Source organism: Bosea vestrisii, assembly GCF_030144325.1.
GTDB lineage: Bacteria > Pseudomonadota > Alphaproteobacteria > Rhizobiales > Beijerinckiaceae > Allobosea > Allobosea vestrisii_A.
This window is the reverse complement of sequence record NZ_CP126307.1, coordinates 846700-958215: the sequence shown is the minus strand read 5'-3', so window position 1 is coordinate 958215 and position 111516 is coordinate 846700. Positions and strand designations below refer to the sequence as shown.

Below are 111516 nucleotides of genomic sequence, written 5' to 3'. Positions count from 1 at the left end.
CCTTGACGGGATCGTAAGTCAGGTCAGAGAACAGACTCGGCGCGGTCGCGAGCGAGCCGACATCCATCAGCAGCAGGGTGTGGCCATCGGGCGGCGCCTTGGCGACGGCGTCGGCACCGAGATTGCCGGCGGCGCCCGGCTTGTTCTCGATCACCACGGACTGGCCGATCGCGGCCGAGAGCTTGGGGGCGATCAGGCGGGCGAGAATGTCGGAAGTTCCGCCGGGCGCGAATGGCACGACGAGCCGGACCGGGCGCTCGAAATTCTGCGCCGCGACGGGCTGGGCGGCGAGCGCGGCACCCGTGAACGCTGCCAGGACGAGGCCCTTCATGAGGGTCGTCGAGAATCGGAATCTGGGTGGGATCATGATTTCCTCCTGTGGGGCGCAAGCCTGGCCCGATGGCCGGATTGCGAGGTCGCAAGCAATCTTGAAAGCTGCCTTGTCCGCCGCAGGATAGGTCAGGCACGATGCGCCGATGAGTTAGATTGGCAATGGAACGATATCTTTTTTGGATCGCACGATAGCGGCAAAGAGCTTGCCGGAGCCCGGTGGCCGCCTACTCTCGCCGGCAGACGACAAAAGTCGCGACGGGGATCTTCGGGAGGACATGATGAGCAGATCGATCACGCGCCGTGCGGCGCTCGGCCTTGCGGGCGGTGCGCTCGCCATCCCGCTGGTTTCGCGCCGCAGCTTCGGACAGGCCTATCCGACCAAGCCCGTGACGGTGATCGTCCCGTTCGGGGCCGGCGGTACGACCGACCTCGTCGGACGCATCATCTGCGAGAAGCTGACGCAGCGGCTGGGCAAGGCCTTCGTCATCGAGAACCGCGCCGGCGCCGGCGGCAATACCGGCGTGGCCGCGCTCTCCCACGCCACGCCCGACGGCTACACGATCGGCATGACGACGCCCTCGACGCATGGGATCAACCCGAACCTCTACAAGGAAAAGCTGCCCTTCAAGCCGTTCGACGATTTCGAATTCCTGTCGCTGGCCTCGTCGCAGCCGAACTTCCTGTGCATTCATCCCTCGATCCCGGCGCAAAGCGTCGCCGAGCTCATCGCCTATCTGAAGGCTAATCCGGGCAAGGAGAATTTCGGCTCCTCCGGGATCGGGACCTCGATTCATCTTTCCGGGGAGCTCTTCATGCAGCTCGCCGGCGTGACGATGCAGCATGTCACCTATCGTTCCTCGGGCGCGCTGGTGCAGGATCTGATCGCCGGCAACGTCAAGATTTCCTTCGACAACTTCACCTCGCCCTATCCTCACTACAGGGCGGGCACGCTGCGCGGGCTCGCCGTCACGACCACCGAAAGGGCCAAGATCGCGCCGGAGGTGCCGACGCTCGCCGAGACGCTGCCGGGCTTCGACATCAGCTCCTGGAACGGCTTCCTCGCACCCAGGGGCACGCCGAAGGAGATCTGCGACAGGCTCACCGGCGAAATGCAGGCCGTGCTGAAGGACCCGGCCGTGGTCTCGCGCTTCGAGGAACTGGGCGCGGCGGCGACGCCATCCAGCGGCGCGGAGGCCAGGAAGAAGGCGGAGACCGAGATCGCGAAATTCAAGGGCATCATCGACAAGGCCGGGATCACCATCCAGAACTGACATCACGCCACTGCCGGACTGGGCTGGCGCCGCCGGAGAGGCTGGACATGTTCGAGTTGAGCCAGCTGCGCTGCTTCGTCGCCGTCGCCGAGGAGCTGCATTTCGGCCGGGCGGCGGTGCGTCTCAACATGACGCAGCCCCCGCTCAGCCGTCAGATCCAGATTCTGGAGCGGATACTCGACGTCGTGCTGCTGGAGCGCAGCAACCGGACGGTGAAGCTCACCCCGGCGGGCGAGAGCTTCCTGGCGGAGGCCCGCCGCCTGCTCAAGCTCGCCGAGAGCGCGGCGCTGCTGGCCAAGCGCGTGGCAAACGGCAAGGCCGGATCGATCAATATCGGCTTCACCGCGACCTCGGCCTATTCCTACGTGCCGGAACTCGTCGCCGCCTGCCGCCGCGAACTGCCCGATGTCGAGGTCTCGCTCAAGGAGATGGTCAGCGGCGATCAGCTCAAGCGGCTGGATTCGGGCGAGATCGACATCGGCCTGCTGCGCCCACCGATTCCACGCACCGGCCTCAGCGCCTTTCGCGTCACGGCCGAGCCACTGATCGCGGCCGTGAACGTCGGCCATGCGCTGGCACGTTCCGAGACGATCGCGGTCGAGGACCTCGCGGCCGAGCCCTTCATCATGTATGCGCCGTACGAGGCGCGCTATTTCCATGATTTGCTCGTCGAGCTGTTCTCGCGGGCAGGCCTCGTGCCGAATTATGTCCAGCACCTGGCGCAGATCCACTCGATCCTCGCCATGGTCCATTCCGGGGTCGGCGTCGCGCTGGTGCCGCAGGCCGCGATGAACCTGCACTTCAGCGGCGTGGCTCTGCGCCCGATCGATCTACCGAAACAGAGGCCGGCTGAGCTGTTCTTCGTCAGCCGGGAGGACAACGACAATCCGCTCCTGCCGATCGTCGCAGCGCTGGCGCGGGGGCTGGCCCAGGAGCCGGCAAAAGCGGGCTGAACGATCCAATGAATGGATCGCCCGATACAGTGATTGGTCTCAATCGGCATCGTTCTTGATCTACTGCTCGACTGAATTCAGCGAGGAGCCGATCATGAGCAAGATGACCCCCAGGAGATGGCACGACATATCGGCAACGGGTTGCTGTCGTTTCCAGTCACGCCCTTCGCTGCCGGCAACATCTTCGACGAGGCGCGCTACCGCTCCAATCTGGACTGGCTCTGCGGCTATGACGTCGCCGGCCTGTTCGCCGCTGGCGGAACCGGCGAGTTCTTCTCGCTCTCGCCGGCCGAGGTCGTGACCGTGGTGGCCACGGCGGTCGCGGAGACCAAGGGGCGGGTGCCGGTTCTCGCGGGCGTCGGCCACGGCACGCAGATCGCCACCGAGCTCGCGGCGGCGGTCGAGAAGGCGGGCGCCGACGGCATCCTGCTGCTGCCGCCCTATCTCGTCTTCTCCGAGCAGGAGGGGCTCGCCGCCCATATCGAGGCCGTCTGCAAGGCGACCAGGCTCGGCGTCATCGTCTACAATCGCGACAACGCCATCATCACCGAGGAGACCTTGGCCGGGCTCTGCGAGCGCAATCCCAATCTCGTCGGCTACAAGGACGGCATCGGCGACATCGAGCTGATGACGCGCATCCATCTGCGCATGGGCGACCGGCTGACCTATATCGGCGGCCTGCCCACCGCCGAGACCTTCGCGCTCCCCTATCTCGAAATGGGCGTGACGACTTATTCCTCGGCGGTCTTCAATTTCGTCCCGCACTTCTCGACCAAGTTCTATGCCGCAGTGCGCCGCCGCGATCGCGAGACGGTGCAGGCCGGGCTGCGCGACTTCATCCTGCCGCTGATCGCGATCCGCAACCGCAAGCGAGGCTATGCCGTCTCGATCATCAAGGCCGGGATGAAGGTGGTCGGCCGCGATTCCGGCCCGGTCCGGACGCCGTTGACCGACCTCACGCAGAGCGAGATGGAAGAACTCGCGGCCCTGGTCGCCCGGCTCGACAAGGGCGAATTCGCGACGCGCGAACTCGCCGCCGCCTGAGCACCATCCCTGCGGAGACGCCGACGATGTCGCACTGGGCCGGTGCGGCGTCGCTTTCGGTTGCCGAGGCAACCGCGACCGCGATGCGTCGATTGCATCGGTCGATACGTCCTTTGAGCTGTCCCCTGGCGGTCGCGGCCCTCTAACCTGCCTCCTCATAAAAGGTCGAGCTGCCGGCAAAGGCGGCCGACGCCACTGGGGGGACGATTATGATTGCCACGAAGACCACTGGTGTCGCCGCATTGGTTGCGGTCATGATGATGGCCATGCCTGCGACTTCAAAGACCATGGTCTATGTCTCGAACGCCGACAGCCGCCAGATCAGCGTGCTCGAGCTCGATGCGCAGCTCGGCGAGCTCAGACCCGTCGAGACCGTCGCGGTGACCGGCACCGCGATGCCGATGGCGATCTCGCCCGACAAGCGCCATCTCCATGTCTCGCTGCGCTCGCAGCCCTTCTCGGTCAGCACGTTCGCGATCGACCGGCAAAGCGGCAAGCTCGGGCTGCTGTCCACCGTGCCCTTGCCCGACAACATGGCCTATGTCGCGACCGACCGGACGGGCCGCTTCCTGCTCAGCGCCTCCTATTCCGGCGACAAGATCGCCATCAACCCGATCGACGCCCAGGGCATCGTCGGCGCAGAGCCGGTCCAGGTCGTGCAGACCCGCAAGCATGCGCACGCGATCCTGAGCGACCGTGCCAACAAGCATGTTTTCGCGAGCAATCTCGGCGGCGACATCCTGCTGCAATACAAGTTCGACGCCACGACCGGTCGCGTCACCCCGAACGAGCAGCCCTTCGTCGAGACCAAAAAGGGCGCAGGGCCGCGCCATTTCGTCTTCAGCCCCGATGACCGGTTCGCCTATCTGGTCAACGAACTCGATGGCACGCTCAACGCCTACCGTTTCGACACCGCCAAGGGCACGCTGGCCGAGATCGGGAGCGTCAGCATCGTGCCGGCCGGCTTCCAGGGCGGTGCTCCGTCCGCCGCCGAGCTTCGCATCGCGCCGAACGGCCGCTTCATCTACGCGTCGGAGCGGACGTCGAACACGATCACAGCTTTCAGGATCGATGGCACTAACGGGGCGCTGGCACCCGCCGGCCATTTCGCGACGGAAACGCAGCCACGCGGCTTCAATATCGACCCGAGCGGGCGCTTTCTGGTCGCGGCCGGGCAGAAATCCGATTCCGCAACGCTGTATGCGATCGACGCCGAAAGCGGAGCGCTGACGGAATTGAAACGCTATCCGCTGGGCAAGAATCCGAACTGGGTTGAAATCATCGATCTGCCTTGAGCGACCATCTGCTTGAACTGCGACGGCGAGCCCGCGCGTCTCGCGGACTTCCCGCTGATGAGCCGCGATGGCCGCCAGATTCCGCTCGACCAGATCGGCCGCCCCGAAATCCGCCTGGAGGAACCGATCCTCAAGCGCCGCGATCGGATGCCGACAATCGCGATCCGCTCGGACATCAACGAAGCGACCCAACCTCCGGAGGTCTCCAAGCAGGTCATGACGGCGCTGCAGCCGGTGATCGCATCGCTTCCCGCCGGCTATCGCATCGAAATGGGTGGATCGATCGAAGAAGCTGCCAAGGCCAACACCGCGCTGGGCAAGGTCTTCCCGGCCATGATCGCGATCACGCTGATCGTCATCATGCTCCAGGTGCGGTCCATCTCGACCATGGCCATGATCATGCTGACGGCGCCGCTCGGCCTCGTCGGCGTCGTGCCGGCGCTGCTCGCCTTCAACCAGCCCTTTGGTTTCAACGCGATTCTGGGCCTCATCGGCCTCGCTGGCATCCTGATGCGCAACACATTGATCCTGGCCGAGCAGATCAAGGAGAACTGCGCCGCCGGCCTCGACGACTATCACGCCGTCATCGAAGCCACCGTCCAACGCACGCGGCCGGTGATCCTGACCGCGCTCGCCGCCGTGCTCGCCTTCATCCCGCTCACGCACTCCGTCTTCTGGGGCTCGATGGCCTACACGCTCATCGGCGGCACGGCCGTCGGCACCGTGCTGATCCTGCTCTTCCTGCCCGCCCTCTACGCCGCGTGGTTTCGGATCCAGCCGATCGCAGATGAGGCGGCTCAGGTTTCAGCTGAGGAACCGGAGCTGCGAACCGCGATGGCTGCGGAGTAGAGGTGTCGGGAGAGACCCTCAGGGTTCCGAGTTGAAGCTCATTCGGCCGACTATGAGGTCCGCTTTCTGGTAGGCATCCAATGTCAGGATCTGGCGCATGGCTGGCTGTCGCGAGGCCTAGCCGATCTGGTCGCCGCCGCCGCTCCAGTGGAGATGGGTGCGCATGAGCGCGGCGGCCTGCTCGCGGTCGTCGCGTTCGAGCAGGTCGAGGATCTGCAAATGCTCTTGGGTGTGGCACTCGACCATCTCCAGGTCAGGAATGAAGCGGTAGGCGAACAGCCGCCGGATTCGATTGAGCCGGCGGAGGGCTTCGAGCAAGAAGGCATTGCCTGAACACTCCGCAATGGCTTCATGGACTTCGCAGCCGAAACGGAACATCTCGGAGAGGGTGAAGACTCGCAGGCCGTCCTTGCGGACGCGCTCCTGGTGCTCCCGCACCGGCGCCATCAGTTCGGCATTCCACCGGAAGGTCGGCTCGAGGATGCCGCCGGGCTCGATCATCATACGCAAGCGCCCGGTTTGGGCGTACGCTTGAGGACTGTTGAGGGTCTGCGTGAAGCGCCAGCCGTAGCCGCGCAGGCGTTCGACCCAACCCTCTGCTGCGATCCGATCCAGCAGACGCAACAGCTCGGCCCGCTTCAAATTATAGCGGCGCATCAGCTCGGCCTCGCTGATGACGTCAGGCACGCGCCCTTCGAGTCGGTCCTTGGCGATTGCCAGGTAATGGGTTTCGCTTCGGTCGCCGGCGTTTAGCGCCTTCAACGCGATGTCGGAATCGAGGCTCTGAACGAGGACGAAGCCCTTGTTCGGGACAGCCTCCGCCAAGCCGGCCTCTGCCAGCGAACGCAGGGCGGCGCGGACCGGGCCGCGCGAAACGCCAAGACGATTGGCGAGTCGATGCTCGAACAGCCGCTCGCCGCACCGGATGTTCTCGCTGCGCGCGATCTCGACGATCTTGCCCGCGAGCTCGATCGCTTTCGTTAAAGCTGAAATGCCGTCCCTCATGCCGGCCTTGTACCCGATATCTGTTCGACTGACTGCCGCCCTTGACTCCAGGCGGCGAGGGGGAATTGACAATCTGATTGCAGGTTTTGTACTTTGTCGCAACAAATAACAAAATAATGCTCTAGGGAAAACGATGCGCGATATCGAAATCTGCGAGGTTGGCCCGCGCGACGGACTGCAACTGGTGCGGCAGGTGATGCCGACGCAGACGAAACGGTCTTGGATCGAGGCTCTGGCGCGCTGCGGCTTCGGCGAGATCGACGCGACCAGCTTCGTGCCACCGCAGGCCTTTCCGCAATTCGCCGATGGGGCAGAGATGGTGCAGGCCGCGCGCACAGCCGACGCGCAATGGCGAGTCGGGGCGCTGGTGCCGAACGCCAGGGGCGCCGAGCGTGCAATCTCGGCGGGAGCCCAGATGCTCTATTGCATCGTCTCGGCCAGCCACAGCCACAGTATGGCCAATACGCGGCGCACGCGTGAGGAGCAGGCGGAGATCGTTGGCGCCATCGTCGCACAGGCGAAGGCACAGAGCGAAGCACCGCATGTCATGGGCGGCATCCCGACTGCCTTCGGCTGCTCGCTCGAAGGCCGGGTCGCCGAACGCGACGTCTGCCAGGTCGCCGAGGCGCTGGCCCGGCGCGGCGTCGACGAGATCGGGCTCGCCGACACGGTCGGCTATGCCGATCCGCGGCTTGTCCGGGCGCTGGTCAAGGCCGTCCGCAGTGCGATCGGCCCGGACATGCCGATCCGGCTTCATTTCCATGACACGATGGGGCTCGGCCTCGCCAATGTGCTGGCCGGGCTGGAGGCCGGGGTGACCACCTTCGACGCCGCCTGCGGTGGGCTCGGCGGCTGTCCCTTCGCACCCGGCGCCTCCGGCAACATCGCGACCGAGGACCTCGTCTTCATGCTGGAGCAGATGGGCCTGCGGACGGGGATCGACCTGGCGCGCCTGCTCGCAGCGACCGACATCCTCGCCGCTGCCCTGCCAGAGGAGCGGATTCGCAGCCATGTCCGCGAGGCCGGCCTGCCGAAGGTCTATGAGGTGGCCGCGTGAACCCGCTGCCGCTCGAAGGGGTCCGGGTCATCGAGTTCTCGCAGATGGTGATGGGGCCGTCCTGCGGGATGATCCTTGCCGATCTCGGGGCCGACGTGATCAAGGTCGAGCCGCCGAAGGGCGACCGGACGCGCTTCTTCAAGAGCGTCGCCTCCGGCTTCTTCAACACCTACAGCCGCAACAAGCGCAGCGTCGTCATCGACACAGCGACGCCGGAGGGGCGCGAGACCGCGCGCGAGCTGATCCTCGGCGCCGACGTGCTGATCGAGAACTTCCGCCCGGGGCTGCTGGCCCGGTATGGCCTCGACTACGAGACGCTCGCGCCCGACGCGCCCCGGCTGATCTATTGCTCGCTGAAGGGCTATCTGCCGGGCCCCTACGAGAACCGCCTCGCACTCGACGAGGTCGTCCAGATGATGGGCGGCCTAGCCTATATGACGGGGCTTCCTGGTAAGCCGATGCGCGCCGGCGCCTCGGTCAACGACATCATGGGCGGCATGTTCGGGGTGATCGCGATCCAGGCCGCTCTGGCCCAGCGCGAGCGCAGCGGCAAGGGCAGCTACATCCAAAGCGCGCTGTTCGAGAACAACGTCTTCCTGATGGGCCAGGCGATGATGTTCGAGAGCGTGACCGGCGAGCGCTCGGTCCCTTGGTCGGTGAAGGAATCACCCTGGCCTGTCTACGACCTGTTCGACACAAAGAGTGGCGAGAAGATCTTCATCTCGATCGTCGGCGAGGAGCATTGGCAGGGGTTCTGCCGGACTTTCGGCCGCGAGGCCTGGCTCGACGATCCACGGCTCGCGACCGGCCAGGGCCGCGTCGACAATCGCGGCTGGCTGATTCCCGAGATCAGGTCGATCGTGGCCCAGTACGACGTCGCCGAGATCAGCCCTATCCTGGAGCGGCTGGAGCTGCCCTTCGCACCGGTGAACAAGCCGGGCGACCTGTTCGACGATCCGCATCTCAACGCCTCGGGCGGGCTGCTCGACCTGACCTTGGGCGATGGCCGCACCGTGCGCACGCCCGCTTTGCCTTTCACCTTCGACGGGGAGCGCCTGAAGAAGCGGCGCGATCCGCCCGCGATCGGCCAGCACACCGACGAGGTGCTGGCGGAACTCCAAGACCGGAAGACCGGCACCGCCAACTGACACCGTCCAGGGAGGACACCATGGAGATCACACGCCGAGATTGGCTGGCAGGGAGCGGCAGCCTCGCGGTCGCCGGCCTTTCTCCCGCCGCCGGACGCGCCCAGTCGGCGACAGCTTCGCTCGCCTATGGGCCGCAGACCGCGGTCTACGCCCTCGGCGCGATCGCCGAAGCGCGCGGCTTCTTCAAGGCCGAGAAGCTCGATCTCAAGTTCGTCGTCGGCAATGCCGGGACCCATGGCCGCCAGACGCTCGCAGCAGGCCAGGCCCTGTTCGCCCACGGCGATGCGAGCCATCCGTTGCAGCTCTCGACGCGCGGCAAGCCCTGCAAGATCATCATGGCGACGCAGATGATCTCGTCGATCGCCAACGTCGTCATCCGCAAGGACCTGTTTGATGCGGGCATCGACAGCGTCGAGAAGCTCGCGGCCTACAAGCGGCCGAACGGCGGCAAGCCCGTTATCGCCGCGACTGCGATCGGCTCCGGTACCTGGATGTACGGGACTTATAATTTTGAGTCGAAGGGATTGGGCGACAAAGTGACCTGGGTCGCCGGTGGCGGGCTGAACACCATGCTGCCCGGGCTAGAGACCAAGCAGTTCGATGCGATCATTGCCCCGCCCGGCTGGGTGGTGGAATCGGAGGCGAAGGGCTTCGGCAAGGCGATCTTCGATACCTCCAAGCCCGGCGTCTTTGTCTCCGCCTATGGCGGCACTGTGCCCGTTCTCGTCCTCTACGCGCTGACGGAGACCTGCGAGCAGGAGAAGGCCAAGGTCCAGGCCTTCATCAACGCGATGTATCAGGGGATGAAATGGGTCAAGGCGACGCCGATCGACGAGGTCTACGCGCTGGTCGGCGAGAAGCTCTACAGCGGCCAGGACCCCAATGCGGTCAAGGCGGAGCTCGGCTTCGACAAGCAGACCTGGGAGTACGACGGGCGCATCGACAAGGGCTCCTTCGAGCGCGGCGGCAAGGTCTGGTATCGCCAGGGGACCGATATTCCGCCGGCGAAATTCGAGGACATCGTCGACATGACGTTCCTCGAAGCCGCGCGCGCCAAGTTCGGATGAGCCCGGTCATGGCACTGGCTCAACGCACCCGGCTCGGCACCTCGCTCGCGCAGGCGGAGCCGGCGCAAGAACGCGTCCGCATCACTGTCCGGAATCTCGACAAGCGCTATGGGGCCGGCGAAGCGGGGGTCAAGGCGGTCGACGATGTCTCCTTCGAGGTCAAGCAGGGCGAGTTCGTCGCGCTGCTCGGTCCGTCCGGCTGCGGCAAGAGCACCATCCTTAACATGGTCGCGGGCCTCATCCCGCGCAGCGGCGGCCATATCGCCATCGATCAGGACGAGGTCAGGCTAGGCGAGGTCAATCGCAAGGTCGGCTATGTCTTCCAGCGCGACACAGTGTTCCCCTGGCGGACGGTCGAGGCCAATATCGGCTACGGGCTCGAAATCGCCGGTGTCGACAAGGCCGAGCGCAAGGCCAAGGTCGCGCGAGCGATCGAAACGGCCGGGCTCGACGGCTTCGGAGCGAAGTTCCCGCGCATGCTGTCGGGCGGCATGCGCCAGCGCGTTGCGCTGATGCGCACCCTGATCATGGAGCCCGAGATCCTGCTGATGGACGAGCCGTTCGGGGCGCTCGACACGCACACCAAGCTCGAAATGCACAAGACCCTACTCGATATCTGGGAGCGCGAGCGCCAGACGGTGCTGTTCGTGACGCATGACCTCGGCGAGGCGCTGACCCTGGCGAGCCGGATCATCCTGCTCTCGGCCCGGCCCGGCCGGCTCAAGGAGGATTTCGAGGTGCCATTCGCCCGGCCGCGCGACGCGGTCTCGCTGCGCGAGAGCGCCGAGTTCGGCAAGCTCTACTCCCATATCTGGCATTCGCTCGGCGAAGAGTTCAGACGGACCAAGGCGGAGTGAGACGATGAAGCAATCCTCCGCGAAGGTCGTCGCCTGGCAGGTCGCGATCCTGGTCATCGTCCTCTCGATCTGGGAATGGGGCTGGAGCCTGCGCGCCATCGCTGCGCTGAAACCGCTCGTGCCCGGCATCCTCGATCCCTATTTCATCTCCAAGCCGTCGATGATCTCGACGAGCTTCCTGAAATTGAGCTGCCTGGGCGATGCGGCCGGCTTCGGCGCCTGCTTTGCCCGCAACGACAATAATCTCTGGCTGGCACTGCTGATCACGCTCAAGAACATGTGGTGGGGCTTCGTCTTAGGCACCGTGTCCGGAGTGGCCTGCGGGCTGATCCTCGGGCGCTCCGATTATCTCTCGCGGATCTTCCAGCCCTATGTCGTGGCGATGAACTCGATCCCGCGCATCGCGCTGGTGCCGCTGATCATCCTGATGTTCGGGCTCGGCGACATGTCGAAGATCGTCACGGCCTGGATCGTCGTGTTCTTCGTCGTCTTCTTCAACACCTTCGAGGGCACGCGCGCCGTTGACCGCGACCAGATCGCCGCGGCGCGTTTGCTCGGCGCGTCCGAAATGACGGTGCTGCGCACGGTCGTGATCCCCTCGGCGCTGGCTTGGGTGTTCGCCTCGCTGACCCCGGCGGTCTCCTTCGCGCTGATCGGCGTCATCGTCGGCGAGTTCATCGGCGCCGAGCGCGGTCTCGGCAAGCTGATCATCGAGGCGGAGGCGCGGGCCAACGCCGCCGAGATGATGGTCGCGATCTTCGCGATGATGGTCGTCGGCATCCTGCTCGCGACCATCGTGCGGCAGCTGCAGAGCTATCTGTTGCGCTGGCAGCCGCAATTCGAAGCGCAGGCCTGACCGGCCATGCGACCGATCCGCTTCGACGGCCGGGTGCTGTTCCTGTCGGCCGATGCCGGGGCCGTTCGCCGGCAGTTGCAGGGCGAGGATCTCGAACGCGAGACTGCGGGCGCGCTGCGCGACGACGTCTCGACCGACGAGATCACGCCGCTGCCCTCGCTGGTGCATTTCGATGACGAGATCGGCCGGCATGCCCATACCGGCTATCGCGCCGGCGAGAGCAACCCGATCCCGCTCGACGCCCTGCGCCTTGGCGGCTTCGGCGTCCTCGTCGCCGGCCGCCGCTACGGCAAGGGGTCGTCGCGCGAACATGCGCCTTTGGCCGAGCGCGCGGCCGGGATCAAGCTCGTCATCGCCGAGAGCTTCGAGCGGATCTACCGCCAGAACTGCGACAATATCGGGCTGTTCACCTCGACCGATTTCGGCCTGCTCGACCGCATCCGGGCCGGCCAAGCCATTCCGCTCGCCGGTCTGCTGCAGGGGCGAGATGAACTGGCGGCGCGAATTCTCGCCGCCGGTGGCCTGCTCGAATATGGTCGGACTCATCTCGGCGACGCGAAGCCGGCATCGTTGCCGGAGGATACGGTGCCGCGAACGCTCACCCAGAAGATCATCGCGCGCCATCTCCTGGCCGAGCGCGGGCGTCGCTGGACGGCCGAGCCGGGAAGCGGCGGCTTCGTTCGGGCGCGCTTCCGTTTCATCCACGAGATCTACACGGCGATGGCGGCGCATATGCTGCATCGTTGCTATGGCCGGCCGCTCGCTTTGCACGAGCCGGACACGATCCTCTGCTTCGAGGACCACAACTCCTATGCGCATCGCTCGCCGACGCATCGGCGGCAGAACCTGCTGCCGGCGATCCGCCGGCTCTCGGAAGGGCATCGCGCCTTCGCCCGCGACTACGAATTGAAGGACCGCGGCTATCTCGCCGGTGAGGAAGGTTCGGAAGGCATCTCGCATGCGCTGATGGCCGAGACCTATGCCGTTCCCGGCGAGATCTGCGTCGGCACCGACTCGCATACGCCGCATTCGGGGGCACTTGGCTGCCTCGCTTTCGGCGTCGGCACGACCGACATGGCCAACGCGTTCATGACTGGCGCGGTCCGGCTCACAGTCCCGGAATCGCTGTTGATCCGCCTCGAGGGCAGCTTGCCCTCCGGCGTGACCGCCAAGGACGTCGTCCTGAAGCTGCTCGCCGAGCCGCGGATCCGGGCCGGGCTCGGGCTCGGCCGCGTCTTCGAATTCGCCGGGCCGGTCGTGTCGGCGATGTCGATCGACGAGCGTGCGACGCTGACCAACATGACGGCGGAGCTCGGCGGCTTCAGCGGGATTGTCGCGCCCGATGCCGAGACTGCCCGCTTCATCCGCGAGCGGCGCGGGGACGACGTCGTGATCGAGGACTGGATGGCGAGCGATCCGGGCGCGCCCTATGCCGCCGAGCTGAACTTGGACTGCTCGGTCTTGACGCCGATGCTCGCGGCCCCCGGCGATCCCGGCAACGGCATCGCCTGCGATGAACTCGCCGCACCGGTCCCGATCGGCATCGCCTATGCCGGTTCCTGCACGGCCGGCAAGCGCGAGGATTTTGACCAATACCATGAGGTCCTGGCCTGGGCGGCGGCGCGCGGCCTGAAGGTCCCGGGCAACGTCGTCTTCTACTTGCAATTCGGCACTGTGGCCGTGCGGCGCTACTGCGAGGAGCGCGGCTATCTCGATACGTTCAGGCGCGTCGGCGCCCAGATCCTCAACCCGGCCTGCGGAGCCTGCGCGCAATGCGGGCCTGGCGTGTCTTCGCAGGCGGAGGAGGTGACGATCAGCGCGATCAACCGCAACTTCCCCGGTCGGTCCGGCCCTGGCAAAGTCTGGCTCGCGAGTCCGCCGACGGTTGCGGCCAGCGCGATCGCCGGCGAGGTCGTCTCGTTCGGAGAGTTGCAGCGCCGGATCTCGAATGTATGAGGTCAGGTCCCAGGATCGATCGATGACGGCTGTGCGCAGGCGGCGAGGTGCGCCGCCGACGCTTTCGGGCTCGGTGACAAACTGGACGCGCCGCGGTGACGGAATACGCGTGTTAATGACAAACTCTCTGTATCTTGAGACCTCGAAGGGGGATCGGGAGAGAGTTGCCATGATTTAATCAATCGATTGATTGAATTACGGAGCCATGCTATCGCTCCCGCCATGGCACGCACATCGATCCTCAAGGACGCCGAGGGCACGCGGCAGGCGCTGATCCGGACAGGGCTCGACCTGTTCGGCCGCCACGGCTTCGACGCGACCTCGACGCGCGAAATTGCCCAGGCGGCGAAGGTCAACAGCGCCGGCATCGCCTATCATTTCGGCGGCAAGGACGGGCTGAGGCAGGCCTGCGCCGAGGCGATCATCGCCCGGATGCAGGCAGTGCTGGCTGGCGGCGCGCCGGCGGTCGCGATCGCAGTCGATACGGCTGATCGCGATGCGGCCACCGAGCAGTTGCTCGCGCTGATCGACCGGGTCGTAACCTTCCTGACGACGGTGCCGGAGAGCGAAGTGGTCGCCCGCTTCGTCGTGCGCGAGATGCTGACGCCGAGCCCGGCCTTCGACACGATCTATGGCGGGCTGTTCGAGCCGGTGCATCGCCGGGTCTGCCAGGTCTGGGCGGCGGCAACCGGGATGGAGCCGGAAGCGCCGGCGACCAGGCTCGCGGTCTTTGCCGCGATCGGCCAAGTTTTCTATTTCCGTATCGCGCGCCCGGCGGTCACGCGGCGCCTGGGCTGGGACGATATCGGTCCCAATGAAGCGCGCGCCATCGGCGAAACCGTCAGGCGCTCGGTTCGCGCCAGCATTCTCGCCTGCAGGGGAGAGGCGTCATGATCCTCGACTTCATCTGCTCCTTCGCCATTGCCGCTTCGCTCGGCGTCTGTGCGCCGCCTTCGACCCGTGTCGTCGGCTATGTCGAGGGCGAATATGTCCGGCTCGGCCCGATCGATACGGCACGGATCGAGAGCGTTGCGGTCAGGCGCGGGGAGCGGGTTGCGCCGGGCGCACTCCTCGCCGAACTGCAGGCGGACGATGCCCGCAACGCCGTCGCCGAGAGCGAGGCGCGGCTGGTCCAGGCGCAGGCGCAGCTCGCCAACCTGCTCAGCGGCAAGCGGCCGGAGGAGATCGCCGTGATCGAGGCGACGGCCGTCTCGGCCAAGGCGCAGGAGCGCGAAGCGGAGCGGGCGCTGGAGCGGCGGCAGGATCTCTTCCGCCGCGGCGTCTCGACCCAGGCCGATCTCGACCAAGCCCAGACAGCGCGTGATGTCGCCACGTCACGGGTGCGCGAGACCGCCGCCAATCTGAATGTCGCCCGGCTGGCTGCACGCGAAGAGGAGATCAACGCGGCACGCAATCAAGTGGCGCAAGCGCAGGCCGGGCTCGACCAGGCGAAATGGCGGCTCGGCCAGCGCAAGCTGATGGCGCCGGCCGCCGGGATCGTCACCGACCTGATCCGTCATCCCGGCGAGCTTGCCGGTCCATCGGCGCCGGCGCTGACGATCCTGCCCGATGGCGCGGTCAAGCTCATGCTCTATGTGCCGGAGGCGCTGTTGTCGGGCACCACGGTCGGTACGCGGCTCGACGTGCGCTGCTCCGGCTGTCCGCAGGGGCTTTCCGCCACCGTCTCCTATGTCTCGCAGGAGCCGGAATTCACCCCGCCCGTGATCTATTCGGCGCAGACCCGCCAAAAGCTGGTCTATCTCGTCGAGGCACGACCCGAAGGCGGTCCGGCGGAGCGGCTTCAGCCCGGCCAGATCGTCGATGTCATGCTGCGGGGGCGGCGGTGAGCGACGGCAACGTCATCGATGTGCGCGGCATGACCAAGCGCTTCGGCAAGCGCACGGTGGTCGACAATGTCGACCTGACCGTCCGGCAAGGGGAGATCGTCGGCTTCCTCGGCCCGAACGGCTCCGGCAAGACCACGACGATCCGGCTGATCTGCGGGCTGCTGACCCCCGATGCGGGCGAGGGCACCGTGCTGGGGCTCGATGTCCGCACGCAGAGTGCTGAGATCAAGCTCCAGGTCGGCTACATGACGCAGAAGTTCTCGTTCTACGAGGATCTGACGATCGAGGAGAACCTGACCTTCGTCGCCCGGCTCTACGCGCTGAAGCCGGTGCAAGATGCAGTCGCCCGAACGCTCGACAATCTCGGCCTGACCTCGCGCAAGGACCAGCTCGCCGGCACGCTCTCCGGCGGCTGGAAGCAGCGGCTGGCGCTCGCCGCCTGCATCATGCACCAGCCGAAGTTGCTGCTGCTCGACGAGCCGACCGCCGGCGTCGATCCCAAGGCCCGGCGCGAATTCTGGGACGAGATCCACCGGCTCGCCGGCGATGGCCTGACCGTGCTGGTCTCGACCCATTACATGGACGAGGCCGAGCGCTGCCACCGCATCGGCTACATCGCCTATGGCCGGATGCTGGCGACCGGTACTGTCGACGAAGTCGTGAAAGGCTCGGGGCTCTCGACCTATGTCGTCCATGGCGCGCTGAAGCCGGCCGAGATCGCCGCGCTGGCGAAGACCGATGGCGTCGAACAGGTCGCGCCTTTCGGGACGACGTTGCATGTGGTCGGCACCGACAAGGCGAAGCTGGAAGCGGCGCTAGCGCCGCTCAAGGACCGTCCCGACCTCCGCATCGAGCCGGACGCAACCAGCCTGGAGGACGTCTTCATCCAGTTCATGGCGAAGGCGCAAGCCGAGGGGAGAGCGGCATGAGCGCGATCGCCCTGTTCTCGCCTGGCCGGCTTGGCGCGGTGCTAGCCAAGGAATTCGTGCAGATGCGGCGCGACCGCATAACCTTCGCGATGATGCTGGTGGTGCCGATCGTCCAGCTGCTGCTGTTCGGCTATGCGATCAACAACGATCCCAAGGGCTTGCCGGCGGCGGTTCTGGCGCTGGGTCAGGACCGCTACACCCGCTCGGTCGTCGCGGCGCTCGAGGTCTCCGGCTATTACCGCTTCGGCAAGCGGCCGGAGAGTGCGGCCGAGGCCGAGAGCCTGATGGCGCGCGGGGCGATCTCTTTCCTCGTCACCATTCCCAGCGATTTCGGCATGCGGGTCGAGCGTGGCGACGAGCCGCGCATCCTGGTCGAGGCCGATGCGACCGACCCGGCCGCGTCCAGCAATGCGGTCGGCGCGCTGCAGACCATTGCCAGTAGGGCTTTGACGCGGGCGCTCGGCACCGAGGAGCTGAAGCGCGAGCAGAGCGATAGTGCGCTCTCCTTCGTGGTGCACCGGCGCTACAATCCGGAGGGGATCACCCAGTACAACATCGTGCCCGGCCTGCTCGGCGTCATCCTGCAGATGACCATGGTGATGATGACGGCGATGGCGCTGACCCGCGAGATCGAGCGCGGCACGATGGAGAACCTGCTCGCCATGCCGGCAACGCCGGGCGAGATCATGCTCGGCAAGGTCTTGCCCTATCTCGCGGTCGGCAGCGTCCAGGTCGCGGTGGTGCTCTCCGCTGCGAAGCTGCTCTTCGGCGTGCCCTTCCTCGGCAGTCTCGCGCTACTCCTGACCTGCGTCACCATCTTCGTGCTGGCGCTGGTGCTGCTCGGCTACACGATCTCGACTATGGCACGCACGCAGCTCCAAGCGATGCAGCTGACGTTTTTCTTCTTCCTGCCGTCGCTGCTGCTCTCCGGCTTCATGTTCCCCTATGCCGGCATGCCGCTCTGGGCGCAGTGGCTTGGCGAGATCTTCCCGCTGACGCATTTCCTGCGCGTGGTCCGCGCGATCATGCTGAAGGGGGCCGACCTCGGCGATATCGGCACGGAGGTGTTCTACCTCTCCGTCTTCGTGCCGCTCTATGCCGGGATCGCGCTGATGCGATTCAGGAGCACGCTGGATTGAGGCGGGGCGCTGTGGCGTGCCCTACGCGGTCGTTGCTTGCAAAAAGATAGTGACTGCGGTAGCGGGACTGCGCCATGCAGCCCAAGCTCGCCCCGCTTGCCGAATGTCCCTGCGCCCTTGCGGTCGAAACCGTCGGCGAGTGGTGGAGCATCCTGATCCTGCGCGATGCGCTGCAGGGGCTCACCCGCTTCGACGAATTCGAGCGCAGCCTCGGGATCGCGCCGAACATGCTGGCGCGCCGGCTGAAGCATCTCACCGAGAGCGGCCTGTTCGAGCGGCGGCTCTACAGCGAGCGGCCGAAGCGCTACGAATATGTCCTGACCGAGAAGGGCCGGGACGTCTTTCCGGTCGTCGTGGCGCTGATCGGCTTCGCCAACCGGCACCTCGCGCCCGAGGGCGCCTCGCTGCTGCTGGCGGAGCGCCGGACGGGGCGGCCGATCTTGCCGATCGTCGTCGATGCGGCAACCTTGCAGCCGGTCACACCAGAAAGCGCCAGCGTCGTCGCCGGACCGCGCGCGAGTACCGACCTGCGCGAGCGCCTCGCTGCGCGCCATGCAGCCACCCGAGCCAGATCGAACTAGGAGTTCTCCATGCGTCGTATCGTCGTCACCGGACTGGGCGTCGTCTCGCCACTGGGCTGCGGAGCCGAGCTCGCCTGGCAGCGCCTTCTCGCCGGTCGCTCGGGCCTGCGCCGCCTGCCGGACGCGATCGCCGAGACCTTGCCGGCCAAGGTCGCAGGCGTCGTACCCAGCAAGGCGGAGGACAATGAGGGCGGTTTCGACCCCGATGTCGCGATCGCGCCGAAGGACCAGCGCAAGATGGATCGCTTCATCCAGTTCGCGCTGGTAGCCGCCAAGGAGGCGCTGGCCCAGGCCGGCTGGCAGCCGCAGAGCGAGACGGAGCGCGAGCGCACCGCGACGGTGATCGCGTCCGGCATTGGCGGCTTCCCGGCGATCGCCGAGGCGGTGCGGACCACCGATCAGCGCGGCGTGCGCCGGCTCTCGCCGTTCACGATCCCCTCCTTCCTGGTCAATCTCGCCGCCGGCCAGGTCTCGATCGAGCATGGCCTCAAGGGGCCGATTGGCGCGCCGGTCACGGCCTGCGCCGCCGGCGTGCAGGCGATTGGCGATGCGGCGCGGATGATCCGAGCGGGCGAGGCCGACATCGCGCTCTGCGGCGGCAGTGAGGCCTGCGTCGATCTCGTCGCGCTCGGTGGCTTTGCCGCGGCGCGTGCGCTGTCGACCGGCTTCAACGATGAGCCGGAGAAGGCCTCGCGGCCCTTCGACCGCGACCGCGACGGCTTCGTCATGGGCGAGGGCGCCGGGCTGCTGGTGATCGAGGCGCTGGAGCATGCGCAGGCGCGTGGCGCGACGATCCTCGCCGAACTGACCGGTTACGGCACCAGCGCCGACGCCTATCACATCACCTCCGGCCCGGAGGACGGCTCCGGCGCGCGCCGGGCGATGGAGACGGCGCTGAAGCAGGCAGGCCTGAAGCCCGGCGATATCAGCCATCTCAACGCCCATTCGACCTCGACGCCGGTCGGCGATCGCGGCGAACTCGCCGCGGTGAAAGCCCTGTTCGGCACGGACGGGGGCATCGCGATCAGCGCGACGAAAGCGGCGACCGGCCATCTGCTCGGTGCGGCCGGTGGGCTGGAGGCGATCTTCACCGTCCTCGCCTTGCGCGACCAGATCGCGCCGCCGACGCTCAACCTCGAGAACCCGGACGAGGACGCGGCTGGGCTCGACCTCGTCGCGAAGGTGGCGCGGCCGCTGGCGATGGAGCACGCGATCTCGAACGGCTTCGGCTTCGGCGGCGTGAATGCCAGTGCGGTGTTCAGGCGCTGGTCCTGAGCAGCGCGATCCGCGCCGTCAAAGCGTCACCACGATCTTGCCGAACTGCTCGTTCGATTCGAGGTAGCGATGCGCCTCGACGATCTCGTCGAACGGGAAGGTCCGGGCGATGATCGGCTTTAGCGAACCATCGCTCAGCCCGTCGAGGGTGAAGGCCTTGGCGGCGGCGAGGCGCGCTGGATCGCCGGTGATCTCGTGGACGAGATAGCCGCGTAGCGTCAGGCTCCTGCTCAGCACATTGAAGAGCGGGAAGGGGGTCGCCTCCGGGCTCTGGCCGCCATAGTTGATCAGGATGCCGCCGCGCGCCATCGCGGCGGTCAGCGGCAGGAAAGCGGTGCCGCCGACGGCGTCGAAGACCACCCTGATGCCGCCCTCGCCAGCGATGTCCTTCAAGCGGGCTCCGACGTCGTCTTCGCTCGATGCGACGACATGGGCGGCGCCGGCCTCCCGTAGCGCCTGGGCCTTGCGCCTGGTCCGCGTCACCGCGATCGGGATCGCGCCGATCCGGTTGGCGATCTGGATCGCCGCGAGGCCGACACTGCTCGACGCCGCCGTGATCACCACAGGCTCGCCGCGGCCGAGGCGGGCGATGTCGACCAGCGCGCCATAGGCGGTCAGATACTGCATCCAGCTGGCTGCGGCGGCCTCCCAGCTGAGCGTCGCTGGGTGCTTGATCACGAGCGCCGCGGGAACGGTGACGAGCTCGCCATGCACCGGCGAGCGCAGCATCGAGCGCGGCGGCACCAGACTGACGGGATCGCCGGGCAAGAGGCCTTCGACGCCGTCGCCGACGCTTTCGATCAGGCCGGCGGCTTCGAGACCGAGCCCCGAGGGAAAGTGCGCCTGCTCGATGTAAGTCCCCGAGCGGAACAGGGCTTCGGCCCGGTTGAGGCCGAGCGCCTTGGTCCGGATCTGGACCTCGCCGGGTCCGGGCGGTGCGACTTCGATCTCCTCGATCGTCAGAACCTCGGGACCGCCATGGCGGTGGAAACGGGCTGCGCGTGCCATGCTCTAAATCCAAATCACCGTGAGTGAATGAGCTATGACAGCAGCTTATTTCGCGATAAATCGTGGCTCGTGATTGACAATCGGAACGGTTGATTTCGAATGATGGATCGCCTCACCAGCATGACCGTCTTCGTCAGGGCGGTCGATCTCGGTTCCTTCGCGGCAGCCGCAGCGGCGCTCGACCTTTCCGCGCCGATGGTCGGCAAGCATGTCCGCTTCCTGGAGGAGCGCCTGGGCGTGCGCCTCCTCAACCGCACGACGCGCCGCCAGAGCCTGACCGAATTCGGCCGCGCCTATTACGAGCGCTGCCGGACAGTCCTCGCCGAGGCCGAGGCGGCTGATGCGCTCGCTGCCGACCAGTTGGGCGAGCCGCGCGGCAAGCTTCGGGTGGCGCTGCCGGTGCTGTTCGGCAGGCGCTGCGTCATGCCGGTCCTACTGGAGGTAGCGCAGCGCCATCCACAGCTTGAGCTCGACCTCGCCTTCGGCGACGGCTTCGTCGATCTCGCCGAGGGTGGCCACGACCTCGCCATCCGGACCGGCGAGCTGCACGACGCAGCGAACCTCGTGACGCGCCGCGTCGCACGTCAGCACATGATCGTCTGTGCCGCGCCGTCGTACCTCGAAGCCCGCGGAACGCCGCAGCAGATCGAAGAGCTGGAGGGCCGCGACGCGGTAGTCTATCGCCGCTCCGGCCGCGTCCGCCCCTGGCTGTTTCCGCGCGAGGAGGGGCCGCCGGCGGAGGTCATGCTGCGCCACCGTTTGCGGTTCGACGATCTCGAGGCGATCGCGGATGCGGCCGTGCTCGGCATGGGCCTGGCCTGGCTGCCGTCCTGGCTGGTGCGCGAGCGCCTCAGGGCAGGGGAACTGGTCGAGTTGCTGCCGGACGAGGGGCGATTGCCCTACGACGTGCACGCACTCTGGCTGCAGACGCCGCATCTGCCGCCCAAGATCCGCGTCGCCATCGACGCGCTGGCGGCGGAGCTGCCAGGGCTGATGTGAGGTCGCCCCGGCGCTTGGTCCGAGGCGTCCGTCTGAAACTCACAGTCCTCATCCTGAGGAGCGCCCGCAGGGCGCGTCTCGAAGGATGCTCCAGTTGTCTCCAGAACCTCCTGAACCATCCTTCGAGACGCCATTCCTGACGGAATGGCTCCTCAGGATGAGGGCTCAGGGAGTCTTCAAACGCTCTTCAGAGCGGGATGTTGTCGTGCTTGCGCCAGGGCCGCTCGACGCTCTTGGTGCGCAGCATCGCCAGCGCCCGCGCGACCCGACGCCTGGTTGAGTGCGGCATGATCACCTCGTCGACATAGCCGCGTTCGGCCGCGACGAAGGGGGACATGAAGCGATCCTCGTACTCTTTCGTCTTGGCGGCGATGCCATCCGCGTCCATGCCGCGGAAGATGATCTCGACCGCGCCCTTGGCACCCATCACCGCGATCTGCGCCGTCGGCCAGGCATAATTGACGTCGGCGCCGATATGCTTCGAGGCCATGACGTCATAGGCGCCGCCGAAGGCCTTTCGCGTGATCACCGTGACCAGCGGCACGGTGCATTCGCTATAGGCGAAGAGCAGCTTGGCACCGTGCTTGATCAGGCCGCCATATTCCTGCGCCGTGCCAGGCAGGAAGCCGGGAACGTCGACCAAAGTGACGATCGGGATCTCGAAGGCGTCGCAATAGCGGACGAAGCGGGCGCCTTTCCGGCTGGCGTCGGAATCGAGCACGCCGGCCAGCACCATCGGCTGGTTGGCGACGATGCCGACGGTGCGGCCCTCGATGCGGGCGAAGCCGGTGACGATGTTGCCGGCATAGGCCTGCTGGATCTCGAAGAAGTCGCCCTCGTCGACGACCTTCAGGATCAATTCCTTGATGTCGTAGGGCTTGTTCGGATTGTCCGGCACCAGCGTGTCGAGGCTCATATCGACACGGTCGGGCACGTCGAAGCTCGGCCATTCCGGCACGCCGACGGTGTTGTTGGCCGGCAGGAAGTCGATCAGGCGGCGCACCTGCAGCAGCGCCTCGACATCGTTCTCGAACGAGCCGTCGGCGACCGAGGACTTGGAGGTGTGGACCTTGGCGCCGCCGAGTTCCTCGGAGGTCACGGTCTCGTTGGTGACGGTCTTCACCACCTCCGGACCGGTGACGAACATGTAGCTGGTGTCGCGGACCATGAAGATGAAGTCGGTCATCGCGGGCGAGTAGACGTCGCCGCCGGCGCAGGGGCCCATGATCACCGAGATCTGCGGGATGACGCCAGAGGCCTGCACATTCCGCTTGAAGACCTCGCCATAGCCGCCGAGCGCCGCGACGCCCTCCTGGATGCGGGCGCCGCCGGCGTCGAAGATGCCGACGATCGGTGCGCGCATCTTCAGCGCCATGTCCTGGATCTTGGTGATCTTCTGGGCATGCGTCTCGGAGAGCGAGCCGCCGAAGACGGTGAAGTCTTTGGAGAAGACGAAGACGGTGCGGCCATTGACCGTGCCCCAGCCGGTGACGACGCCGTCGCCGGGAATCTTCTCGCCCTTCTCCATGCCGAAATCGACGCAGCGATGCTGCACGAACATGTCGAACTCCTCGAAGGAGTCGCGGTCGAGCAGCAATTCGATGCGCTCGCGCGCGGTCAGCTTGCCGCGCTTGTGCTGCGCCTCGATGCGGCGCTCGCCGCCGCCCCTGCCGCGCCCCGGCGCGGCGGTCTTCGAGCTGTTCGAGAATGTCCTTCATGGAGCCTCCGGGAAGCCTGCCAAAATCCGCTATCCGGCTTAAGGGCGGAAGGCGTGGCTGTCCATCGGGCGCGCCTCCCGCTTTGGTGCAAGGCCGGGTGCGACCGCGCGCGCGGCCTGCTCACTGCGCCTCCTAAGCGGGCTTGCGAGTCAAATAAGTCTATGCTTATGTGTTGTTCATGGAGCAGGACATCTTCAAAGCACTGGCCGACCCGACCCGCCGGGCGATCTTCGAGAAGCTCGCGGCCGGCGGGATGAACGCCAGCGCGCTACGGGATGGCATTGCGATCAGCCAGCCGGCGATGTCGCAGCACCTTGCGGTTCTGCGCACTGCGAAGCTGGTGCGGGAGGAACGGCAGGGGCGCTTCGTCAATTACGAGGTCGACCCGGACGGGCTCGCCCTGATCGCGCAATGGCTCACGAAGTATCGCGCCTACTGGCCGGCGCGCGTCGACGCCCTCAAGGACCTGCTGCGGGACATGGACCAATGAGCGAGATCGAGACGAAGGATCGGACGAAGCAGCTGGTCTTCGCGTATCAGCTCGATGCTCCGCCCGAGAAAGTCTGGCGGGCGCTCAGCATTCCGGCCTTCCGCGAGAGATGGCTGCCGGCCGAGGTCGAGGCGCTCTCCTCAGTGCCGGGGGAGGAGGTCCGCTACCGGCTGAGGGAAGAAAAGCCGCCCTTCCTGGAAAGCGTCGTGACCTTCCAGCTCGCGCCCAATGCAGATGGGACCGAGCTGCGCATCATCCACCAGCTGACGGATGCAAGGCTGGGTCAGCTGCCGTCGCCCGCGAACAGTAATCAGCCGCTCATGCTGCGCGCCGCCTGACGGCGCGGCCTAACCCACAACCCTAGTCACCAACAGTCCGGAACAAAGGAGGTCGTCGATGCACGGCACGATGCAGCTCGTCCCTATGGTCGTCGAACAGTCGACCCGCGGGGAACGCTCCTTCGACATCTATTCACGGCTGCTGCGCGAGCGGATCGTCTTCCTCAGCGGGGAGGTCAATGACGGGACGGCGTCGCTGATCTGCGCCCAGTTGCTCTTCCTCGAGGCCGAGAACCCGAAACGGCCGATCCATTTCTACATCAACTCGCCGGGCGGCGTGGTCACCAGCGGCCTCGCGATCTACGACACCATGCGCTACATCCGCTCGCCGGTGCACACGCTCTGCATGGGCACGGCGCGCTCGATGGGCTCATTTCTGCTGATGGCGGGCGAGCCTGGAGCGCGCGCGGCGCTGCCCAATGCCAGCCTGCACGTCCATCAGCCGCTCGGCGGCGCCCAAGGGCAGGCCTCGGACATCCTGATCCATGCCGAGGAGATCCAGAAGACGAAGCGGCGCATGATCCGGCTCTATGCCGAGCATTGCGGGCGCAGCGAAGAGGAGGTCGAACGCGCGCTCGACCGGGATCGCTTCATGACGGCGGAGGAAGCGCTCGAATGGGGGCTGATCGACCGGATTATGACCGAGCCGCCGCCGGCAGCTTAGTCAGGCGCTCGGCTTGCTCGGGTCGCCGAGCTCGCGATTGAGCGCGACCGCGGCGCGTACCAACTCGGCGGCAACGGCCGGGTCGACCGCGTCGCCCTCGCGCAGCACCATGGTGGCGAGCTCGAACTTGCCGCCCGGCTTTAGCCGGGGCTCGATCCCCCGCAACCGCTTGCCGCACCAGAAGCCGAAGAGGACACGCTCGGCTTCAGCCCGGATCAGCAGCACCGGCCCGTTCGAGACATAGACCAGATGCGTCCACTTGATCCGCTCATCGAGCGGGGCGGCGGCCTTCACCGCCGTGCGCAAAGCCTCAACCATCGCCAGTCGCCAGCCATCGAGCTGGGCGACATAATCGGCCGGGTTGTCGGCCTTGGGCGCGCCGGGAAACAAGGCGGCTAGCCTTTCATCAGCAGTAGCACGGCGGCGTCATACTCCTTGCGGCGGAGGACGCGGCGCTCGGCCGCTTCCTCGTCCTGGCCCCAGATGCCGATCTGGTAGTCCTCGTCGAGATGGGCGGCGGCCCAGGCCGCGTCGGCATCGATCAGCCCCTCAGCGAGGGCGAGCATCAGGATGGTCGAACCGGTCAGCGTCATGACGTTGTGGGCGCCGGCGAGCGCGACCGGGGAGTGGATCGCAGCGACACGCCTGGCCACCGCATCGAGCATGGCCTGCGGCTGCTCGGCGAAGACCACGCCCTGCGCCATCATGAAACGGCCGCCGAGGCGCTCTTCCAGCGCGGCGATGAGTGGGTTCCAGATCTCATCCTGCCGCTCGACCAGTGCTTCTGGCTCGCCGGCGCGGTAGCAGAGCGCATCGCTGCCGGCATAACGCACGATCTCGGCGCGGACGGCTTCGCCCTGATCGGCGACGCCGTCTAGCGCCGAGTTGACCAGACGGGTCAGCGGCATGCGGGCCGGATCGATCCGCCCTTCCTGCGCCTGCCATTCGGCCGCGAGTGCATCGGCGACGGCACGGGAGGCGACGGCGAGCGGCTTGCGGGCCGGCGTGCGGGCGGTACGGCCGTCCAGCGCGACATGGAACAGTCCGTCGCGCTCCAGCGCCTCGGCCTTCTCGTAGAAGCGCTTGGGCAGCGGGTTGCGCATCGCCTGCTGGGCGGCGGCGACGGGGTCGGGTTGGCGCTGGCCGGCGGCGCCGAAGCGGGCGAGAAAATCATCGGTCGACATGCCGGTTCCATAGCGCATCCGGGGGCGGCTGCGAAACCGGCTTCGAGCGAATGCGCCTCGCCCGATCATTGACGCGCGCCGGGTGCTCGCTTAAACGCCTCCACCCCGGACGCGATGTGCAAGAGGGTTTTATGTTGGAGACTGTGGGAACCCGGTGAGGTTTCGCTGAGGCGAGACCTGATCCAGCGCCGGGTGAAATGAGGCCCAGCGCGCTTTCCGTTCGACCGGACCGGTCGAACGAAAAGAATTCGCGCAGACTCAAAGTAGAGCAAGTTCTCGTCGCAAAAGTGGTTCCCACTTTTGCGGAACATGCTGGAGGCCCCTTCACCGCTGCGCTTGTCATGGTTCCATGCACAGGCTCTACCAACATGAACATTTCGCGGGGCGAGCAGCGCGTGCTGCACGTGCTGGCCCGTGGCGGACAGATCCGCCATCTTCGCGGCGAGAACGGCCGCATCCATCACATCGATTGCTTCACCCATGAAGGCCACATCCTGAGCGATTGCACGCTCGCCATCTTCGGCGGGCTCAGGCGAAAGCACCTGATCGAGTCGCGCCAGGGCGGCCCCTATCGGATCTCGCAGCAAGGACGGCTCGCCGTCCGCTCGCAGGCCGACAACCGATGACGACAGCGGGAGGGCGCAAGCCCTCCTGTTTCCTTTGGGAGCGGTGCGCGCTGCGCTGTCGCCCAGCGGTGCGCGGCAATGATCAGGCCGACTCGAACAGCTCGATCAGATTGCCCGATGGATCCTCGCACAGGATCTGCTTGCCGCCAGGCCCGACCACGATCTCGTTTCGGAAAGGTACGCTCTTGCGGTGCAGGGTTTCCACGAGCCCTGCGAGATCTTCTACCTCGATGACGAAGCGGTTCCAGCCGCCGGGGATCGGCTTGCCCCCGTCCGGCATCGCCCGCGAGGCCGAGGCGCCGGGGCCGGCGAGCCAGAGCGTCAGGTCGCCACGTTCGAGGATCGCCATGGCCGGGCCGAACTGCTGCTTCAGCGCAAAGCCGAGCCTGTCGACATAGAAGCGCACGGCTTCGTCGACATCAGTCACGAAATAGCGGACGCTGGCCATCGGCTCGCTCCCTCGCGTCGTGGCGACTCAAGCGACCAACCTATGCACTGAACCTGTCGCGCCAGGCCGGCCGTGCACCCGGGAAGGGCAGGGCGCTGGCGCAGTATACCGCTCGCGCCACGGCCCGCGCCAGCACGTCGGCGGCGGTGGCGCAGAGCTCGGTCAGGGCATAGGCGTCGGACGGCGCGCCGCTATGACCGGTCGCGGCGGCGAAGACGACGTCGCCGTCGAGGGGGCATGCACCGGCCGGAGCGCCCGAGCGAGCCCGTCATGGGCGCAGAGCGCCATGCGCTTGGCCTGCGCCTTGGTCAGCACCGCATCGGTCGCGACGAGGGCGATGGTGGTGTTGGCGCCAGGGCCGCCTTTGAAGCGCAAGGCGAGATCCTCTGGCGGGATCGCCGCCGGCCAGCCGCGGCCACCGAATTCGCCGCCGTTCTCGTAAGGCGCGGCCCAGAAATGCGGGCCGTCGCCGATCGTTGCCGAGCCGACGGCGTTGACCGCGACCAGTGCACCGACGATCTGGCCGGTCGCGGCGACCGCGCTCGCCGAGCCGAGCCCGCCTTTCAGATTGACCGTGGTCGCGCCATGGCCGGCGCCGACGCTGCCGAGGGTGAACTCGGCTGCCGCGGCGGCACAGGCCTGGTTGGCTAGCGCGCGATAGGGCGCCTCGCCGTCGCCGCGGGCGAAGGGCTTGTCGCCGCCATTGGCGAGATCGAACAGGATCGCCTGCGGGACGATCGGCACGCGGTAGCCACCGATGGGGAATCCCCGCCCTTCCCTGGCCAGCCAGCTCAGGGCGCCATCGGCGGCGGCCAGGCCCCAGATCGAGCCGCCGGAGAGGACGATCCCGTCGACATGCTCGACCGTCATGCCCGGCTCGAGCAGCGCGGTGTCGCGCGTCCCGGGTGCGCCGCCGAGAACGGCGACGGAGGCGATGCTCGGCCGCTCGAAGAGGGCGACGGTCACGCCGGTCGCGGCAATGGCATCCTCGGCATTGCCCACGAGAATGCCACGAACATCGGTGATGAGATTGCGCACGATGGAACTCGCTGCCGATCGGAGATGAGCAAAGCGCCCGGCCGCATGGTGCGCCGATTCGGCACTGCGCGGCGACCGGCAGGAACTTCCCGCTCGCCGGCGCGTCGTCCTGACATTACGATCTTGTCATGCGCGCGCCATGGCTGGGTCAGGCCGGTTCCGGCACCGTGGCGATATCGCGACCCGGCTTCGAGACCCGCAAAGCGACCCGTTCTTGTAGGACCACAATCCCGGAGACTTCGCATGAAACGTATCGCCCTCATCGTCGCCTCCAGCGCTGCGGCCGTCGCGGCGACGCTGGCGATCGCCCAACCACAACCGATCCCGCCCGCACCGGGCAGCACTCCGCCGGCGCAACAGCAAAGCGAGCCGCGTGGCGACCGCGCCGAGCGGGGCGACCGTTCCGACCGGCGCGAGGAATGGCGCCAGCGCCGGGCCGAGCGCGCCACCGCCCGGATGAACGAGCGTCTGGCTCAGTTGCGCACCGATCTCAAGCTGAAGCCGGAGCAGGTTCCGGCTTTCGAGAAGCTCGAAGGGCTGATCAAGCGCAATGCCGAGCAGCGCCGCGAGAGCTTCGCCAAGATGCGCGAGCAGCGTGAGCATTTCCGCGACGCCGACATCATGGAGCGGCTCGACATGAGGGCGACCCGCCAGGCCGAGCGGGCGACCCGCAGCAAGGAGATGGCGGACGCTGTTCGCCCGCTCTGGTCGACGTTCAGCGACGAGCAGAAGACCGTGGCGCGCCGCGCCGTTCGCCAGGCCATGTCGGAAGGCCGCGAGCGGATGCGCGAAATGCGTGGGATGGAATGGCATGGCCGTGGCGGCGACCGTGATCGCGACGACGACCGTGGCCCGCGCCGCTGGCGCGACCGCGGCCATGACGACGACGATCGCGGCTGAGCAACGACAGGACAGCGAGATGAGGGCGGTCCGGCAGGGCCGCCCTTTTTGCTGACCCTCAGCCCTCATCCTGAGGAGCCGCGTAGCGGCGTCTCGAAGGATAATCCAGCTGTCTCCCCTGCCTTCTGGAGCATTTACCGTTTTCGTCATCGCCGGCAACACCTTGCTGCGGCCATTGGTCAACGCGATCAACCGCAGCCCGATCGACGAGAAGGCGTCCGAGGCGACCTATGAGGTCGTGGTCACCACCGATCCGGAGGCCCTGCCTTCGGTGCGCGAGGCGATGGTCGAACTGCTCGAGCAGGCGAATTATCCGGTCGACGTCAATACGGCCGAGCGTGGCGAGGAGGCGATCGAGATCGTCGCGACGCTGATCAGCACAGCCGTCGAGCGCAAGGAACTCGACGCCGTGGTCGAGCGCATCGAGCGCCTGAAGGGCGTTACGCACGCGACCTGGGAGAGCAGCACGAGCGATTGAGCGCTCTCGGAGAGCGGGCATAGAGCAGAGGGCTGAGAGATTTTTTCGGATGAGTATCCGGAGACGGCTCGGTCACGACCACAGCTCAAAGGGCTCGTCGATTTTCGCCCCGGTCAGGAAGGGGGATAGCAACACTGGGAGCTTGCCGGGATAGAAGCGCTCTTTGCTCTTCTGGATATCGGCTACGGACCACCACCGATAATCGAAGTGGTCTTCGATTTCGTAATCGAGACGCTCAGCGTAGCCGATGGCGGGTTTTCGCGCTTCGATCGCTATTCTGACGATCACCTCTTGTTGCAGGCGACGACGCCCGCGGTACCGAAACGACGCCGAACGGCACCAGAGCGGCGGCCCAACCTGCGCAGCCGCTACGACAATTCCGACCTCTTCGCGAAACTCTCGCAGCGCCGCCTCAAGGTAGGTTTCATCGTTGTCGATCCCACCCCCGGCAATTCCCACCAATCGCCAAGGTCCGGATCGGTCGCATCGCGAGTTCGCAGTAAAAGTACGTTTCCTTCGTTGTCCTGGGCGACGACGCGAACTGCCTTTCGTTCGAGAACGGGAAAATCATTGGGCAAGGTAATCACGATCCCCCTCCATCAGGGCAACGTAGCATTGGGCAACGCAGCATTGTTCTCACGCCTCGCTTATCTCAGATACTGGCGCGTGATGACGAGGGCCGCATTCCTTCGAAACGAGATCGGTACCTCCTGATCTTGGCTCGCGGCCTGGCTGCGATATTTGCGTATCAATGCCGCGCCTCGCCGGCCCCCTTCATCTTCACCTCAAAGCTCACCAACTGCCCGAATAACGGCGCCTTCCGGAAATCCTCATCGAACTCGCGGCGGGAGTGCCTTGTCTGCTTCCGGCTCTCGAAAACCCCCAGCCATGCCAGCGGGCGCAGGACGCGTGACATCATAGCGAACTCGGGGAGGTCGGGCCTCGGCACCTTGTCGAGCGTCTCCATGATCGTGCAGGCAAGCATCAGTTGCCCAGCGTTCGACCAGCCATGCGCCGTCACCGACAGACTCCAGAGGACCACGCCCATGTGGTGCTGCGGCCAGAACTCGATAGGATTCCTGTCGAAGTCCTGAAGGTTGACCTTCCAGAACACCGCTTCAAACAGTTCAGCCAGCAAGGCAGGGGCCGCTTCGGAGACCAGCAGGGTCTTACCCGCCTTGGTCGCCTTCAGGACTCCCAGGCGCTTCCTCAAGAGCCCCGCAGCTTGCAGCACGATCCTCGTGAAAAGGACCCCGTAGGCGTCATCCTCGTTGATGACCTTGTTCATCGCGAGCGTGGTGGCCTTGTCGTAACCCGGCCATTCCGTGCGGTCGAAGACGTGCCAGACATCGGCACGCTTCAAAGCACCGGCAGGCGTGAGGACAAGCCCGCCTTTCTCCACGGCAAGCTTCAGCAGGAGCCTCGCGGCGACGACCATCGGGACCTGAAGGGCCGCCTCGATGGGGACGTTATAAGGCGTGAGGCGGAGAGCCTGCGGGACCCTGCCGGGCGGCTCCAGGAGCGCCTTGAGAGAGTCGGGCTGAAGATGCGTCCAGGCGGGAGGGATAGAGGTCACGCCAGGGAGCGTAGGCGGGCCGGAGCCAAGGCTCAACAGCCAACCTGCGCGTGCGCTAAGCAAAAAAAGGCGGTCCTTGCGGACCGCCTTTTCCATGATTCTCACCAGAGGCTTGCGCGCTCCAGCTGATATCTTAGATCAGCGCGAGTAGAACTCGATTTTGGCTGTGCCTATCCCCTTGAACATATTGACGGATAACAGCTTTTAGCTATGCGTGTGGGGTGAAACGTGTGGGGGAGCGTGTGGGGTGGCGAAGATCGCAGGATACCTTGAGCCGCGTCGACAGGGCTTTGCGGCAGTCGTTGATGTGCCTACCGCTCTGCGGGAGGTCGTCGGTGCAAAGCGGCTCAAGAAGGGCCTCGGCACAAGGGATAAGCACCTTGCTCAGGCCCGACTTCCCAAGGCGCTGCTAGAGTTGCACTCACGGATCGACGCGGCCCGCCGAGGTCACCCCAGCACGGACCCGAGGACAGCCGAGGCGATGGAGCTTCGGGAGCGTTTGCAGGAGGTCCGGTCGGGGGCAGGCGCAGTCTATCAGCCGCATGAGGTGTGGGATCCGGCCGGGGGAAATACATCGTCATCGAGGCGGAGGTTGCCGAAGGGCTCCTCATCGACACCGTCCAAGCCCGCAGCGAGGCGATTGCTGATGAGGAAGGTGAGAAGCGTGGAGACACCTTCGCCGATTTGGCGCTCGGTCGCTCAACGCCGCTGAAGCATTACATGGAGACGTGGCTGTCGGAGCCCGGTAAACGCGGGACGGTGAGGGCGGAGCGGACGAAGCTCGAATACCAAGGCATTGTGTCGGCCTTTGAGGACTGGCTTGCGAAGGGTCGGCACGCTTCAACAGTCGAGGCCGTAACCCGGAAGATCGCAGGCGAGTATGTCAGCTCGCTCCACAAGGACGGCCTGTCGGCAGCCCGCATTCGGGATGTGTGCGCGGCCTTCTCCACCTATTGGGTTTGGCTGGAGAAGCGCGGGTGCGTCCCGGAGTCCTTCAATCCCTGGAAGGGACAGGCTGTCGCCAAAGTGAAGAAGGTGGTGCCTCTGTCGTCGGGGGAGGAACAGGACGACGACGAGCCTAGGCCGTTCGAGACAGACGAGTTGGAGAAGCTCTTCACGGATGTCGAGGATATTGCCCTTCGTGACCTCATGCACGTTGCGGCGCTCTCCGGGATGCGGATTGACGAGGCTTGCAGCCTGACAGTTGGGCAATGTGCGCAGGGCATCTTTGATGTCCGGGGCACGAAGACGAAAGCGGCCAAGCGGAAGGTCCCTATCCACCCTGACCTGTCGGAGTTGATAAAGCGACGCTGTAGCGACAAGCCGTCAACCGACTGGCTATTCCCGGAGGCTGGCGAGCCCGACAAGTTCGGTAAACGGGGGCCGGTCATGAGCGCCCGGTTCTATAAGTTCCGGACGAACCGGAAGGTTGATGATAAGCCGGAGGGACAGAGGATGTCCCGAGTCAACTTCCACTCGTTCCGCCGTTGGTTCGTGTCGGAGGCGGTGAAGGCCGCACAGCCCCTTCATGTGATCCGGCAGGTTGTCGGACACGAGCAGCCGAAGAGCGACGTGACGCTCAGCACGTACTTCCGGGGAGAGCTGGAACAGGCGAAAGTGGCGTGCGTGAACTCGGTGGTCATGCCGCAGAGCGTCCGGGAGCTGTTGCCGGTTTCTTCAGGTCAGCTAGCAGCGCCAGCGACAGGGGAGCTTCAGGAGGTGGATGGGTAGCATGAGGTGACTGAAAGGACTGTAGGCCCGTAGAGGCCAGCAGCCTAACTCTAGACGTCAGTGACTCTTCACATATCCAAACGAATATCCGCAGGATAGATACAATATCTACAGCTTCGCTTGCATTTCGCGAAGCAAAACCGCTGGAGAAATTCCCGTGTTCAACGAAATTGTTATCCGCAGGGGAATAAGAAGTGATGGATCGTTCGATGCAGGTTTGCTAGCAGAGACGCTGTTATTCTACGAAAATCCGCTGATTGTCCTTGATCGAGGCAGTCTCGTATCTATGATTAAATCAATCGGAAAGGAAGAAACGCTCGCTCTTTTGGACGAGAACGGACTTAAAATCTCCTATATGCAGGAGATGTTTTCTACAATGTCTCAGACGGAGAATGGCCTAAGAGTTCACCGTTTCGCTGAGTTCAAAGCAACGGACCCGAACCAGCGTCGCCGCGACGGGCATGGCGAGATCGAGGCCGTTCTCACCAGAGCGCTTGGCGCAAGCCGAGAAACGCGACAATTCGTTAAACGCCTGAATGGCAAAGCAGCTATCCACCGACTTCGCGCCGAGGAGGTTTTAGGCATCGACATTGCGTCCGCAGCTACTGCTGAACTCGATAACGAAGGTCAAACTGAAGCGAACATAAGGGCTGTTGTATCCCAGCTAATACCCGGTCATACGCTTCCAAGCCACAATCATTTTCGTGCTATTAGGATAGACGATAAGTCTTTTGTTCTCGATACAAATATAGATTTCGACCATCTAAATATTATATTCCCAGGTCATGTCAATGGTGAGAGCGGTACATTAACGCGCGAATATCTCATCAATAATCTATTTGAGGCGCGTGCAGATGCATATCTTTGTGGTCAGTACATGGCTCCATACGTGACTTCGCCGGTTGGTCATGAATTAATGAGAAGGCGGCTAGTCGAGCTTGTCTCTAGGCGAACCCGCGATGTCCGCGAACTGGACTTGTTTCAGGAGCTTTTGCCAGAAGGGCGAAGGGTACGAGAGGTCGTGAACTCAGGGGAGCGTACCTTCCCTGAAGTTCTTGATCTGCTTAAGAGCGCGAGGCGCTTCAAAGGCTGGCTGCGTGACAAGAACCCTGACCAGTCCCTCGTTGCCGAATATACAACCGCAATCACGGCACAAGGATGGGCAGCAAAACTCCCTTCTAAGTCTATGCGTTGGGTATTCATGACGGGGCTTGGCGCGGCAATTGACGCACTGTACCCAGCTTCGATCCTTGGCACCGCGACGGCGCAAGGTATTAGCGCTTTGGATGCCATGCTCTTGGACCGTCTGCTTAAAGGGTGGAAACCGGATCGGTTTGTCAGCGGAGAGCTTTCAGAATTTGTACGTGGCTCGATAGCAGAGCCCGTCTCCCCGAGAGCTTTCACCCTCCGGGGCTCCAAACATGAAGTCACTTCACTCTTCGTCGCCGCCGCGCGGCACCATGGCCCGGTGTGCCCTGATCTTGTCCCTCAGGATCACCTCACCGGCCTTGATGCGCCTTCCGTTGAAATTGAAGGCAAGCCGCGGTCAGCTACCTTGCGCAGCGAGGTACCGCGCCCTGAGGTGAACTGCCGTCTGATCAATGCTCGGGTAAACGGTCATCGCATTGATGTTCAGACTGTCTAGTTGTTCGAGGATGCGTCGCTTTTCTCGAATGGTCACGCGATTAATTTCGATGCCGTCTTGGCCGTGCTCCGGCAGTGTGGCTTCATGGCCGAACAGCAGGAATGCGCCTGACTGTGATTTAATCCTAGTGTTAGTGCGTTTTGCCTTCACGCAAATTATGGAGCCGAGGTCATCGGGCGCGATCCGGGCTTCGAAAAACCCCTTCTCTGACTTGATGTGATGTAATAGCTTAAGAGCAGCATCGGTCTTCTTAAATGCGCCGATGTCGAGTTTTAGGTCGATTTCGTTCTTTTGGCTATATGTTAAATTTGACAAATTAGCGAGGCAGCTAACAGTGTCTGAGTCGTAATACTTCATTCGATCCGCTTTGACGCGAAAAATGATAACTTCGCCGTCGATGTCCAGTGGCTCCGGCTCGCTATGACACGCAAAAAACAATGCAACAAGAGGATTGCTGGAAATGTCGAGTAATCGAGTAGGAAGTCTGTAGTGTTGCATACGGACGAGGCGATCGAAGCAGTATTGATCAGCTTGAAATTCTTCGTAATGAGCGATGAGCAGCTCCTTACAGAGCCGATCTTCGTTCGGCATGAACTGCCACCCGCCATCGTTCCTACGTCGCAGTAACGAGGGTGTGAGCTCAAATCGCTCGTTTTCATGTCCTCGGAAAAAAGTCTCTGTATCTCCCTTAGCCGGAAGCCCGTACAGAATTTGAAGAAATGCTTCTACGCTGTCGGCAGTGCCAATCAGTTTTTTGGTGCGCGGAGGCGGCTCGGCTAAAGCGATAGCTGGATTGGGGGCCAGTTGTGCTCTGACCTCATCGCTAAATTGCGGCTTGATTTTCGCAAGGCGTTCTAGGATTTGCTTCGGGGCGCCTTCTCTGACAGCCCAATGCGTACGATAAAGCTGAAAACCGCTGGCGTCGAAGACCGCCCGCGCCGCCTCAATGTCGGGAAATTCGACATTTCCAAAATCGATCAATGTCTTGAATGTAGACGATACTTCTTTTCGGCCAGATTTGATGTTTGTGATCCTCCCGTACTTGATAAGCATGGAGGCAGAGCTCTTAAAACGCTCAATCTCACTGCACAGAAAAGTCGGAAGACTCTCCAAGAATAAGATAGAGTCTTGGTCAAGAGCTTCAAGGCGTTTTGCTATATCGCTGGGCGTATATTCAAACATCCGCCCCCGAGTCATTCCAATGAGGCCATCGGGATTTTCGACTTCTTCGCGCGCGCCGAAGGCAATGTAGTTGAAATTCTCAGACATATGCCTTCGTTCCGACCGCAAGCACGGTCTCTAATTACAAAACAGAGAGTCACAGCAACAACGAGCCTAGCCGATTGTGAGGGCCTTCGACCGCGAAGGCAAGGCCCCGCCCGGAAGTGATCCGAACGGGGCCGTTTAGGCATTTGTGAAGTGACTTCAGTTTTGCCGGGGCTGCTGAACGAGTGCCCGCGCCCTTGCGATCTGGCCCTTGGTGATTTCCTGAGCGAGGTCAGGCATCTCCCTCTTCAGGGTCTCCATCGCCATATCGCGGTAGCCGCCGATGATGATCTTCAGGTGCCCCATGCGGGAGCCGTCAAAGTCCTCCTCTTCGTCGCCGTCCGTCATCATGTCCTGATAGGCCCGGCTGCCGATTTCGGCGGCGAGCATCTCATGGATGTTCATCTCGGCCATCTTCACCTCGCCTGTCAGCTCCAGCCAGCGGTCATAGGCGGTCTTGCCGGTGACCGGGCTGCGGTAGTCGAGGAGGTCTACGCCGTCCTTCGTCGTAGGAGGGGGCGAGAACCCCTTGTCCCCGATCAGCGCCAGCCTCGCCAGCTCGTCCTTCACGTCTTCCCGAGGGCTCGCCTTCCACTCCTTCGTGGTCGGCTGTTCCTTGCCCGTGTGAACCCCCGCAACAATCGGCGAGAGCCAGCCCGGCCCGTAGGTCGGAGGAGGGGTGACCGGTTCGCCAAGGATGTTCCGGACAGGGTCGAGGTCTTGAGAGAAGCCGGGGACCTTGCGCCGCACCGCGTCTATGGCTGACCGCGCCTCCCGCAAATACGGGTCGTCGTTCATCTTGGCGATGGCGTTCGGCGCGAACGAAGCCGCAAGGCTCTTGCCGAGCTTCTCCGCGTTCCTGTCGGGACTCGTCAGGGCGTCGAGGAACTCCGTAAGACCCTGAAGGTAGGACTTGGAGCTGAGCTGCTTCAACGTGACCACCATGGCCTTGCCGGCCGTCTCCCACATGTCATCGTTCGACATGCCGCCAGCCAACTCGGTGTAATCCGCAGCCATCCCGAGGAACCCCGCGAAAGGGTCCATACGGGCGAAGCTGACATAGGCCGTGGAGCCGTCCGCCTTCTGGACCCGCATTGAGTAGGGCCGCCAGCCGGTGGCCTCCAGCAATTTGCGCTGCCTCGGGTCCTGCGGCCCGGCTCCAGTGAGGGAGCCCTCGGTCGCCAGCGCAACCGCGCCGCTCCAGAGCACCCCGCCCATCGCCATCTTCGCCTTCGCATCGGCCTGCGCTTGGACACCACGGGCTCCCGTGAGAGCGTCGTAGTATTCCTTGCGGCCCAAGTTCAGGACCGGCGTGCGATCCCAAGCGAACCGCAGGAGGTTCGTCGGGGTCCTGATGAACGGCATGATGACCCGCATAGACGGGTGGTTGCCGGCGAACCGCTGAAGGTCCTCGCCGATCGTCGGCTTGCCGAACCACGTGGCGGCCCGGAGGTCCTTCGTGAAGGTGCTTTCGCGGGCATACTCCAGAGCATCCGGGTTCATCGCCCGGCCCATGTCGTCAACGCTCTCCTCCAGGCGCTTCGCCACGATCCGCCCGAAGGTGGTGAAGTCGCCCGACTTCCATGAGCCCTCCTGCATGGCCTCTCGGTACGCCTGAGCCCGGACCTCGCCGCGATAGCTGATCTGCTTCACGAACTCGTCCATGGACATCATGGTTCGTCCGGGGAGGTTCACGAGCGTCCCGAGGGCATCCGCGACCATGGCGACGGTCGAGTTCTGGATGTTGAACGCCTCTGACGGCGGGCGCTTGTAGGACATGTTCTCCATAACTCGAGAACGGCCGGGGTCGAGCTGCGGAGCGTTGAGGCGGAACGCCTTGGCCGCCATGCTGATGCCGTCCTTCACGGACGCGACCATTGTTCCGTATTGGATAGCCGCCTCCGCCATCTGAGCCCGGCCTTCCGCCGTCGAATAGCGAGTTGCCCCGGCAAGGAACTTCTCTGCCGGCCGGAGCGCGGCGGTCATCGTGGAGGACACGAGGTTGACCGTCTGCGTTGTGAGAGCGGAGAGCATGCCGTTGGTGCGGAAGGAAATGACCGCGTTGACGAGGTTCTCGGCGAACCCGCCACGGATGATGGTGGAGACCGCCTTCGCGTTGACGCTGCCGTCCGCATTCTTGCCGGCCGCCGCGATGTCCCCTGCCATGGCCCGAAGACGATCCTCGCCGGCTCCCCGCAGGCTCTCGATGTCGAGGTCCGCGAGGGCTCCTTCCCGGTTCTTCGCCGTGATCTTCATCGCGTTGAGCGAGCGGGCGATCTGCGTCTGCTGGCCCCGGTAGTAGGCTTGGATGTTCGCGGCGATCTCATAGTTCTTGATGAACGCCTCGGTGACCTCCTGCCGGTTCTTGTAGGGGCCGACGCCACCTAGCGGGTCGTGGTAGATCGCGGCGATGTCGGTGAGCTTCGTATAGGCCGTGGTGAGCACGTCCCGGTACATAAGCATGGTGGCCGGCAGGTTCTGGAGGTCGCCCGCCGTCTTGCCGATTTGCTGCATCAGGGCCGTAGAGTTGGTCCCGACGATGTCCGCCAGCTCGTCGGCCTGAGCCTTGAGCATGTCGTTGGTGAGGACATCCGCCCCGCCCCGCTGCTTGGCGATGGCGTCGGCGTACATTCGCTGCGTCGCCGACATGACGGCGTTAAGGTCGTCGCCGTTCTCGATCAGGTCCGTGCGGATGCCTGAGAGGTTCCGGCCTTGGCCCCAAGCCTGTTCGGTGATCGTCAGCTCCACGCTCTCGCGCAGGGCTTTCTCGTCAACCTTGATCGGCGCTTCGGGTGCCGTGACGTTGTCATTCGACGGCTTCGGCCCGGCCTCCTCGGTGACCTTCGCGGACGCCTCTGCGGAGTCCTTGGGGGCCTCCTTGGCGGGCGCTTCGGGGTTGGCGTTGGGGTCGGCCTTGTTGTCGTTCGTCGGCTTCTGAGCGGCTTCCTGCGGCTGCTCGATGCGGTCCTTCGAAAGGTCCGGCTCCTCCGGCTTGAAGCCAGACTGCTCCAGCTCGTCGAACGCCTTGAGGGCTTCCTCGCGGTTACCCGCACGAAGCGCCTTGACCCCCTTGACGGTGTGGATCAGGCCCTCCGCAGCCATGCCGATGCCGAGGCCCTCGATAGCGTTCTTCAGTCGGCCGACCGCCTGGCTGTCATCCGGCCGCGCCGCGAGGAACTGCGTGAGCGGATCGCGAAGGCTGGTGTGCGTCTCGATCAGGTTCGACAGGCGCTCCTCATAGGGATCGAAGGAGAGCATATCGACCAGAGCGCCACGGCCTGCACCCTGAGCTACGGCAGCGCCGACAGTCGGGGCCGCGACCATGCCGGCCGCCTTGAGTAGCCGCCCGCCCGAATAGTAGGCGGTGGCGAACTGCGTGACTTCCTTGACCAGCCCGCCCGTGACCGTCTCGGCCTTCGGGGTGACTGCGGTGTCCAGCGGGAGGGACAGCGGGTTCGCGGCTCCGCTCACGATGCCGGGCGCGATGCCCGACATGTCAAAGAGGTTCTCGTGCACCCACTTCACGGCAGGCTGCGTCACGAGGCCGTACATGGCCCCGGAGGTTTCGTTGATCGCCGAGGCGACGCCCCGGTTCACTTGCCCGGGGATTTCGAGGATGCCCCCACCGATGTCTTTGGCGATCTTGCCGAGGGTTGAGGGGCTCTGTGCCGGCGCTGCCACAAGGGACTCGCCGGAGGCTTCAAGGGCGTCCAGCTCGTCTAAGAGCGGGTTCTCGCCCGGTTTAATGAGCGATTGGCCGGAGGCTTCAAGAGCGTCCAGCTCGTCAAGCAATGCGTCTTCGCCCGGCGCGATGCGCTGGGGTGTGGTGGTTTCTGCCATGGTGGGGTGAGGCTTTCTGTGAGGGGATAGAAGGGCCGGAGCGGCTTTGCTGAAACTGCCCGCTAGGACGGCCGATTGCGTTCGGATGGGTATGGGTAGCGGCCGGGGCCGGGATGCCGTTGGGCGCTGGAGACCCTAAGCGGGAAACCGCAGCCCAAAGGGCGGAGTCAGGCCGCGAGCTTGCGGGCATTTAGCTCCGCCAGCTTCTCCTCATCGTAGGTGACGAAGATCGGCCCGCCGCTGTCATTCTCCCTAACGGTGAGCTTCGCGACCACGCCAAGGGTTCCCTTCAGGGACCATGAGGTTTCGCCTTCGTGGGTCATAAAGATGATCGAGGCGGGGTCGTGGCCTTCCTGAAGGAGAACCCGAGCGGCGGAGCACAAGGGCGTGCGGGTTGAGCAAAGGTCCCTGCCGGTGGCGTTGGTGGCCGTGAAGAGGGAGTTAGGGGGCCTTCCGGGGGCGGAAGGAGTCTTGCGGTAGGTGAGGTGGACTGGGGGGCTGGAGGTCATTCGTTCGTGTTGAACAGGGTATGAGAAAGCCCGCCAAGCTGGAGAGCCGGGCGGGCCTATGGGGTGACTTTGGTCTCGGATGTGGGGCGATCAGGATCAGCGTCTTGATAAGGCACCTAGTTTCCGGCGCTTTCGACCCGACCGCTTGAAGCTGCTGACAATCGCCCAACCCTCTCGGCCGAGGGCGTGAACATCTGCCCTGGCCTTGGCTCTGGCCGCGATGGCGTCCAGCTCCGCCGCAGCCGCACTATCGACCGGAGCTAGCTTGTTCTCCGTGTGCATCGCGAAGAGTTCCGCGATGACGATGGCGAGGTTCGTAGCTTCCGGCGTTCGTGCCTTACTGACGATGAAGGCGGCTTGGGCGCGGTTGAGGCTGTATTCGGTGACCTCCCGCTTTGCTCCCTTGCCGGCTTCGATCATGACGCCAGATTGGCGTAGTGATCCCATCGCCTCCAGTGCCGAGGCATGGCGCTTGATCAGCTTTCGGATATCCGCCGGTTTGGAATAGCCGAGCCTTTCGGACAGGATGATATCGCGGACGGTGGTTTCAGCTTCAGGAAGCTCGGGGACAAAGGGTCCGGGCTCTATTGCGGTGAGTGTGTTAGGCATCGCGACGCTCTCTTGGGCGAAAGAAAACCCGCCAAGCTGATGCCGGGCGGGGAAGGGGTTACTGGAGCATTTCCGAACGACGGGGCAGCGCCGCAATGTGTCGCTCAATGCGGGACAATTCTCGCGCTGTCGGCTCATAAGCGGGTAGCTCAATCAGCTTCCGCGCCGCGTCGGAAAGCGGAGGTATCAGTCTGTCACATTCGCCGGATGCCAATTCGGTCGCGGCGGTCAAAGAGTCCGCAAGAGCGGCGACATCAGTCAGCTCAACATCCTTGCCCGTAGTCAGCCGGATTGCGCGACCTCGGAGTTGCCTTAGTGCCTTCGTCAGTGGCGTCTTGATCTGGTGCATCTCCGCAAGCTCGGAAAGCTCTTCGGCATCTGCGATTGCGAGATGAAGGCGACCCCACGTCGTCTCAGGGATGCGCGGAAGCTCAGGAAGTTCACCCTTTCGAGTGCCTAGTGTTCCCATTTTCTTCATGAGAAGCCTGATCTCTCTGACGCCAGTCTCGGTATGGCCGATTAGGATCGCGATGTAGCGATTACTCTTTGCTGTCATGTGCTCGTAGGAAAGCACGGTCGAAGCGACGATGTTGGCAATACGTCGCCGGTCCGCATTGGTGACAATCCGAAAATCGGAGGACTTCATAGCTCTGCCTTTCGCTGATGATTGCGTTGGTGGGATGTTTCGAGTTCTATCCAATACCGGATAATCGTCAAGTATTATTTTCAGTATAGAATAGTGAAGCGTAGCTCCATTGTTGAAGTGTCACTCCATATTGCTTCGTTAGGAAGGTCATTGGCGAGGTTATCTGATTGAACGTCTGAGCTTCTCAGCTTCAGCCCGCGCGAGTCCGTCAACCTTCTCGTTGAGCGGGCATCCGGCATGACCGTGCTGCCAAACCCAATTGACCTTCGCGTGCTTGCTGGCAGCGGCCTCCAGGGCTTTCCACTCTTCGACATTCGCAACGAAGCCGCCGCTGGAGGTGCGCCAGCCGTTCCTCTTCCACCGCGCGATCCGCTCGCTCATTCCTTTGATGACGTATTCGGAGTCGCCGGTCATCGTGACGTGAGCGCCGGCTTTGATTTTGAGGAGCGGCTTCAGGGCGGCCGTCAGTTCCGCCTTGTTGTTCGTGGTGTGCCTGCCACAGGGACCGGAGATGGTGACTTCCTTCCCGGATGTCTCATCCTGAAGGATCGCGGCAAAGCCTCCGGGGCCGGGGTTGCCGAGGCAAGAGCCGTCGAAGTTGACCGTGATCTTCCTATTAGGGAGGGGCTCGGGAGTGGCGAGCGTCTCCGTCATGGGCGGCCGCTCTTCGTCTCGGCCACCGCAGTAGCCCGCCCCCCTGCGACGGGCCTGTACGCGGGAGACCTGTAGCGGGAAACAGGGGTCTGACGGCGGGAGTGTGGTCCGACTGTCATCGTCGCCACCCGGCTCCTGCCGGTGCTTGCGGGCGGCGATCATCGCGACCGTAACGAGGCTTGGTCTCCTTCACCTCATTCGTCACGAGGTTCGTGCGGCGGAGGTCCGTCTGATCGCCGTTGTCATGGGTGACGCGGATGGCTCGATGACCCTTGCCGGCAATCCCGAGGATGATGCGGGATACCTTCGCGTAGCCCGAGGTGGCGCTGTAGGTCGTGACGTATCCGAGGTTGAGATACCAATTTGGCGAGAAGCCTGCCGAGAGGACCTTCTGGTAGTCTGAAGGCGAGATGCGGGCGAACCTGTCAGAGTTCGCGAGGGGGATGAGGAGGAGGGGTGAGCCGTCCCGCTCATCGGTGGTGGGCGCGGGAGGCCGGAGAGCCTCGTATGTCATGGGGAGGTGTTTCCTATGCTTATCAGTGAGATTGAGAGACGACTGATCCAAACAGAGACACGCGCGAACAAGCGCGGCCGACCTGCCTGAACGGGTCTGAAGGTGACTACGGTAGGGCTCTAGGAGCTACGGGCTTCGCCCTCCGCTGGCGACCATCCCTGAAGGGGAAGACCATCCAAGGGAGGAAACCGAAGACCGAGGTCAGGGGTGACCAGAGAAATGTGGAGTCACTCCACTTTTCATCGGCCCTGCTGAAGGGGCCTATAGGTGATCCTGAAGGAAGACCTGCAAGATAACCCTAAAGAGAGAGGATAAAGGGAAGAAGTAAGGATCAACCTTAAGTCCTTCCTGTAGGGACCTTCAGGTATCCTTCTATCTACTGCCCCCTCCCCAAAACTCGGGAGGATAAAAGACAGTCACGGCCCCCTTGTGCGTGGTGTCTTGTCGTAGTCGTCCCGCCTGTTGCGGGTCTTGGGTAGGTGTAGGTGGTCCCTAATCGAATGTCGTCCGTTCGCCGGGTTGGCTGGTTATAGGTGCAACCTAACCCGTCTCCCGCCTGAGCGCCTTGGTCGGGGCCCGGAAATGTGAAGTCACTCCGCATTTTGGTTCGGGTAGGTGAAGGTGCAACCTAATCGACGTGAAGCGGACTTCACTGTTGGCGGTCTGGCCTTTCCAGAAGGTGGTCCCTAATCGCCGCGCCCGCCTAAAAGCCCCTCAATCTCCCCTGCAACGCTCCTGCCGTACTCCGTCAGACTCACCACAAGCACGCCCTTCTCCTTCCGGGTCCGGACCAACAGCGCATCCTCCATCAACACGATGTTCCGGTAGCCGCTGCCGGCTCCCATCGTCAGGGCCTTCTCCAACTCCGGCTTCGCTATCTCTCCTCGGCAGGCGACCAGCAAGAACGCTGCGGCCGACCTCATCTCCCATCGGTCGTGGATTTGGTTGAGCCGCTGGAGGACTAGCAGGAGGCGGGCAAGGGGCGGGAGGGCGCTGGCGGGTTTCATCCTGGGGGACTGTGTCGTCATGGGCAGCTCTTCGGGCAGTAGCTCGGCCGGCTCCCTTCCAGTTGGTCAGGGCCGCAAAGGCTCATGGCGTGCCGGAGCGTGTCCTTTTGGCTGGGCGAGTAGATCAGCACGACGAGGACCCCGAGGACGAAGGTGATGGCGGGCATTTGAGTGGCTCCCTGCGGTGGGAACAGAGACAGGAAGGCCGGAGTGGATTGCTCCGCCCCGGCCGGGTAGGCGTCGGAAAAATGAAGTGACATCAGAGTTCGGGGAGGAGGTCCGGGCGGCTAGGTCCTGAGAGCTTGCCGAAGAAGTGGGTGAAGAGGCCCCCGAGAAGGCACGCGGAGAAACCTGCAAGGGTTACGGCAGGAGCTGCGAGGACGAGCCAAGCGTTCTGGTTCCAAGTCAGCGGGGCGTTCCGGGTTTCCAGTCCGTCCTCGGTCGGGCGATCCACAGCGATGAGCCAGCGTCCGACGTGAAGGCTATAGCCCCGGATAGCCCCGTACCCTTTGATCTCAATACCGTCATCCCCGCAGGTATCGTCTTCGTGGTGCGTGTCGATATGGAAGAAGGGGAGCCACGCACGCCGCTTCTCTTCCCTATGAACGAACGATGCGCCCACGAGAGGGATGGCGATGTACTGAGCGAAGTCGATGCTGTTGCTGGAGGTCGTCACGGTCAGTCCCCGGAAAGGCAGCCTTATGGCTACTCTTTATTGAGTCTCTATCCGCTTCCGGTCTAATCAGTTTTTTGACTCGATCAGGTCAGACGGATTCCATTCTGTGATGTGTCCGGTAACGGGTAGGTGGACCGCAAGGACGGCCGGGGAGGGCGTCAGGCTTGTGAGGTAGCGGCCAGTGCGGCGAGGCGCCTGTAGACGGGCGACCTGTATCAGGAACCACCCCTACGCGGCGACGGCTGCGAAGTTGGCGGGCAACTACGTACCGCAGCGCAAGAGCGGGTCAACCGATAGGTTGCTGCCGATGCGATGCCGCGGCCCGCAGAGGCTTACGACCCCCGTTCCTGAGCAGCCCGGCCGATCTCACGGGTATCAGCAGATGTCTTGAGAGCTGCGTAGGCGGGTGACTCGTGCTTCCCCAAGGCCAGTTCTTCAACAAAGCGAAGCCGGTTTGGCGCTGTATTTGGCAGGTCTCGATCTGCGAGCCATCTAACGAACGGCTCTGGACGCACCGTCACGATCTGAAGCGCCTTGCCTCGTGCCAGCCATGCGTTCATCACCGCGACGGCGCTGCGGTGCCAGTCGTCATAGCTAGGCGAAAACTCGCCGCGATCCTCCGCTAGCTCCAGTAGCCGGGAAAAGTCCTCACGCTCATACCACGGCAGCGCCACGGTGTAGGCTTCGACGGTCGGTTTCATGTGCCGCTCGAAGGATGGAGACCGTGAAAATAATGCGCGGACGTTGTCGCAAGTCAACAGCCCCAACCAGTCCGTTGTTCGGGCCTTCAGGATGCGATAGCCGCTCGCCTTACCGAAGCCCTAGGCCGATATCTGCGCCGTCTCTTTCGCGATCTTCGCTACCTGCCCCCGGCTGCATCCGGTGATGGCCTGCACCTTCGCCCATGACATGCCTGCCTTGAGCAGAGAGGCGATGTTGTCGTTGCGCTCCGTGTTCACCGGGCGGCCCTTGTAGCGCCCCTCGGCCTTCGCCTGGGCTTGCCCTTGCGCCTGTCGGCGGCGGCGGTCCTCATAGTCCTTGCGGGCGATGGCGGCGAGCATGTCGAGCATCATCGCGTTGATGGCGTCAAACATCCGCACCGTGAACTCGTCGGCCTTGGGGTCTGCCATGGCCCAGCTCGTCGGCAGGTCCAGCGCGACGACGCGGACGTGGCGGGAAGCCAACTCGGCCTTGAGCTTGGACCAATCCTCTGCATTCAGGCGAGACAGGCGGTCTACCTGTTCGATGAGGAGGACATCGCCCGGCCGGCTGTCGGCCAGTAGCCGGAATAGCTCGGGACGCTTGAGCGAAGCGCCGCTCTCGTTCTCGATGTAGGTAGCGGCGATGACAAGCCCGCGCTCGCTGGCGAAGGCTTCAACCTGCTCGCGGGCTCGCGTGGCGTCCTGCTCTGTTGTGGAAGCTCTGAGATAGGCCCGGACGAACATATGCATCTCCCTAGTCCTCTTTGGATAGGTCACTATCTAGAGGTATTCTAAGGATAGGTCAATATGTCGTTTCGAGCCGTCTCCTGCCGGTCTTCCACGGGCATACCCAAGCGACCAGCAACGCCACGCCCGCGCCGTTGAGAATGACCTGTTAGGCAATGCGACTTTTCGCAGATCAGGCTCTGGACGGCATGGCCGCCATCTGGCAACGCCAACAACTTCGACAGGAAGGGCCAACGGATGCGCACAAAGGTGATTGTTGCTTTGGGTGTGCTGTTCACAGGCGCTGCGCAAGCTCAGCCTAAGCCAAGGGCAACCATTCAAGCAGGGATCGAGTTGATTGGCTTCCTAGTCGGCCGCGAGCACGCTTGTACGAAAGCGTTTGGCGCGACCCCGGATCGAACCAGATCAGAGATTGTTTCGATCGCCAAGAAAATGGGCTATGTGGAAGGCGACGAAACGCATGAGCGCCTCCTCCTTTTGCACTCGGTTAGGGTGTCCGGGGAAATGCGAGATGCCAAAGGCGGCCCCAAGGAAAAGGAATGCCTAGAGGGCCGAGTGATACTGGATGACGTTGTGAAACAGGCTAACGGCGGCTGACACTAGAGGCTAGATGGCGACAGCCTTTAACGGAGCGGACCTCCTCCGAAACGCCCTGTAAGCTCCCGGCCTGTAGCGGCAAGAGGCCCTTCAGGACCCCGGCAGTCTACCGCGATGTCACCTATAGGAAACGCGAGGGGCCCCGGGGGATTGGAGAGCGCGGCTGATCTTATGTGGGCTTTCACATTTTCGCCGCAGATTATCCGGAAGCGCCTCTAAACCCGAGAGCGCCGCCAGCCCGCCGCCTGCGCTTCAGCCTCCGAGCAGAACCACCGCTCCCCTCGCCACGGCTTAATCGTGGTCTCGGCGTAAAAGCTCTGTCCTGGCAGGTGATAGATGCGCTCACCGCTGGTTGGCCTGATGTTGCCCCGGACGGTGCAACTAGGCGAAAGAGCGGATTGCAGCGGCGTCCGATACAGCATCATTCCGCCTGCCAACGCGAGCCCGAGCAGAAAGACAGCATTGCGCGGGCGGGCAATCCACCTCCGCCATGCGGGCGCTCTCCGCCTTGGTCTGAAATGACCGCGATGCATTCCGGCAAGGTGCGGCAGCAGGCGTTATGGTGCCCTTACGGCGGACCGCATTATTTGAGCGAATGCGTTGCAGGCTTCGTTCCGCGTCCGGTGAAGTCAATGCACCACAAACCGAAATGCCCGCTGAGCAGGTCACGTGATGGTGGCCTACAGGAAACGCGAGGGGGCTACGGGGGGAATGGGGAGGCGGCCGCAGAGGAGAGGGCTCTCAGATTTTCCTGAGAAAAACATCTCGGTGGTCTAGCTGCACCGCGCTTCTTCCGCCTCCTCACGCTTGCGGTCGCAGCAACAATCCTCAGAGATAACGCACGACTCAAAACGGGATCGTAGGGATGACGTTAGTTCTGCTGTGGAAGAATGGTTCGGACGCCGTAGTCATTGCCGACACCTTGTTCCGGTCGGGCGAGCGCAATGCTCTAGAGGTGGGGCCGAAGATTTTCTCTATTCCTGTCCGGATCGAAGCCTACGGCGAACATGAAGAGCCGGCACGCCATTGCCTGGACATGGGTTTCGCGTTCGCTGGCCATACTGCGGCTGGACAAGTGACGCATGCGATAGCGAGCGCCGGCCTGCGGAACTTAACGGGGCCTTTGGGGAGTTCTGCGCCTTCGGTCGCTGCCGTTTCAGACTACTACGCGCGTTGCGCCGTTCAGGTCGTAGGTGAAATACGCAAGTATTATCCGTCCGATAAGTGCCTTTTCGAGGGAGTGGTCTTCGGCTGGGAGAACGAGGGAGCGGTGGCCCACAGCTTTGAGATCGGAGTGGATGCGGAAGGCGGAGCGACCAGCAAATCTGAGCCGATGGATTTCAAGCGCTTTGGACTGTACGGCCTTGGTCAAGGTGTCGCCGAAGTGCAGGATTTCATTGACCGGAGTTGGGCCGCTGGCCGCAAAGCAAGCCCGTATGAGGCTCTTCAGGCGATCATTGAAGACGAGCGCGTTCCGGGTGTTGGAGGCAGCATCCAAGCCGCGACTGTGAGCGTTCGGGGCGTTGAACTGAAGCCGGTGTTGCGGATCGATAACGGCGGTCTGGCCAAGGGCGGATACATGGGCATCGACCAAGATCGCTTGGGTGCGGTCGGCGATCTCTTACCACTAGGCACGCGACCTGTTGGACTGGTCAAAGTGCCTGCGCCTGATCGATCGCGCCTGGGCGACTGAAGCGGAGGGGCTACGGTGTGGGAGGCTTCTTGGGTTCTACCGAATGTCGAACTGCGTATCCCCTTAGAGTGCTCATATGCTGCACTCGTCCCGACCAACGATGTACGAGTACGAGCCCTTGTTAGGCGGCATCCGAATGTCGGCAGGTTCCTTCGGAAGTTCACTGACGGCTTTGGAGACCGGGTTCGCCCAAGCGTCCTGCTACATCGAGAAGACGCGCCAGCTTCGGTTCTGACGGTAGGTGCCTTAACTGGCTTCCGCGATGCCGTATCGATCAGTGTGCTCGCCGTTAGTCATGCAAACGCCCTTCTTCACGGTAGATCGTATGGTGCCAACTTCTCCGACTCGTTCGATATTCACCCGTGGGGGCTTAGCAACACGTACGACGAGCATCTTATATCATCGACGCCGAGCATGCTCGCTATTCACGACCTCAAGAAGTTCAAAGGCCAATCAGCGGCTGGTCTATCGCGATCAGTAATAAGTGACAGTGATTTCGATCAAGTACTGCTTTCGGCTTTGGTGGCTAGATGGGATGCGCTTTTTGCGGGCACGTCTAGGAGCATCGAAGATGTCGCTCTTTTTCGTTCCTTGAATATGGCGAACTACGCATCGCGCATGCCGGGCAGAGCCGATGCGACATTTCTGGATGCTGGGCGGGCTGTTGCCCTATGGGTGAGTGCGTTCGAGATACTTGCGCACAACGCAGGCTCAGGGCTTGGTCACGTACTGAGGCTGTTTGCAGATGTAAAATGGCAAAGAAAGGAGCGATTTGAGATTGATCGCGGTTTCAGGAAACAAAAACGAGTCTATGAGACAAACCTTGCTGGAGAGCTATACGAGCGCCTGCATCACGTTCGAAATCAGTTTCTGCATGGCAATCCCGTCACTCCCGACACGCTTGTGCTCTCACGGTGCGGACGCAGTCTTCTCAACTTCGCAGCGCCGCTCTACAGGCTAGCATTGACGGTCGCACTAGGTTTGTCGTGGGAGTGCGATCCAAGCATCGATGACCTAGAAGCCTTCTCCACACACCTCTGTGAGCACATCAGCTTCCACGCGCCGCAAAAGCATGTGGAGGATGCGTTGCTGATGGCCCGTGGCGACCACTCGACAGAAGGGGAGTTACCCGTCCGGGGGGCTCATGTACGCCGCCGCTAAATCCTGAGCGAGTGCCGCGCATTGGGCGGCCAAGGCAAACGGAGAGCGGACTTAGTGCTCGGGTCAACCGCTGTTCGAAAGCGTGAGGGGGAAAACGTGTAGGGTGGCGTGTGGGGGAAGGCGAAATCTCGCCGTCCCCCAAGCTGTTGAAAACAAACGGGTATTCGTTCCCGTTCCGAGTGTATTACCGAGAGTAGAACTCGATGACCAGGTTCGGCTCCATCTGCACCGCATAGGGCACGTCCGTCAGGGTCGGCGTGCGGGTGAAGGTGGCGGTCGACTTGTTGTGGTCGGCGTCGATGTAATCGGGCACGTCGCGCTCGGCGAGCTGAGCGGCCTCGATCACTATGGCGAGCTGGCGCGAGCTCTCCTTGACCGCGATCACATCGCCCGGCTTGACCTGGTAGGACGCGATGTTGACGCGCTTGCCATTGACCGTGACATGGCCATGGTTGACGAACTGGCGGGCGGCGAAGACGGTCGCGACGAACTTGGCGCGGTAGATCACCGCGTCGAGACGACGCTCGAGCAGGCCGACCAGGTTCTCGCCCGAGTCGCCCTTGAGGCGGATCGCCTCGGCGTAATAACGGCGGAACTGCTTCTCGGAGATCGAGCCGTAATAGCCCTTCAGCTTCTGCTTGGCGCGCAGCTGGGTGCCGAAGTCGGACGGCTTGCCCTTGCGGCGCTGGCCGTGCTGGCCGGGGCCGTATTCGCGGCGGTTGACCGGGGACTTCGGACGGCCCCAGATGTTCTGACCGAGGCGGCGGTCAATCTTGTACTTTGCCTCATGGCGCTTCGACATATCGCGTGTCCTCTGTGGTTCGCGAGTTGAGGACCGCGCCCTCCTGTCCCCGTTTCCGGGGTGACAGATCCGGCCTCCGAAGAGAAGCGGATCACGGGTGCGGAAAAAGCCACGCGGCCCCGTGAGGAGCCGCGCGACGCCGGTGCCTATGAGGGATGTCGAGCTGGAAGTCAACGAGCCGGCGTCAATAGCGCCAATAAGCGCGGCGATGATGCGGGTGTTTGTACCAGCCGAGATGGCGGCCACGATTCCAGCCATGGTGACGGCGCGGGCCGTAGCTGTGGCCGTAATGATGGCCCTTGTGCCCGTGCCAGCCTTTCGGCTTGGCTTGCGCGTAGTCGATGCCGCCGAGCCCGAACAGCATGGCGCCGAGCCCGAGGATAGCGGCCAGAATCAACTTCTTCATCGCTCTCTCCCCGGTAAAGGGTGGTGGTGGCGATAACGCCTTCAGATCAGAACTGTTCCAAAATATGGTCAGATCGAGAGCGGCAGCGGCTCGGTCTCGATCCGCGCCAGGCCGAAGCCGGCGAGCGCGATATGGGCCGGGCCTGAAAGACGCGAGCCGTCGGTGAAAACGGCGACGGTCATGGCGGGCTCCGGGCGGATCTGCGCCGGGCCGAGCAGTTGCGCCGTGCGCCGCGCGATCGCCGGAGCGGGATCGATCCACTCGACCGGCCAGGGCGCGAGCCGCTGCAGGCGCGCCAGCAGCAGGGGATAATGCGTGCAGGCGAGCGTCACCACATCGGTGCGCCTTCCGCCGCGGGTGACGAAGCAGGGTGCGATCTCGGCGGCGATCTCGGCGTCGGCGACGGGTTCGCCCTGCAATGCCGCTTCCGCCAGACCGGCGAGGTTGCGCGCCCCGACGAGAATGACCTCGCAACCGGCGGCATAGCGCTCGATCAGGTCGCGGGTGTAGTCGCGGGCGACGGTGCCGGGCGTCGCCAGCACGGAGATGAGGTGGCTGCGGGTGCGCTCGGCCGCCGTTTTCACTGCCGGGACGGTGCCGACGAAGGGAATGGCGAAGCGGGCGCGCAGGGCCGGCAGGACCAGGGTCGAGGCGGTGTTGCAGGCGATGACGACGAGATCGGGATGGAAGCGGTCGACGAGGCGCTCCATCACTTCCAGCACGCGCACGACCAGCGCCGGCTCGTCGAGGCGGCCATAGGGGAAGGCGGCATCGTCGGCGGCGTAGACGATGTCTGCGTCGGGGCGCTGGCGCATCACCTCGCGCAGCACGGTCAACCCGCCGAGGCCGGAATCGAAGACGAGGACGGTCGGAATTCGCAAGGGCAGCATCGGGGCGGCATAGCCGGCTCCGGCCAGAAGATCGACCTGCATCGCACTGGAACTCATCGTGTCTGCCGAGCTCTCGATTGGGCGCCCGGCCAGTTAAGGAGCGATGAATGGGGCGCTGCAGCGGACATGATAATTTAGTTGACTCTGTCCATTAATTGACGCTTCTCAAGCCCGATGAGGAGGCAAGTCATGTCCGCCGCCGGCACACCAGCAATCGCGACGATCCGCCGCTTCGGCCGTTTCCATACGCGCTTCGTCGGCGCGCTCAGCGGCGATCTGCACGGCTCCGGCTTCGGGCTGACGGAGGGGCGCGTGCTCTACGAGCTGGCGCAGCGCGACGGCTGGCGGGCCGGCGAGCTGGCACGCGAGCTCGGGCTCGATCCGGCCTACCTCTCGCGCCTGCTGAAGCGCTTCACCGACCTGGGTTGGCTGGAGCGGGCTAAGGCGGATGGCGATGGCCGGGCCTACGCGCTCAGGCTGACCGAAGCCGGGCACAAGGCCTTCACGCCGCTGGACGAGGCTTCGCACCGCCAGGCCAGCACGATCCTGTCGCGCCTTGCAGCGGGCGAGCAGGCGGTACTCGTCACCGCGCTCGATCGCGCCCAGGCGCTGCTCTCGGGCGCCGCCAGCCCGCAGCCTGCGGTGACGATCCGCGAGCACCGGCCCGGCGATATCGGCTGGGTGATCGCGGCCCATGCCCGGTTGTACGCGGAGGTCTATGGCTGGGACATCAGCTTCGAGGCGCTTGTCGCCGAGATCGCGGCGAAATTCCTGCGCGAGTTCCGGCCCGGACAGGAGCGCTGCCTCATCGCCGAGCTCGACGGCGCGCCGGTCGGATCGGCCTTCGTCGTGCGCGAGAGCGACGAGGTGGCGAAGCTTCGCCTCGTGTTGGTCGAGACGCGGGCGCAGGGGCTCGGCCTGGGCAAGCGCCTGGTGCGCGAGGCGCTCAGTTTCGCCCGGGCCGCCGGCTATCGCCGCATGGTGCTGTGGACCAACGACATCCTGCACGCCGCCCGCGCCATCTACATCGCCGAGGGCTTCAGGCTGGTGGCGGAAGAGAAGCACCATTCCTTCGGGAAGGATCTGGTGGGTCAGAACTGGGAGCGGGATCTGTAGCGCTCGGCCAGACCAGCAGCCAGAGGTAGGCGACGATCAAGAGAATGCCGCCGACCGGTGTGGCCATGTCGAGCGGATCCGGCAGGCGCGCGTTCGTCAAACGAGGCAGCACGAAGTTTTCAAGCAGTTCGAGACCGATCAGCGCCGCGATGATCGGCAGAACGGGAAAGCCCATGTCTCGCAATCGCTGCGCCGAGAGCGCCATCACCGCCCAGTAGAACAGCAGTGTGAGGATGGCGTTGGGGATAGGTTCGACAAAGAACAATGGGCCAGGCACTTCGGCTGGCGTCAAGCCGAAGGCCTCCGCGCCCAGAACCAGCAAGGCCACGAAGACGACGACCGTCGCCACGCAGCGCCAGGCATAGGCGAGCCGGCTGAGGCGCCCGTCGAAGCGCCAGAAGTTGGTGACGAAATCCATCATTGAGAGGGTCACTGCACGGAGGTCAGCGCTGCCCGCTGGAAGTCGGCACGGCGCTGCTGATGCAGCGAGCCGTCTCCCGTGGTCACGACCGAGAACATCACGAAGCCGCCCTGTTTGCGCGGCAGCACGTAGAACTCGGAATAGCGGGCATCACCGCCATTCTCGCAGGACGAGAAGCCGCGCAGCACGGCGCTGCCCTCGACCGTGTCGGTCGTCCGGCCCGAGGCGAACCTGCCCTGGCAACCGCGCGCATCGGCGGCGGAGACCGCGGCGGCGACGTCGACATCCTTCAGGTTCGCGCCGGTCAGGACGCGCACGAGGCCGGTCGCGTTCCTGGCCTGCCAGCCGGCGCCGTTGTTGCCGATGCCAGAAGGCGCCTCGGCGCCACTGAGCACTTTCGGCTCGGGTAATTGCGTCTTGAGCAGGAAGTTGGTCGCGAGCGTCACCGCCTCGAGCTGAAGGGACGGGTCGGCGGTGGCGGTCGTCGTGCTACCGCCACCTTGCGCCGGCGCCGGGGTGCCGGGCGCGACCTTCATGGTGGCGTTGGCCTTCACGCAATCGAGCAGCGCCGGCATGATGTCCGCGGTCGCCGTCAGGCGGAAGGTGTAGCGCGCGCCGAGCATGTTGGCTTCGAGGAGTTCGGCGCCGCGGAAGGCGCGGACGATGTTGGAATTCGCAGGCATGGTCACGACGACGAGCTGCGGCTGCACCGCCTTGGCGTTGATGCGGACGATGTCGTTGCGGTCGAAGGCCATCTCCATCGGCACGTCGGTGCCGGTCTTCAGCCCCCAGGCCCGGTTGGAGAAGCCGAGATTCCAGCCATAGCTGCTGTTGAGCGAGGCGTGCATGGTGACGCCGCTCTTGTAGCTCGCCGACACGGCGCAGTGTGAGAAGTCGCCGGTCTGGTTGTTGGTGAAGGCGCCGCCGGCCCAGTTACCGACCGAGAACTTGGCATAGGGTCCGGCGGCGAGCACCGGTGAGGCCAGCAGGACGCTGGCGAGAATGAGCGTCAGGCGCATCATCAGGCTCCGCATCGATCCCCAACGCTGCCATGGTGGCAAAGACTGGGCGGGTCGGGCAAGCCTTGTCGGTGCCAGAGTCGATCTCGGGCTCTAGACCTTGAGGCGCGCCACGGCTGCCGCGGCGGTGCGGCCGGCGAGCGTCGCGCCGCCTGCGGTCATTGCGCCGCCGCCGGCGGTCGCCTCGCCGGAAAGCCAGAGCTTGCCGCCGATGGGTTCGGCCAAGATGTCGCGCGCACCGGCGTGACCCGGCAGGCAGACCGAGTAGGAGCCGTGCGAGAACGGATCGGTCCACCAGGCTGGGAAGGAAACGGGGCCGGCCGCCTTGCGGAATTCGCCGCCGATCATCGCAGTGAGAAGATCGACGACCTGCTCGCGGGCGGCGGCGGGGCCGGCGATCGAGAGGTCGCGGGCGAAATCGCCGCCGCAATAGCCGATGACGAGGTCGCGGTCGTCCGGAAAGAGCTCGAAGCTGATCAGCCGCCCGGCCGCGCCAGCCTCGAAATAGGTCGTGCCCGGCGCAATGCCGAAGCGCTCGCCCTCGACCTTGAGCGCGATCTTGGTCAGCGCGCCCATGCCGATGCCGGCGAGCGCGTCGCGGGTGCGCGCCGGCAGCTCCGGCGTGAAGCGGATGCCACCGGCCTTCAGCACGCCGACCGGCACGGTGACGATGCAGGCGCGCGCCCTCAGCGTTCCCGAGGCGGTGGTGACCGCGACGCCGGCGCCGCTCCAGTCGATCGCCGTGACGGGCTGGTTCAGGCGGATATCGAGGCCAACGCCATAGCGCGCGACGAGATTGCCGTAGCCGCTCGGCACGACATAATCCTCGCCCGACCAGAGCCGCTGATAGTCGCGCGCCGAGATGCGCGCCGATTCCTCGCCGATCGAGAGCAGCAGGCCGGAAGCGGCGACCGGCGCGAGGTCGGGGCCAAGATCGCTCAGCAACTCGGCGACCGAGAGATCGCGGCTTTGCAGATCGGCCGTCTCCAGGCGTCTGTCGATCTCACCGAAGGCACCGCGGCGCCGGGCGCGGTCGCCCGCCGGCATCGGCTTGCCGCTCTGGAAGAGCTGGAAGCCGCCGCCCCAGCTTTCATCCGGGGTCGCGACGCCGAGGTCGCGGGCGATCTCGGTCCAGGGATTGCGTTCGGCCCAGTGAATGAACATCGCCCCGGCGTCGTAGGACGGGCCGAGCGACGAATCGGTGAAGGTGCGCCCACCAAGGCGACCACGCGCTTCGAGCACGATGGCCTGGCGCCCTGCGGCCTGAAGCTGCTTCGCCGCGGCGATGCCCGCCGCTCCGGCGCCGATCACGATCACATCGGGTTCGGCGGCCCGGGCAGGGAAGGGGCCGCCGGCGAGACTTGCTGCCAGCGCACCTGAACCCATCAGCCATCCCCGGCGGTCGAGCATGAAGAATAGTCCGTTCCTGCGACCGATCCATGATGGCAGCCGCTTTTCGCGCTGCAATACACGAGGACGAGTGCGGCGGGAGCAGGGCCATCACAGCTTTGCGAGGCCGCTGGGGCGCTCGCCTCCGAAGTGGGCGTCTTTCAGTTTAGATGAGTGATAATCTTAGTTTAGAATTCCAATAATTAAGTAATGTATCAGATTGCGGCGAGTCTATTGACAGTCAAACTGCATTTAAATAACCGCTGATGGTGAAAGTAAGGCATCAAGCTTAGTTTTCAGGCATTATAAAAAGCAATTCGTCTTGGCAAGTCAATTTGGCAAGCACGAATGCTTCTCAGCGACAGGATACAGGCGATGGGGATGAATTGCAGCGGGCTGCGCCAAGGCGTGGCGCTTGGGGCCTTGATGCTGGCCATGACGGTGCCGGCGCTCGCGCAGCAGCAACGGGCCCCTGTGCGTCCGCCTGTGACGCCCGATCAGGTCGTGCTCGACCAGATCAATGTGCAGGGTGAAGGGCAGGCGGCGCCACTGCTGCAGGGGCCGACGACGACGACGACGACCCGCGCCGAACTCGACCGGCAGCAGGTCCAGAGCCTGACGGACCTGTCCAACCGTGTCGAGGCGGGCATCACCTTCAACCGGGCGACCAATTCGCTCAACATCCGTGGCCTCGATGGGGCGCGCGTGCTGACGACAATCGACGGCATCCGCCAGCCCTTCCGGACCGATACGCGCGTCAACGGCCGCGGGATCGGCGCCGCCTTCGACTTCGATTCACTGTCCTCGCTCGATCTGCTGCGCGGCGGCAGCGGCGGTGCCACTCTCGGCGGTGGAGCGCTTGGCGGCGCGCTGGCGGTTCGTACGCTCGATCCCGAGGATATCATCCGCAACGGCCGCTCCTATGGCGCGCTCGCCAAGACGGGCTATGACAGCACCGACCGGGCCTGGTTCGGCAGCGCGGCGGCGGCGGCCCGCATGGGTAACACCTCGGTGCTGCTCCAGGGCGGCTTCCGCAACGGCCACGAGATCGACAACAGGGGCAGTCTCAAGTCGATCGGCGCGACCCGTACCGCGCCGAATCCGGCCGATTTCAACCAGTACAGCTTCCTCGGCAAGATCTACCAGCAGGTCGGCGAGGCGCATCGCTTCGGCTTGACCGCCGAACTCTTCAAGCGTGCCGACCGCGTTCAGACCCGGACGAGCACGGTTTCGCTGACCGGTAACTTCCGTCCAGGCTCCTATCAGACGGGGGAGGATGTCGAGCGCAACCGCGTCTCGCTGACCTATGACTACAAGCAGCCCGGCGGCTTCCTCGACGAGGCGCATGCGAGCCTCTACTGGCAGCGGCTGAAGCGCAACGATCTCGTCAACGCCTGGCGCTATACCAGTATCATCGGACCGTATGCGCGCGATAACGAGAACGAAGAAAACGCCTATGGCTTCAATGCCTATGGCGTGAAGACCTTCCAGACGGGGCTGGCTTCGCACCGCCTGACGTTCGGCACCGAGCTGCGCATGTCCTCGCTGGAGCAGTACTCCGCCGGCGTCGACAACTGCCCGGCGCGGCCGGCCTCCGGTTCGTTCACGGGTGCTTTGGCGACCTGCAACAACCTCTTCACCAACCAGGCTGACCAGCCGAAGGTCGATGGCCGGCTCGTCGGGCTTTATGTGCAGGACGAGATCGGCCTGCTCGACAACCGCCTGCGCGTTACGCCGGGCGTGCGCTTCGACTGGTACGAGGAGAAGCCGCAAGCGACGCCGGCCTATTCGCTCGGCGGCTCGCGTCCGGTCGGCCTGCCGCCGTCTTCGAACGAATCCGGCTGGTCGCCGCGCATCCGGCTTGAATACGACATCCTGAAGAACGCGCCTGTGGTGAAGGATGTCACCGTCTTCGCGCAATGGGCCAAGAGCTTCCGGACGCCGACCGCGGACGAACTCTACGGCCGCTTCGGCGGGCCGAGCACCTATCTGCGCGCCGGCAATCCCCTGCTGCGTCCGGAAACAGGTAACGGCGTCGATGTCGGTGTCCGCTTCGGCGACAAGCAGTTCGGCGGCTCGGTCACCTATTTCTACACCAATTACCGCAACTTCATCGAGTCGGTGCAGGTCCAGGCTCCTGGCGTCGGCGGCCTCTACCCGCAGGGTGGCATCACCAGCTTCCGCAACATTCCGCGCGCCGAGATCTCCGGCGTCGAGGCGAACATGCAGTACGCCTTCGCGCCGAACTGGCTGGTGCGCGGCTCGTTCGCCTACACCCGCGGCAAGAATACGACCGACCACACCTATCTCAACTCGATCCCGCCGATGCAGGGCATCGTCGCGATCGCCTATGGAACGGATGTCTGGGGGGCGGAGGTCTCGACCAAGCTCGCCGGCCGGCGCGATCACGTCGCGGCGACGGCAGGCACCAATGCCGGCTTCAAGGCACCGGGCTATGCGATCTTCAACGCTACGGCCTGGTGGCGGCCGCTGCCGCAGATCGCGGATCTCGAACTGCAGGTCGGCGTCTACAACATCTTCGACCGCAAGTATTTCGATGCGGCCAATGTGCCGACTGGCGTGCTGGCGCAGGCGCGCGACTACTACAGCGAGCCCGGCCGCACCGTGAAGGCGACGCTCAAGTACCAGTTCTGAGCGTCCTGGTTTCGAGACCGACTTCGGCCGGCCCCAACGGGCCGGCCTTTTTCGTTGGGACGCCGCGGCGTCTGGCCGAGTGCGGCTCTCCACCTGCGCTAGACGCAGCCCCCCGATGCGCCTCTTGCCTCAGGTCTTAACATTCCCTTAGCGGGCCGACTCTAGTCATGGTTGCACGCCGTTTGAATCGTTTCAGACGGCGCTGGCTACCGGGGATCGCATGCGCGCTGGTTCGAAGGGTTTCGCAGCAGGACAATTTCTCCGCACCGTCAGCTTTGCTGCTCTGGTGCTCGGCCTGGCCCACTCGGCAGCCTCGGCCGCGACCTATCTCGTCAGCAACGAGACGGATCTGCGCAACGCCATCGCCGCAGCGAATGCGAGCCCCGATGCCAGCTCGACGATCGTGCTGACCCAGAGTTTCACGGTCACAACCGCGCCCAATCTGGCGACGCCCACCAAGTCGCTGACGATCGACACGCAAGGGTTCGTGCTGTCGGGCGCCGGAGCCAGCAGCAATACGTTCAACGGCAATTTTCCGAGCGGTTCGCTGATAATTTTGGGCACTCTCATCGGCGGGACGGGAGGGGTCGGCCTAGTCGTCAACAGCGGCATCACGACGGTCGGCGCCAGCACCGGGCAGGTCGTCAACAATGGCTCGATCAGCGGCGGGGCAGCTGCTTCCGGCGGCCTCGGCGTCTCGCTCCTCAATGTCGTGACCTTCGTCAACAACGGCACGGTCAGCGGCGGCACAGGGACGGGCGGCGGCATCACCAACAACGGGGCCGGAGTCAATATCTCCAACAGCGGCGCGACACTGATCAACAACGCCAGCGGCGTCATCCAGGGCAGCAACAGCCTGGCGGCCGGGCACACCGGCGCGGGCGTTTTCGTGACCACGACTGGCAAGGCGGCGACGATCACCAATTACGGGACGATCCGTGGCGGCTCGGATCTCAGCGGCGCCGGCACTGGCAATGTGGCGATACGGGGCCGCGGTGCGGGCGCCAATCCGCTGACGATCAATAATCTTGGCACCGGCGTGCTGGAAGGCGGCAACGCCGCTGCCGCGATCACGAATGACGGTAACTTTCCATGGACAGTTTCGCTCACCAATAGCGGCACGATCCGGGCCGGTAACGGTTCGGCCACCGCGGTTCGGATGGCCAACAACATAGCCAATAATCTGACCCTGGAGCTTCAGGCCGGCTCGCAGATCATGGGCAATGTCGTCGCGAGCGCCGCCGGCACCCGGGACGTCCTGCGCCTCGGCGGCGCCGACAACTGGACGCTCGACGGCGGCATCGGCAGCGCCTCGCAGTATCAGAACTTCGACAGTCTGGAGAAGACAGGTGCGAGCGCCTGGACGCTCACCGGTAGCGGCGATTTTGCCGGCGCGACGACGATCTCCGCTGGCGCTCTGATCGTGAACGGCTCGCTTGCCGGCTCGGCGGTGACAGTTGCGTCGGGCGCGCGGCTCGGCGGCTCGGGCACGGTCGGGGCGCTGACGGTGGCCTCGGGCGGGCGGATCAGCCCCGGCAACTCGATCGGGACGCTCACCGTCAACGGTGCCTATGTCCAGAATGCCGGGGCCGTCTACGAGGTCGAGATCGATCCGGGCACGGTCACCTCCGACCGCATCGACGTGAAGGGCACCGCGACGCTGGCAAACGGCGCGATGATCTCGGCCATCAACTACACCGGCGCAGCCTTCGTCGCCGGCCAGCGCTATACCATCCTGACCTCGACTGGGCTGACGGGCGATTACGGCAGCACCGACCTCGTGCTGTCGCCCTTCCTCAGCCTGCGCAACGTCACCGACGCGACCAACGCCTATCTCTCCGTGGTCCAGACCGCCACGGCCGGCGGCATCGGCGGCACCGGCAACGAGCAGGAGGTCGGCAAGGCGGTCGATAGCCTGCCGACCGGCAACGCCGTCCAGACCGACGTTTACAACCAGGCCACGCTGGAGGCCGCACGTAGGGCTCTCGGGCAGCTCGCCGGCGAGATCCATGCCTCGGCCCGCACCGTGCTGATCGACGAGAGCTGGCTCCTGCGCCAGGCTGCCAACGACCGGCTGCGCTCGGCCTTCGGTGCGGTCGGCGCTAGCCCGATGGCAACGCTGAATTACGGCTTCACTGCCGATCTCGCGCCCGCCGTGAAGGGGCCGATGCCAAAGCCGCCTTCGGCCGAGCGCTTCGCCGTCTGGGGACAGGGTTACGGCTCCTGGGGCCGCACCGCCAGCGACGGCAATGCCGCGAGCCTCTCCCGCTCGACCGGCGGGCTGCTGGTCGGCGCCGACGTCGCTGCCTTCGAGACCATGCGTTTCGGCGTCGTCGCCGGCTATAGCCGCAGCACGTTCTCGGTGAACGGCCGCCTCTCCTCGGGCGAGAGCGACAACTACCATCTCGGCCTCTATGGCGGCGGGCAATGGGGTGCGCTGAACCTGCGCACCGGTCTGAGCTACACCTGGCACGACCTTTCCACCCGGCGCGGCATCGTCGCGGCCGGGCTCGGCGACACCTTGCGCGCCGATTACGATGCCGGCACGGCTCAGGCCTTCGGCGAACTCGGCTACCGCATCGATCTCGGCCAAACCGCCGTGGGACAGGTCGCGCTCGAACCTTTCGCGGGCCTCGCCTATGTCGTCCTGCGCAGCGATGGCTTCGCCGAGCGGGGCGGGGCGGCGGCGCTCTCCTCCGGCAGCGACGATACCAGCCTCGGCTATGCCACGCTCGGCCTGCGCGCCGCGACCACCACCCGCCTCGCCGGCCTGGATCTGACCTTGCGCGGCGGGCTCGGCTGGCGCCATGCCTTCGGCGATGTCGACCCGAAGACGACGCTCGCCTTCTCGGGCAGCGCCCCGTTCGCCATCGCCGGCCTGCCGATCGCCCGGAACGCCGCTCTGGTCGAGGCCGGCCTCGACGTCGCGCTTGGCGCCAACGTCACGCTCGGCGCCTCCTACACCGCCCAGCTCGCCGAAGATTCCCAGGACCACGCCTTCAAGGCAAACCTCGCGGTCAGGTTCTGACCGTGCCGTTCGTCAGGCTTTCGGCTCGCCGCTCCGGCCGGCCTTCGGTCCCTCAGTCAGGGACTTGAAGACGCCGCGCAGGGTGCGCGCCTCCTGTTCGGTCATGTCCAACCGGTGCAGGATGTCGCGCAGATTGGCGGTCATGACCGGCTTCTTGCCCGGCGGGAAGAAGCCGCAGCGCTCGAGCTCGCCTTCGAGATAATCGAACATCGAGAGCACGGTGGCCCGGCTTGCCGGTGGCGAGGGGTTGTTCTCGCGGAAGGGCGGTTCGCCGCCGCTGGCTTTCAGCCATTCATACCCGCAGAGCAGCACCGCCTGCGCCAGATTGAGCGAGGCGAAAGCAGGGTTGACCGGGAAGGTCAGGATCGCGTCGGCGAAGCTGATCTCCTCATTGGTCAAGCCGATACGCTCGCGCCCGAACAGGATGCCGACGCGCTCATCCGAGGCGATGCGCTCGCTGAGGTTCGGCATCGCCTCGGCCGGGGTGAAAACGCGCTTCATCTGGCCGCGCTCACGCGCCGTCGTCGCCAGCACATGGTTGAGATCGGCGATCGCCGCTGCGGCATCGGGGAAGAGCCGGGCATTGTCGAGGATATGGGTGGCGCCGGAGGCGGCTGCCGTCGCGCCCTTCTTGAGGCCGCCGCCACTCGGCCAGCCGTCGCGTGGCGCGACGAGCCGCAGCTCGGACAGGCCGAAATTCGCCATGGCGCGCGCGCACATGCCGATATTCTCGGCGAGTTGCGGTTCGACGAGGATGACGATGGGGGCATGTCCCGCGATGGACGGGCGCGTGCGGTCGGTGCCGGAACCGGTCATGAGAAGGCTGCTTCCTGAAGGAGCGCGCAGCCATGCGCCGGCTGCGCGGTCTCCGTCAACCGCCTCGTTGGGCTCAGGCGCGGCGGCGCTCGTGCCTCAGATCGACGAGGTGCCCGGCTTGGCCACCGTCATGCGTCCGGAAGGCCGCGACCAGCGCGTTCAGCCGCTCGATCTGCTGCCCCAGCGCCGTGGCCGAGGCGGCGCTCTGCTCGGCGAGCGCGGCGTTCGCCTGGGTCATCTCGTCCATATGGGCGATGGTCTGGCTCATCTCGTCGATGCCGCTGGCCTGCTCGGAAGACGCCGAGGAGACCTCGGTGACCGTGGTCGCGACGCGCTGCGAGGCCTCGACGATCTGGCCGAGCACGGCGCCGGCCGAGCGCACCAACTCGACGCCATCGCCAACCTGCGTGTTCGAGGCTTTGATAAGCGCCGAGATGCTCTTGGCCGCTTCGCTGGAACGCTGGGCGAGCGTCCGCACTTCCGATGCGACGACGGCAAAACCCCTGCCGGCATCGCCGGCGCGGGCAGCCTCGACCGCGGCATTGAGCGCGAGCAGATTGGTCTGGAAGGCGATCTCGTCGATGACCGAGGTGATGTCGGAGATCTTGCGCGAGGCCTCCTCGATGCGGCTCATCGCCTGAACCGCATCATCGACGATGGCGCCGCCCTTGCGGGCGATGCCGCTCGCCTCCTGAGAGAGCTTTGCAGCCTGGCGAGAAGCATCGGCCGCCGCCTTGACCGAAGCGGCGAGCTGCTCGGTCGTCGCGGCGCTCTCTTCCAGCGAGGAGGCCTGTTCCTCGGTGCGCTTGGAGAGATCGTCGGCGCCGCTGGTGATCTCGCGCCCGGCGGTCGCGACTTCGACGGAGGTCGCCTTGATCGCGTCGACGGTGGCGGCCAGACGCTCGATCGCGGTGTTGAAATCCTGCTTCAGGGCCTCGTAGTCCTGCGCGACCGCATCCTCGATCCGGACGGTGAGATCGCCCTGCGAGAGACGGGCGAGCGCATCCGCCAGCAAGCCGACGACCTCGCGCTGCTCGGCGAGCAGGGAGCCCTGCGCGGCGGCCGCTTCCTCGCGCTGTCTGGTGATGGCGAGGTTCTGGCGCTCGGCTTCGGCACGACCTTCGCTCGTCTCCGCCTCCAGCCGCTGTACAGAGAGGCCGTTCTCCTTGAAGACCTGGACGGCCTGCGCCATCTGGCCGATCTCGTCGCGGCGCGACAGGCCGGCGACGGCGACCCCGTAATCGCCGTTGGCGAGCCTGAGCATGGCATCGCGCAGGCGGCGCAAGGGCAGGGCGGTGGTGCGGCCGACGATGAAGGCGGCGATCAGGCCGAGCACGAGCGCGGCCGCGATGGTTCCGAGGATGATCGCCTGCGTGCGGGCCTGTGCCTCCGCGAGGCGGGCGCCGGCCTGTGCTTCCTCGGCGGCGAGCCGGGTTTCGAGCTCCTGCAGCGGCGGGGCGATCAGGTCGAACTCGCCGGAGAGTTTTTCACCGGCGAGCATGAAATCCTTCTCGGCCTTGGTCCAGGCGGGCACGATCTCGGCATAGGCCGTGAAAGCCGGGCCGATCTCGGCCTTGGCCTCGGCCGGGATGCCCTGGCGGCCGAGCGCGCGTTCGAAGCGGCCCTGCTCGACCTCCCATTGGCCAAGCAGGCTCTCGTCGAGGGAGAGGCGATAGGCGGCATCGATTCGGCGCAAGGCCGCGAGAATGCCGGGGAGGCGAGCAAGGTCGGGCGAATCCGATCCCATGCTGTGGGAGCGAACCTTGGTCTCCAGGGCTTCGGCGGCGTCTTCCAGCCTGGCGGCGAGGCCTTCGGGAGCAGCGGCGCGCAAGGCGAGTTGCATCGCGCCGATCGCGGTGAAGTCGGACTCGATTGCTTTCATGGGGGCGTCGAGCGCGGCGATGCTGTCGCGCACGCGGTCGGCTCCGGCGGCGCTGCCGAGACGTGCGATCGCCTGCTTCAGAGATTCAAGACCGGTGCCGAAGTCTTTGATATCGGTGGTTTCCTGGCGGAAACGGACATCGCGACTGGCGGCCTTCAACGAGAAGCTCGCGGCACGCACCTCGCGCGACCGGGCGGCGAGCGCAGAGTAAGCTTTGGAGTCCTCGAAGGCTGCCGTGAGTTGGCCGCTGCCCGTCCAGGAGGCAGCGCCGATCAGGACGAGGCCGAGGACGAAGACGACGCTGACCAGCGCGATCCTGAGCTGAATCGTCAGGCGCGATGCGGCCGAGCGTGAACTTGCGGTAGACAACGCCATAGCCCTCTCACCTGCCGGGATCGGGCGAGAGCATGGCAAGTCATGCTTAATGTTCCGCTAAATGCAGAGCGGGCACGGCTTGAGGCCGTGCCCGCTCTTTTCGGTCATGATGCTGGGATGCGTCTCAGAACTCTTCCCAGCCGGCATCATTGGCGCGCTTACGGGCCGGAGCCTGGCGCGGCGGCGCCTTCTGCTGCTCGACGAGTGCCGCCGCGAGCTTGCGCAGACGCTCCGGCTCGGCGCCCCGGCCGGTCGCGATCGCTGCCAGGTCGGAAGTGCGCAGGGGTGGCGGGGCATAGGGGGCGGCAGCGACCGGCGACCTTGCGATCGGCGCGAGCTCATCGCCGGTCCTGAAGGCCGCGACGAGGGCATTGAGCTCGGAGATCTTGCCGGCGAGTGCGTTGGCGCTGGCGGCGCTCTGCTCGGCGAGCGCCGCGTTCGCCTGAGTCATCTCGTCCATATGCGCGACGGTCTGGCTCATCTCCTCGATGCCATTGGCCTGTTCGGTCGAGGCGGTCGCGACCTCGGAGATGGTGGTCTGGACACCGCTCGAGGCCTCGACGATGCGGGTCAGCGCATCGCCGGCCTGGCGCACGAGCTTCACGCCGGTCTCGACCTCGCTGTTCGAGGAGGAGATCAGCCCGGAAATGTCCTTGGCCGCAGCGCTGGAGCGCTGGGCGAGGGTGCGCACCTCGCTGGCGACCACCGCGAAACCCTTGCCGGCGTCGCCGGCACGGGCGGCCTCGACCGCTGCGTTGAGCGCGAGAAGGTTGGTCTGGAAGGCAATGTCGTCGATCACCCGGATGATGTCGGAGATCTTCTTCGTGGCCTGCTCGATCCGGACCATGGCCGAGACGGCCTCGCCGGCGATGGCTCCGCCATCCTGGGCGACCTGCATGGCCTGTCCGGCCTGGCGCACAGCCTGCTGGGCGGCCTGGGCCGAAGCCTTGACGGAAGCCGCCAGCTCCTCGGTGGTCGCGGCGCTTTCTTCCAGCGAGGAGGCCTGTTCCTCGGTGCGCTTGGAGAGGTCGTCGGCGCCGGTCGAGATCTCGCGGGCCGAAAGGCCGACATCGGAGGCGTTGGCCTGGATGGTGCGGAGCGTCGTCGAGAGCCGCTCGGCGGTCTGGTTGATCGCCTCCTGCAGCGCGGCGAAGCGGCCGCGATAGCCCGTCGTCACGCGGTGGGTGAGGTCGCCACCAGCGAGCGATTGCATCGCTCCGGCGAACTCGGTGGTCGCAGCGTCGACGACGGCGTTGATCTCGTTGACGCCCTCGACCAGTTCGCGCAGCGGCCCTTCGACATCGCCGGCTTCGGCGCGACCGGAGAAGTCGCCGGCGCGGGCGGCTGCCACGATCCCCGCGACCTCGCCGACGAGCGTGCGGACCTTGGCGGCCTGCTCCGCGTCAGCGAGCATTGCGACCTCGCGATCGCGCCGGTTGGTTTCGAGCGCGAGCGCGTTCTGGCGATAGACCTCGAGCGCGCCGCTGAGCGTGCCGATCTCGTCGGGGCAGGGGGGAGCTGGGATCTTATGGGCGAAATCACCGGCCTGCATGCCGGCCAGCGCCGTCTGCAGCTGGACCAGCGGCCGGGTGATGCGGCGCTGCACGCCGCGCCAGCTCAGCACGCAGATGGCGAGCAAAGCGAGGAACAGGCCGCCGGTGATGGCGAGCCGGGTCCAGGCCCGCGCCAGCGTCGCCTGCGTCACGTTCTCCATCTCGTCGAAGGACTGGCCGACGGCCGCAAGGATCGTGTTGAACGGGCCGTTGCACTGCTTCGTCCACTCCTCGGCGCCGACGACCGGGCTGCTGCCCTGGCCGACGCGGCCGATCTGCTCGTCCATCAGCCGGTTGGCGGCCGTGACCTCGGTGTTCATCGCTCCGATCTTGCGCACCAGCTCCGGGCTGACGCCCGGGCGTGCCGCCAGCTGGGTCAACTGGGCGACGCTGGCGTCGGAGGCACCGCGCATCTCGCCGAGCCGGCGCAGCTGCGCTGCGTCCATCGGCTTGTTGCTGCCGAAAACCGGGCGCAGCACCGAGCACTGCGTGCCGTAGCTCGACCGCACGCGCCAGCCGGCTGCCTTGAAGTTCTGAAGATCGGCGAGCGCCGGATCTGACATGCGGACAGCCGTGGAAGTTCCGTCGGAGGCCGCGGTCATCGCGGTCTCGATATCGCCGACGCCGTTGTACCAGGGCATCGTCGCCGCGAGGCCGCGCTGCGGCTTCGGCTTGGCCGCCTCGGCGTACATCTCCGGCAGCTTCGACGCGGTCGCCTTTTCCTTCTGGTCGATCGCATCGGCCAGCGCGTTCCGCTCGGCGAGATCGGTGCTGCGCAGGCGTGCCATGGCGCGCCCGAGCTCGTCGCGATTTGCCTGCTCGATCTTCTTCAGCGTCGGCGAAGGATCGTCCGCGACCTGGATCGCGGTCTGGGCCTGGCCACGGTTGGACCGGATTGTGTTGCCGGCGACGAGGAGGGCCTCGTCGGCGGCGACCAGCTCGACGAGCCGTCGGCTGGTCAGGACGTCCTCGACGGCCTGTTCCGCGAGAAAGGCGAGCGCGCCGAGTCCCGGCACGCACAGACACGCCATGGTGGCGACGAGATAGTTCCTGATGGAGGCGGGAAAGAGATTCACGGGACCTGTCCGGGCTGTTCTGGCGCGGGACAGGGGAGTCGCTAGCGCTCCGCCCCCGCTCGCAATGTCGGGCCCGAAAGGTCTCGCATCAGACCCTTAAAATTTTGCCTCAATTTTGCCTTGCCGCGACGGTCGCGCTCAACGCGCGGCCGCGCTTGCGACCGAGCGCATTACCCGCAGCATGTTGCCGCTGGCGAGCTTGGCGAGGTTCTCTTCCGACCAGCCACGGCGGATCAGCTCGGCGATCAGGGCCGGGAAGGTCGAGGCGTCCTCTAGCCCGTCCGGCGTGAGGCCGCCGAAGAAATCCGAGCCGATGCCGAGATGGTCATGGCCGATCCGCTTGGCCAGATAGTCGAGATGGTCGCAGTATTGCGCCAGCGTCGCCCTTGGCCGGGGGCCGGAGGTCTGGGTGATCTCGGCTTCCACCTTCTTGAAGTCGAGCCCTTCCCGCGCCTTGCCGTACTGATCCCTGGCCGGCCGGTTCCAGTCGCGCGAGGCCTGGTTGATGAAGTCGGGCACGAAGGTCGCCATCACGACCCCGTCCTTGCCGGCGACCCGGTCCAGCACGTCATCGGGGACGTTGCGCGGGTGGTTGCAGAGCGAGAAGGCGTTGGAGTGCGACCAGACCACCGGCGCCTCGCTGATGTCGAGCACGTCGTGCATCACCTTCGGCGCGACATGGGCGAGGTCGACGACCATGCCGAGCCGGTTCATGCGCCCGATCACCTGCTTGCCGAAGGCGCTGAGTCCATTGTGGCGCAGCGCATCGGTCGCCGAATCGCACCAGTCATGGGTGTCGTTGTGGCAGAGCGTCATCAGCCTGACGCCGAGGTCCCAATAGGCGTCGAGCGCATCGAGCTCGTTGTCGAGCGCCGAGCCGTTCTCGATCGTCATGAACAGGGCGATGCGCCCTTCCTTCTTGGCGGCTTCGACGTCATCGGCCGACAGGCCGGGCCGAAAGACGTCGGCGTGGTGTGCCCAAATCCGGCGCATCAGCGCGATCTGCGCCAATGCGAAGCCGGCGGGCTTGGGATGATTAGGCGGGACATAGGCCGCGAAGAACTGTGCCGCGAGCTTGCCGGAGCGCATCCGCGGAATGTCGGTGTCGGTCTCGGGATGGACCTTGCCGAGATCGTAGGTCGGAAGGTCGCCCTTCGCGGTCCGGTCGAGCCGCACGACATAGGGCAGGTCGTTGTGCCCATCGATCAGCGGGATGCGATCGAGCAAAGCGAGCGCCTGATCATAGGCAGCGTCGGCGAGGGGAGGAGCGGCGAGGACCATAGCGCACCTGAAAAACGGGAATCGCGGGAGCGTGATCGTGGCAGCGCGCGAGCTAGCGCGCGAGGCCAAAAGCGCATGCCGCCAAGCGCGATTGGAACCGCCATTCCGGTATCTCGCGCCTCGGTGGTGCGACATCGGCGACAACGGGCCCGGAATCGCGGGATCGTACACTGCATGCCGAGCAATCATCTTGCGCGGAATGCGCGCGGAGCAGCAGCATCGGCTGCCTATTGCATATGCAATGTCCCGCAGATTGCTTTTGACAGAAATGTGGCGTGGGGTGATTGTCGAGCGCGCAGACCGTTGGTAGCTCTGCGCCGTAATCGCATCCCGCATGCGTCGGCGTCATGCCGCGCAAAAAAGAACGGGTAACTGATTCGAGGGGTTAGGCGTCGTTCAATGGAAGTATTCGTCCAGCAGCTCATCAACGGGCTGACCCTGGGGTCAATTTACGGCCTCATCGCCATCGGCTACACGATGGTCTTCGGCATCATCGGCATGGTGAATTTCGCGCATGGCGACGTCTTCATGCTGTCGGCCTTCATCGCGCTGATCTTCTTCATGCTGATCTCGGCCTGGTTCGGGGCTGGTCTGATCGTGCTGGCGCTGATCTTCGTCCTGATCCTTGCGATGTTCTTCACCTCGCTGTGGAACTGGACGATCGAGCGCGTCGCCTACCGGCCGCTGCGTGGTTCGTTCCGCCTCGCGCCGTTGATCTCGGCGATCGGCATGTCGATCTTCCTGATGAACTTCGTCCAGGTCGTGCAGGGGCCGCGCAACAAGCCGATTCCGCCGATGCTGAACAAGTCGATCCTGCTGATCGACAGCGCGACCTATCCGGTCTCGATCTCCTACAAGCAGCTCGTCATCATCATCACCACGGTCGTGCTGCTCGCCGCCTTCTGGTACCTCGTGCAGAAGACGCCGCTCGGCCGGGCCCAGCGCGCCTGCGAGCAGGACCGCAAGATGGCCTCGCTGCTCGGCGTCGACGTCGATCGCACCATCTCGATCACCTTCGTGATGGGCGCCGCGCTCGCTGCGGTGGCGGGCGTCATGTACCTGGTGCTCTACGGCGTGGTGAACTTCGCCGACGGCTTCACGCCGGGCGTCAAGGCCTTCACCGCGGCCGTGCTCGGCGGCATCGGCTCGCTGCCCGGCGCCGTGCTCGGCGGGCTGCTGATCGGGCTGATCGAGGTGATGTGGTCGGCCTATTTCACCATCGACTACAAGGACGTCGCCGCCTTCTGCATCCTTGCGGTCGTCCTCGTCTTCATGCCCTCCGGCATCCTCGGCCGGCCCGAAGTCGAGAAGGTCTAAAGCCGATGGCCATGGACACATCGACCCCGGCCAAGCGCCAGGCCGACATGACGAAGGCGCTGAAGGAAGCCGCCTTCGCGGCGCTGATCACCTTCGGCCTCTGCATCCCGATCATCGCCTGGGGCACGCGCCAGAACCTCGACAACCAGCTCGTGCTCGATCCGCGCTGGGATGCGGTGGCCTGGGCCGTGGCGATCGTCTTCGTCGGCCGCTTCCTGATGGCGCTGCGCCAGCAGACGCGCAGTGAGGGCAAGTCGGCCGTGCGGCTCCTGCCGCATGGCACGATCGGCTTCTTCCAGCGCCATTCGCGGATCTTCTCGCTGTTCGGCCTCGGCTTCCTGGTCAGCTTCCCGATCATCGCGATCAATCTCGCCGGCTGGGGCGGGGCACTGAAATGGATCGACAATTTCGGCGTCCAGATCCTGATCTACGTCATGCTCGGCTGGGGGCTGAACATCGTCGTCGGCCTCGCCGGCCTGCTCGACCTCGGCTATGTCGCCTTCTACGCAGTCGGCGCCTATTCCTACGCGCTGCTCGCCAAGAACTTCGGCCTGTCCTTCTGGATCCTGCTGCCGATGTCGGGCATCCTCGCCGCCTTCTGGGGCATGCTGCTCGGCTTCCCGGTGCTGCGGCTGCGCGGCGACTATCTCGCCATCGTGACGCTCGCCTTCGGTGAGATCATCCGGCTCGTCCTGATCAACTGGACCGAGTTCTCGAATGGCTATGCCGGCATCTCCGGCATCCCGCGGCCGACCTTCTTCGGCATCCCGTTCACGGCGGGCGATGACGGCTTTTCCGCGGTATTCGGGCTTGAATTCTCGCCGCTCTACCGCACCATTTTCCTCTACTACGTCATCCTGTGCCTGGCGCTGCTGACCGCCTATGTCAGCCTGCGCCTGCGCCGCCTGCCGGTCGGGCGTGCCTGGGAGGCGCTGCGCGAGGACGAGATCGCCTGTCGCTCGCTCGGCATCAACACCACCAACACCAAGCTGACGGCCTTCTCGCTCGGTGCGATGTTCGGCGGCTTCGCCGGCTCGTTCTTCGCGGCGCGGCAGGGCTTCATCTCGCCTGAATCCTTCGTCTTCATGGAATCGGCGGTGATCCTCGCCATCGTCGTGCTCGGCGGCATGGGCTCGCTCTGGGGCTGCGCCATCGCCGCGATCGCGATGATCGGCGGCACGGAGCTGTTGCGCGAACTCGACTGGCTGAAGCAGATCTTCGGTCCCGATTTCGATCCGACCAAATACCGCATGCTGATCTTCGGCTTCGCCATGGTGGTGATCATGATCTGGAAGCCGCGCGGGCTGATCTCGACCCGCGAGCCGACCGCCTTCCTCAAGGAGAAGAAAGCGATCTCCTCCGACATTGTCCAAGAGGGGCACGGCTGATGACGAACCTGGTCGAGACCACCTCGGCGATGACAGCCGTCACGGCCGCTCCGCCCGGGACGCCGCTGCTCAAGGTCGAGCATCTGACGATGCGCTTCGGCGGCCTCACCGCCGTCAACGACCTCTCCTTCGAGGCGCGCAAGGGCGAGATCACCGCACTGATCGGCCCCAATGGTGCCGGCAAGACCACGGTGTTCAACTGCATCACCGGCTTCTACAAGCCGACCGAGGGCATGATCACGCTCACGCAGGAGAATCGTGACGGTTCTTCGGGCGACAGCTACCTGCTCGAACGGATGCCGGACTTCCGCATCGCCTGGAAGGCCAAGGTCGCCCGCACCTTCCAGAACATCCGCCTGTTCGGCGGCATGACGGTGCTGGAGAACCTCTTGGTCGCGCAGCACAACCCGCTGATGATCGCCTCAGGCTTCACCTTCCTCGGCGTGCTCGGCATCGGCGGCTACAAGGCGCGCGAGAAGGAAGCGATCGAGAAGGCCACGGGCTGGCTCGAGAAGATCAACTTGGTCCACCGCGCCGACGATCCTGCTGCCGATCTGCCTTATGGCGACCAGCGCCGGCTCGAGATCGCCCGCGCCATGTGCACCGATCCGGTGCTGCTTTGCCTCGACGAGCCGGCGGCCGGCCTCAACCCACGCGAGAGCCTCGACCTCAACAACCTGCTGCTGTCGATCCGCAAGGATCACGGCACGGCACTGCTCCTGATCGAACACGACATGTCGGTAGTGATGGAAATCTCGGACCATGTCGTGGTGCTCGATTACGGCACCAAGATCTCGGACGGCACGCCGGCCGAGGTGCAGGCCGATCCGAAGGTGATCGCCGCCTATCTTGGCGTCGATGACGAAGAGGTCGAGCAGGTGGAAGCGGAGGTCGGCCTATGAGCGAGGCAGCACCGCTCCCGGGCGCTCAAACCGCTCCGCTCCTCACCGTCCGCGGGGTCAAGACCTATTACGGCAAGATCATCGCGCTGAAGGGCGTCGACGTCGATGTCCGCCAGGGCGAGATCGTCACGATGATCGGCGCCAACGGCGCCGGCAAGTCGACGCTGATGATGACGATCTTCGGCACCCCGCAGGCGCGCGAAGGCACCATCACCTATGAGGGGCGCGACATCACCAAGATGCCGAGCCATGAGATCGCGCGCCTCGGCATCGCGCAGTCGCCGGAAGGGCGGCGCATCTTCCCGCGCATGACCGTGTTCGAGAACCTGCAGATGGGCGCGGCCGTCGCCGGCATGCAGCATTTCGACGAGGATCTCGAGAAGATCTGCGCACTTTTCCCGCGCGTGAAGGAGCGGCTGCAGCAGCGCGGCGGCACGCTCTCGGGCGGCGAGCAGCAGATGGTCGCGATCGCGCGTGCGCTGATGGCGCGGCCGAAGCTGCTGATGCTCGACGAGCCCTCGCTCGGCCTCGCGCCGCTGATCGTCAAGCAGATCTTCGAGGCCATTCGCGAGCTCAACCGCAGCCAGGGGCTGACCGTGTTCCTGGTCGAGCAGAACGCCTTCCATGCGCTGAAGCTCGCCCATCGCGGCTACGTCATGGTCAACGGCGTCATCACCATGAGCGGCACGGGGCGGGAATTGCTCGCCAATCCGCAGGTGCGGGCGGCCTATCTCGAAGGCGGCCGGCATTGAGCGGCGCGGGCCTGAACGGAGCACGATGATGCAGGGCATTCTCTACGAGGAGCCGACCATCTGGCTCTTCCTGCTGGTCACGGTGGTGATGGGTGGCTGGGCTGCCTGGATGGCGGGGCGGGCGGTGGCGATCACCTGGCGCCCGCCGGTCCAGCTCGTCATCTATACGCTGATCCTCGGGCTGGCGATCCGCTTCATTCACTTCGCCCTGTTCGAGGCGACGCTGCTGTCGCCGCACTATTACATCGTCGACACGATCGTGCTGTTCGCCTTCAGCTTCGCCGGCTGGCGCTACAACCGAGCGCGCCAGATGACGACGCAATATCGCTGGCTCTATGAGCGCACCGGACCCTTCACCTGGAAGGCTCGCGAGAGCACTTAAGGCGCCGAAAACACAACCAAAGTTCACGGGGCTTGCCGCGTGACACCACTGCGAAAAAGCGCAAGACTGCGTTTCACGGTGGCACCACGCGCCGAGACGGGACGGCCAAACCGGCCCGTAATATACTCACAGGGGAGTCACAACGCATGAAGAAGCTGCTCTTGGGCGGAATTGCCCTTGGCGCGGTCCTCGCCTTTTCGGGCGTAGCGAACGCACAGATCAAGCTTGGCGTCGGCGGCCCGATCACGGGTCCGAATGCAGCGTTCGGCGCGCAGCTGAAGAACGGGGCGGAGCAGGCTGCCGAAGACATCAACGCCGCCGGCGGCATTCTCGGCCAGAAGATCCAGGTTTCGGTCGGAGACGACGTCTCGGATCCGAAGCAGGGTGTGTCGGTCGCCAACAAGTTCGTCGGCGACGGCGTCAAATGGGTGGTCGGGCACTTCAACTCCGGCGTCACCATGCCGGCCTCGGAAGTCTATGCCGAGAACGGCATCCTTATGGTCAGCCCTTCGGCGACCAATCCGAAGATCACCGAGCGTGGCCTCTGGAACGTGTTCCGCACTTGCGGCCGCGACGATCAGCAGGGCTCGGTGGCGGCGGAGTACATCGCCAAGAACCTCAAGGGCAAGAAGATCGCCATCGTCCACGACAAGACGACCTATGGCCAGGGCCTCGCCGACGAGACCCGCAAGGGCCTGACCAAGGCTGGGGTCAAGGACGTGCTCTATGAAGGCGTCAACGCCGGCGAGAAGGACTTCTCGGCGCTGATCTCGAAGCTGAAGTCGACGGGTGCGGACTATCTCTACTGGGGCGGCCTGCACACCGAAGGCGGCCTGATCGTGCGCCAGATGCGCGACCAGGGCCTGAAGACCGTGCTGATCTCCGGCGACGGCATCACCACCGACGAGTTCGCCACGATCGGCGGCCCCGGCGTCGAAGGCACGCTGATGACCTTCCCGCCGGATCCGCAGAAGCGCCCCGAGGCGGCTGCTGTCCTCAAGAAGTTCGAGGCCCGCAAGTTCAAGCCGGAAGCCTACACCCTGTACAGCTACGCAGCCGTGCAGGTCATGGCCGAAGGCGCCAAGCGTGCGAACTCGCTCGATCCGAAGAAGATCGCTGCAGCGCTGCAGGGCGGCCAGCCGGTCGATACGGTGATTGGCAAGCTCGGCTTCGACAAGAAGGGCGACATCACCCGCCCGGACTATACCGTCTACACCTGGAAGAAGGGTGCCGACGGCAAGATCGGCTATGTCGAGAATTGATCGTCGCTGATCGCCTCACGGCGTGACACCAAGACCCGTTCCGGAGCCATCCGGGGCGGGTTTTTCTTTGAGGGCTGAGCCGGATCGCGGCATCCCGTGGTCAGAAAAACGAGGCGAGTGGTCGGGAGCTGCGATGGCTATTCGTCCTCCGGGAGCAAGCGCACGAAACAGCCACGGGAGCCGGCCAATGACCGTCATCATCACCGCCTTTGAACGCTCGCCCGACCGTGGCAATGGTCTGGCGCGTGACATGCGCCTTCGCTGGGCGCTCGAAGAGGTCGGGCAGCCCTATGAGGTGCGTCTCCTGTCGTTCAAGGCGATGAAGCAGCCCGCGCATCTCGGGCTTCAACCGTTCGGACAGATTCCGACTTATGAGGACGGCGATCTCTCCCTGTTCGAGTCGGGGGCGATCGTCTTCCATATTGCGGAGCGCCATGCCGGCCTGCTGCCGGACGATACGAATGCCCGGGCGCGTGCGATCACATGGATGTTCGCCGCGCTCAACACGCTGGAGCCGCCGATCTTCGACCGCACCTTGGTCAGGATTCTTGAGCGCGATAAGCCTTGGTACGAAGAACGCCTGAGCGCCCTCGATGACCTCATCCGCAAGCGGCTCGAAGGTCTCTCCAACCACCTCGGCGATGCCGACTGGCTCGATGGCGCATTCAGTGCCGGTGATCTCTTGATGGTGACGGTGCTGCGCAGACTGCAGAGCTCGGGTATCCTGGAGGAACACCCGAACCTTGCCGCCTATGTCGCCCGCGCCGAGGCGCGGCCGGCGTATAAGCGTGCTTTCGAAGCTCAACTGGCGGTGTTCGCGGCTTCGTCGCGCAGCTGACAGCGTGGTCGAAACTACCGCCCGCCAAGCCCGGTGCCTCGTGGTGCCCGTTGTTCGTATAGGTTGAAGCACCGCCAGCTCTTGCATCTTGCAATTGGTTTTGGTGAGCTAGCGGAGGATGGGCGGCCAAGGGCTGGGGATGGGCGAAATACCGACCTGGAAGACGGGCGGATTGATCCGTCGTGGCATCGCTTTCCTGATCGACCTGATCGTCGTGATGGTTGCAACGCAGCTGTTGGCGAGCGTTCTGTTTCCACTGTCCAACGGCGCGCTGATCGACAGCACCGCCGTGATCATCTCGTGTGAGCCGGCCAAAGAGCGTCCGCAAGAGGTCGAGGTTCGGCCCGGCTTTGATCCGACTGTGGAGAAGGTCTGCACTAGGAGCCTCTTCGGGCAGCCCGTCGCTCGCTTCTACACCATGTCCCGGCAGGAGGCCGGCTCGAGCGTCACGACATCGATCAGCTATTCGCTCGACAGCCAGAACCGAGTGGCGCTGACATTTGACCTGTCGCTGCTGCAATGGCCGCTGCTCGCCTTGATGCGCTGGCTGGTGGAGGCGCGGGGATGGCAAAGCCCTGGGCGTCAGGCGACGTGTCTTTATGTTCTGCCGCGCGCCGGCGTCAGCGCCGGATCTGCTCTGCGCCGCCGCTATGTCTTGTTCGCGCTACCTAGCACCGTTTTGATGGCGATCTCTATCGGGCTTTTTATGGCCTTGTGGGCTGGCCTGACGTTGCCGAGCGATCTGCCGCCTGCCTTGCTGTTCCTCTCCAGATTGCCTGAACTCACAGCGGTGATCGTCGCCGTCATCGCAATCGCACATGGTCGGGACGCCTTCTACGACGAGGCGGCGGGAACGAGCGTCGTCTACATTCGGGAAGAGATCGAAACGGCCGCACAATTCCCCGAACTACCTGCACTAGCGCCAAAGCAGGCAGGCAAATTGGGCGATCTGCTTTTCCCTGTTCCATGGGCCACGTTGGCACTGGCCGCAATCCTCGTCCTGGTCTTCCTGGGCGAGCTCGCCATGTCGTTCGAGGGCACGCGGGCCACGGTTGTGACCGGCCCGACGCTGGTGTTGTTCGGCGCGATGTCGAGTGAGTTGGTCTTTCAAGCAGGGCAATGGTACCGGCTGGTCTGTTCCATATTCCTGCATGGCAGCACGGCCCATCTGCTTGCGAATGTCATACTGCTCGTGATCGTCGGCTGGTTTCTTGAAGCCACACTCGGCATTGGCTGGTTGCTCGCGATTTTCATGCTGGGTGGGTTGGTAGGCTCAGTCGCTTCGGTCAGTTTCAATCCGCCTGCTCTTTTGGGCATTGGCGCGTCCGGAGCCGTGCTGGCTCTCGTCGCTGCGGGGCTGGTGCTCAGCTTCAAGGGGCCGGACACCACCCGAAGCAGATGGCTGAGCGGGTTTTGCCTCGCAGCCCTTTTCGGCGCCGTTTTTTCGAGTACCGGGTTCGGCCCCATCCGCGTCGATCATGCCACGCATATTGCCGGAGCGCTGAGCGGCGCCGCGCTCGGTTTGCTCGTCTGGTGGAGCTGGGACCGCGAAACGGAGCGTCCGCGCTGGCGTCGGATCGCTCTGGCCAGTGCATTCCTTCTTCCCGCGCTGACGTTCCTGTCGATTCCCCGGGCGGGCTTTGGCGACGTATCCCTTGCGAGATTTCTCATACCGGCCGAGCACCTGCCCAAGGCGGATGCCGAATGGGTCGCGCAATCTGCCGAGCTCGTACGGCGCTATCCTCGGGATCCTCGCAGCCACGTTGCCCGTGCCCTGGCGCTGCATGACAGCAAGGTCGAGCGCGAGAAGTCATTGGCACTGGTGGGCAGGACGCAGAGGGACCTGGTGTCTGCACAAGGTCCCCAGATCGAACAGAATGCCCTGTTTCTGGTCGGCCAGGCTCGGCGCAGAGCGCGGGATTGGGAGGCTGCGAACGATCTCTTCACACGGGCTGTCGCGATTGATGCCCCGCCGCGGTCCGACATTTTCGGCGCGCGTGCCTTAACAGCGCGCTCGCTTGGCCGCCCTGATGCCGCGCTGGATGACCTGCAAGCCCAGCTTCGCTTGCAGGTCATCAATGCCGAGATCCTCGAAAGGATGGCGGATGCTTTGTCGGCCCTGGGGCGCCATCCGGAGGCGCTTCAAAAGCTTGACGAAGCTCTGACCCTGAATCCGAAGAGCTTCAGCGCGGCCCGCCTGCGCGGGTGGTTCGCATTTCTCGATGGCCGCTCGGACGAAGCCATTCGAGGCCTGGAGCGCGCCCTCGATCTCAAACCAGATGACGCCTACACAGCGCTCTTCTTGCACATCGCCTCCGTGCGGGCTGGCAATGGCGAGCGCATCACAATATCTGCTGCAAAGGTCGACATGCAGCAATGGCCTGCGCCGGTCATTCGATACTACCGCGGCGAGATCGGCGCCGAAGAGCTCCGCGAAGCCGCGAAGGACCAGGACCCCGTCAAGTATAACGAGCAGGATTGCGAGGCGAGTTTCTATATTGCCGAAGCGCGTCTCATGCAGGGTGCGGCAAAGGACGCTGAGCCGCTCCTGAGCCATGCGTGGCAGATCTGTCCGAAGACATTTTACGAGTGGGGCGCCGCTCGCGCCGAACTGCGCCGCATCGGCCAATAGCCGGTGATCGGATGGCGAGCTTATGACGCCGGTCGCGTTGGCTCGGGCTTGGCCCCGCGCCACTCACACCGCCGTCAGGCTCTTCATGAAACCGGCGAAGCGCAGCAATCCGTCCGGCCAAGGGCCGTGGCCGGATTCGGTGTTGAGATGGCCGCTATCGCCGGCATCGACGAACTCCGAGCCCCAGGCCTCGGCCAACGCCTTGGCTTCGTCCTGCGTGCAATAGGGATCGGTCGCGCTGGCGATCAGCACCGAGCGGAAGGGCAGGGGCCTCCGCGGGATCGAGGCGAAGTCATCCGCCATGCCGGGAATGGCGCGCTTGGCGCGCTCGGACGCCGGCGCGACCAGGAAGGCGCCGGTGACCTCGTGCGGCTTGAGATGCTCGGCCGCATGCGCGACCGCGCTGCAGCCGGCCGAATGTGCGACGATGACGACCGGCCTGGTCGCGGCGCGCACGGCGGCGACGATGCGGTCGGCCCAGCCGTCGCGGGTCGGCTTGTACCAGTCCTCCTGCTCGACACGGCGAGCGGTGGCCAGCTTTGCTTCCCAGCGGCTCTGCCAATGGTCGGGGCCGGAGCCCGACCAGCCCGGCACGATCAGGATGTCGGTGTCAGAGGTTTTCATGGCCGCTAGATAGCGTTCAATTCTGCGAAATCCAGCAGGCGCCTCAAGCCTCCCCGAACACCCGGCGGAAGATCGTGTCGACGTGCTTGAAGTGGTAGCCCTCGTCGAACATCGCCTCCAGTTGCGCCGCCGACAGCTTGGCGGTCACGTCTCTGTCGGCCTTGAGGTTGGTGAGGAAGTCCTCGCCATGCTCCCAGGTGCGCATCGCATTGCGCTGGACCATGGAATAGCTGTCCTCGCGGCTGGCGCCTGCCTGGGTCAGCGCGAGCAGGACGCGCTGCGAATTGTGCAGGCCACCGAGCTTGTCGAGGTTCTTCCTCATGTTCTGCGGATAGATCAGCAGCTTGTCGACGACGCCGGTGAGGCGGGCGAGCGCGAAGTCGAGCGTCACCGTCGCATCGGGGCCGATCATGCGCTCGACCGAGGAGTGCGAGATGTCGCGTTCGTGCCAGAGGGCGACGTTCTCGAGCGCCGGGGTGACCATGCCGCGCACCAGGCGGGCGAGGCCGGTCAGGTTCTCGGTGAGGACGGGGTTGCGCTTGTGCGGCATCGCTGACGAGCCCTTCTGGCCCGGCGAGAAATACTCCTCGGCCTCATAGACCTCGGTGCGCTGGAGATGGCGGATCTCGGTGGCGAGGCGTTCGACTGAAGACGCGACGACGCCGAGCGTGGCGAAGAACATGGCGTGGCGATCGCGCGGGATGACCTGGGTCGAGACCGGCTCGGGTGTCAGGCCCATCTTCTGCGCGACATATTCCTCCACCTGCGGGTCGATATTGGCGAAGGTGCCGACGGCGCCCGAGATGGCGCAGGTCGCGATCTCGGCACGTGCGGCGACGAGGCGGGCGCGGCAACGGTCGAACTCGGCATAGGCTTGGGCGAGCTTGAGCCCGAAGGTCACCGGCTCGGCATGGATGCCATGCGAGCGGCCGATGGTCGGGGTCAGCTTGTGCTCGAAGGCGCGGCGCTTGATGGCGGCGAGCAGGGCGTCGACATCGGCGATCAGGATGTCGGTGGCGCGCGCCAGCTGCACCGAGAGCGTGGTGTCGAGCACGTCGGAGGAGGTCATGCCCTGGTGGACGAAGCGCGCCTCGGGGCCGACGATCTCGGCGAGATGGGTCAGGAAGGCGATGACGTCATGCTTGGTGACGCGCTCGATCTCGTCGATGCGGGCGACGTCGAAGGTCGCGTCCTTGGCCTTGGCCCAGATCGTCGCGGCGGCGTCCTTCGGCACGACGCCGAGCTCGGCGAGCTTGTCGGTGGCGTGCGCCTCGATCTCGAACCAGATGCGGAAGCGCGTCTGCGGCTCCCAGATCGCGACCATCTCGGGGCGGGAATAACGGGGGATCATGGCGGGCTCGCGACGTGACGATGAAAGGCTTGCCGCTCGCTAGCACGGAGAGGCTCAGGGTGGAATGCCGAAGGGCCGCTGCTGACAGCTTCAGGCCCTCGACCTGCCTAGTGTCCGCGCCGGCTGGGCGGGCGTTTCTCATCGGGCGCGCCGAAAGACCCAAGGAGGAAAAGCTGATGTCCTATGTCGATGGTTTCGTTGCAGCCGTGCCCGCCGCCAATCGTGAGGCCTATGCCGAGCATGCCCGCAAAGGCCGCGCCGCTGTTCAAGGAATATGGCGCGACGCGCGTCTTCGAGTCATGGGGCGACGATGTCCCGCGCGGCAAGCAGACCGATTTCTATCGGGCGGTCGCGGCGAAGGAGGACGAGGTCGTCGTCTTCTCCTGGGTCGAGTGGCCGAGCAAGGAGGCGCGCGATGCCGGCTGGCAGAAGCTGATGGCCGATCCACGCATGGCCCCTGACGTCAACCCGATGCCCTTCGACGGCACGCGGCTGATCTATGGCGGCTTTGCCGCGATCGATCTGTAGGATTGAACCGTCATTCTCGGGCGAAGCGCAGCGCAGACCCGAGAAGCTCGTGACGAGAAGGCGCTGGCTGGCGCCTCCTCCGGCCTGAGATGCTCGGGTCAAGCCCGAGCATGACGCTTGGAAGCTCTCAGACCCAGCTGCCCCGCGCGGTCTCGGCCGCCTTACGGATGGCGGCGATGTTGCCGGCATAGGCTGAGGGCCCGCCCTTGAACACCGCGGAGCCGGCGACCAGCACGTCGGCGCCGGCCTTGACCGCGAGCGGCGCCGTCTCGGGCGTGGCGCCGCCGTCGATCTCGAGCGCGATCGGGCGCTCGCCGATCAGGGCCCGAATTTGCGCGATCTTGTCGACGACCGAATGGATGAAGCTCTGGCCGCCGAAGCCGGGGTTTACCGTCATCAGGAGGATCAGGTCGACATCGCCGATCAGCGGCTCGGCCGCGCTCGCCGGCGTGCCGGGATTGAGCACGATGCCAGCCTGCTTGCCCTGCGCCTTGATCGCCTGGATCGTCCGGTGCGGATGCGGCCCGGCCTCGACATGGAAGGAGATCAGGTCGGCGCCAGCCTTGGCGAAGGCCTCGATGTAGGGATCGACCGGCGCGATCATCAGGTGGACATCGAAGAACTTCTTCGTATGGGGCCGGATCGCCTTCAGCACATCGGGCCCGAAGGTGATGTTGGGCACGAAATGCCCGTCCATCACGTCGCAATGGATCCAGTCGGCGCCGGCCTCGTCGATGGCGCGGACCTCCTCGCCGAGCTTGGCGAAATCGGCCGAGAGGATGGATGGGGCAATGCGGATCGTGCTCATGCGGGGCGTTTAGCCTGTTTCTCGCTCGCGCGGAACTACCGCATTGTCATTCCGGGGCAGGCCGAAGGCATGAGCCCGGAACCCAGAACCGACGCCGGTTGTCGTCGGGGCGCGAAAGCAGATCGCCCCTTTTGGAATAAGAAATCGGTTCTGGGTTCCGGGCTCTTCGCTACGCGAAGCCCCGGAAAGACAGAGAGGTTCGATCGCTAAATCTAGATGACGAAATCCTCAGGCCCGCTTCAACGGGAATGACAGCCGCCGGTCGGCCTCGGCGATCTCGACGGCGGCCTGGGTGAAGGCGGGCCGGAGCTTCAGCCGGTCGAACCAGCGCGACAAGCCGTCGAATGGCGCGAGCGACGGGCCGCCCAGGCGCAGGCTAAACAGCACGCTCATGAAGAGGGCGATGTCGGCGATCGTGACGGCATCGCCGAAGTACTCGCGGCCGGCGAGCCGGTCTTCGAGCTCAGCATAGTGGTTCTCCAGCGCGCGCTCGGCGATCAGCGCGTCGGCCTCCTGCGCGAAGCGCCTGGTCTGGTCGGTGCTCGGCGGGCTGGTTCGGTGCATCAGCGGCTTCAGCGCCTGCAGCATGATCTCGTCGGCATAGAGCTCGTTGAGCCGGCAGCGGGCGCGCGCGCCGGGGCAGAGCGGAAAGAGCGGCGGCTCAGGATAGGCGTCCTCGAGATATTCGAGGATCACGGTGGAATCATAAAGCACCAGCCCGTCATCGTTCATGACCGGAACCTGCTGCTTGGGATTGATGGCGACGACTTCCGGATGCCTGGGATCGTAGCCTGTCGTCTGGTTGAACGGCACCATGATGCGCTCGAAGGCGAGGCCTTTTTCGCGTAAAGCGATCTCGATCTTGCGCGAGAACAGGCTGAGCGGCCCTGAATAGAGCGTGATCATGACAGGAACTCCGGTTTTGCTTGCCGGAACTCTGGCAAAGCTTGCAGTCAGCTCGCGTCAGCAGGGATTTCTTCAAGGCGGCGACGCCAGCACATCCGTTTCCGCCATCGTTGCCGGAGTCAGAGGCGCTGGAGCGGCAGCGAGAGCTTGCGGTCCCAATCGGCGATCTCGGTCAGCTGTGTCGCGAAGACAGGACGCGCGGCGACCCGCTCGTACCAGGCTGCGAGCGCCGGCAGGGCAGCGAATGAGGGCCCGTCCAGCCGGCGGACATAGTGCACCATCAGGAACATCCCGATATCGGCGACGGAGAAGGCGCCGCAGAGATAGGGTTTCTGGCCGAGCGCCGCGTCTATGTCGGTAAAGTAGCGCGCCAGCACGGCTTCGGCCGCCCTGGCTGCGCCCTCAAGCTGCTCCAGCTCCGCCTGTGGCAGGCGTTCGCCGTTGCGATGGAAGAGTTGGCGCAGCGCGCCGAACACCACCTCGTCGGCGAAGAGCTCATGCTGGCGGCAGCGCGCCCGCTCGACCGGCGTTGCGGGGTAGAGCGGCGGCTGCGGATAGGCCTCGTCGAGATATTCGAGGATCAGGGTGGAATCGTAGAGGGTCAGCTCGCCATCGACCAGGATCGGCACCTGCGCCTTCGGATTGGCGGCAAGTACGTCGGGGTGCTTCGGATGATAGCCGACCATCTGGTTGAACGAGACCACGACGCGCTCGAAGGCCAGCCCCTTCTCGGCAAGGGTGATCTCGACCTTGCGGCCAAACAGGCTGAGTGGTCCGGAATAGAGCTTCATTGGTTTCGTCCCCATGCCCCAGCCGTCAAAGCGGCCGGTTGCGGGCAGCCTGGGGGCCGGCCTGGTCAGCTTGCGTCAGCAGGCGCCTCCCTGCGCCGGAGGCGCGCCGCAATGCCGCGCAGCAGCCAGGGCAGGAGATAGATCGGGAACTGGGCCAGCGCGAAATAGAGGAAGGTGGTCGGCGGCACGCCGGCGCCGAGCGCGGCGACCAGCAGGCCCATGTTCCGCTGGCCTGTGCCGTAGCCGATCATGAAGCGCTCGGAGCGGGGAAAGCGGCGCAAGGCCAGCCAGGCGCTGGCGAGGCCGACGGCCGAGACCAGGAAGGCGACGGCAAGGAAGAGCGCGACCTGCCCGGGCCGCTCCATCGCCGCCCTGGTGACGCCGTCCATGGCGGCGATGGCGAAGATGAAGTACATCAGCACGCCGAAGCCATCGAGATTGGGCTTCAGCGCGCGGATGCGTTCGGCTCCGAGCCAGCGCCGGATGGCGAAAGCGACGACCATGCCGCCGCCGATGAACATCACCAGTCGCAAGGTCAGCGCCAGCCGGTCGAGCGGCACTGCGGCTCCCGCCAGCCAGTCGACCAGGAACGGCGCGATCAGCGGGCTGGCGATCGTGGTGACGATGACGCCGGCGATGATCAGCGAGGGCTCGAAGCCGTAGAGGATGGCGACGGCGGGCGAGGACATGATCGGCGGCGCCGCGCCCATGATCGCGATGCCGAGCAAGAGGCCGGGATCGAGCGCATCCCGGCCGAGCAGAGCGAGGGCGGCGGCGATCAGCAATGCCGGGGTGAACAGCAGCCAGAGGCAGGTCAGGATCAGCTTTGCCGGCCGGCGCACCAGCCCGGCGATCACACCGAGGTCGGCGCGCATGAATACGACCGTGGTGAAGCAGAAGATCGTGATCGGCAGGAGCGGGCGCGCCGCCGCGGAGAACTGCGGCAAGGCGAGCCCGAGGAAGATCGAAAGCGCGAAGCCCTGCGTGCCATAGCGGCCGAGCAGAGCGAGGGCGGAGGCGAGGGCGGCGAGCATCGAAACCGGGAGAGCGAAACGGGGCGCCACACTGGCCGATCCGGAGGGCGCCGTCATCTGGCATGGGCGCAGGGCACTCCAGCGTCATTGCGGGTGAAGGGCGATGGAGCAACCCTGCTAGAGCGGGTCTCCCCGAAGTGCCGCATTAGTTGTAGTCATGGTTTCTAGCAGGCGCAGAAAATTGCGCGAAGTTTGCGTGGATGCTCGCAGTTCCCGCTACATCGCAGCAAGTGTGGCAGGAGCTACGAAACTTTGCCGGATATGCCGCAATATTCCACACAAGAGCTGACAGCGCTGCGGCCGGCGCTATTCTTGCAGGAGGGGAAGGCTGGCGGAGACAGGTTGGATGCGTACGGACGCGATCGTTCTTGGGGCGGGCATCGTCGGGATTTCGGTGGCGCTGCATCTGCAGAAGGCCGGCCGCTCGGTGCTGCTGGTCGATCGCGGCCAGCCGGGCGGTGAAACCAGCTATGGCAATGCCGGGCTGATCCAGCGCGAGGGCGTCTACCCCTACGGCTTCCCGCATGATTTCGGTGCGCTCATCCGCTACGCGATGAACAACACCATCGATGCGCATTATCATTGGAATGCGATCCCGAAGCTCGCGCCCTTCCTGTGGTCGTACTGGATGCATTCGCGCGCCTCTCAGCACGAGGCGATCGCCCACAAATACGCGACTCTGATCGAGCACTGCGTCACCGAGCATGACGCGCTTGCGCAGGAAGCGGGCGCGACCGATCTCTTGCGCCGCAAGGGCTGGATGAAGGTTTTCCGCACGCCCTTCGAGCAGGAGACCCGGCTGGCGGAAGCGGCGCGCTGGAAGCGCGATTACGGCCTGAACCATCGCGCGCTCGACGCCGCCGAATTGCGGGCCGAGGAGCCGCATCTCGACCAAAGCCTGATTGGCGGCCTGCACTGGACCGACCCGGTGACGGTGATCGATCCGCTCGGCCTGTCCAAGGCCTATCTCGCGCTGTTCGAAAAGCTTGGCGGGCGTGTCGCGCAAGGCGATGCTGGAACGCTGGCGCAGGACGGCGATCGCTGGAGCGTGACGCTGGCGGACGGCACCAAGGCCCTCGGCATGGACGTGGTCGTGGCCCTCGGCCCCTGGGCCGACGTGCTGACCCGCCAGCTCGGCTATCACCTGCCGCTCGCGGTCAAGCGCGGCTACCACATGCACTACAAGCCGCTTGGCAATGCCGTGCTGAACCACCCGGTGCTCGACACCGAACGCGGCTATTTCCTGGCGCCGATGCGCCAGGGCGTGCGCCTCACCACCGGCGCCGAGTTCGCCAATCGGGACGCGCCGAAGACGCCGGTGCAGCTCGCCCGCGCCGAGCCGATCGCCAAGACCCTGTTCCCGCTCGGCGAGCGGCTCGATGCCGAGCCGTGGCTCGGCAACCGGCCGTGCACGCCGGACATGATGCCGATCATCGGCCCGGCGCCGAAGCACAGGAACCTGTGGTTCTCCTTCGGCCACGCCCATCATGGGCTGACGCTGGCGGCGGTGACCGGGCGCATGGTCGCAGAGATGGTGAGCGGCCAGAAGGTCTTCGTCGACCCGACGCCGTTCGCGCCGGCGCGCTTCGGCTGAGCCCGCTTTCTCAGTCCTCATCCTGAGGAGCGATCCGCAGGATCGCGTCTCGAAGGATGGTCAGGCTGTCTCCGGAGCCTCCTGAAGCATCCTTCGAGACGCAGCCTTTGGCTGCTCCTCAGGATGAGGGCTTATGGGTTGCCGTGCTCAGGCATTTGCGAAATTGCTCTTGCGGCGTCGCAGCAGCCAGACTGCGAAGGCCGAAGCGGTCACGTACATCACCAGGCTGTAGATGCCGGGCACCACGGCCGCGGCCGGGTTGCGCAGCACGTTGAGCGCGATGAAAATCGCCAGAGCGGCATTGTGGATGCCGATCTCCATGGCGATCGCCACCGCTTGCCCCTTCGGCAGGCGCAGCGCCAGCGGGGCGAGATAGCCGGCCAGCATGCTGACGAGGTTGAAGGCGAGGCAAGCGCCGCCGACCGCGATCAGGCTCGGCAGCAGCGCCTTGCGCTCCATGTAGATCGCGATGGCGATCAGGGCGACGAGCACGAGGATCGAGAAGATCTTGATCGGCTTCTCGGCGCGGAGCGCGAAGTGCTCAGCCTTCGCCCGGAGCAGCATGCCGATGGCGACCGGGATCAGGATGATGGCGGCGACCTCGACAACCTTGCGGTGCGGCGGCGGCACGTACTGGCCGGCACCCAGGAAATAGTCGAGCGAGAGATCGAGCACGATCGGCAGCGTCAGCAGGCAGAGCAGGCTATTGACTGCCGTCAGGGTGATGTTGAGCGCGACGTCGCCGCGGGCGAGGTGACTGTAGATATTGGCTGTCGCTCCGCCCGGCGCGGCCGCGAGCAGCATCAAGCCGACGGCATGATCGGGCGAAAGCTTCAGCCAGATCGCGATCGCGAAGGCAGCGAGTGGCAGGAGCACGACCTGGAGGAAAAGGCCGAAGCCGACGGCGAGCGGATAGCGCGCGACGCGGCGGAAGTCCGCGATCGTCAGGCTCAGTCCCAGTCCGAACATGACGATACCGATGGCGAGCGGTAACAGCAGGTCAGTCAGAATCGAGGCCTGCATGCACGTTTCCCCTGATCGGCATTTCTATGCCTTTGCGTCAGGCTAGTTGAGCAACGGCGGCTACGCCACTGAGCTGGCGCGGTCTTTTCGTAGCAAGGTTTCCGCTTTTCTCCGCCAGACGGACCTAACGTTAGAACGAGGCGCAGGCCGGCTTGAGGATCAGCCCGACCGATTGCTGGTCGAAGCGGCGCTTGTAGGCCTCGGCGACGGCGGCGAGCTTCTCGCGATTTTCGGTCTCGTCAGGGGTTGCGATCAGGACGAGCTTGCTCGGCTCGCGGATGAGCCTGCTGTTTTGGCGGTCGTGATACTGCCCGCTGGCGTCGAGGATGGTGAGGCCGTCGGGGAAGCGCGGTGTCACCTCCGCGTCGACGAAGCTGCGGAAGGCGGCTTCGCTCACGCCGACGCGGTCGCCGATTTTGCGGCCGAAGAGCAGTTCGGCGCTCAGCATGGCCTGCTGGCCGGGCGCACAGGCTTGTTGCGGGAGGCCGGCGCAACCGGTGACGCTGAAGGCTAGGAGAAACACAAAGCCGAGTCGGATCATGGCGTTGTCTCTGGCGGCTGGGATGCCGATTCAGCCGTTTGAAGAACTGATTCAAGCCTAGCGCCAGTGCGGTCCTTTCAGAAGCGCTGCGGGCTGAAATGGCTGAGGTCGATCGTGGACGGGCGGCCGGCGATCAGCGCGGCGACGAGATCGGCCGTCGCGGTCGATTGGGTCATGCCGTAATGGCCGTGACCGAAGGCATAGACGACATTGGGGTTGCGGCTTGCCTTGCCGATCACCGGCAGCGAATCCGGCAGCGACGGCCGGAAGCCCATCCAGAGTTTGCCGCTGTCGAAGGCCGGCAGCCCGTCCACCAGCGTCGCCGCCTTGTCGTAGAGCGCCTTGGTGCGGGCATGGTTCGGCGGCGCCTGCAGGCCACCGAACTCAACCGCTCCGCCGATGCGCAGGCCGCTTTCGAGAGGCGTCATGACGAAGCCGTGGTCCTTGAAGCCGACCGGACGGCCGGTCAGGCCGGTGACACCCGGGAAGCTGACATTGTAGCCGCGCTCGGTGTCGAGCGGGATGTTGTCACCCATCGCCGCCGCCAGCGGCTTCGACCAGGCGCCGGCCGCGACGACGACGCGATCGACGACGCGCTGCCAGCCATCTGGGCCGATCAGGGCAGGGCGCTCGGCCAGCGAGATGTTGCTGACCTCGGCCTTCTCGAAGGTGGCGCCGCGCGCCAGCGCCGATTCGTATAGCGCCATGGTAAGGGCGAGCGGATCGCTGATATGGGCTGCGTCGGGGTGGAAGGCCGCGCCGGCGAAGCAGTCCTTCAGCGCCGGCTCCATCTGGCGCAGTTCCTGCGGCCGGAGCATGTCGACGGCGATGCCGGCGGCGCGCTGGCGCCGGGCGAGATCTTCGAGGCCGGCGGTATCACCCGCATCGCGAAAGGTATAGAGCGCGCCGCGGCGGTGGATATGGTTGCTGATCCCGGCTCTTTCGGCGCGCGCCAGCCAGGCTGGCAGCGCCAGTTGCTGGATGGCGATGATTCCGGCGATCGAGCGCTCATAGGCGGCGGGGCGGGCCGCGAGCAGAAAGCGCGCCAGCCAGGGCAGCAATTGCGGCAGATAGCCGAGGCGGATCGCGAGAGGGCCGAGCGGGTCGAGCAGGAAGCCCGGCACCTTGCGCAGCATGTTCGGGCTGGCGATCGGCAGCACGTCGGTATGCGCGATGATGCCGGCATTGCCGCGCGACGGGCCGAAGGCCGGCCCCTCCTTGTCGAGGATCAGGACCTCGTGGCCCTCGTCGAGCAAAGCGTGGGCGGTGGCCGTGCCGACGATGCCGGCGCCGATGATCGCGATCTTCATGTGGTGGGCAGGGGGTTGGGCAGCAGTTTGAGCGCCGACGGCTGCTTCACCTCGATCTCGACGAAGGCGATCGGATGGGCTGAGCCGTTCATCACGTCGTGCTGGATGCCAGCCTGGCGCATATAGGCCTGGCCCTGTGCCAGCGGCACGTCGGTCTCCTTGGCTCCGTCATGGATGCGCAAGGTGCCAGCGATCAGCATGATCACGAAATAGGGCCAGCCATGGCTGTGCCAGCCGGTCACCGCGCCCGGCTCGAAATCCCAGCGCGTGATCCGGACCGTGTCGTCGTCCTGCTGGAGCGTGGCGACGGCGGGGATCGTGCAGGCGAACGCCATGGCGGCTCCATTCGCGGGTCTTAACCACTGGTCGGCCGGCTTGCCTGCCTTGCGGTCTTGTTGAAAGTTCTGATATATCAATGGCATCCGGTGCGTCAAGCATCGCTGGTGCCGCCCATGACCGAGGATGCCCGCGTTTCCGGTGAGGATGCGATCAGCGTTCGCGCCATCGTCAGCCTGTCCGATCTGGCTTACCGGCGTCTCGAAGAGGCGATCGTGACCCTGTCCCTGCGGCCGGGCGCGGTGCTGACCGAAGCGCAGATGATCGAGCTCGTCGGGGTCGGCCGCACGCCGGTGCGCGAGGCGCTGATCAGGCTGGCGCAGCAGGGGCTGGTCGAGATTCTGCCGCGCAAGGGGGTTGTCGTCACGGCGATCGACGCGATCGACGTGATGGCGGCGCTCGATGCCCGCGAAGTGCTGGAGCGCCTGATCGCAACCGAGGCGGCGAAGCGTGCCGGGCCGGCCGAGCGCAGCGCCATCCTCGCCAAGGCACGGGCGATGCGCGAGGCGGCGCAGGCGGACGACGTCAACGCCTATATGCGGCTCGACAAGGAGCTCGACACGCTGGTCGCGGCTGCGGCGCGCAGCCCGTATGCCAGTCGCGCCGTTGAGCCGCTGCAGGCGCTGATCCGCCGGGCCTGGTACTTCTTCGACCGGCAGATCGACCTTGTGCCGGCCGCGACCCACCATGTCACCCTTGCCCAGGCGCTGGTCGCGGCTGAGCCGGGCGCCGCCGCAGAAGCGAGCGATGCGCTTATGCGCCACTTGCGCGCGGGATTGCTGGCCGCGCTGCGACGCGAGTGAGCCGGCTCTCACTGGCAGTATGATATATCTTAACCCTGCGCGAGGAACGGCCCGTAAGTCGACAATTGCTGAAACTGGCCTTTTACCCCTGCGCGCTTAGATAAAGCGCAGTATCCTCGCGCAGAGTTGGGCGATGAACAACATGGTCGATGCCGCCTTACGCGCGTCGCGCCCCGAAGCTAAGGCCTTCCGCGAGGCGATGGCTGAGGTTGCGAGCGCCGCTCATATCGTGACGACGCTCGGCCCGGCCGGGCGCGCCGGGCTGACTGCGACGGCCGTCGCCTCCGTCTCGGATGCGCCGCCGACCGTGCTCGTCTGCATCGAGGCTGCCAGCCGAACGCTGGCCGTGATCGAGGAAAGCGGTATCTTCTGCATCAACACGCTGGCGGCGGCCGACCACGAGCTCGCCTTCGTCTTCTCCGGTCGGCGCGGCCTGACGGGGGAGGACCGCTTCGGCGTTGGGGAATGGGGCGAGCTTTCGACCGGCGCTCCCGCACTGGCGAGTGCGCTCGCCAGCTTTGACTGCCGGGTGGCGGCGGTGCACCGCGTCGCGACACATCGTATCTTGATCGGCCAGGTGGTGGCGCTCGGTGGCGGCGGCTCCGGGCCGGGGCTGGTCTATCGCCATCGCCGCTTCGGCGGCGTCTGAAGCCATCTCTCAGGGCTTCGATGATGGCACTGCCGTCGTCACGCACGCCGGCAGTGATCGCGCGCTCTTCGGCGAAATTCAGCCGCTGCCGCTCATATATTCCCGCTCTTCCTCGTAGAGCACCAGGATGCGGTCGATGATGGCGTCGGTCGCGCCGCGATAGGTCGTGGGATCGAACAGGTCGTCGAGCTCTTCGGGCGACAGCTTGCCGGCGAGCGCAGGGTGGTCGGCCAGGACATCCTTGAGATGGCGCCCGCTGGCGAGGCAGTCGCGGCTAGCCTCCTCGAGCAGATGATGGGCCTCGCCGCGGCCGATCGTCTGCGCGAGCGCGAGCGAGACGCGTTCGGCCATGACGAGCCCGTTGGTCAGGTCGAGATTGTACTGCATCTGCTCGGGGAAGACCTGGAGCCCTTCGATCAGCGTGACCGCCTGGTTCAGGGCGGAGCCGGCGATCAGGAAAAGCTCGCGCAATGTCGGCCATTCGGCGTGCCAGCCGCCCATGGCGCGCTCGTGCTCCTGCGGCATGGCGGCGAGCATGGTCGCGACTAGTCCCGGCGTACGCTTGCCCGCAGCGAGGATCAGCGTGCACAGCACCGGATTGCGCTTGTGCGGCATGGCCGAGGAGCCGCCTTTTCCGGGCGCTTCCGGCTCGGCGAGCTCGCCGATCTCGGTCTGCGCCATCAAGGCGATGTCCTGCGCCATCTTGCCAAGATGGCCGAGAAGCAGGCCGAGCTCGGTCGCGATCCGGGCCGGCCGCCGGCGCTCGCTGTGCCAAGGCACGCGGACTGCGCCGATCGACGGCATGGTGCGGGCGAAGGCTTCCGACACGGCATCGGCCTTGTCGCCGAGCGAGGCAAGGCTGCCGGCGGCGCCGCCGAGCTGATGCGCGGCTTGGCCCCAAATCATGAAATCGTCGTGGAAGGAGACGATGGGGGCGAGCCAGTTGGCGGCCTTGAGCCCGAAGGAGATCGGAACCGCATGCTGGAGGAAGGTGCGGCCGATCATCGGCGTGCGGCGATGCTCTCTTACGAGTCCGGCGAGCGCATGGGCGAGGCGTGCGGAGCGCGCCAGCAGCAATTCCCAGGCAGCGCTATATTGCTGGGCTTGGCCTGAATCGATCACGTCCTGGCTGGTCGCGCCGTAATGCACCCATTTCGCCGCTTCGGCATCAACCGCCGCGACGCGGGCCGTCAACGCCTTGACCAGCGGGATCGCCGGATTGCCGGCGAGCGTCGCGGCCTTGCCGATCACGGCGATGTCGTAGAGCTCGACGTTGCACTGCGCCGCGATCGCCTCGACGGCGGTAGCGGGAATGACACCGGCTTCTGCCTCGGCCCGGGCGAGGGCGGCCTCGAAATCGAGCATGCCCTGCAGCGCGGCGCGATCGTCGAGCAGCGCCGCCATCTCATGATCGGCGAAGAGTTCGCCATAGAGGCCGCCATCAGCCATGTCCGGACGCGCCTTCGTGCGGAGCGGTCGCTGCAACCCACATCCCAGCTTCGTCCTCTTGTGCGCACCGATACTTTGCGGCCATGGATTAGATGAACTTGGATAGACCCGAGGTGGGCCGGCCTGCAACATGCGCCGAGAACCCCGGAGCACGGTGAGGAGCGACGCCATGGCGATGACGATGAACGGCGAGGTGACGCTGCCCGCGGCCAAGCAGGTGGTCTGGGAGAAGCTCAACGACGCCGAGGTGCTGAAGGCCTGCATCCCCGGCTGCGAACAGCTCGCCAAGGACGACGACACGCATTTCTCGGCAGTGGTGAAGGTCAAACTCGGGCCGGTCAAGGCGACCTTCAAAGGCAAGGTCGAGCTGCAGGACCTCGACCCGCCGAACGGCTACCGCATCGTCGGCGAGGGCGAGGGCGGTATCGCCGGCTTCGCCAAGGGCGGCGCCAAGGTCATGCTGGACGATGCCGAGGACGGGCAGACCGTGCTGCGCTACGAGGTCGAGGCGCAGGTCGGCGGCAAGCTGATGCAGCTCGGCTCGCGCCTGATCGATTCGGTCTCGAAGAAGCTGGCCGATGAGTTCTTCGCCAATTTCGCCAAGGCGGTCAGCGAAGGCTGACGCTCACGAGGCCTTGCGCAGTGCGGCGAGGGCCTCGCTGACGGTGGCTTCCGCCGCGCCGACCTGAAGCGCGATGTCGGCGGCCGCGGCATTGGCGCGTTCCAGCGCCTTCTCGGTCTTGCCGAGACTGTCGTTGACGCGGTTCGCGCTGTCGATCGCCTCGTCCGAACCGTGCGCGACCTCGGCGGCGTGCCGGGCGATGCCGCCGGTGACGCTGCTCTGCTGGGCGACGGCATCCGAGATCGCCTCGGAATCCGACTTGATCTCGCCGATCGTCGTGCCGATCGAAGTGGCGCGGACGCTGCAGGCTTCGGCGCTCGCCGAGAGCTCGGCGATCTGCGTCGCGATCTCCTGCGTGGCCGACGCCGTCTGCGTCGCCAGCGACTTCACTTCCGCCGCAACCACGGCAAAGCCGCGGCCGGATTCACCAGCACGAGCCGCCTCGATGGTGGCGTTGAGAGCGAGCAGATTGGTCTGCGCGGCGATATCGGCGATCATGCCGACCACGGTCTCGATGCTGCGGGTGACGTCGCGCAGCCGCGCGATTGCGCCGTCCATCGCCTGCGCATCGGCAACGGCGCGATTGGCGATCTCGAGGCTCTGGCGGGCGCGCTGGCCGATCTCGGCGATGTTCGCCGACATCTCCTCGGTCGCCGCCGCGGTCTGCATCGCCTTCTCCCGCACCAGCAGCGAGGTCTGGGCGACGGAGCCTACCTGGTCCTTGATGAAGCTGGTTGCCGCCGAAGTCTCGCCGGCCGTGTCGACGAACAGCTCGACCGCGTTGCTGATCGCGGTATCGAGCTTGCCGATGCGCGAGGTCAGCGTCGCCGCGACCTCGTCGAGCGCGACCCCGCGGCGACGCGCTTCCGCCGCCTCGAATTCGCGGTCGAGCGACATCGCGGTGTTGACGTCATAGGTCAGCACCCGCTCGATGGTGAAGAGGTCGCGCGGGATGTCGCGCCGCGAGAAGACGAGCCGCGTCCGGCTCTCCTCCAGGACCATCCGGAAAAGGGTGAAGGCGATCGAGGCGCGGGCGCGGGCGCCGACCTGGCCGTGCCGTTCCAATAGGGTGAGCCGTTCGAGCGAGTCGCAATAGCCTTGGTCGAAATCACCCTCGAACAGCAGGCGAAAATGGGCGGCTTCCGCGGCGAAAAGCTCGGCTGCGACCGGTTCGACCGCCAGCTTCAGCATCGGATGGATGGCGAAAGCACGGGCGAAATCCTGCTCGACGATATCGACGATGACGCGATCGACGAGGGCACGATAGCGGCGCAGGCGCTGACGCTGGCGCTCATCGAAGCCGATCGCGGTCAGGCGACGCTGGACGTGTTCGAGGATCGTGGCCAACCGCGCCATCCGTGAGCGCGACGATCGGAGATCGTCATTCCAACGGGCGATGTTGGGCATGCGTGGTTAAGATTCCGCAAAGGGTGCGCTCGTCGGCTGCGACCCTACCGAGTCTGGTTTTTGCATGTGGATCATCAAAACCCTGCAAAAACGCCGCCAAACGGGCTCGCCTTCAAGGTGGTAGCCCGCTTGACCGCGGAAAATCCCGGGTCCACACTGCTTTTTGAAGTTGTTCCAAGGAAATTCTTCGTTGGCTTGTGATGAGCTGGCGAGCGAATCGCGCGGTCCTTCGAGATGTCGTGGGCCGCGCCGGAAAACAGGCTTTCGGAGGAGTGCCCCATGGCCAATCTGTCCATGACGGTGAACGGCAAGGCCGTCACCGCGACTGTCGATCCGCGCACCCTCCTAGTGCAGTTCCTGCGCGAGAATCTCAGACTGACCGGCACGCATGTCGGCTGCGACACCAGCCAGTGCGGCGCCTGCGTCGTTCATCTCGATGGCAAGGCGGTGAAGGCCTGCACCACCCTGGCACTGTCCTGCGAGGGCGCCTCGGTGACCACGATCGAGGGCTTGGCCAATGGCGGCACCCTGCACCCGATGCAGGAAGCCTTCCGCGAGCATCACGGCCTGCAATGCGGCTTCTGCACGCCAGGCATGATCATGTCGGCGGTCGATATCGTGAACCGGCGCGGCAACAGCCTCGACGAGAAGACGATCCGCGAGGACCTCGACGGCAATATCTGCCGCTGCACCGGCTACCACAACATCGTCAAGGCGGTCGCTGCCGGCGCCGAGGCGATGGGCAAGGGGGCTGCCCCGGTTCGGCAGGCTGCCGAATAGCAGTTTATCGCGGCTGCGCTCGGTCGAGACCGGCGTGGCCTTCTTCCGATGTGATCCCCGAAACATGCTGATAGCGCCCGCCAAGAGGCGCCACGCCAGGAGGAATCCATGTCCGCCACCGGAATCGGCGCTCCCGTCCGCCGCAAGGAAGACCACCGCTTCATCACCGGCCAGGGCCGTTATACCGATGACATCAATCGGCCGGGCCAGGCCCATGCCTACTTCCTGCGCTCGCCGCATGCGCATGCGACGCTGAAGACAATCGACACCAAGACCGCTGCGGCGATGCCGGGCGTGCTCGGCATCTTCACCGGCGATGATCTTACCGCCGACAAGGTCGGCGGGCTGATCTGCGGCTGGATGATCCACTCCAAGGACGGCTCGCCAATGAAGGCCGGCCCGCATCCGGCGCTCGCCCAAGGCAAGGTCCGCTATGTCGGCGACCACATCGCGGTCGTCGTCGCCGAGACGTTGGCGCAGGCGCGCGATGCGGCCGAGGCGATCGTCGTCGACTATGGCGTGCTGCCGGCGGTGGTCGACACCGCGAGTGCGGTCAAGGCGAAGACGCAGGTTCATGCCGAGGCGCCGGGCAATACGGTGTTCAACTGGCATCTCGGCGATAAAGCTGCGACCGAGGCGGCCTTCAAGGCGGCCAAGCACGTCACCAAGCTCGACATCGTCAACAACCGGCTGGTGCCGAACCCGATGGAGCCGCGCGCCGCGGTCGGCGATTACGACCAGGGCGAGGGCGCCTTCACGCTCTATACGACCAGCCAGAACCCGCATGTGGCGCGGCTCGTGCTCTCGGCCTTCATCGGCATCGCGCCGGAGAACAAGCTAAGGGTGATCGCGCCGGATGTCGGCGGAGGTTTCGGCTCGAAGATCTTCATCTATGCCGAGGAGACGGTCTGCGTCTGGGCGGCGAAGAAGGTCGGCCGGCCGGTGAAATGGACCTCGGACCGGACCGAGGCCTTCCTCTCCGACGCGCATGGCCGCGACCATGTCACCCATGCCGAACTCGCTATGGACGCCGACGGCAAGATGCTGGCGATGCGGGTGCACACCACCGCCAATCTCGGCGCCTATCTCTCGACCTTCTCGTCCTCGGTGCCGACCTATCTCTACGCGCCGCTGCTGTCGGGCCAGTACGATATTCCGGCGATCTATTGCGAGGTCGATGCGGTCTACACCAATACCGCCCCGGTCGATGCCTACAGGGGCGCCGGCCGGCCGGAGGCGACCTTCGTGGTCGAGCGCCTGGTCGAGGTCGCGGCGCGCCAGCTCGGCAAGGACCCGGCCAAGTTCCGGACGCAGAACTTCATCAGGAAGTTCCCGCACCAGACGCCGGTGATCATGATGTACGACACCGGCAATTACGGCGCCTCGCTGAAGAAGGCGATGGAGATCATTGATTACAAAGGCTTTCCGAAGCGCCGCCGCGACTCCGCCCGCAATGGCAAGCTGCGCGGCATCGGCTTCTCCGCCTATATCGAGGCCTGCGGCATTGCCCCGTCCGCGGCGGTCGGCTCGCTCGGCGCCGGCGTCGGCTTGTGGGAATCGGCCGAGGTCCGGGTCAATCCGATCGGCACGGTCGAGGTACTGACCGGCTCGCACAGCCATGGCCAGGGCCATGAGACCACCTTCGCCCAGCTCGTCTCCGACCGGCTCGGCGTTCCCCTGGAGAACGTCTCGATCATCCATGGCGACACCGACAAGGTGCAGATGGGCATGGGCACCTATGGCTCGCGCTCGGGTGCGGTCGGCATGTCGGCGATCTTCAAGGCGATCGACAAGGTGATCGCCAAGGGCAAGAAGGTCGCGGCCTATGTGCTCGAGGCCGACGAGGCCGATATCGACTTCAAGGACGGCAACTTCACCGTCAAGGGCACCGACCGGACGCTCGATTTCGGCTCCTGCGCTCTGCAGGCCTATGTCGCGCACAAGTTCAACGGCCAGGATCTCGAGCCGGGCTTGAAGGAGGGGGCGTTCTACGACCCGACCAACTTCACCTTCCCGGCCGGCGTCCACATCTGCGAGCTCGAGATCGATCCTGACACCGGCATCACCAGGATCGAGCGCTGGGCCGCGGTCGACGATTTCGGCAATGTCATCAATCCGATGATCGTCGAGGGCCAGGTCCATGGCGGAATAGCCCAGGGCGTCGGCCAGGCGCTGCTCGAAGGCGCCCGCTACAACACCGACGGGCAACTCGTCACCGCGAGCTTCATGGACTACTGCATGCCGCGCGCCGACGATCTGCCGTCCTTCGAGGTCGGCATGACGGTGACGCCGTGCCCGTCGAACCCGCTGGGTATCAAGGGCTGCGGCGAGGCCGGCGCCATCGCCTCGCCGCCCGCAGTCATCAACGCCATCACCGACGCGCTCGGCCATGAGGAGATCGCCATGCCGGCGACGCCGCAGGCGGTCTGGCGCGCGGCGCAGAAAACGCTCAGCCGCATGGCTGCCGAGTGATCTGAAAGGACGAGACGATGTACGCCTTCACCTATCACCGCCCGGCGACCGCGCGACAGGCCGCCAGCCTCCTCGCCAAGAAGGAGGACGCCAAGCTGCTCGCCGGCGGCCATACGCTCCTGCCGACGATGAAGCAGCGCCTGGCCTCGCCCGGCGCGCTGGTCGACCTCTCCTCCTGTGCCGACCTCAAGGGTATCGCCCGCAAGGGCCGCAACCTCGTGATCGGCGCGATGACGACCCATGCCGAAGTCGCCGCCTCGCCTGAGGTGCAGGAGGCGATCCCGGCGCTCGCCTACCTCGCCAGCCATATCGGCGATCCGCATGTGCGCCATCGCGGCACGATCGGCGGCTCGGTCGCCAACAACGACCCGGCGGCCGACTACCCGGCGGCGCTGCTGGCGCTCGGCGCGACGGTGGTGACCAACAAGCGCAAGCTGCCGGCCGAGGAGTTCTTCAGCGGCCTCTACGAAACGGCGCTGGATGAGGGCGAGATCATCGTCAAGGTCTCGTTCCCGGCCACTTCCAAGGCAGGCTATGCCAAGTTCCGCAATCCGGCCTCGCGCTATGCGCTGGTCGGCGTCTTCGTCGCCAAGCGCGGCAGCGAGATTGCGGTTGCGGTGACGGGAGCGGGCGAGGGCGGCGTCTTCCGCTGGCCGGAAGCGGAGGCCGCGCTGAAGGCACGCTTTGCCGCGAAATCGCTCGATGGCCTCAAGCACACGGCCAAGGGCATCAATGGCGACATCCATGCGGACGCCGAGTATCGCGCCCATCTGATCGGTGTGATGGCGAAGCAGGCGGTGGCGCAGGCGACGGGGAAGGCGTGAGCCAGCTGCAGCGCGTCATGCTCGGGCTTGACCCGAGCATCTCAGGCCGGAGAGGACGCTGACCAGCGTCCTCGCGTCATGAGAATCCCGGGTCTGCACTTTGCTCTGCCCGGGAATGACGATTGGGTTCAATAAAAGAACCGCTCCTCGACGATCTTGCCATCCTTCACCGTGTAGAGCCCGATCTCGTGCATCTTGCGGCGCTCGCCGCTCTCCTTGACGGTGACGTCGAAGTAGAAGTGCACGGCGAACTGGTCGCCATTGAGATAGGGGCCTTCGGTGGTGAACTCGTGGACCTCGTGATTGGCGACCCACCACTCGCCCTTGCCCTTCACCGCGTCCTTGCCGTGGCACTCGGCCATCGGCCCCGGCATGTTCTCGTAGCTGGCGATGTCATCGGCATTGTAGGCCGTGGCTGCCTGATCATGCTTGCCCTCCTTCAGCAGGGTAACGAAATCCGTGGCCAGATCCTGGATGGTCATTGGCGTCTCCTCCGTGAGGGCATGATGGTAGGCTTGAAGTCCGTCCCGATCATGACAGCAGAGCGCCTTGCACCGGCGCGACTTCCGTCGCTGCCGTCGCCGCGCTAGACCTCGTTCATGCTGACCTCATCGCGCATTCCGACCTCGATCGACGCCACGCTCTCTCTGCTGCAGGCACAAGGCTATGTCGCCGACCGGGCGCTGGCGACCGTGCTCTTCCTGGCGCTCAGGATGAAGCGGCCGCTGCTGCTCGAAGGCGAGGCCGGCACCGGCAAGACCGAGATCGCCAAGGTGCTCAGCATGGGGCTCGGCCGCCGGCTGATCCGCCTGCAATGCTATGAGGGGCTCGACCTCGCCTCGGCCGTCTACGAGTGGAACTATGCCGGCCAGATGATGGCGATCCGCCTCGCCGAGGCCGGAGGCGTCGCCGGCGATCGCGAGCGGCTGGAGAGCGACCTGTTCTCGGAGCGTTATCTCGTCAAGCGCCCGCTGCTGCAGGCGCTGGAACCGCAGGAGGGCGGGGCGCCGATCCTGCTGATCGACGAGCTCGACCGTACCGACGAGGCCTTCGAGGCGTTCCTGCTCGAAGTGCTGGCCGATGCGCAGGTGACGATCCCCGAGCTAGGGACGATCAAGGCGGCCGAGCCGCCGATCGTGATCCTGACCTCGAACCGCACCCGCGAGATCCACGACGCGCTGAAGCGCCGCTGCCTCTATCACTGGGTCGGTTATCCCGATGCAGCCCGCGAGCTCGCCATCCTGAAGGCAAAAGCGCCGGGCGCACCAGCCAAGCTCGCCAAGCAGGTCGTCTCCTTCGTGCAGGCGATCCGCAAGGAGGAGCTGTTCAAGGCGCCGGGCGTTGCCGAGACGCTCGACTGGGCGAGCGCCTTGGTCGAGCTCGATGCAGTGGCGCTCGATCCGGCGATCGTCTCCGACACGCTGGGGGCGCTGCTCAAATACCAGGACGATATCCAGGCGATGCAGGGCTCGAAGGTGAGCGAACTGCTCGACCAGGCCAAGCAGGCGGCGCGGGGGTAGCGCGCCGTCATGGTCGGCCTTGCGCCGACCACCCACGTCTTTCCCCTCATCCGCGTCGCAAGGCGTGGATGCTCGGGACAAGCCCGAGCATGACGGAGCAAGCGATGAACGACGACATCAAGGCGATCGAGGCCGCGACCCGGACCTATCTCGACGGGCTCTATGAGGGCGATGTCGAAAAACTCGGCTCGGTCTTCCATCCGACCAGCGCGCTGACGCAGTCGCAGGACGGCGAGCTCAAGGTTGTGCCGCGCGAGCAATGGTTCGAGGCGGTGCGGGGGCGCAAATCGCCGAAGGAGACCGGGCTGGAGCGCGGCGACCACGTCCTGGCGGTCGACCTGATCGGGCCGTCCATGGCGCTGGTCAAGGTCAAGTGCCAGATGCCGCCGCGCTATTTCACCGACCTGCTGTCCTTCCTGAAGGTCGACGGCAAATGGGTCGTGGCCCAGAAGGTGTTCATGACCGAGACGGGCGCTTGAGTGGTCCTTTTACAATGAGAGGCGCGGGGAACCCCCCTCCCGTGTGGGAGAGGGGCAGGGGTGGGGGCCCGCCCATTCCGGATGAGGCCATGGCGTTGCCGCCGCGCCTTCTGCGGAAACGGCAGGCCCTCATCCGGCGCTCCGCGCCACCTTCTCCCATCCAGGAGAAGGGAAGCCGCTCGCGCTTCAACGTCGTCGCGGCATGAGCGGCAAGCTTGCCGAAAACGTCGCCTATTTCGCCCGCGCTCTGCGGGGCGCCGGCCTGCGCGTCGGGCCGGGCGCGGTGGTCGAGGCAGTCGAGGCGCTGGCCGACGGGGCGCTCGGCGGCCGCGATGACGTCTACTGGGCGTTGCATGCGATCTTCGTGAAGAAGCATGAGGATTCAGCGGTTTACGACCAGGCCTTCCGGCTGTTCTGGCGCCGGCGCGGGCTGATCGAGAAGCTGATGGCGCAGATGTCGCCAGTGACGCCGCGGGTCGACAGCGAGCCGCAGAAGCCGGAAGCGGGCGCCTTGCGCGTCGCCGAGGCCTTCACCCCGCCGCCACGCGAGGAGGAGCCGCCGGTCGAGCTGACAGAGCTTACGGCGCGGCTCACCGTCTCCGAGCGCGAGACGCTGAAATCACGCGATTTCGCCCAGATGAGCGCGGCCGAGATCGCCAAGGCGCGTCAGCTCATCGCCGAGCTTAGGCTACCCAATGACGCCGTGCCGACGCGGCGCTTCCAGGCGGCGCATGCCGGAGCGCGGATCGATCCGCGTCGCACCTTCCGTCGCTCGCTCAGAGGCGGCGGCGCCTCGATCGACCTCGCCTTCCGCGAGCGAGCCGAGGTGCATCCGCCGCTTGTCGCGCTCGTCGACATCTCCGGCTCGATGGCGGAGTATTCGCGCATCTTCCTGCATTTCCTGCACGCCATCACCGAGCAGCGCCGGCGCGTGCATTCCTTCGTCTTCGGCACACGGCTGACCAATGTCACGCGCAGCTTGCGCGCCCGCGATCCCGACGAGGCGCTGGCGCTGGCAGGCAAGGCGGCGCCAGACTGGGAGGGCGGCACGCGCATCGCCTCGGCGCTGCACGCCTTCAACCGGGTCTGGTCACGCCGGGTACTGGCGGGCGGGGCGGTGGTGCTGCTCTTCACCGACGGGCTGGAGCGGCATCTCGGTCCCGATCTCTCCTTCGAGATGGACCGCCTGCACCGCTCCTGCCGGCAACTGACCTGGCTCAACCCGTTGCTGCGCTATGACGCTTTCGAGGCGCGCGCCAGCGGCATCCGGATGATGCTGCCGCATGTCGACCAGTTCCGGCCGATCCACAACCTCGCAGCGATGGCCGATCTCTGCACGGCATTGTCGTCCGATGCACGGCAGATCACCGATCCGCGCCAGTGGTTGAAGAAGGCGGGTTGAGTCATGATCTGTCTAGCGCGGGTCTCCCTTCTCCCCTTGCGGGAGAAGGTGGCTCGGCGAAGCCGAGACGGATGAGGGGTCTCGCGACATGTCCGCCCTTCTCGAAGGGGCTGACGGACAGGGCGGTGCGACCCCTCACCCCAACCCTCTCCCGCAAGGGGGAGAGGGGGCAGGTAGGCGTTCTGAAGTGCAGTTCTCAGATGTGATTGAACGACAGGCGACAGCCATGATCAGCACCGACACCGACATCCTCGCCACCGCCGAGGCCTGGGCTAAGGCCGGGCGCGGCGTCGCGCTCGCCACCGTGGTCGAGACCTGGGGCTCGGCCCCGCGCCCGGTCGGCTCGCATCTCGTCATCGATGGCGAGGGCAATTTCCTCGGCTCGGTCTCGGGTGGTTGCGTCGAGGGCGCGGTCGTCGCCGAGGCTGGCGACGTGATCGCCGACGGCAAGCCGCGCACGCTGGAATTCGGCGTTGCCGACGAGACCGCCTGGCAGGTCGGCCTCTCCTGCGGCGGCCGGATCAAGGTCTATGTCGAGCCGGTTCGGGCTTAGGGAAACGGACTGATGGCCTCCTGGGAAACGCTCCTTGCCTTCGCGACGGTGACGCTGCTCATCGCCTATTTCCCCGGTCCGGCGCTGCTTTATACGGCGGCGCAGACCATCGCCCATGGCCGCAAGGCCGGGTTGATGGCGATGCTCGGCATCCATCTCGGTTGCTATGTCCACGTCATCGCCGCGGCCTTCGGCCTGTCGGCCGTGTTCAAGCACGTGCCTGAACTCTACGTTGCCGTGAAGATCGTCGGCGCGCTCTATCTGGTCTGGCTCGGCATCGGCATGATCCGCTCGAAGCTGGGTGGCCCCGAGCCGCAGGCCGTGGCGCCGGCCAAAACGGTCCGGCGCGCCCTGGTCGATTCCTTCATCGTCGAGGTGCTGAATCCGAAGGTCGCGCTATTCTTCATCGCGCTGCTGCCACAGTTCGTCGATCCTGCCGCCGCGCTGCCGGTCTGGGCGCAGTTCCTGATCCTCGGCACCATCGTCAACTTCGCCTTTTCCTCGGCCGATCTGATCACTGCCCTCGCTGCCAGCCTGGTGATGAAGACGATGAAGGCGAGCAGGGCCGGCTTCGCCTTCGGGCGCTGGCTCGGTGGCTCGCTGATGATCGGGCTCGGCCTCAAGCTCGCGACAGACAAGGGCTGATCAGATGGCGTCGATCGAAGTCCTCTTCGCGCTCGTCCTGGCGACGCTCGTCTTCGCCTATATCCCGGGCCCGGCCGTGCTCTACATCGCTGCCCAGACCATGTCGCGCGGCCGCAAGGCCGGCTTCATGGCAGTGCTCGGCGTTCACCTCGCCGATTATGTCCATGTACTCGCGGCTGCCTTCGGCCTGTCGGCGATCTTCAGGCACGTGCCGGAGCTCTACCTGGCGATGAAGCTCGTCGGCGCCGCCTATCTGATCTGGCTCGGCATCAGCTTCTTCCGCCGCGTCGCGCCGGTAGAGGCCGCTGCCGATGTGGCGCCGCGCACGCCGATGCGAGCCCTTGCCGACAGCCTTGCGGTCGAGCTGCTCAACCCCAAGACGACGATCTTCTTCGTGTCCTTCCTGCCGCAATTCGTCGATCCGTCGGCGAGCCTGCCGCTCTGGGCGCAGTTCCTGATCCTCGGCGTCGTGGTGAACCTGCTCTTCACCTCCTCCTCGATCCTGACGGTGCTGACCGCCTCCTACATGCAGGCGAAAGTCGCCGCGAATGGTGTAGCGCAACGCGTGATCCGGGCGATTGGCGGTACCATTTTGATTGGGCTCGGCGCCCGCATCGCGCTTGACCGAAACTGAGTTGGCCGATGGATCTCGCACTTCTCTCCGTACTCAATGCCGAGCGCGCCGCCCGGCGCGCAACGGTGCTGGTGACCGAACTCGGTTCGGCCGAGCAGCGCCTGGTGAAGGAGGCCGATCTTTCCAGCGATCCGTTGGCGGAGGCGCTCGACAAGCAATTGCGCAGCGGCAAGAGCGGCACTGCCGAGGTCGAGGGCAAGGCCTATTTCCTGACGGTGCAAGCGCCGCCGCTGCGTCTCGTCGTCACCGGCGCCGTCCATATCTCGCAGGCGCTGGCGCCGATGGCCAAGCTGCTCGATCTCGACATCGCGGTCATCGACCCGCGCACCGCCTTCGCCACGCAGGAGCGCTTCCCGGAGGTGACCCTGCTGGCGGAGTGGCCGGAGGAGGCCCTGCAGCGCGTGCCGTTCGACGGCTACACCGCCTTCGTCGCACTGACGCATGATCCGAAGATCGATGATCCGGCGCTGATCGCGGCGCTGCGCTCGAACTGCTTCTATATCGGCGCGCTCGGCAGCCGGAAGACGCATGGCAAGCGGTTGGAGCGGCTCGTCGCAGCCGGTTTCGGCGAGGCCGATGTAAAGCGCATCCACGCGCCGATCGGGCTCGACATCGGCGCGGTTTCCCCGGCCGAGATCGCACTCGCCATCCTCGGCGAGATCGTGCAGGCGTTGCGCGGCCCGCGGCGCCAGCCCGCTTGAGAGATAACGCTCCATGAAGTTTGGCCCTGTCCCGATCGCCGAAGCCGCCGGCTGCGTCGCGGCCCACACCGTGCGCGCCGGCGACGTGATCGTGCGCAAGGGCGCGACGATCAGCGACGAGGATGCGCGCAGGTTCGCCGCGGCCGGATTGACCGAGATCGTCGCAGTGCAGTTCGAGGCCGGAGACATCGACGAGAACACCGCAGCCGAGCAGTTGGCTCGGGCGCTGGCGGGCCGGGCGGTGGTGACCGAGGCGCCGTTCACCGGCCGGGTCAATCTGTTCGCCGCAGCGGCCGGCATCCTGCGGATCGATACGGCCGTGATCGATGCGCTGAATGCCGTCGACGAGGCGATCACCGTCGCGACCCTGCCGGCGCTGAAGCCGGTGGTCGCCGGGGAGATGGTCGGTACGGTCAAGATCATTCCCTATGCCGTACCGGAAAAGCGCGTCGCCGAGGCGCTCGAGCGGCTCGGCGCCGACAGGCCGATCGCGATCGCCGAGTACAGGCTGAAATCGATCGCGGTCGTCTCGACCTTGCTGCCGGGCCTGAAGACCAGTGTGGTCGACAAGACCCTGCGCACCATGGCCGAGCGGCTCGAACCGGCCGGCGCCGCGATCGAACGCGACCGGCGCGTGCCGCATGAAAGCCCGCCCCTGGCAGAGGCGATCCGGGAGGCGGTTGCCGGGCCGGCCGAGATCGTCGTCGTCTTCGGTGCGTCGGCCATCACCGACCGGCGCGACGTCGTGCCGCAAGCCCTGACCCTGGCCGGCGGCACGGTCGAGCATCTCGGCATGCCGGTCGATCCCGGCAACCTGCTGATGCTGGGCACGCTGGGTGGCAAGCCGGTGATCGGCGCACCGGGCTGTGCCCGTTCGCCCAAGGAAAACGGCTTCGATTGGGTGCTGCAGCGCAGCCTTGCCGGCGTGCCCGTCAGCCGTGCCGATATCCAGAGGATGGGAGTCGGCGGACTCCTGATGGAGATCGTCTCGCGGCCGCAGCCGCGTGCGCCCGGTCGTGGTGAGGCCGCGCCCGTCGCCGGCATCGTGCTGGCCGCCGGGCGCTCGACCCGCATGGGCGTCGGCAACAAGCTGCTGCAGGAGGTGCGCGGCAAGCCGCTGGTGCGCCATGCCGTGGAAGCGCAGATCGCCTCGCGCGCCGCGCCGGTGATCGTCGTCACCGGCCACCAGCAAGATGGGGTTCGTGCCGCGCTCGCCGGGCTCGACGTCATCGTCGTGCACAACCCGGCCTTCGCCGAGGGCTTGTCGGGCTCACTCAAGGTCGGGCTCGCGGCGCTGCCGAAGGACGTTTCCGGGGTCGTCGTCTCGCTTGGTGACATGCCGAACGTCACCGCCGGCGTGATCGACCGGCTGGCGCAGGCCTTCGCCGATCGGCCCGACGCGCTCGCGGTTGCGCCGACGCTGCTCGGTCAGCGCGGCAATCCGGTGCTGCTTTCGCGGGCCATCTTCCCTGAGGTCGCCAAGCTCGGCGGCGATCAGGGCGCGCGGCGACTCCTCGACGCGGCCGGCGATGCGGTCGAGGAGATCGCGCTCGACGATCCCGCCATCGCGCTCGACATCGACACGCCCGAAGCGCTCAGGGCGCTGACGGGGCAGGGCCCGCGCAGCTGAGGTTCAGGCGGCGCTCAGCAGGCCGGCGCGCCACAGCCGCAGCAATTGGCCGAGCACGGTGACACAGTCCTCGGCGATCTCCGGATCTAGCTCCCGGACGCGAAGCAGCTCGGGAGCGCCGGGGTCCGGCAGATGCCTGATGACGCGAACCTCGTGGATGTCCCGGTCGGCGGCGGCCTTCCGGCGCATGTCGGCGGCCAGCTGGCTCATCCCGTCGAGCGCATCCTGGTGCGAACCGGAAAGCTGGTCGCCATCGCGGACATAGGTCATCAGGATGTTGGGCAAGACGGCGACCAGGTTCGGTGGCGCGTAGACGGATGGTTTGTCCTTGGCGGAGGCGGTTTGTGCGATCTCGACGCTGCGGCCGAGCCGCACCAGCGCGCACCAGTGGACCATCTCGCCGATCGGGTCCTGGAATGGCTGGAACTCGTTGACCGCGAAGCTGCGGCGGATCGCGGCGCGATCGCCACGCGGCCAGGTCTGGCCGATCAGCCGCAGCAGCGGCCACGGATAGAGCAGGCGATACAAGGTTGTCCGCGATTCGTTCTGCGGCGCGAGATTGTCGTCGGTGACGCCGGGCGTTTGTGTATCCTCGTCGGGCTCGATTGGGCCGAGCCGGCGAGCCGATGCTCCGGAGGCTGAAGAGGCTGTGACACGGGCCGACTTGCGCCTGGGCGCGGGAGGCATCGGCCCCTGAGCCCCGTAGAAGTGGACGTGCGGCTCGGCTTCGGTGCCGGGTCCGCGCGTCAGCCGCTCGATCATCCAGTTCAGCACGATGTCACCGAGCCGGTGATCGGAATAGCCGCCGCCGATATCGCTGTGGACGCCAGGGAACCAGACCTGCTCGATCCGCTTGAACTCCTCATGGCGCGGCCGCTGCCAGACCGCGGCCTGGAAGGGCTCGCGTTTCTCGTCAATGGCGAGCGCATGGAAGGCGTAGTCGACGATCCGGCTGACCTCGGTATCGTGGAACTGCAGGAAGAGGCGGTTGATCACGCGGGCCCAGGTCGAGGGAATGCCGAGCGCGCCGACGGTATCGAAGACGCCCATGGCACGGATGCGGACGTTTTCGTGCACCAGCCTGTCGCGGCTGGCGGCACTGCCGGGGAAGCGCTGCTTGGGCGGAATGCGGTAATAGGCCCAGGCGGCGGTCTCATTGGCCTCGGAGCAATGCTCGCGTCTGAGCAGGCCGGAGGCGGCGATATAGCCGACCAGGCTGCGCGCCGTGTAGGCGCCGCGCGAGAAGCCGAAAACGCAAATCTCGTCGCCGGGATGATAGACCGCGCTGAGATAGCGATAGGCTTGACGGACATTGGTCGAAAGGCCGGCGCCGATTGCGCCTCCGACGAAGCGGTCGAGCCTGGAAAGGCCGGTGCCGACGCCGGAATCGTAGTAGATCGACTGCAGGCAGATCGTGTTTTCGGGCTTTCCGCCCGCGGCGGCCGCCTTGACCTTCGGCATGGCAAGGTTGCGCAGGCGCACGATATGGGTCTGCTCGCCCTCGCGATCGTCGCTGTTCCAGGTCCCGTCCAGGAAAAGCAGGTGCCGGCGCAACGGCGGCTTATCGGTAGCGACCGGCGAGGCCGATGCGATCGATGATTGCTGCGATGGTGCGTTGTCCTGCATGGCTGCCCTCCCAGATTCCTCGCGTCAACGCTTCCAGTGAAGCCCCAGCGTGACATAGGTGCCGGACTTCTCGTTGCGCGATTTCTGGACGCCCGCGGCCAGGCGCCAGCCCAGCCTGAACAGGCGCAGGCCGGTAAGGTGCAGGCCGAGGCGCACCTTATGATACTCGCGCTCGCGATAAGCCTCGATCTCGGGTCCGAGATAGAGCTCGTCGATCAGCCGCCAGCCTGGAGACAGGCGGCCCCAATAGCGACCGCCATCGGTCAGGACCGCATAGGCATTCGCCTGCAGAACCGAGTTGTCCGTTGGCCTCGACCAGAAATCTGCCTGCAGGCGCAGCGCCCGGCTGTGTTCGAAGCCGAGATATTGGCGGGTCTCGCGGTAAGCGGCCTCGACCGCGGGCCCGGCCGAGAGCGTGAGGAAGCTGTCGTTGATGCGCCATTCATAGCCCAGTAGGGTGTGGAACTCCGTCCTGTAGAGACGACCTATGGACGGCTTGCGATGGACCGGTTCGACGCTCGCTCCCCACTTCGCCTCGAGGCGGAAGCCGCTGGCGTCGAGTCCGCCAAAGGTACCGAATGCCCGTTTGAATCCGATGGAGCCATAGGTCTTGCCCGCACCGCCCTCGAGCGAGCCGAAGATCACCAGCGAGAGCGGAGGGCGTTCCATGAGTGCAGGGTCCGCTTTCAGCGCTGGTGATGCGAGCGCGAGCGCTGCGGCCATGCCGCGCGCGAGCATGCCTGATCGGCTCGCGATCCCCCACGCCACGCCAACGCCCCTTCCGTCCTTATAGGCGGACGGTACCCGTACACGTCATGAGTGTGGCAGGTGGCGAGATTCCTGCAAGCCTTTGTTAACCATCGCGGCGCAGCCTGAGCGGCAACCGGCTAACCTCTTCTCGTCAAGGAGCGCATCGGTCATGGTCTCGCAGGATTTCATCCGTCAGCTGGCCGGCTACGGCCTGACGACCGCCAGGATCCTCTACCGAATGCCGGATCATCCAGACTTCCTTCAGGCCTATGTCTGGCAGGAGTACGACCTGGCGCCGCGCTTTCCGGAGCTGCACAGATTTCTCGATTTCTGGCGGCGCGAACTCGACGGGCCGCTGCACTCGATCAGGGTGGCGCATGCGGGGCTGATCCGCCCGGCCGAGATCGTGAACGTGAACGGCGTGCTGACGTTGCACTGACTGCCATGCGCCGCAGCAGGGTTGTTGGGCCGGCGCCGGGCATGCTAGGCCGCAGGCCCTGCTCATCCCCCGGCGAGCCTATTGTCCTCCCCCTTGCGCACTTCCGGATTGCTGACCGCGCTCGCCCATCTGCCGGGCCCGCGTACCGCCGTGGGCGACATCGTCGCGGCTTTGCGCGACCGTGCCTATGCCTTGCTGGTGGTGTTGCTCGGCTTGCCGAATTGCCTGCCGATGCCGCCGCCGATCCCACTGGTCTGTGGCCTGGTTCTCGCCTTCGTCGCCGCGCAGATGCTGATGGCCCGCGCCACGCCCTGGCTGCCGCAGCGGCTGCTCAGTCGCAGCATCGCCCAGGCTGATCTCGCTCGCGCCGTCCAGCGGGCGCTGCCGCCATTGATCCGGCTCGAGCGCTTCTCGAAGCCGCGTCTGACCATGCTCGGCGGCCCGTTTGCATTGCCCGTGCTCGGCGCTGTGCTGCTGATCCTGGCGCTCGGATTGATCGTCGCGGCGCCGTTCATCGGCCAGATTCCGCTCGGGCTCGCGGTCTGCCTGGTCGGCCTCGGCCTGGTCGAGCGCGACGGCGTCCTGATCATCGTCGGCGCGGTGGTCGGCGCGATCGGCCTCGCTCTGTCGGCGGGCTTTGCCTACGCGCTGGTGAGCTGGCTGGCGAGCTTCTTCTAAGCACTTCCGCTCAGGCGGCCAGGGCCTGCTCGAACGGCCGGTCGAGCGCCAGCAGCCGGTCGATCTCTTCGGGCAGCACGCCCTTCGAGAACAGGAAGCCCTGCAATTCGTGGCAGCCGATCGCCTGCAGGAAGCGGTGCTGCTCGGCCGTCTCGACGCCTTCCGCGCAGACGCGCAGGCCGAGTGCCCGGCCGAGATGGACGACCGAATGGACGAGGATCGCGGATTCGCCGGTGGCTTCCATGTATTCGAGGAAGGATCTGTCGATCTTGATCTTGTCGAAGGCAAAGCGGCGCAGATAGATCAGGCTCGAATAGCCGGTGCCGAAATCGTCCAGCGCCAGGCTGACGCCATGGGCGCGCAGATCCATCATCGCAGCTTCCGCCGCATCGGCATCCTCGACCACGACGCCCTCGGTCAGCTCGAGCTCGAGCCGGTCGGGGTCGAAGCCCGTCTCCTCGAGGATGCGGATCACGCTGGCGACGAAATCCTTGTGGCGGAACTGGATAGGCGAGACGTTGACAGCAAGCTTGATGCCGGGCCATTGCCGAGCCTGCTCGCATGCGCGGCGCAGCACCCATTCGCTGAGCGGAACGATCAGGCCGCGCTCTTCGGCGATGCCGATGAATTCGGATGGTGGTATCAATCCGTGCTCCGGGTGCGGCCAGCGTACCAGCGCCTCGACACCGATGATGCTCGAGCCGTCGATCGAGACCTGCGGCTGATAGTGCAGCAGCAGCTGGTCACGAGCGATCGCGTTGCGCAGATCCTCCTCGACCGTCCGCTTGAGCTGCAGCGCCCGGTTCATCTGGGGCTCGAAGAAAGAATAGCGGTTTCGACCTTCGTTCTTCGCCTGGTAGAGCGCGGTGTCGGCGAGGCGCAGCAGTACGCTGCGGTCGGCGCCGTCCTGCGGTGCGTGGGCGATGCCGATCGAGCAGCCGATGGTGACGGCGACGCCGCCGATCTCGAACGGGCTGGTCAGCGCATCGAGAATGCGCTGACCCAGCGTGGCACTGGCATTCGGCGCATCCATATGGGTCTGGATGATGCCGAACTCGTCGCCGCCCAGGCGGGCGACGGTGTCGCCGACGCGCAAGATCGTGGTCAAACGCTTGGCGACCTGGCGGATCAACTCGTCGCCGGCATTGTGGCCATAAGTGTCGTTAACAGCCTTGAAGCGATCGAGATCGAGCATCAGCACGGCGAGCGCGCTCTTGTTTCGGCCGAGCTGAGCCAGCTCCTGGTCGAGCCTGAGATCGAAGGTCCGGCGGTTGGGCAGACCGGAGAGCTCGTCCTGACCGGCGAGTCGCTGGATCTGGCTCTCGCGCGAGGCGATCTGCTGGGCTGCACTGCGCAGGCGATGCAGGACGTAGGCAAACAGGGCGATGAAGAGGGCCGTGACCGCGCCCAGCGCCCAGGCGAACTGGCTGATCATGGCGTCGCCGGGGCGTTCCGGCGTCCAGCTCAGCCAGGCTCGCACCGAACCGTCGGGGGAGGGGATGTCGCGCCGCAACAGCGGGTGCGCTGGCCGCTCGGTCACGATCTCCAGCCGGGGAACACGATAGCGGAAGCCGAGCTCATCGAGCTGGGCTTGCATAACCTTGCGATGGCCGACGATGAAGGCGGCGGCCTCGGAGCCCGGTTCTTCGGCGGCGGCCCCGGGCGAGCGCAGATCGGCCGAGATGATGCCGACCGTGCCGGTCCCATCATAGGTCAGCGTGGCTCTTACCGGACCATTGCCGATGCCATGCATTTGCGTCGGTGCGTCGCCGCCGGGCAGGTCGGGCCTGAGTCGGAGCAGTGCCCCATAATCGGCTTGGGTACCGGCCTGGCGCCGCTCCACCCCGGCAAGGACCCGTCCCGAAGCCGTCACCAGGTAGGTTCCGTCGAAATCGAGAAAGCGATTGGCCAATTGGGCGAAGGCCCATTGCAGCGTGGCGTTAGGCAGGACGCTGTTGAGGACGGGCGCCAGCACGCCGGCGGCCTGGAGATTCTCGAAGCGCAGGCGCCGCAGATGGACCTGGGTTGCCAGCGCCGCCTCGACGCGCTCGCGCTGCCGGACCATCTCGAGCTGGTTGGCGTTGCTCACCATTGCGAACATCACGCCCAGAACCGCTGCCAGCACGAGCGCGAAGGCACAGGCCAGCGTCGCCAGCGTGCGGGTCAGCATGCGCGCCGACGATTCGGTGTCCGTCATCTTAACGAAAGTCGGCAAAGGCCCTGACCTGTGGCGGCACGCTAGCGACGGACCTTGACAGGGGAATCTTGCCATCCGGTTTCCGGCGACGCCGAGAAATCAGTGAAGTTGCATTTCTTTTCGCCTGCACCGACCCGTTGGTGCTACTCGCCAGCAGGCTCATAGGGCGGACGCGGGATCGCCATGTGGGCGGCTCGGAGCGCCGCCGACCAGCGCTCGCGCAGATCGTGGAAATAGGGTTCGCCGGCTTCGATCCGACGATTGAGCTCGGGCGCAGCCGCGTCGCGCCTGAGTACGATCAGATCGATGGGGAGGCCAACGCCGAGATTGGAGCGCATGGTCGAGTCCATCGAGATCAGGCCGACCTTAAGTGCATCATAGAGATGGGTCTTGAAGGTGACGGCGCGATCGAGGATCGGCTTTCCGTATTTGTGCTCGCCAATCTGCAGGAAGGGCGCATCCATGCCGCATTCGATGAAGTTGCCGGCCGAATAGACCATGAAGAGCCGCATTGGCTGGCCCTGAATCTGCCCGCCGAACAAAAAGGACATGTCGAACTTGACCCCGGCGTCGCGCAGCGCCTCGCCGTCGGTCGCGCGCACGAGACGGACCGCGCGGCCGACGAGCTGCGCGGCGCGGAACATCGAAGACACGTTCTGCAAGGTCTCCGGCTCGCCAGTCTCGGGGTGGGGGACGCCCTCGTGTAGCAGGCTGACGACCGATTGGGTGACGGAGAGGTTGCCGGCTGTGGCGAGCGCCATCGTCCGCTCGCCCGGCCAGGAGAAGACATGCAGCTTGCGGAAGGTCGAGATGTCGTCGAGCCCGGCATTGGTACGGGTATCGGCGATCATCACGAGACCGTCCTGGACGAGGATGCCGGCGCAATAGGTCAAGATCGATCTCCGCAGCACGCCGACACGGCGTGCGAGGCTGGTATCAGGCTGCCATGACAGCGACAATGCGATGCCGCTGCTATTGCCCCTGGAAGCGCGGCTTGGCCGCCTGGGCGCTGACTTCGACCAGGAGGCTCTCGCCCTGGCCACCGGTGCGGGCGCCGCGAACCGGGGCGGCATCGGCATAGTCGAGCCCGGTTGCGACGCGCACATGCGTGTCGATCGGGCAGAGGCCATTGGCACTGTCGAAGCCTATCCAGCCATAATCGGGCAGATAGACCTCGGCCCAGGCGTGGGCGCCGTCGGCGTGGGGCAGCGTATCCGATGCCGCAACATAGCCGGAGACGTAGCGCGCGGGGACTCCCAAAAGGCGGGCACAAGTCATGAAGACATGGGCGACGTCCTGCGGG

Annotated in this window: 106 protein-coding genes and 5 pseudogenes (2 of these 111 cut by a window edge); 59 read left to right on the top strand and 52 right to left on the bottom strand. The window is 65.3% G+C overall.

The genetic code is table 11. The annotated features are described in order from the left end of the window. Positions 1-367: the start of a Bug family tripartite tricarboxylate transporter substrate binding protein gene (locus tag QO058_RS04680; protein ID WP_284170660.1), read on the bottom strand. Its footprint begins 623 nt before the window's first position; 367 of the gene's 990 nt are visible here — the first part of the coding sequence; its start codon is at positions 365-367; the stop codon falls past the left edge of the window. A gap of 244 nt (positions 368-611) precedes the next feature. On the opposite strand from QO058_RS04680, the gene QO058_RS04675 reads away from it, so the two are divergent. The 5 genes and pseudogenes from QO058_RS04675 to QO058_RS04655 all read left to right on the top strand — a co-directional run. Beyond that, a complete protein-coding gene (locus tag QO058_RS04675) occupies positions 612-1604 on the top strand; it encodes a Bug family tripartite tricarboxylate transporter substrate binding protein (RefSeq protein WP_284170657.1) in 993 nt (330 codons plus the stop codon). Positions 1605-1651: 47 nt separating this feature from the next. Beyond that, positions 1652-2557 carry a LysR family transcriptional regulator gene (locus QO058_RS04670; RefSeq protein WP_284170654.1) on the top strand — a complete coding sequence of 302 codons (906 nt, stop codon included), beginning with the start codon at positions 1652-1654 and terminating at the stop codon, positions 2555-2557. A gap of 94 nt (positions 2558-2651) precedes the next feature. Further along, a pseudogene (gene kdgD / locus QO058_RS04665) lies at positions 2652-3601 on the top strand (5-dehydro-4-deoxyglucarate dehydratase). 266 nt (positions 3602-3867) lie between these two features. Further along, entirely contained in the window at positions 3868-4896 is a 1029-nt protein-coding gene (locus tag QO058_RS04660) for a lactonase family protein (RefSeq protein WP_284170651.1), read from the top strand. 27 nt (positions 4897-4923) lie between these two features. Next, positions 4924-5745 (top strand): annotated as a pseudogene (locus tag QO058_RS04655) (efflux RND transporter permease subunit); the annotation flags it as partial. A gap of 117 nt (positions 5746-5862) precedes the next feature. Here QO058_RS04655 and QO058_RS04650 read toward each other — a convergent pair. Next, positions 5863-6750, bottom strand: a complete 888-nt coding sequence (locus tag QO058_RS04650; protein WP_284170650.1) for a GntR family transcriptional regulator — start codon at positions 6748-6750, stop codon at positions 5863-5865. A 133-nt stretch (positions 6751-6883) separates the two neighbouring features. On the opposite strand from QO058_RS04650, the gene QO058_RS04645 reads away from it, so the two are divergent. The 12 genes from QO058_RS04645 to fabF all read left to right on the top strand — a co-directional run bounded on the left by QO058_RS04645 (position 6884) and on the right by fabF (position 19462). Continuing rightward, a complete protein-coding gene (locus QO058_RS04645; protein ID WP_284170649.1) occupies positions 6884-7807 on the top strand; it encodes a hydroxymethylglutaryl-CoA lyase in 924 nt (307 codons plus the stop codon). Next, complete coding sequence (locus tag QO058_RS04640; protein ID WP_284170647.1) at positions 7804-8955, top strand: CaiB/BaiF CoA transferase family protein; 1152 nt, start codon at positions 7804-7806, stop codon at positions 8953-8955. Before QO058_RS04645 ends, QO058_RS04640 begins: the two co-directional genes overlap by 4 nt. 20 nt (positions 8956-8975) lie before the next feature. Next, positions 8976-10022 carry an ABC transporter substrate-binding protein gene (locus QO058_RS04635; RefSeq protein WP_284170646.1) on the top strand — a complete coding sequence of 349 codons (1047 nt, stop codon included), beginning with the start codon at positions 8976-8978 and terminating at the stop codon, positions 10020-10022. 8 nt (positions 10023-10030) lie between these two features. Continuing rightward, the gene (locus tag QO058_RS04630; RefSeq protein ID WP_284170645.1) at positions 10031-10879 is read left to right on the top strand and encodes an ABC transporter ATP-binding protein; all 849 of its coding nucleotides are present in this window, start codon (positions 10031-10033) and stop codon (positions 10877-10879) included. A gap of 4 nt (positions 10880-10883) precedes the next feature. Next, positions 10884-11735 (top strand): ABC transporter permease, encoded by an 852-nt coding sequence (locus tag QO058_RS04625; RefSeq protein WP_284170643.1) that lies wholly within the window; start codon positions 10884-10886, stop codon positions 11733-11735. Positions 11736-11741: 6 nt separating this feature from the next. Further along, positions 11742-13691 (top strand): aconitase family protein, encoded by a 1950-nt coding sequence (locus QO058_RS04620; RefSeq protein WP_284170641.1) that lies wholly within the window; start codon positions 11742-11744, stop codon positions 13689-13691. A 222-nt stretch (positions 13692-13913) separates the two neighbouring features. Continuing rightward, positions 13914-14585, top strand: coding sequence for a CerR family C-terminal domain-containing protein (locus tag QO058_RS04615; protein WP_284170639.1), 672 nt, complete (start codon positions 13914-13916; stop codon positions 14583-14585). After that, on the top strand, positions 14582-15538 hold the full coding sequence (locus tag QO058_RS04610; protein WP_284170637.1) for an HlyD family secretion protein: 957 nt from the start codon (positions 14582-14584) through the stop codon (positions 15536-15538). Before QO058_RS04615 ends, QO058_RS04610 begins: the two co-directional genes overlap by 4 nt. A 29-nt stretch (positions 15539-15567) precedes the next feature. Next, positions 15568-16467 (top strand): ABC transporter ATP-binding protein, encoded by a 900-nt coding sequence (locus tag QO058_RS04605; protein WP_284172817.1) that lies wholly within the window; start codon positions 15568-15570, stop codon positions 16465-16467. Next, a complete protein-coding gene (locus QO058_RS04600) occupies positions 16464-17606 on the top strand; it encodes an ABC transporter permease (RefSeq protein WP_284170636.1) in 1143 nt (380 codons plus the stop codon). Before QO058_RS04605 ends, QO058_RS04600 begins: the two co-directional genes overlap by 4 nt. Positions 17607-17680: 74 nt before the next feature. Further along, positions 17681-18187 (top strand): winged helix-turn-helix transcriptional regulator, encoded by a 507-nt coding sequence (locus tag QO058_RS04595; protein ID WP_284170635.1) that lies wholly within the window; start codon positions 17681-17683, stop codon positions 18185-18187. A 9-nt stretch (positions 18188-18196) separates the two neighbouring features. Then, positions 18197-19462: a beta-ketoacyl-ACP synthase II gene (fabF, locus tag QO058_RS04590; protein WP_284170633.1), complete on the top strand. Its 1266-nt coding sequence runs from the start codon at positions 18197-18199 to the stop codon at positions 19460-19462. An 18-nt stretch (positions 19463-19480) separates the two neighbouring features. Here the strand turns inward: fabF and QO058_RS04585 are convergent, their stop codons facing one another. Beyond that, positions 19481-20470 (bottom strand): zinc-dependent alcohol dehydrogenase family protein, encoded by a 990-nt coding sequence (locus QO058_RS04585; protein WP_284170632.1) that lies wholly within the window; start codon positions 20468-20470, stop codon positions 19481-19483. Between the two features lie 102 nt (positions 20471-20572). Between QO058_RS04585 and QO058_RS04580 the strand changes: the two genes are divergently transcribed. Further along, complete coding sequence (locus tag QO058_RS04580; RefSeq protein WP_284170630.1) at positions 20573-21469, top strand: LysR family transcriptional regulator; 897 nt, start codon at positions 20573-20575, stop codon at positions 21467-21469. A gap of 187 nt (positions 21470-21656) precedes the next feature. On the opposite strand, the pseudogene QO058_RS04575 reads toward QO058_RS04580, so the two are convergent. Next, positions 21657-23187, bottom strand: a pseudogene (locus QO058_RS04575) (acyl-CoA carboxylase subunit beta). A gap of 178 nt (positions 23188-23365) precedes the next feature. Between QO058_RS04575 and QO058_RS04570 the strand changes: the two are divergent. From QO058_RS04570 to QO058_RS04560, 3 genes are read left to right on the top strand one after another with little or no spacing between them, the layout of a single operon-like run. Next, positions 23366-23677 carry an ArsR/SmtB family transcription factor gene (locus tag QO058_RS04570; protein ID WP_284170629.1) on the top strand — a complete coding sequence of 104 codons (312 nt, stop codon included), beginning with the start codon at positions 23366-23368 and terminating at the stop codon, positions 23675-23677. Continuing rightward, a complete protein-coding gene (locus QO058_RS04565) occupies positions 23674-24015 on the top strand; it encodes an SRPBCC family protein (protein ID WP_284170627.1) in 342 nt (113 codons plus the stop codon). The genes QO058_RS04570 and QO058_RS04565 overlap by 4 nt, the downstream gene beginning before the upstream one ends. Positions 24016-24073: 58 nt before the next feature. Next, positions 24074-24679, top strand: a complete 606-nt coding sequence (locus QO058_RS04560; RefSeq protein ID WP_284170625.1) for an ATP-dependent Clp protease proteolytic subunit — start codon at positions 24074-24076, stop codon at positions 24677-24679. Here the strand turns inward: QO058_RS04560 and QO058_RS04555 are convergent, their stop codons facing one another. Both QO058_RS04555 and QO058_RS04550 read right to left on the bottom strand, forming a co-directional pair. Next, positions 24680-25069 carry a DUF1801 domain-containing protein gene (locus tag QO058_RS04555; RefSeq protein WP_284170624.1) on the bottom strand — a complete coding sequence of 130 codons (390 nt, stop codon included), beginning with the start codon at positions 25067-25069 and terminating at the stop codon, positions 24680-24682. A gap of 5 nt (positions 25070-25074) precedes the next feature. Next, positions 25075-25863 carry an ATP12 family chaperone protein gene (locus QO058_RS04550; protein ID WP_284170622.1) on the bottom strand — a complete coding sequence of 263 codons (789 nt, stop codon included), beginning with the start codon at positions 25861-25863 and terminating at the stop codon, positions 25075-25077. A 368-nt stretch (positions 25864-26231) separates the two neighbouring features. Between QO058_RS04550 and QO058_RS04545 the strand changes: the two genes are divergently transcribed. After that, entirely contained in the window at positions 26232-26489 is a 258-nt protein-coding gene (locus QO058_RS04545) for a YjhX family toxin (protein WP_284170620.1), read from the top strand. A gap of 82 nt (positions 26490-26571) precedes the next feature. Here QO058_RS04545 and QO058_RS04540 read toward each other — a convergent pair whose 3' ends face one another. After that, complete coding sequence (locus tag QO058_RS04540; protein WP_284170619.1) at positions 26572-26937, bottom strand: VOC family protein; 366 nt, start codon at positions 26935-26937, stop codon at positions 26572-26574. A gap of 148 nt (positions 26938-27085) precedes the next feature. Further along, positions 27086-27939: pseudogene (locus QO058_RS04535) on the bottom strand (P1 family peptidase); the annotation flags it as partial. Between the two features lie 279 nt (positions 27940-28218). Here QO058_RS04535 and QO058_RS04530 point away from each other — a divergent pair. Beyond that, the gene (locus QO058_RS04530) at positions 28219-28875 is read left to right on the top strand and encodes a Spy/CpxP family protein refolding chaperone (RefSeq protein ID WP_284170617.1); all 657 of its coding nucleotides are present in this window, start codon (positions 28219-28221) and stop codon (positions 28873-28875) included. Positions 28876-29038: 163 nt separating this feature from the next. Next, complete coding sequence (locus QO058_RS04525; RefSeq protein WP_284170616.1) at positions 29039-29353, top strand: hypothetical protein; 315 nt, start codon at positions 29039-29041, stop codon at positions 29351-29353. Positions 29354-29425: 72 nt separating this feature from the next. Here QO058_RS04525 and QO058_RS04520 read toward each other — a convergent pair whose 3' ends face one another. Together QO058_RS04520 and QO058_RS04515 are read right to left on the bottom strand one after the other, a co-directional pair. Next, a complete protein-coding gene (locus QO058_RS04520) occupies positions 29426-29815 on the bottom strand; it encodes an NUDIX domain-containing protein (RefSeq protein WP_347975875.1) in 390 nt (129 codons plus the stop codon). Positions 29816-30101: 286 nt separating this feature from the next. Then, complete coding sequence (locus tag QO058_RS04515) at positions 30102-31025, bottom strand: hypothetical protein (RefSeq protein WP_284170615.1); 924 nt, start codon at positions 31023-31025, stop codon at positions 30102-30104. 118 nt (positions 31026-31143) lie between these two features. Here QO058_RS04515 and QO058_RS31345 point away from each other — a divergent pair. From QO058_RS31345 to QO058_RS04505, 3 genes and pseudogenes are all read left to right on the top strand, one after another. After that, positions 31144-31362: pseudogene (locus tag QO058_RS31345) on the top strand (DUF6538 domain-containing protein); the annotation flags it as partial. 116 nt (positions 31363-31478) lie between these two features. After that, on the top strand, positions 31479-32660 hold the full coding sequence (locus QO058_RS04510; protein WP_284170613.1) for a site-specific integrase: 1182 nt from the start codon (positions 31479-31481) through the stop codon (positions 32658-32660). A gap of 157 nt (positions 32661-32817) precedes the next feature. Continuing rightward, the gene (locus QO058_RS04505; protein WP_284170612.1) at positions 32818-34305 is read left to right on the top strand and encodes a hypothetical protein; all 1488 of its coding nucleotides are present in this window, start codon (positions 32818-32820) and stop codon (positions 34303-34305) included. Here the strand turns inward: QO058_RS04505 and QO058_RS04500 are convergent. The 12 genes from QO058_RS04500 to QO058_RS04445 form a co-directional block, all read right to left on the bottom strand. Then, on the bottom strand, positions 34207-35574 hold the full coding sequence (locus QO058_RS04500) for an FRG domain-containing protein (RefSeq protein ID WP_284170611.1): 1368 nt from the start codon (positions 35572-35574) through the stop codon (positions 34207-34209). The two genes, QO058_RS04505 and QO058_RS04500, sit on opposite strands and share 99 nt — an antisense overlap. A 156-nt stretch (positions 35575-35730) precedes the next feature. Next, the gene (locus QO058_RS04495; RefSeq protein ID WP_284170610.1) at positions 35731-39411 is read right to left on the bottom strand and encodes a hypothetical protein; all 3681 of its coding nucleotides are present in this window, start codon (positions 39409-39411) and stop codon (positions 35731-35733) included. Positions 39412-39578: 167 nt separating this feature from the next. Then, a complete protein-coding gene (locus QO058_RS04490; protein ID WP_284170609.1) occupies positions 39579-39734 on the bottom strand; it encodes a hypothetical protein in 156 nt (51 codons plus the stop codon). Between the two features lie 282 nt (positions 39735-40016). Further along, the gene (locus tag QO058_RS04485) at positions 40017-40529 is read right to left on the bottom strand and encodes a hypothetical protein (RefSeq protein WP_284170607.1); all 513 of its coding nucleotides are present in this window, start codon (positions 40527-40529) and stop codon (positions 40017-40019) included. 58 nt (positions 40530-40587) lie between these two features. After that, positions 40588-41175 (bottom strand): hypothetical protein, encoded by a 588-nt coding sequence (locus QO058_RS04480; RefSeq protein ID WP_284170606.1) that lies wholly within the window; start codon positions 41173-41175, stop codon positions 40588-40590. A 159-nt stretch (positions 41176-41334) separates the two neighbouring features. Further along, complete coding sequence (locus QO058_RS04475; protein ID WP_284170604.1) at positions 41335-41829, bottom strand: ribonuclease H family protein; 495 nt, start codon at positions 41827-41829, stop codon at positions 41335-41337. Positions 41830-41944: 115 nt separating this feature from the next. Continuing rightward, positions 41945-42343: a hypothetical protein gene (locus tag QO058_RS04470; RefSeq protein ID WP_284170603.1), complete on the bottom strand. Its 399-nt coding sequence runs from the start codon at positions 42341-42343 to the stop codon at positions 41945-41947. 686 nt (positions 42344-43029) lie between these two features. After that, positions 43030-43371 carry a hypothetical protein gene (locus QO058_RS04465; protein ID WP_284170601.1) on the bottom strand — a complete coding sequence of 114 codons (342 nt, stop codon included), beginning with the start codon at positions 43369-43371 and terminating at the stop codon, positions 43030-43032. After that, positions 43368-43517, bottom strand: coding sequence for a hypothetical protein (locus QO058_RS04460; protein ID WP_284170600.1), 150 nt, complete (start codon positions 43515-43517; stop codon positions 43368-43370). Before QO058_RS04460 ends, QO058_RS04465 begins: the two co-directional genes overlap by 4 nt. Positions 43518-43609: 92 nt before the next feature. Further along, a complete protein-coding gene (locus tag QO058_RS04455) occupies positions 43610-44026 on the bottom strand; it encodes a hypothetical protein (RefSeq protein WP_284170599.1) in 417 nt (138 codons plus the stop codon). 332 nt (positions 44027-44358) lie between these two features. Next, positions 44359-44727, bottom strand: a complete 369-nt coding sequence (locus QO058_RS04450; protein WP_284170598.1) for a hypothetical protein — start codon at positions 44725-44727, stop codon at positions 44359-44361. A 120-nt stretch (positions 44728-44847) separates the two neighbouring features. Beyond that, on the bottom strand, positions 44848-45471 hold the full coding sequence (locus QO058_RS04445; protein ID WP_284172816.1) for a recombinase family protein: 624 nt from the start codon (positions 45469-45471) through the stop codon (positions 44848-44850). 240 nt (positions 45472-45711) lie between these two features. Between QO058_RS04445 and QO058_RS04440 the strand changes: the two genes are divergently transcribed. Then, positions 45712-46071: a hypothetical protein gene (locus tag QO058_RS04440; RefSeq protein ID WP_284170597.1), complete on the top strand. Its 360-nt coding sequence runs from the start codon at positions 45712-45714 to the stop codon at positions 46069-46071. A gap of 215 nt (positions 46072-46286) precedes the next feature. Here QO058_RS04440 and QO058_RS31605 read toward each other — a convergent pair whose 3' ends face one another. Further along, complete coding sequence (locus QO058_RS31605) at positions 46287-46493, bottom strand: sunset domain-containing protein (RefSeq protein WP_465248689.1); 207 nt, start codon at positions 46491-46493, stop codon at positions 46287-46289. Between the two features lie 443 nt (positions 46494-46936). Between QO058_RS31605 and QO058_RS04430 the strand changes: the two genes are divergently transcribed. Together QO058_RS04430 and QO058_RS04425 are read left to right on the top strand one after the other, a co-directional pair. Continuing rightward, positions 46937-47764 carry a hypothetical protein gene (locus QO058_RS04430; RefSeq protein WP_284170594.1) on the top strand — a complete coding sequence of 276 codons (828 nt, stop codon included), beginning with the start codon at positions 46937-46939 and terminating at the stop codon, positions 47762-47764. Between the two features lie 414 nt (positions 47765-48178). Beyond that, on the top strand, positions 48179-48925 hold the full coding sequence (locus tag QO058_RS04425; protein ID WP_284170593.1) for a hypothetical protein: 747 nt from the start codon (positions 48179-48181) through the stop codon (positions 48923-48925). Between the two features lie 184 nt (positions 48926-49109). Here the strand turns inward: QO058_RS04425 and rpsD are convergent, their stop codons facing one another. The 3 genes from rpsD to murI all read right to left on the bottom strand — a co-directional run bounded on the left by rpsD (position 49110) and on the right by murI (position 51065). Then, on the bottom strand, positions 49110-49727 hold the full coding sequence (gene rpsD / locus QO058_RS04420) for a 30S ribosomal protein S4 (protein WP_284170592.1): 618 nt from the start codon (positions 49725-49727) through the stop codon (positions 49110-49112). A 184-nt stretch (positions 49728-49911) separates the two neighbouring features. After that, positions 49912-50133: a hypothetical protein gene (locus QO058_RS04415; protein WP_284170590.1), complete on the bottom strand. Its 222-nt coding sequence runs from the start codon at positions 50131-50133 to the stop codon at positions 49912-49914. A 68-nt stretch (positions 50134-50201) separates the two neighbouring features. Next, complete coding sequence (gene murI, locus QO058_RS04410) at positions 50202-51065, bottom strand: glutamate racemase (RefSeq protein ID WP_284172815.1); 864 nt, start codon at positions 51063-51065, stop codon at positions 50202-50204. 147 nt (positions 51066-51212) lie between these two features. On the opposite strand from murI, the gene QO058_RS04405 reads away from it, so the two are divergent. Then, entirely contained in the window at positions 51213-52139 is a 927-nt protein-coding gene (locus tag QO058_RS04405) for a bifunctional helix-turn-helix transcriptional regulator/GNAT family N-acetyltransferase (RefSeq protein WP_284170588.1), read from the top strand. Here the strand turns inward: QO058_RS04405 and QO058_RS04400 are convergent. The 3 genes from QO058_RS04400 to QO058_RS04390 form a co-directional block, all read right to left on the bottom strand. Then, a complete protein-coding gene (locus tag QO058_RS04400; RefSeq protein WP_284170586.1) occupies positions 52063-52560 on the bottom strand; it encodes a DUF805 domain-containing protein in 498 nt (165 codons plus the stop codon). The two genes, QO058_RS04405 and QO058_RS04400, sit on opposite strands and share 77 nt — an antisense overlap. 8 nt (positions 52561-52568) lie before the next feature. Then, entirely contained in the window at positions 52569-53579 is a 1011-nt protein-coding gene (locus tag QO058_RS04395) for a hypothetical protein (protein WP_284170585.1), read from the bottom strand. 93 nt (positions 53580-53672) lie between these two features. Continuing rightward, positions 53673-54989, bottom strand: coding sequence for a flavin monoamine oxidase family protein (locus QO058_RS04390; protein WP_284170583.1), 1317 nt, complete (start codon positions 54987-54989; stop codon positions 53673-53675). Between the two features lie 354 nt (positions 54990-55343). Between QO058_RS04390 and QO058_RS04385 the strand changes: the two genes are divergently transcribed. Both QO058_RS04385 and QO058_RS04380 read left to right on the top strand, forming a co-directional pair. Continuing rightward, on the top strand, positions 55344-57623 hold the full coding sequence (locus QO058_RS04385) for a TonB-dependent hemoglobin/transferrin/lactoferrin family receptor (protein WP_284170581.1): 2280 nt from the start codon (positions 55344-55346) through the stop codon (positions 57621-57623). Positions 57624-57843: 220 nt separating this feature from the next. Further along, positions 57844-60651 carry an autotransporter outer membrane beta-barrel domain-containing protein gene (locus QO058_RS04380; RefSeq protein ID WP_284170579.1) on the top strand — a complete coding sequence of 936 codons (2808 nt, stop codon included), beginning with the start codon at positions 57844-57846 and terminating at the stop codon, positions 60649-60651. Positions 60652-60663: 12 nt separating this feature from the next. Here the strand turns inward: QO058_RS04380 and QO058_RS04375 are convergent, their stop codons facing one another. The 4 genes from QO058_RS04375 to QO058_RS04360 form a co-directional block, all read right to left on the bottom strand. Beyond that, positions 60664-61467, bottom strand: coding sequence for an RNA methyltransferase (locus tag QO058_RS04375; protein WP_284170577.1), 804 nt, complete (start codon positions 61465-61467; stop codon positions 60664-60666). Between the two features lie 73 nt (positions 61468-61540). Further along, a complete protein-coding gene (locus tag QO058_RS04370) occupies positions 61541-63724 on the bottom strand; it encodes a methyl-accepting chemotaxis protein (RefSeq protein WP_284170576.1) in 2184 nt (727 codons plus the stop codon). Between the two features lie 124 nt (positions 63725-63848). Then, a complete protein-coding gene (locus QO058_RS04365; protein WP_284170574.1) occupies positions 63849-66353 on the bottom strand; it encodes a methyl-accepting chemotaxis protein in 2505 nt (834 codons plus the stop codon). Between the two features lie 138 nt (positions 66354-66491). After that, on the bottom strand, positions 66492-67634 hold the full coding sequence (locus tag QO058_RS04360) for a dipeptidase (RefSeq protein WP_284170572.1): 1143 nt from the start codon (positions 67632-67634) through the stop codon (positions 66492-66494). A gap of 399 nt (positions 67635-68033) precedes the next feature. Here QO058_RS04360 and QO058_RS04355 point away from each other — a divergent pair, with 399 nt between their 5' ends. From QO058_RS04355 to QO058_RS04320, 8 genes are all read left to right on the top strand, one after another. Beyond that, the gene (locus QO058_RS04355) at positions 68034-68951 is read left to right on the top strand and encodes a branched-chain amino acid ABC transporter permease (RefSeq protein WP_126110252.1); all 918 of its coding nucleotides are present in this window, start codon (positions 68034-68036) and stop codon (positions 68949-68951) included. Positions 68952-68962: 11 nt separating this feature from the next. Further along, entirely contained in the window at positions 68963-70339 is a 1377-nt protein-coding gene (livM, locus tag QO058_RS04350; RefSeq protein ID WP_432212011.1) for a high-affinity branched-chain amino acid ABC transporter permease LivM, read from the top strand. A 29-nt stretch (positions 70340-70368) separates the two neighbouring features. Beyond that, on the top strand, positions 70369-71241 hold the full coding sequence (locus tag QO058_RS04345; RefSeq protein ID WP_284172814.1) for an ABC transporter ATP-binding protein: 873 nt from the start codon (positions 70369-70371) through the stop codon (positions 71239-71241). Then, positions 71238-71993, top strand: coding sequence for an ABC transporter ATP-binding protein (locus tag QO058_RS04340; protein ID WP_284170568.1), 756 nt, complete (start codon positions 71238-71240; stop codon positions 71991-71993). Before QO058_RS04345 ends, QO058_RS04340 begins: the two co-directional genes overlap by 4 nt. 28 nt (positions 71994-72021) lie before the next feature. Continuing rightward, positions 72022-72375, top strand: a complete 354-nt coding sequence (locus tag QO058_RS04335) for a DUF6867 family protein (protein ID WP_284170567.1) — start codon at positions 72022-72024, stop codon at positions 72373-72375. Between the two features lie 146 nt (positions 72376-72521). Then, positions 72522-73637 (top strand): branched-chain amino acid ABC transporter substrate-binding protein, encoded by a 1116-nt coding sequence (locus QO058_RS04330; RefSeq protein WP_284170566.1) that lies wholly within the window; start codon positions 72522-72524, stop codon positions 73635-73637. A gap of 187 nt (positions 73638-73824) precedes the next feature. Then, positions 73825-74475 (top strand): glutathione S-transferase family protein, encoded by a 651-nt coding sequence (locus QO058_RS04325; RefSeq protein WP_284172813.1) that lies wholly within the window; start codon positions 73825-73827, stop codon positions 74473-74475. Positions 74476-74614: 139 nt separating this feature from the next. Then, complete coding sequence (locus QO058_RS04320; protein ID WP_284170565.1) at positions 74615-77107, top strand: rhomboid family intramembrane serine protease; 2493 nt, start codon at positions 74615-74617, stop codon at positions 77105-77107. A 63-nt stretch (positions 77108-77170) separates the two neighbouring features. On the opposite strand, the gene QO058_RS04315 is transcribed toward QO058_RS04320, so the two are convergent. Both QO058_RS04315 and purB read right to left on the bottom strand, forming a co-directional pair. Then, on the bottom strand, positions 77171-77731 hold the full coding sequence (locus QO058_RS04315; protein ID WP_284170563.1) for an RBBP9/YdeN family alpha/beta hydrolase: 561 nt from the start codon (positions 77729-77731) through the stop codon (positions 77171-77173). A 43-nt stretch (positions 77732-77774) separates the two neighbouring features. Continuing rightward, positions 77775-79082: an adenylosuccinate lyase gene (purB, locus tag QO058_RS04310; RefSeq protein WP_284170561.1), complete on the bottom strand. Its 1308-nt coding sequence runs from the start codon at positions 79080-79082 to the stop codon at positions 77775-77777. Between the two features lie 240 nt (positions 79083-79322). On the opposite strand from purB, the gene QO058_RS04305 reads away from it, so the two are divergent. Next, on the top strand, positions 79323-79610 hold the full coding sequence (locus tag QO058_RS04305) for a DUF1428 domain-containing protein (RefSeq protein WP_284170560.1): 288 nt from the start codon (positions 79323-79325) through the stop codon (positions 79608-79610). Positions 79611-79737: 127 nt separating this feature from the next. Here QO058_RS04305 and rpe read toward each other — a convergent pair whose 3' ends face one another. The 4 genes from rpe to QO058_RS04285 form a co-directional block, all read right to left on the bottom strand. Continuing rightward, a complete protein-coding gene (gene rpe / locus QO058_RS04300; RefSeq protein ID WP_284170559.1) occupies positions 79738-80418 on the bottom strand; it encodes a ribulose-phosphate 3-epimerase in 681 nt (226 codons plus the stop codon). Positions 80419-80646: 228 nt separating this feature from the next. Further along, complete coding sequence (locus QO058_RS04295; RefSeq protein ID WP_284170558.1) at positions 80647-81324, bottom strand: glutathione S-transferase family protein; 678 nt, start codon at positions 81322-81324, stop codon at positions 80647-80649. A gap of 119 nt (positions 81325-81443) precedes the next feature. Then, positions 81444-82115, bottom strand: a complete 672-nt coding sequence (locus QO058_RS04290; protein ID WP_284170556.1) for a glutathione S-transferase family protein — start codon at positions 82113-82115, stop codon at positions 81444-81446. A 65-nt stretch (positions 82116-82180) separates the two neighbouring features. Continuing rightward, entirely contained in the window at positions 82181-83179 is a 999-nt protein-coding gene (locus QO058_RS04285; protein ID WP_284170554.1) for a sodium:proton symporter, read from the bottom strand. Positions 83180-83495: 316 nt separating this feature from the next. On the opposite strand from QO058_RS04285, the gene QO058_RS04280 reads away from it, so the two are divergent. Beyond that, a complete protein-coding gene (locus tag QO058_RS04280; protein ID WP_284170553.1) occupies positions 83496-84743 on the top strand; it encodes an NAD(P)/FAD-dependent oxidoreductase in 1248 nt (415 codons plus the stop codon). Between the two features lie 147 nt (positions 84744-84890). On the opposite strand, the gene QO058_RS04275 is transcribed toward QO058_RS04280, so the two are convergent. From QO058_RS04275 to QO058_RS04260, 4 genes are all read right to left on the bottom strand, one after another. Further along, positions 84891-85766: a bile acid:sodium symporter family protein gene (locus tag QO058_RS04275; RefSeq protein ID WP_284170551.1), complete on the bottom strand. Its 876-nt coding sequence runs from the start codon at positions 85764-85766 to the stop codon at positions 84891-84893. 130 nt (positions 85767-85896) lie between these two features. Beyond that, complete coding sequence (locus QO058_RS04270) at positions 85897-86307, bottom strand: DUF3574 domain-containing protein (protein ID WP_284170550.1); 411 nt, start codon at positions 86305-86307, stop codon at positions 85897-85899. Between the two features lie 77 nt (positions 86308-86384). Beyond that, complete coding sequence (locus QO058_RS04265) at positions 86385-87617, bottom strand: FAD-binding oxidoreductase (protein WP_284170549.1); 1233 nt, start codon at positions 87615-87617, stop codon at positions 86385-86387. Beyond that, positions 87614-87952: a cupin domain-containing protein gene (locus QO058_RS04260; RefSeq protein WP_284170547.1), complete on the bottom strand. Its 339-nt coding sequence runs from the start codon at positions 87950-87952 to the stop codon at positions 87614-87616. The genes QO058_RS04265 and QO058_RS04260 overlap by 4 nt, the downstream gene beginning before the upstream one ends. Before the next feature lie 117 nt (positions 87953-88069). Between QO058_RS04260 and QO058_RS04255 the strand changes: the two genes are divergently transcribed. Both QO058_RS04255 and QO058_RS04250 read left to right on the top strand, forming a co-directional pair. Then, positions 88070-88756: a GntR family transcriptional regulator gene (locus QO058_RS04255; RefSeq protein WP_284170546.1), complete on the top strand. Its 687-nt coding sequence runs from the start codon at positions 88070-88072 to the stop codon at positions 88754-88756. 133 nt (positions 88757-88889) lie between these two features. Next, entirely contained in the window at positions 88890-89405 is a 516-nt protein-coding gene (locus QO058_RS04250) for a flavin reductase (protein WP_284170545.1), read from the top strand. A gap of 78 nt (positions 89406-89483) precedes the next feature. Here QO058_RS04250 and pcaB read toward each other — a convergent pair whose 3' ends face one another. Next, a complete protein-coding gene (pcaB, locus tag QO058_RS04245) occupies positions 89484-90854 on the bottom strand; it encodes a 3-carboxy-cis,cis-muconate cycloisomerase (RefSeq protein WP_284170544.1) in 1371 nt (456 codons plus the stop codon). Positions 90855-91023: 169 nt separating this feature from the next. Between pcaB and QO058_RS04240 the strand changes: the two genes are divergently transcribed. Continuing rightward, positions 91024-91476: a CoxG family protein gene (locus tag QO058_RS04240; RefSeq protein WP_284170543.1), complete on the top strand. Its 453-nt coding sequence runs from the start codon at positions 91024-91026 to the stop codon at positions 91474-91476. 3 nt (positions 91477-91479) lie between these two features. Here QO058_RS04240 and QO058_RS04235 read toward each other — a convergent pair whose 3' ends face one another. Both QO058_RS04235 and QO058_RS04230 read right to left on the bottom strand, forming a co-directional pair. After that, positions 91480-92823, bottom strand: a complete 1344-nt coding sequence (locus QO058_RS04235) for a methyl-accepting chemotaxis protein (RefSeq protein ID WP_284170542.1) — start codon at positions 92821-92823, stop codon at positions 91480-91482. 134 nt (positions 92824-92957) lie between these two features. Continuing rightward, positions 92958-93164, bottom strand: coding sequence for a hypothetical protein (locus tag QO058_RS04230; protein ID WP_284170540.1), 207 nt, complete (start codon positions 93162-93164; stop codon positions 92958-92960). On the opposite strand from QO058_RS04230, the gene QO058_RS04225 reads away from it, so the two are divergent. From QO058_RS04225 to QO058_RS04215, 3 genes are all read left to right on the top strand, one after another. Further along, positions 93163-93663: a (2Fe-2S)-binding protein gene (locus tag QO058_RS04225; RefSeq protein WP_284170538.1), complete on the top strand. Its 501-nt coding sequence runs from the start codon at positions 93163-93165 to the stop codon at positions 93661-93663. The two genes, QO058_RS04230 and QO058_RS04225, sit on opposite strands and share 2 nt — an antisense overlap. 108 nt (positions 93664-93771) lie before the next feature. Then, positions 93772-96135: a xanthine dehydrogenase family protein molybdopterin-binding subunit gene (locus tag QO058_RS04220; RefSeq protein WP_284170537.1), complete on the top strand. Its 2364-nt coding sequence runs from the start codon at positions 93772-93774 to the stop codon at positions 96133-96135. A gap of 17 nt (positions 96136-96152) precedes the next feature. Then, the gene (locus QO058_RS04215) at positions 96153-96959 is read left to right on the top strand and encodes an FAD binding domain-containing protein (protein ID WP_284170535.1); all 807 of its coding nucleotides are present in this window, start codon (positions 96153-96155) and stop codon (positions 96957-96959) included. A gap of 128 nt (positions 96960-97087) precedes the next feature. Here the strand turns inward: QO058_RS04215 and QO058_RS04210 are convergent, their stop codons facing one another. Next, positions 97088-97441 carry a nuclear transport factor 2 family protein gene (locus QO058_RS04210; protein WP_284170534.1) on the bottom strand — a complete coding sequence of 118 codons (354 nt, stop codon included), beginning with the start codon at positions 97439-97441 and terminating at the stop codon, positions 97088-97090. A 117-nt stretch (positions 97442-97558) separates the two neighbouring features. Here QO058_RS04210 and QO058_RS04205 point away from each other — a divergent pair, with 117 nt between their 5' ends. The 8 genes from QO058_RS04205 (at position 97559) to QO058_RS04170 (ending at position 104523) form a co-directional block, all read left to right on the top strand. Next, positions 97559-98479 (top strand): AAA family ATPase, encoded by a 921-nt coding sequence (locus QO058_RS04205; protein ID WP_284170533.1) that lies wholly within the window; start codon positions 97559-97561, stop codon positions 98477-98479. A gap of 104 nt (positions 98480-98583) precedes the next feature. Continuing rightward, a complete protein-coding gene (locus tag QO058_RS04200) occupies positions 98584-98958 on the top strand; it encodes a nuclear transport factor 2 family protein (protein ID WP_284170532.1) in 375 nt (124 codons plus the stop codon). A gap of 202 nt (positions 98959-99160) precedes the next feature. Then, entirely contained in the window at positions 99161-100360 is a 1200-nt protein-coding gene (locus tag QO058_RS04195; protein ID WP_284170531.1) for a vWA domain-containing protein, read from the top strand. A gap of 226 nt (positions 100361-100586) precedes the next feature. Then, entirely contained in the window at positions 100587-100913 is a 327-nt protein-coding gene (locus QO058_RS04190) for an XdhC family protein (RefSeq protein WP_057188819.1), read from the top strand. Positions 100914-100925: 12 nt separating this feature from the next. Then, positions 100926-101558: a LysE family translocator gene (locus tag QO058_RS04185; RefSeq protein ID WP_284170528.1), complete on the top strand. Its 633-nt coding sequence runs from the start codon at positions 100926-100928 to the stop codon at positions 101556-101558. 4 nt (positions 101559-101562) lie between these two features. Beyond that, complete coding sequence (locus QO058_RS04180) at positions 101563-102192, top strand: LysE family translocator (RefSeq protein ID WP_284170527.1); 630 nt, start codon at positions 101563-101565, stop codon at positions 102190-102192. 8 nt (positions 102193-102200) lie between these two features. Continuing rightward, complete coding sequence (locus QO058_RS04175; protein ID WP_284170525.1) at positions 102201-102893, top strand: XdhC family protein; 693 nt, start codon at positions 102201-102203, stop codon at positions 102891-102893. 13 nt (positions 102894-102906) lie between these two features. Continuing rightward, a complete protein-coding gene (locus QO058_RS04170) occupies positions 102907-104523 on the top strand; it encodes an NTP transferase domain-containing protein (RefSeq protein ID WP_284170524.1) in 1617 nt (538 codons plus the stop codon). Positions 104524-104526: 3 nt separating this feature from the next. On the opposite strand, the gene QO058_RS04165 is transcribed toward QO058_RS04170, so the two are convergent. After that, positions 104527-106149 carry a DUF2235 domain-containing protein gene (locus tag QO058_RS04165; RefSeq protein ID WP_284170522.1) on the bottom strand — a complete coding sequence of 541 codons (1623 nt, stop codon included), beginning with the start codon at positions 106147-106149 and terminating at the stop codon, positions 104527-104529. Between the two features lie 24 nt (positions 106150-106173). After that, positions 106174-106818, bottom strand: coding sequence for a cellulose biosynthesis protein BcsS (gene bcsS / locus QO058_RS04160; RefSeq protein ID WP_284170520.1), 645 nt, complete (start codon positions 106816-106818; stop codon positions 106174-106176). 250 nt (positions 106819-107068) lie between these two features. On the opposite strand from bcsS, the gene QO058_RS04155 reads away from it, so the two are divergent. After that, a complete protein-coding gene (locus tag QO058_RS04155; protein WP_284170519.1) occupies positions 107069-107338 on the top strand; it encodes an usg protein in 270 nt (89 codons plus the stop codon). A gap of 81 nt (positions 107339-107419) precedes the next feature. Further along, on the top strand, positions 107420-108016 hold the full coding sequence (locus tag QO058_RS04150; protein ID WP_432212010.1) for an exopolysaccharide biosynthesis protein: 597 nt from the start codon (positions 107420-107422) through the stop codon (positions 108014-108016). Between the two features lie 10 nt (positions 108017-108026). On the opposite strand, the gene QO058_RS04145 is transcribed toward QO058_RS04150, so the two are convergent. The 3 genes from QO058_RS04145 to QO058_RS04135 all read right to left on the bottom strand — a co-directional run. Next, positions 108027-110213, bottom strand: coding sequence for a putative bifunctional diguanylate cyclase/phosphodiesterase (locus QO058_RS04145; protein WP_284170517.1), 2187 nt, complete (start codon positions 110211-110213; stop codon positions 108027-108029). Positions 110214-110356: 143 nt separating this feature from the next. Further along, the gene (locus QO058_RS04140) at positions 110357-111106 is read right to left on the bottom strand and encodes a proteasome-type protease (protein WP_284170515.1); all 750 of its coding nucleotides are present in this window, start codon (positions 111104-111106) and stop codon (positions 110357-110359) included. Between the two features lie 79 nt (positions 111107-111185). After that, positions 111186-111516, bottom strand: the end of a protein-coding gene (locus QO058_RS04135; protein ID WP_284170514.1) for a transglutaminase family protein. Its footprint extends 497 nt past the window's final position; 331 of the gene's 828 nt are visible here — the last part of the coding sequence; its start codon lies off the right edge, out of view — the gene reads right to left on this strand; the stop codon is at positions 111186-111188.

Bases quoted from the DNA above. Each gene is read 5' to 3' on its own strand.
- QO058_RS04675 (WP_284170657.1), top strand. From the start codon at position 612: ATGAGCAGATCGATCACGCGCCGTGCGGCGCTCGGCCTTGCGGGCGGT.
- QO058_RS04670 (WP_284170654.1), top strand. From the start codon at position 1,652: ATGTTCGAGTTGAGCCAGCTGCGCTGCTTCGTCGCCGTCGCCGAGGAG.
- QO058_RS04660 (WP_284170651.1), top strand. From the start codon at position 3,868: ATGCCTGCGACTTCAAAGACCATGGTCTATGTCTCGAACGCCGACAGC.
- QO058_RS04650 (WP_284170650.1), bottom strand. From the start codon at position 6,750: ATGAGGGACGGCATTTCAGCTTTAACGAAAGCGATCGAGCTCGCGGGC.
- QO058_RS04645 (WP_284170649.1), top strand. From the start codon at position 6,884: ATGCGCGATATCGAAATCTGCGAGGTTGGCCCGCGCGACGGACTGCAA.
- QO058_RS04635 (WP_284170646.1), top strand. From the start codon at position 8,976: ATGGAGATCACACGCCGAGATTGGCTGGCAGGGAGCGGCAGCCTCGCG.
- QO058_RS04630 (WP_284170645.1), top strand. From the start codon at position 10,031: ATGGCACTGGCTCAACGCACCCGGCTCGGCACCTCGCTCGCGCAGGCG.
- QO058_RS04625 (WP_284170643.1), top strand. From the start codon at position 10,884: ATGAAGCAATCCTCCGCGAAGGTCGTCGCCTGGCAGGTCGCGATCCTG.
- QO058_RS04620 (WP_284170641.1), top strand. From the start codon at position 11,742: ATGCGACCGATCCGCTTCGACGGCCGGGTGCTGTTCCTGTCGGCCGAT.
- QO058_RS04615 (WP_284170639.1), top strand. From the start codon at position 13,914: ATGGCACGCACATCGATCCTCAAGGACGCCGAGGGCACGCGGCAGGCG.
- QO058_RS04610 (WP_284170637.1), top strand. From the start codon at position 14,582: ATGATCCTCGACTTCATCTGCTCCTTCGCCATTGCCGCTTCGCTCGGC.
- QO058_RS04605 (WP_284172817.1), top strand. From the start codon at position 15,568: ATGACCAAGCGCTTCGGCAAGCGCACGGTGGTCGACAATGTCGACCTG.
- QO058_RS04600 (WP_284170636.1), top strand. From the start codon at position 16,464: ATGAGCGCGATCGCCCTGTTCTCGCCTGGCCGGCTTGGCGCGGTGCTA.
- QO058_RS04595 (WP_284170635.1), top strand. From the start codon at position 17,681: ATGCAGCCCAAGCTCGCCCCGCTTGCCGAATGTCCCTGCGCCCTTGCG.
- fabF (WP_284170633.1), top strand. From the start codon at position 18,197: ATGCGTCGTATCGTCGTCACCGGACTGGGCGTCGTCTCGCCACTGGGC.
- QO058_RS04585 (WP_284170632.1), bottom strand. From the start codon at position 20,470: ATGGCACGCGCAGCCCGTTTCCACCGCCATGGCGGTCCCGAGGTTCTG.
- QO058_RS04580 (WP_284170630.1), top strand. From the start codon at position 20,573: ATGGATCGCCTCACCAGCATGACCGTCTTCGTCAGGGCGGTCGATCTC.
- QO058_RS04570 (WP_284170629.1), top strand. From the start codon at position 23,366: ATGGAGCAGGACATCTTCAAAGCACTGGCCGACCCGACCCGCCGGGCG.
- QO058_RS04565 (WP_284170627.1), top strand. From the start codon at position 23,674: ATGAGCGAGATCGAGACGAAGGATCGGACGAAGCAGCTGGTCTTCGCG.
- QO058_RS04560 (WP_284170625.1), top strand. From the start codon at position 24,074: ATGCACGGCACGATGCAGCTCGTCCCTATGGTCGTCGAACAGTCGACC.
- QO058_RS04550 (WP_284170622.1), bottom strand. From the start codon at position 25,863: ATGTCGACCGATGATTTTCTCGCCCGCTTCGGCGCCGCCGGCCAGCGC.
- QO058_RS04545 (WP_284170620.1), top strand. From the start codon at position 26,232: ATGAACATTTCGCGGGGCGAGCAGCGCGTGCTGCACGTGCTGGCCCGT.
- QO058_RS04540 (WP_284170619.1), bottom strand. From the start codon at position 26,937: ATGGCCAGCGTCCGCTATTTCGTGACTGATGTCGACGAAGCCGTGCGC.
- QO058_RS04530 (WP_284170617.1), top strand. From the start codon at position 28,219: ATGAAACGTATCGCCCTCATCGTCGCCTCCAGCGCTGCGGCCGTCGCG.
- QO058_RS04515 (WP_284170615.1), bottom strand. From the start codon at position 31,025: ATGGAAAAGGCGGTCCGCAAGGACCGCCTTTTTTTGCTTAGCGCACGC.
- QO058_RS04500 (WP_284170611.1), bottom strand. From the start codon at position 35,574: ATGTCTGAGAATTTCAACTACATTGCCTTCGGCGCGCGCGAAGAAGTC.
- QO058_RS04495 (WP_284170610.1), bottom strand. From the start codon at position 39,411: ATGGCAGAAACCACCACACCCCAGCGCATCGCGCCGGGCGAAGACGCA.
- QO058_RS04490 (WP_284170609.1), bottom strand. From the start codon at position 39,734: ATGACCCACGAAGGCGAAACCTCATGGTCCCTGAAGGGAACCCTTGGC.
- QO058_RS04485 (WP_284170607.1), bottom strand. From the start codon at position 40,529: ATGCCTAACACACTCACCGCAATAGAGCCCGGACCCTTTGTCCCCGAG.
- QO058_RS04480 (WP_284170606.1), bottom strand. From the start codon at position 41,175: ATGAAGTCCTCCGATTTTCGGATTGTCACCAATGCGGACCGGCGACGT.
- QO058_RS04475 (WP_284170604.1), bottom strand. From the start codon at position 41,829: ATGACGGAGACGCTCGCCACTCCCGAGCCCCTCCCTAATAGGAAGATC.
- QO058_RS04470 (WP_284170603.1), bottom strand. From the start codon at position 42,343: ATGACATACGAGGCTCTCCGGCCTCCCGCGCCCACCACCGATGAGCGG.
- QO058_RS04465 (WP_284170601.1), bottom strand. From the start codon at position 43,371: ATGACGACACAGTCCCCCAGGATGAAACCCGCCAGCGCCCTCCCGCCC.
- QO058_RS04460 (WP_284170600.1), bottom strand. From the start codon at position 43,517: ATGCCCGCCATCACCTTCGTCCTCGGGGTCCTCGTCGTGCTGATCTAC.
- QO058_RS04450 (WP_284170598.1), bottom strand. From the start codon at position 44,727: ATGAAACCGACCGTCGAAGCCTACACCGTGGCGCTGCCGTGGTATGAG.
- QO058_RS04445 (WP_284172816.1), bottom strand. From the start codon at position 45,471: ATGTTCGTCCGGGCCTATCTCAGAGCTTCCACAACAGAGCAGGACGCC.
- QO058_RS04440 (WP_284170597.1), top strand. From the start codon at position 45,712: ATGCGCACAAAGGTGATTGTTGCTTTGGGTGTGCTGTTCACAGGCGCT.
- QO058_RS31605 (WP_465248689.1), bottom strand. From the start codon at position 46,493: ATGCTGTATCGGACGCCGCTGCAATCCGCTCTTTCGCCTAGTTGCACC.
- QO058_RS04430 (WP_284170594.1), top strand. From the start codon at position 46,937: ATGACGTTAGTTCTGCTGTGGAAGAATGGTTCGGACGCCGTAGTCATT.
- QO058_RS04425 (WP_284170593.1), top strand. From the start codon at position 48,179: ATGCTCGCTATTCACGACCTCAAGAAGTTCAAAGGCCAATCAGCGGCT.
- rpsD (WP_284170592.1), bottom strand. From the start codon at position 49,727: ATGTCGAAGCGCCATGAGGCAAAGTACAAGATTGACCGCCGCCTCGGT.
- QO058_RS04415 (WP_284170590.1), bottom strand. From the start codon at position 50,133: ATGAAGAAGTTGATTCTGGCCGCTATCCTCGGGCTCGGCGCCATGCTG.
- murI (WP_284172815.1), bottom strand. From the start codon at position 51,065: ATGCAGGTCGATCTTCTGGCCGGAGCCGGCTATGCCGCCCCGATGCTG.
- QO058_RS04405 (WP_284170588.1), top strand. From the start codon at position 51,213: ATGTCCGCCGCCGGCACACCAGCAATCGCGACGATCCGCCGCTTCGGC.
- QO058_RS04400 (WP_284170586.1), bottom strand. From the start codon at position 52,560: ATGATGGATTTCGTCACCAACTTCTGGCGCTTCGACGGGCGCCTCAGC.
- QO058_RS04395 (WP_284170585.1), bottom strand. From the start codon at position 53,579: ATGCGCCTGACGCTCATTCTCGCCAGCGTCCTGCTGGCCTCACCGGTG.
- QO058_RS04390 (WP_284170583.1), bottom strand. From the start codon at position 54,989: ATGCTCGACCGCCGGGGATGGCTGATGGGTTCAGGTGCGCTGGCAGCA.
- QO058_RS04385 (WP_284170581.1), top strand. From the start codon at position 55,344: ATGGGGATGAATTGCAGCGGGCTGCGCCAAGGCGTGGCGCTTGGGGCC.
- QO058_RS04380 (WP_284170579.1), top strand. From the start codon at position 57,844: ATGCGCGCTGGTTCGAAGGGTTTCGCAGCAGGACAATTTCTCCGCACC.
- QO058_RS04375 (WP_284170577.1), bottom strand. From the start codon at position 61,467: ATGACCGGTTCCGGCACCGACCGCACGCGCCCGTCCATCGCGGGACAT.
- QO058_RS04370 (WP_284170576.1), bottom strand. From the start codon at position 63,724: ATGGCGTTGTCTACCGCAAGTTCACGCTCGGCCGCATCGCGCCTGACG.
- QO058_RS04360 (WP_284170572.1), bottom strand. From the start codon at position 67,634: ATGGTCCTCGCCGCTCCTCCCCTCGCCGACGCTGCCTATGATCAGGCG.
- QO058_RS04355 (WP_126110252.1), top strand. From the start codon at position 68,034: ATGGAAGTATTCGTCCAGCAGCTCATCAACGGGCTGACCCTGGGGTCA.
- livM (WP_432212011.1), top strand. From the start codon at position 68,963: ATGGACACATCGACCCCGGCCAAGCGCCAGGCCGACATGACGAAGGCG.
- QO058_RS04345 (WP_284172814.1), top strand. From the start codon at position 70,369: ATGACAGCCGTCACGGCCGCTCCGCCCGGGACGCCGCTGCTCAAGGTC.
- QO058_RS04340 (WP_284170568.1), top strand. From the start codon at position 71,238: ATGAGCGAGGCAGCACCGCTCCCGGGCGCTCAAACCGCTCCGCTCCTC.
- QO058_RS04335 (WP_284170567.1), top strand. From the start codon at position 72,022: ATGCAGGGCATTCTCTACGAGGAGCCGACCATCTGGCTCTTCCTGCTG.
- QO058_RS04330 (WP_284170566.1), top strand. From the start codon at position 72,522: ATGAAGAAGCTGCTCTTGGGCGGAATTGCCCTTGGCGCGGTCCTCGCC.
- QO058_RS04325 (WP_284172813.1), top strand. From the start codon at position 73,825: ATGACCGTCATCATCACCGCCTTTGAACGCTCGCCCGACCGTGGCAAT.
- QO058_RS04320 (WP_284170565.1), top strand. From the start codon at position 74,615: ATGGGCGAAATACCGACCTGGAAGACGGGCGGATTGATCCGTCGTGGC.
- QO058_RS04315 (WP_284170563.1), bottom strand. From the start codon at position 77,731: ATGAAAACCTCTGACACCGACATCCTGATCGTGCCGGGCTGGTCGGGC.
- purB (WP_284170561.1), bottom strand. From the start codon at position 79,082: ATGATCCCCCGTTATTCCCGCCCCGAGATGGTCGCGATCTGGGAGCCG.
- QO058_RS04305 (WP_284170560.1), top strand. From the start codon at position 79,323: ATGCCCGCAAAGGCCGCGCCGCTGTTCAAGGAATATGGCGCGACGCGC.
- rpe (WP_284170559.1), bottom strand. From the start codon at position 80,418: ATGAGCACGATCCGCATTGCCCCATCCATCCTCTCGGCCGATTTCGCC.
- QO058_RS04295 (WP_284170558.1), bottom strand. From the start codon at position 81,324: ATGATCACGCTCTATTCAGGGCCGCTCAGCCTGTTCTCGCGCAAGATC.
- QO058_RS04290 (WP_284170556.1), bottom strand. From the start codon at position 82,115: ATGAAGCTCTATTCCGGACCACTCAGCCTGTTTGGCCGCAAGGTCGAG.
- QO058_RS04280 (WP_284170553.1), top strand. From the start codon at position 83,496: ATGCGTACGGACGCGATCGTTCTTGGGGCGGGCATCGTCGGGATTTCG.
- QO058_RS04275 (WP_284170551.1), bottom strand. From the start codon at position 85,766: ATGCAGGCCTCGATTCTGACTGACCTGCTGTTACCGCTCGCCATCGGT.
- QO058_RS04270 (WP_284170550.1), bottom strand. From the start codon at position 86,307: ATGATCCGACTCGGCTTTGTGTTTCTCCTAGCCTTCAGCGTCACCGGT.
- QO058_RS04265 (WP_284170549.1), bottom strand. From the start codon at position 87,617: ATGAAGATCGCGATCATCGGCGCCGGCATCGTCGGCACGGCCACCGCC.
- QO058_RS04260 (WP_284170547.1), bottom strand. From the start codon at position 87,952: ATGGCGTTCGCCTGCACGATCCCCGCCGTCGCCACGCTCCAGCAGGAC.
- QO058_RS04255 (WP_284170546.1), top strand. From the start codon at position 88,070: ATGACCGAGGATGCCCGCGTTTCCGGTGAGGATGCGATCAGCGTTCGC.
- QO058_RS04250 (WP_284170545.1), top strand. From the start codon at position 88,890: ATGAACAACATGGTCGATGCCGCCTTACGCGCGTCGCGCCCCGAAGCT.
- pcaB (WP_284170544.1), bottom strand. From the start codon at position 90,854: ATGGCTGATGGCGGCCTCTATGGCGAACTCTTCGCCGATCATGAGATG.
- QO058_RS04240 (WP_284170543.1), top strand. From the start codon at position 91,024: ATGGCGATGACGATGAACGGCGAGGTGACGCTGCCCGCGGCCAAGCAG.
- QO058_RS04225 (WP_284170538.1), top strand. From the start codon at position 93,163: ATGGCCAATCTGTCCATGACGGTGAACGGCAAGGCCGTCACCGCGACT.
- QO058_RS04230 (WP_284170540.1), bottom strand. From the start codon at position 93,164: ATGGGGCACTCCTCCGAAAGCCTGTTTTCCGGCGCGGCCCACGACATC.
- QO058_RS04220 (WP_284170537.1), top strand. From the start codon at position 93,772: ATGTCCGCCACCGGAATCGGCGCTCCCGTCCGCCGCAAGGAAGACCAC.
- QO058_RS04215 (WP_284170535.1), top strand. From the start codon at position 96,153: ATGTACGCCTTCACCTATCACCGCCCGGCGACCGCGCGACAGGCCGCC.
- QO058_RS04210 (WP_284170534.1), bottom strand. From the start codon at position 97,441: ATGACCATCCAGGATCTGGCCACGGATTTCGTTACCCTGCTGAAGGAG.
- QO058_RS04205 (WP_284170533.1), top strand. From the start codon at position 97,559: ATGCTGACCTCATCGCGCATTCCGACCTCGATCGACGCCACGCTCTCT.
- QO058_RS04200 (WP_284170532.1), top strand. From the start codon at position 98,584: ATGAACGACGACATCAAGGCGATCGAGGCCGCGACCCGGACCTATCTC.
- QO058_RS04195 (WP_284170531.1), top strand. From the start codon at position 99,161: ATGAGCGGCAAGCTTGCCGAAAACGTCGCCTATTTCGCCCGCGCTCTG.
- QO058_RS04190 (WP_057188819.1), top strand. From the start codon at position 100,587: ATGATCAGCACCGACACCGACATCCTCGCCACCGCCGAGGCCTGGGCT.
- QO058_RS04185 (WP_284170528.1), top strand. From the start codon at position 100,926: ATGGCCTCCTGGGAAACGCTCCTTGCCTTCGCGACGGTGACGCTGCTC.
- QO058_RS04180 (WP_284170527.1), top strand. From the start codon at position 101,563: ATGGCGTCGATCGAAGTCCTCTTCGCGCTCGTCCTGGCGACGCTCGTC.
- QO058_RS04175 (WP_284170525.1), top strand. From the start codon at position 102,201: ATGGATCTCGCACTTCTCTCCGTACTCAATGCCGAGCGCGCCGCCCGG.
- QO058_RS04170 (WP_284170524.1), top strand. From the start codon at position 102,907: ATGAAGTTTGGCCCTGTCCCGATCGCCGAAGCCGCCGGCTGCGTCGCG.
- QO058_RS04165 (WP_284170522.1), bottom strand. From the start codon at position 106,149: ATGCAGGACAACGCACCATCGCAGCAATCATCGATCGCATCGGCCTCG.
- bcsS (WP_284170520.1), bottom strand. From the start codon at position 106,818: ATGGAACGCCCTCCGCTCTCGCTGGTGATCTTCGGCTCGCTCGAGGGC.
- QO058_RS04155 (WP_284170519.1), top strand. From the start codon at position 107,069: ATGGTCTCGCAGGATTTCATCCGTCAGCTGGCCGGCTACGGCCTGACG.
- QO058_RS04145 (WP_284170517.1), bottom strand. From the start codon at position 110,213: ATGACGGACACCGAATCGTCGGCGCGCATGCTGACCCGCACGCTGGCG.